The organism is Flexivirga sp. (assembly GCF_035551235.1).
Classification (GTDB): Bacteria; Actinomycetota; Actinomycetes; order Actinomycetales; family Dermatophilaceae; genus Flexivirga.
Genome location: NZ_DASZNO010000026.1, coordinates 1 through 113,165 on the forward strand (window position 1 = coordinate 1; position 113,165 = coordinate 113,165).

Sequence of the window (113,165 nt, forward strand, 5' to 3'; positions counted from 1 at the left end):
TGGCAAGCCGCTCCTGCAGCTTCTCGCGGTCGTAGTCGCTGTCCGACTTCTCGATCTCGGCCTTGATCTGGTTGACACGGCCGGCGATCTGGTCGCTGTCGCCCGAGCCCTCGACGATCGTCGTCTCGTCCTTGGTGACGACGACCTTGCGGGCCCGGCCCAGCAGGTCGACGGTCGTGTTCTCGAGCTTGAGACCGACCTCTTCGCTGATGACCTGGCCACCGGTGAGGATCGCCATGTCCTGCAGCATCGCCTTGCGGCGGTCACCGAAGCCCGGCGCCTTGACCGCGACCGACTTGAACGTGCCGCGGATCTTGTTGACGACCAGGGTGGCCAGCGCCTCGCCCTCGACGTCCTCGGCGATGATCGCCAGCGGCTTGCCCGTCTGCATGACCTTCTCGAGCAGTGGCAGCAGATCCTTGACGTTCGAGATCTTGCCCTCGTGGATGAGGATGTACGGATCGTCGAGCACGGTCTCCATGCGCTCTGCGTCGGTGACGAAGTATGCGCTCAGGTGACCCTTGTCGAAGCGCATACCCTCGGTGAGCTCGAGCTCGAGGCCGAAGGTGTTGCTCTCCTCGACGGTGATGACGCCTTCCTTGCCGACCTTGTCCATCGCCTCGGCGATCAGGTCGCCGACGCTGGAGTCGCCACCGGCGGAGATCCCGGCAACCGCCGCGATCTGCTCCTTGGTGTCGATCTCCTTGGAAGCCTTGGTCAGCTCGTCGGACACCGCGGCCACGGCGGCCTCGATGCCGCGCTTGAGGGCCATCGGGTTGGCGCCCGCGGCAACGTTGCGCAGGCCTTCCTTCACCATCGCCTGGGCGAGCACGGTCGCCGTGGTGGTGCCGTCACCGGCCACGTCGTCGGTCTTCTTGGCGACTTCCTTGACGAGCTCTGCGCCGATCTTCTCGTACGGCTCGTCGAGCTCGATCTCCTTGGCGATGCTCACACCGTCGTTGGTGATCGTGGGTGCGCCCCACTTCTTCTCCAGGACGACGTTGCGGCCCTTGGGGCCGAGGGTGACCTTGACGGCGTCGGCGAGGGTGTTCATGCCCCGCTCGAGCCCGCGCCGGGCCTCCTCGTCGAATGCAATGGTCTTGGCCATGTGCAGTCCAATCCTCACGTGTTGTTGCGGAATCAGTCGTATGGCGCCCGCGACGGACGAGCCGGTTCCCCGAAGGACTGTCTGAGCCCCGCGAGGTCCGGCTCTCGCCATACATCCGAACTATCACTCTAAACAGGAGAGTGCTAAGGGCCATTATTGGCACTCTCCCACTGAGAGTGCAAACGGGATCAACCCCATCGCGAGTGACGGCTTCCTCGGCGACTGACGGTCAGATCTCGCCGTCATCCGGCGAGGGAGCCGTCACTCGGCAAAACGGGTATCTGCGAGGACCCGGGCGGCGACCTGCGCGGGAGTCTCATCTGCGACGTCGATGGTGAGGTCCGCCGTGGCGGCGGCATCGAGCAACTTCTCGAGCTCCGGCGCCCGGCGCACGTGCCAGTCGCGCTCATCGCCCGGCTCGTGGCGCGCGATCAAGCGTGCGCCGACGAGGTCGAGCTGTGGCCGGAGCCGACACAGCAGGACTGGCTCACCGAGTGCCTTCTCGTAACGGGTTCGGTCGTGCAACACCACACCGGCCAGGACGAGGTATGTCGCGCCGGCCGCTCGGTAGTTGGCTGCGACCGCGCGCAGATTTGCCAGCTCGACCTGTTGCTTGAACGGGTCGCCCTCGGGCGGCGGCCACAGCCGGTGAAACTCGTCGAGATCGATAACCGCGTGCGAGATATTCCGCTCCCTCAGTAGGTCGCCGATCGCGTATGCCGTGGTCGTCTTGCCTGCCCCGACGGTGCCGGTGATGAGCAGGCATCGGCGTTCGGGATTCGTCACGCCGGGATCCAAGCACACCGCGGCTGGCTTGAGCGATCGGATTTCGCCATGCGCAGCGTGGACAGGGCTTCTGCAGCGCGATCACACATCACGGTTATGCCGAACGCGCGCCATACCGCGCGAAGTGTCTAACCGGCGGCCCTTCCTGGGACTCGACCAGCAGGGTGTCGGCTTGAATGGACGCGATGACTTCAGACACCGCAGCCACGCGGACGTGCTGACCGTCGGGGAGTTCATCGAATTCGTACGCAATGGAACGCCGACCGACACCTCACCACTGTCCGCTCGCGACGCCGTCGCCGCAGGTGTTGCCGGCGCGGAGTCCATCCGATCTGGTGGTCGGCCGGTGCACGTCCCCGAGATCGATGCAGCCGTCCGGGCCTACTTCGAACGCAACCAGACTCCCGAGTGACGGCTTCTTCGCCGAGTGACGGTGCGATCTCGCCGTCACTCGGCGAAGAAGCCGTCATTCGCCATGGGGGTGGTGGTCTTGGCCCGTGGCAGCCGCTATCACGCCGGCGTCCTCGAGGCGCCGTATGTCGGAGTGCGTGTAGCCGAATTCGCCTAGCACCTCGGCGGTTTCGTCATCCGGCGACTCCTCCGGAAGCTCAGTCCGCGTCTCGCTGAAGCGCGGCGCAGGCGCCGGATGTCGTATGCCGCCGCGGTCGACATACACCTCCCGGGCGATGACGTGTGGATCAGCCGCGGCTTCGTCGGGGTCCAGGACCGGCACGACGCAGGCATCCCGACCGGCGAAGACGTCGACCCATTCGTCGCGGGTGTGCGCCGCGATGCGGGTCGCGAAGGTGACCCGCAGCTCGGGCCAGTGCGTCTGGTCGAACTGTTCCGCCGGATCGGCGTCCACGCCGAGTCCGTCCAGCAGCGCGGCGTAGAACTTCGGCTCGATCGCCCCGACCGACAACCACTTGTCGTCGGCCGTCCGATAGACCCGATAGAACGGTGCACCGCCGTCGAAGAGGTTGCCGCCCGGGGGCTGCTGCCACATCCCGGACGCCAGCATCGACTGGTGCATCGCGGTCAATAGTGCCGTGCCGTCGAGGATCGAGGCGTCGACGACCTGGCCCTCCCCCGTCCGCTGCGCCGAGAACAGTGCACCGAGCACGCCTACGGCCAGCAGCATTCCGCCGCCACCGAAGTCGCCGAGCATGTTCAGCGGTGCGACCGGCCGGCCACCGTCGCCGACCGATGGAGCCAGCGCACCGGACAGCGCAAGGTATCCCAGGTCGTGGCCGGCGTCCGCTGCCCGCGGACCGTCCTGGCCCCAGCCGGTCATGCGTCCGTAGACGAGCCGTGGGTTGATCTCGAGCAGGTCGTCCGGCCCCACACCGAGCCGCTCGGCGACGCCGGGCCGGAAGCCCTCGGTGAACACGTCCGCGTCGCCCACCAGGTCCCGCACCACCTCGGCGCCGGCGGGGTGCCGCAGGTCCAGGTGCACGAATCGACGCCCGCGCAACAGGACTCGGTGCGTCACGGCCGTCATACCGTCGTCGTCCAGTCGCCCGACATTGATCACCTCGGCGCCGAGGTCGGCCAGCATCATCCCGGCGAACGGCGCAGGGCCGATCGCCCCGAGCTCGACAACACGTACACCGTCCAGTGGACCCGACATCGCGCCTCCTGACCTGTTGGACCCTCACCGCGAGTCTGACCGATCTGCGTCGACGGCTGCGGATTCGACACGTGGAACTCGTGACGAATCACTAAGCAAGCGCTTAGTGTGGTGGGCGCCATCGTCGAAGGAGTCACCAACACATGAACGGCATCGCGGGAAAAACAGCAATCGTCACCGGAGCCAGTCGTGGCATCGGCTACGCGATCGCCGAGCGCCTGATCGCCGAGGGTGCGAACGTCGTGATCACCGCACGCAAGGAGGAGACCCTCGCGGAGGCCACTCGCGCCCTGGGCGACCGCGCGCGGTACGTCGCCGGACGCGCCGATGACGCGGACCACCAGGACGAGGTGCTCGCCAGGGCCATCGACGAGTTCGGCAGTGCCGATTACCTCGTGAACAACACCGGCATCAACCCGGCCTACGGCCCGTTGATGGACATCGACCCGGGTGTTGCGCGAAAGATCATGGATGTCAACGTGATTGCGGCTCTGTCCTGGGTGCAGAAGGCACGCGCCGCATGGCACGGAGAGCACGGTGGCGCCATCGTGAACGTCGCCTCGATCGCCGGCGTGCGCCCCGCCCCCGGCATCGCGATGTATGGCGTGAGCAAGGCCGCGCTGATCCACCTGACCGAGGAGCTCGCGGTCGAGCTCGGCCCGAAGACGCGTGTCAACGCGGTCGCACCGGCGATCGTGAAGACGGAGTTCGCCAAGGCGCTCTACGAGGGTCGCGAGGAGAAGGTGGCGGCGCCATACGCGTTGAAGCGCCTGGGCGTGCCGAGCGACATCGGTGGCGTGGTCGCCTTCCTGCTCTCCGACGACGCCGGGTGGATGACCGGCCAGACAGTCACCGTCGACGGTGGTGTGCTGCTCGGCGGCGGCATCTGATGAGCGAGCTGCCGGGCCTGGATCTGCAAGCACTGCAACGGTTTCTCGCCGAAGCCGCACCCGGCCTGCTCGACGGTCCGCTGCAGGCGGAGCTGATCGTCGGCGGCAAGTCCAACCTCACCTACATCGTCTCCGACGGCACTCGTGAGGTCGTCGTGCGCCGCCCGCCGCTGGGTCACGTGCTCGCGACCGCGCACGACATGACCCGCGAGCATCGCGTGATGGCCGCCCTCGCCGACACCGCCGTCCCGGTCCCCCGGATGTATGCCGCGTGCACCGACGCCGCCGTGATCGGCGCACCCTTCTACGTCATGGAACGCGTCACCGGCACGCCCTACCGGACCGCCGACGAGCTGAACCTGCTGGGACCGCAACGAGTTCGCGCGATCGCCGACGGCGTCACCGACACCCTCGTCGACCTGCACGCGGTGGATCCGGCGCAGGTCGGGCTGGCCGACTTCGGCAAGCCGGAGGGTTACCTCGAGCGGCAGGTCCACCGGTGGCGACGGCAGATGCAGGCGTCCCGTTCGCGCGACCTGGCCGGGGAGGAGGAGCTGCACCAGGCACTCGCCTCCGCCATACCGGAGTCGAGCGGAGCAACGATCGTGCACGGTGACTACCGGATGGACAACACCCTCATCAGCGATACCGACCAGGTCACGGCCGTGCTCGACTGGGAGATGGCGACACTGGGCGACCCGCTCGCCGACGTGGCGCTCATGCTGGTCTACCAGGCGCTGGCCGACGTTGCGCCGCAAGCAGTTTCGACGGTTTCGCGGGCGAAGGGTCACCCGAGTCGCGATGAGATCGTGCACCGCTACAGCGAGCGCTCCGGCCGCGACGTGAGTCATCTCGCCTTCCATGAGGCGCTGGCCTACTACAAGCTGGCCGCGATCCTCGAGGGCATCTGGTTCCGCTACCAGCAGGGCCAGACGGTCGGCGCCGGATTCGACGACATCGGCGCGTCGACGGAGCCGCTGCTCCAGGCCGGCCTGGCCGTCATACGCAACTACCACGCCGTACCGAAGGGCTGACGCAGCAATGGATTTCGAGTTCGACGCACAGACCGAGGACCTGCGCCGCCGGGTGCAGGACTTCCTCGACACCGAAGTGACCCCGGCCGAACCGGTCTTCGAGGAGCAGCTGGCCGCATCCGACGACCCGTGGGCGTGGAGTCGCGTGCCGGTGCTGGAGGAACTGCGCGACAAGGCGAAGTCCCAGGGCCTGTGGAACCTCTTCCTCCCGGGCGAGAGCGGTGCCGGGCTGACCAACCTGCAGTACGCACCGCTCGCCGAGATCACCGGCCGCTCCTTCCTCGCGCCGGCGGCACTCAACTGTGCGGCACCGGACACCGGCAACATGGAAGTGCTGAACGAGTTCGGCAGCCCCGAGCAGCAGGAGCAGTGGCTGAAACCGTTGCTACGCGGCGAGATTCGCTCGTCGTTCGCGATGACCGAGCCCGACGTCGCCTCCTCGGACGCGACGAACATCGCCACTCGCATCGAGCGCGACGGCGACGAATACGTCCTGAACGGCCGCAAGTGGTGGATCACCGGCGCGATGAACCCGGACGCGAAGATCTTCATCGTCATGGGCAAGACCGACCCGAGCGCCGAGCGGCACCGCCAGCAGTCACAGATCCTGGTTCCGCGCGACACCCCCGGACTCGTCGTGAAGCGCGGCATGGAGGTCTTCGGGTATGACGACCACGACCACGGTGGCCACGCCGAGCTGGAGTTCCACGACGTGCGCGTGCCTGCCAGCAACCTGATCGCCGGCGAAGGGCAGGGCTTCGCGATCGCACAGGCCCGCCTCGGCCCCGGGCGCATCCACCACTGCATGCGCTCGATCGGGTTGGCGGAGAAGGCGATCGAGCTGATGTGCGCCCGCGCGGAGGAGCGCATCGCGTTCGGGAAGCCGCTGTCGGATCAGGGCGTCATACGGGATTGGATCGCGCAGTCGCGGGTGCGCATCGAGCAGCTACGGCTCCTCGTGCTCAAGACCGCGTGGCTGATGGACACGGTCGGCAACAAGGGTGCGCACACGGAGATCCAGGCGATCAAGATCGCCACCCCGGAGACCGTGCAGTGGATCCTCGACAAGGCGATCCAGCTGTATGGCGCGGGTGGTCTCTCGCAGGACTTCCCGCTCGCCCGGGCGTATGCCGGCATCCGGACACTGCGCTTCGCGGACGGCCCGGACGAGGTGCACAAGGCATCCCTGGCCCGCCGCGAGTTGCGCCGTCAGGCGGAGAAGCGGGGCTGACTCACTCCAGCTCGAAGCCGAGGCGACGTGCGGTGCGCTGGCGCATGCGGCCGGCCCGCAGTCGCTGCAGCCGCTTGACCAGCATGGGGTCGTACTTCAGCGCGGCGGCGGTGTCGATGACGGCGTTGAGGACCTGGTAGTAGCGGGTGGAACTCATGTTGAAGGTCTCGCGAATGGCCTGTTCCTTGGCGCCCTGGAGCTTCCACCAGTTGCGCTCGAACGACAGGATCGCGGCATCACGCTCACTGAGTTCGGAGTTGTCCGACGGCATCACCTGCTGCTCCGCGGCGTTCATAGATGCGGTCCTTTCGCGTCGTGATCCATGGTCCGAGACCGATGATAGGCGGTAAATCACATGCATGTCATTCCGGCAAGCACCGCTGTCGGCATGTCGTGACGCATGTGACTGGAGTTACCGAAGTGAGACCTAGGCCATCGAGTCCAGGATCGCGGCGATGTCCTCGTCGGTGGTGTTCGGGTTGACGATCGCGAACCGCGCGATGGTCTCCCCGTCGTGTGCGCTCGGCACGACGAACGCCTCCTGGCGCTCCAGCAGACCGTCGGACCACTGCTGGTAGTCCTGTGCGCTCCACCCGACGCGGCGGAACGCCACCACGGACAGGTCCGGTTCACGGACCAGCTCGACGTAGGGTCGCTCGTCGATCTGCGCGGCGGCATACCGCGCCACCTCGAGCGTGTGCTCGATGGCTGCGGTGTAGGCATCGGTGCCGTTGGCGACCAGCGAGAACCAGAACGGCAGGCCGCGCGCCCGCCGGGTCAGGCCGACCGAGTAGTCGGTCGGGTTCCAGTCGGGCGTCTCGTTCAGGACGTCGAGGTATGACGCGTGCTGCGTGTGCGCCGCCCGCGCCAGCGCCGGCTCGCGGTAGAGCAGGGCACAGCAGTCGAACGGCGCGAAGAGCCACTTGTGCGGGTCGACGATGAACGAGTCGCACTGCTCGACGCCCTTGTAACGGTCGCGCACGCTCGGTGCGGCGAGGCCGGCCCCGCCATACGCACCGTCGACGTGGAACCAGATGCCGAACTCCTTGCAGACCGCTGCCACGGACTCCAGATCGTCGATGACGCCGAGGTTGGTGGTGCCCGCGGTCGCGACCACGGCGAAGAACGTCTCGGGACCCTCGCGCAGGAGCACCTCGCGCAGCGCGTCGCCGGTCAGCCGCAACCGCTCGTCGACGGGCACCGGCACCAGCTCCGCGTCCATCACCTCGCACGCCGAGGCGATCGAGGAATGCGAGCCCGCGGTCGCCGCGACACGGAACGGCCGCGCGTCGTCGCGGGTTCGGGCGGCATTCGCCCGAGCGGTCGCCCTCGCCGCGACCAGTGCCGACAGGTTGCCGATCGTGCCGCCCTGCACGAAACCGCCGCCGGCGCCCTCCGGCATCCCGGCGAGATCGGCGATCCAGCGCAGCGCCTGGTTCTCGGCATACACCGCACCGGCGCCCTCGAGCCACGACCCGGCATAGATGGACGAGGCACCGACGACGAGGTCGAACATCGCCGCTTCGCGCGTGGGCGCGCACGGGATGAACGACAGGTAGCGCGGGTGGTCGATCGACAGGCAGGCGAGGGCGAGCTCGTCCTCGAAGAGCTTCAGGGCGGCTTGCCCGCCGATCCCCTCGGCCGAGATCGCTTCCCCGGCAACGGAGTCCAGCTCCTCGACGGTCCGGCTGAAATCCAGGGGCACGGGATCGAGGGAGAGCCGCTCCGCGGCATACTTCAGGATCGCCCGGCCCAGCTCTGCGGTGTCTTCGGTGAAACGGTGCACTCCGCGAGTGTAGGTGTCTTTGCGGCGGCTCCGGGCCGCCCGGTTAGGTTGTCGGTATGACGGTGCGACCCCTCGACGAACTCGTCCATCCGTCGTGGCTGCCGGTGCTGCAACCGGTGGCCGGCAAGGTGAGCGAGTGCGGCGAATTCCTGCGTTCGGAGATCGCCGGCGGCCACGGCTACCTGCCCAGCGGGGACAAGGTGTTGCGCGCCTTCGAACGCCCCCTGGACGACGTGCGGGTGCTCATCGTGGGGCAGGACCCCTATCCCACACCGGGGCACGCGATCGGGTTGTCTTTCGCTGTGGCGCCTGACGTTTCGCCGATCCCGCGCAGCCTGCAGAACATCTACCAGGAGCTGACCAACGACATCGGCTGCGCCCGCCCGACCAACGGTGACCTGTCTCCGTGGGCGGACCGTGGTGTGCTGCTGCTCAACAGGGTGCTCACCGTCCGGTCCGGCAAGCCGGCCAGCCATCGCGGCAAGGGCTGGGAGCACGTGACCGCGGCCGCCATCAACGGGCTCGTGGCGCGTGGCGGCCCGCTCGCCGCGATCCTGTGGGGTCGCGACGCGCGCAGCCTGGCGGACCACCTCGGGCAGGTGCCCTACGTGACCAGCCCGCACCCCTCCCCCTTGTCGGCGCATTCCGGCTTCTTCGGCTCGCGGCCGTTCAGCCAGGTCAACAAGCTGCTCGCCGACCAGGGCGCCGAGCCGATCGATTGGAGTCTTCCGTGAGTCCGCAGCCGCGACGCTGGCAGCGCTATGTCGCCATCGGTGACTCGTTCACCGAGGGAATGGTCGACCCGTCACCCACCGACGACGATGAGTATGTCGGTTGGGCCGACCGCCTGGCTGCCGCGCTATCAGCCGAAAACGCCGCTGCTTCAATGGATTTCGGCTACGCGAACCTCGCAGTTCGCGGCAAGCTGCTTGCCGACGTGGCGGGCCCGCAGGTCGACGCGGCGCTGGAGCTGCAGCCGGATCTGGTCAGCATCGTGGCCGGCGGCAACGACTGCCTGCGACCGCACGCTGACCTCGACGCACTCGCGGACGAACTGGAGGCCGCCGTCGAACGCATCCGCGCCACCGGCGCCGACGTGCTGATGGCCACCAGTTGCGACCCGACCTGGGCGCCCTTCCTGAAGGTGGTCGGTCGCCGGGTCGCCATACACAGCTTGAACGTATGGGGCATCGCCCAACGTCACGGAGCCTTCGTCCTCGACACCTGGACGTTGCGATCGCTGCGCGACGTGCGCATGTGGGGCCCGGACCGGCTGCACCTGTCGACGTTGGGTCACCAGCGAGTGGCCGAACAGGCCGCCTGGACGCTGGGTCTGCGCGAGGGACAACGCGATTGGGCCGTTCCGCTACCGCCCGCGCCCGAGCTGACCCGGCGGGAGGCCGCACAGGGTCACGCCGCCTGGGCCCGCACCCATCTGAAGCCGTGGGTGGAGCGCCGGATCAAGCACGTGAGCTCGGGCGACAGCCGCACCGCGAAACGTCCTGCCCTGCAACCCTTTGCGGCATCAGGAGAAGACGCATGATCCCGGCGAGTGCACGACGAGCCGACGGCCGCGGAGTCGTGCGAGGAGTCGGAGCAATTCAGTGCAGCTCCGCGCGCACGGCCGCGATGAACGCGTCCACGTCGCGCTCCGTGGTGTCGAAGGAGCACATCCAACGCACCTGGCCGGTGGCCTCGTCCCAGAAGTAGAACCGGAACTTCTCCATCAGGCGCTGCGACACCTCGGTCGGCAGGATCGGGAAGACACCGTTGGCCTGCACCGGCAACGGGATCTCCAGGCCCGGCAGTCCGCGCACCCCCTCGACGAGCCGCTGCGCCATGGCGTTGGCGTGTCCGGCGTTGCGCAGGTAGAGGTCGTCGGTCAACAGCGCGATCAGCTGGGCCGAGACGAACCGCATCTTCGAGGCGAGCTGCATCGACTGCTTGCGCAGGAACTTCATGCCGTCGACGACGTCCGTGTTGAGCACGAGCACCGCCTCGCCGAAGATGAGGCCGTTCTTGGTGCCACCGAAGGACACGATGTCGACACCGGTGTCGGTGATCATCTCCTGGAACGAGATCCCAAGGGACGCAGCGGCATTCGACAGTCGGGAGCCGTCGACGTGCAGCACCATGTCGTTGGCGTGGGCATGCTCGGCGATGGCTCGGATCTCGTCGGCGGTGTATGCCGTGCCGAGCTCCGTCGTCTGGGTGATCGACACGACGCGTGGCTGTGCGTGGTGCTCGTCGCCCCGGCCGAGTGACACGGTCGCGATGAGCTCCGGGGTGAGCTTGCCTTCCGGGGTCGGGACGGCCATCAGCTTGAGCCCGCCCATGCGCTCCGGCGCAGCGCACTCGTCGACGTGGATGTGCGCCGTGCTGGTGCAGATCACCGCCTCCCAGCGCTTGGTGACCGCCTGCAGTGCGACGAGATTGGCGCCGGTGCCGTTGAACACTGGGAAGGCTTCCACGCCGGGACCGAAGTGCTCGGCGAAGACTTCCTGCAGGTGCTCGGTGTAGACGTCCTCGCCATACGAGACCTGGTGACCGCCGTTGGCGCGGACGATGGCAGCCAGCACCTCGGGGTGCACCCCCGAGTAGTTGTCGCTGGCGAAGCCGCGCAGGGTCGGGTCGTGCAGCGGCGTGGGGAAGGTGTCGGGAGCGTTCACCGGACGATCGTCTCAATCAGGCCGTTGACCTCGTCAGCGGGGCGACCGTAGAGGCCGACCAGCCAGTCGGAGATGTCGGCGACCGGGGTGAACTTCTTGTATCCGTCGGGCTTCTCGGCCTGCATCTCCGGCGTGACCAGCGCCATGATGCGGCCGATCGATGCCGCAGCATCGGTCTCCTTGTAGGAGTCGGCGACCGCGCGCAGCCACATCTCCGCGCCGGCCTTGGCCGTGAGGTATGCCGCGTTCGTTGCTCGCGGCTTGTCGAGGCCCGTCGAGGAGATGATCGCGATCCGGCCGTGCGGGGACGCCAGGATCGGGTCGTGCAGCGCGCGGGTCGCATGCTGCAGGGTCCGAATCAGGTTGGTGTGCAAGAAGTCCCAGTCGTCCAGGTCACCCTCGACGATGCCCTTGCCACCGCGCCAGCCGCCGACGAGGTGCATCAGGCCATCGACCCGACCGTGCTCGGAGAGCAGCCCCTTCGCCCATGCCTGCGTCGCCGACTCGTCGGAGAGGTCGACGACCGACGGCACGATGTGCACGGGGTCGAGCGCAGCGACGGACTCGAGCCGCGCGGCGTCCCGCCCGGTGGCGATGACCGTCGCCCCGGCCGCGGCGAACGCAGCAGCCGTGGGCCGGCCCTGGTCACCGGCGGCGCCGGCGACGACTATTACGGATCCCGTGAGGTCAGTGGTCATGAGACCCATCATGCTGCGTCGGGAGTCGACGCCGTGATGCCGGAGGTGGAGGCGATCACCGACGCCATCTGCTTGCGCAGCGCCTCGTAGAAGACGTTGAGCGGGAACTCGTCATCGAGCACCAGGTCGTTGAGCGCCTTGGTCTTCGTGCCGTCGAAGGGCAGCGCCTCCGGGCCCTTGGCCCAGGTCGAGCCGGGGTTGGGCACGACATAGGTCGCGACGAACTCGTGCGAGGCCAGCCAGTGACCGACGCGCGAGCGGTCGATGCCGCTGCGGTAGAGCACCTCGACCTCATCGCACAACTGCACGACGACCTCGGGCACCCGGCGCCAGTCGAAGGACAGCTTGTTGTCGGTCCACCGCAGCGCGTCATGCTTGTGCAGGTAGCCGAACATCAGCTGCCCGCCCAGGCCGTCGTAGTTGCGGTGCCGGTCACCGGTGATCGGGAAGCGGAAGAGCCGGTCGAAAAGGATTGCCAGCTGGACGAACCGGGCGTAGGGCTGGTTCTCCTCCTCCAGCTTGACCGCCTGTCGGAAGGTGTTGAGATCGCAGCGCAGCTCCTCCAGCGCATACATCCAGAACGGCATCCGCTGCTTGATCATGAAGGGGTCGAAGGGCAGGTCGCCGTGGCTGTGCGTGCGGTCGTGGATCATGTCCCACATCGCGAAGGTCGACTGCGCGAGCTCCTGCGAGGCCACCAGGCGCTCCGCGTCCGGCGGCAGCTGCAGCGACAGCAGGTCGGACGCCGCGGACACGACGCGGCGGAAGCGGGCACCCTCACGGTCGCAGAAGATCGCGCCCCAGCTGAACTTCGGAACCTCGCGCACCGCAACGGTCTCCGGGAAGAGCACCGCCGAGTTGGTGTCGTAGCCGGGCGTGAAGTCGATGAAGTTGACCGCGAGGAACATCTTGTTGTCGTAGGTCTCCTCGACCTTCGCGAGCCAGTCCGGCCACTGCACCGACAGCAGCAGCGCCTCGAAGACGCGGTCCAGGTTGCCGTTCTGGGTGTACATCGGGAACACCACGAGGTGCTCGATGCCGTCCTGGCGGCACAGGTCCGGGCGGAACTTCATCAACGAGTCGAGGAAGTCCGGCTCGGCGAAACCGCCGTCGACCCATTTCGTCAGGTCGTTCGGGAGCTCGGCGAGGTAGTCGGCGTCGTGCGGGAATCGCGGTGCCAGTGCTGCGATCTGGGCCTTCATGGTCTCGACGAGCTCGGCGGCGCGGGCGTGCCGGCCGGCGTCCGCAATGGAACCGTCCTTGGCCTGCATCAGCCGCAGCTCCTCGACGGCTGCCTTGAGCTCCAGCCACTCCGGGCTGCGGTCGACCCCCGACCCGATCGAGGTGACGGTGCCCGCCTGCTTGCGGGCGGCGCTCGCCCAGGTGACCAGGTTGCTCCAGAATCGGCGGTGGTCCAGCTCATCGATGGAGTCGTCGCCGACGATGTCGGAGTCGGCCAGCACAACGACGCGTCCGGCGCCATACGGGAGGGCGACGGCGAGCGGCTGACGGGCGGGGTATGCCGACGCGCTGGTGCGTGCGAGGACCTTCGCCTCGGGTGCGCGCGAGATGTCGATGATGCCGGCGCGGTAGAAGCACAGCTCGTCGACGCCGGCGAGCAGCCCCTGGCCAAGCCCGCCTTCGACGTCGGCGAGCACCCACGTGGCGTTGTCATGGAAGCGGCGGCCGCCCTCGGCGGTCTCGTGCACGGTCGTGCTCGGGACGTGTAGTCCGAAGCGGGCCAGCAACTCGTTGAGGTTGTTGCCATAAACGTCCTGGTCGCACTCGGCGAGGACGACCAGGCCACCACCCTGCTCGACGAAATCGACGACGGCGTCGATCTCGGAGCCCTCCAGCACCGGCGGCAGGTCGCCGGTGGTCTTCTCGGCCGCCTTGGCCGCAGGGTGATCGATGACGAGGACGTCCGCGCCGGACAGCGCAGCTTCGTCCAGGCGACCGGACTCGTGACCCACAACCTGGAAGCCGCGGCCACGCAGCGTGTCGGCAGCCTTCTCCAGCGAGGAATCGGCCGGGTTGGCCGGGTTCATCGTCGCCGCGGTCGCCCTGGTCAACGCCCAGGCGCTGCTGTGGGCCTGCTCCACGACCACCTTCGGGAAGACGCTCATTTCAGTCACATCCTTCGTCATCTGGAGGAGATTTTCTTGTTAGATCGATTCTAAACAGGAAAACTTGCAGATTCCAACCCGGTTGACGCATTCAATGTGACGCGCATTACGCTCCAGGACATGCCGGTCGAACGCATCCTTCCCACGGCAGATGCGGCGGACCTGATCGAGCTCACCCGCGAGATCGCCGCACGCGAGCTGAAGCCACGAGTCGATGAGGCGGAGCGCACTGCCACGCCCCCTCGCGACATCTTCCGCACCCTCGGCCGCGCGGGCCTGCTGTCGCTGGCCTATCCCGAGGAGTCCGGTGGCGGCGAGCAGCCCTACGAGGTCTACCTGCAGGTCGTCGAGGAGATCGCGATGGCCTGGATGAGCGTCGCCATCGGCGTCTCCGTGCACTCCCTGACGGCATACCCCGTCGACCACTTCGGCACCGACGAGCAGCGGCATGCGCTGCTGCCGGACATGCTCGGCGGCGAAACCCTCGGTGGATACTGCCTTTCCGAGCGCGAGGCAGGTTCCGACATCGCGTCGATGCGCACGCGCGCAGTCGTCGGCGACGACGGCAGCGCGACCCTCAGCGGCACCAAGAGCTGGATCTCGCACGCGGCGCACGCCGATTACTACACGACCTTCGCGCGCACCGACGACACCGGCGGCAAGGGCATCTCGTGTTTCGTCGTGCCGGCCGACGCGGCCGGTCTCAGCTTCGGCAGCCCCGAGCGCAAGATGGGCCTGGCCGGTGATCCGGTCGCCGAGGTGCACTTCGACAAGGTCGCCGTCGATGCCAGCCGGATGATCGGTGAGCGCGGGCAGGGTATGGCGATCGCGCTGGCCGCACTCGACGCCGGCCGCCTGGGCATCGCCGCCGCGGCGACCGGGCTGGCGCAGTCCGCGCTCGACCTGGCGACGTCATACGCCTCGGAGCGCAAGCAGTTCGGGCAGTCCATCGGCGACTTCGAGGGCTTGGCGTTCCTGCTGGCCGACATGGAGGCGGCGACGACCTCGGCCCGCGCGACCTATCTTCTCGCGGCCCGGCTCAAGGACGCCGGACGGCCGTTCTCCAAGCAGGCCGCGGTCGCCAAGCTGGTCGCCACGGACGCGGCGATGCGGGTGACCACCGACGCTGTCCAGGTGCTCGGTGGCGCGGGCTACACGCAGGACTTCCCGGCCGAGCGCTACCTGCGCGAGGCCAAGGTGACCCAGATCTTCGAGGGCACCAACCAGATTCAGCGACTGGTGATCTCACGGCACCTGCTGCGGGACATCAGCAACCGAAAGGGCACCACCCGATGAAGATCGACTCCACCACGGTCGCACTGGTCACCGGCGGAGGCTCCGGCCTCGGCGAGGCCACGGCCCGCACACTGTCTGCTGCGGGTGCCTCCGTCGTCCTGCTCGACCTGCCCGGCTCCAAGGGCCCCGAGGTCGCCGAATCACTCGGTGACACAGCGCAGTTCGTCGCTGCCGACGTCACGAACGAGGAGCAGGTCCGGGCCGCGATCGACGCCGCGGTCGCCATGGGCACCCTGCGGATCGTCGTCAACTGCGCCGGCGTCGCGACCCCGGGTCGGGTCCTCAGCAAGCGTGGTGTGCTGCCGCTCGACGCCTTCAGCAAGGTCGTGCAGATCAACCTGATCGGCACCTTCAACGTGCTGCGGCTGGCCGCCGAGCAGATGGCCGGCAACGAGCCGGTCGACGGCGACCGCGGTGTGATCACGATGACCGCCTCGATCGCCGCGTATGACGGTCAGATCGGTCAGGCGGCATACGCCTCGTCCAAGGCCGGCATCGTCGGGCTGACCCTCAGTGCCGCACGAGACCTGGCGGACAAGGGAATTCGCGTCGTGACGATCGCCCCCGGCACGTTCGAGACCCCGATGCTCGCCGGCCTGCCGAACGACGTGAAGTCCGTGCTCGAGGCGCAAGTGCCGCACCCCTCACGCCTCGGCCGGCCGGACGAATACGCCTCCCTCGTCGCGCACATCGTCGACAACCAGATGCTCAACGGTGAGGTCATCCGTCTCGACGGGGCTCTCCGGATGCCCCCTCGATGACGGTCAACTGTTGGAGGACTTCGCCCACAGGTTGATGCCGGCATCGACGGCGTGCTTGTCGATCTTCTTCAGCTCGTCGTCGGTGAAGTCGAGATTGTCGAGCGCACCGAGGCTGTCGTCGAGCTGCTCGACACTGGACGCACCGACCAGCACGGAGGTCACGCGCTGGTCCCGCAGCACCCACGAGAGCGCGAACTGCGCCAGCGTCTGCCCGCGCTTCTTGGCCATCCGGTTGAGCGCCTGCAGGTGCTTCAGTGTCTCCTCGGTCAGCAGCTTCGGATCGAGCGACTTGCCCTGCGTCGCACGGGATCCCTCGGGCACACCCTTGAGGTACTTCGAGGTCAACATGCCCTGAGCGAGCGGCGAAAACGCAATGCAGCCAACGCCGTTCATGCCCAGTGTGTCCAGCAGGTCCTCCTCGACCCACCGGTTGAGCATCGAGTACGACGGCTGGTGGATCAGCAGCGGCGTGCCCAGCTCGCGCAGGATCCGCACCGCCTCCGCAGTCCGCTCGCCGCTGTACGACGAGATCCCGACATACAGCGCCTTGCCCTGGCGGACCGCGGTGTCGAGCGCGCCGAGAGTCTCCTCCAGCGGTGTCGTGTCGTCGAAGCGGTGGCTGTAGAAGATGTCGACGTAGTCGACGCCCATCCGCTGCAGCGACTGGTCCAGCGACGCGAGCAGGTACTTGCGCGAGCCGCCGCCCTGGCCGTAGGGCCCGGGCCACATGTCGTAGCCGGCCTTGCTCGACAGGATCAGCTCGTCGCGATAGCGCTTGAAGTCCTGCGCGAAGATCGTGCCGAAGTTGCGCTCCGCCGAGCCGTATGGCGGGCCGTAGTTGTTCGCCAGGTCGAAGTGCGTCACCCCGCGGTCGAAGGCACGCCGCAAGATGGCCCGCTGGCGGTCCAGCGGCACATCGTCGCCGAAGTTGTGCCACAGCCCCAGCGACAGGGCAGGAAGGTCCAATCCGCTTGCGCCACAACGGCGGTAAGTCATCGAGTCGTAGCGGCCACGGTCTGCTTGGTAGTCGTCTGCATGCATCGTCACGTCATACATTCAACAACACCCCATCCCGAGTGACGGCTTCTTCGTCGAGTGACGGCGCAATAGGACCGTCACTCGGCGAGGAAGCCGTCACTCGGCAGGTGTGCGGCGGATTCGTGCGGCGGCCGTGCCCATGGGTAGCATTGGGCCGCTCGCGGGGCGCACGTCCGGCGCGCACGCCGGTGTAGCTCAGTTGGTAGAGCGCTTCACTTGTAATGAAGATGTCGCGGGTTCGACTCCTGTCACCGGCTCCAGCGATTCCCACCCATAACACCGGCAACTCCTCTACCGTAAGTGCGATTCAGCCCCATGACGCGGGAGAGCCAGATGAGAGTCACCAGGTCCATCGCACTCGCGGCCGTCGCCGCGCTCGCCTGCAGCACCGGCGGTATGGCGGTCGCCGGTCACGCCTCGGCCGCCGTCACGTCGACCTGCACGGTCATCACCCTCCGGTATGGCGACACCCACCACGACCTGGTGAAGACGCTGCAACAACGGTTGGGCGGCCTGACCGTCGACGGCATCTTCGGGAACGCAACGCTGAGCAAGGTCAAGGCTTTTCAGACCAATCGTGGCCTGGACGCCGATGGGATCGTCGGCCCGATGACGTGGGACCTGCTCGGCGGCTTCCCGGGCTGCACGACCATCACCGGCTACGTGATGGCCGACGCCGCGGCGGCCGGTTCCAAGGCCAACATCCGCTCCGGCCCGGGGTTGAAATACAGCATCGTCGGCACCTACGGCCCGCATGCCCAGGTGACCGGCACCCGGGTCGGCACGGGACCGTGGCTGCGCACCAGCCTGGGCTACGTCCACAACGGCACCCTGGAGTGGACGACCTCCGATCCCTCGTCGATCAACGGGCGGATCCCGACCGGCAACCTGTGCAAGGTGCCCACGGCATACAACTCCCCCGACACGTTCGACCCGGATTACACCCCGACGACCCAGCGCTACCTCAACTGTGATGACCAGCCCTACCTGAAGTCGTTGGAGGCGAGCTACAAGGCGGCGTTCGGCCACTACGCCGCGATCGACCTGACCTACCGCGATATCGACGAACAGTGGTACTGGTACAACAAATTCGGCAGTCCGCGCGCGGCATACCCGGGCACCTCGAACCACGGTTACGGGCTGGCGATCGACTTCCGCGAGACCGACCAGCCCGGCGAGGAGTTCGGCTGGGGCGGGGCCGGCCAGAAGTGGCTGGCCGCCAACTCGATGCGCTGGGGTTTCACCAATCCGTTCCCCTACGGCACCGACGGCGAGAGCTACCACTTCCAGTTCGTCGGCTGAGCCGGCCCGCAGACGGAGCAGGTTCACGGATCCCGCTGTCGCCGTTCGTCGGCACGGGTGGCCGCGAACACCGCCGCCTGCTGCCCGCTTCGCCGACCACCATGAGGTCGGTCTCGCCGTTCAGCAGCTCCCGGACGCCACGGCGCACCACTTCGTGGTCATCGAGGAGGAAGACCCGGATCGCCATCAGCGCGTGACCCCCGCGGTCGAGGTGGCCGATGTCCCGTCAACGGGGATCCGCCACTCCAACTCGGTGCCGGCCGGGCCGATGGCCCGGACCGTGAGTGCCCCGCCGCGCGCCCGGGCGCGACGTTCGAGATTCTGCAGGCCACTGCGGCGAGCGCCGGGCGGCATACCGCACCCGTTGTCGCGCACCCGGACGACCAGCTCGCCATCGCAATCCACACCGACCGACGCGCGGTCCGCACTCGCGTGCCGCGCGACGTTCGACAGCCCCTCCCGGACCACCGCCAGCATGTCGGTCACAACGTCAGCCGGCAGCCGGTCGACCGGCCCCTCGATCCCGACCTCGGGACGGAATCCCAGCGGTCCGGTCAGGTCGGCGACCAACGACTCCACCGCCTGCCGCGCGGTCGCCGACCCGACGTCGTGCAAGGCGAAGATCGCGTGCCGGATGTCCTTGATCGCCCGGTCCAGGTCGTCGACGGCGTCATTCACCCGAGCGCGCACCGCCGGGTGGACGGCCAGGTGGCTCGCGGCCTGCAACGACAGCCCGGTCGCGAAGAGCCGCTGTATGACGTGATCGTGCATGTCACGTGCAATGCGGTCGCGGTCCTCCAGCAGCACGAGTCGCGACTTGTCGCGCTGTGCACGCGCCGCGGTCAGCGCCAGACCACTCTGCGCTGCCAGCCCGGCCAGCAACTCCAGCATCTCGGTCGCCAGCGAGGCACTGTCCGCGTCCCACACGACGACGAGCACTCCGACGTCCTCGGTGCCGACGACCACGGGCAACACTGCGACCTCACCGTGGCTGTCGCCCAACACCGCTTCCACCTCGGCGATGAGTCCGCGGTCGGGAACCCGGGCACCGGTTCCGCCGAGCAGTACCGGCTCACCCTGCTGCACGACGCTCTGCCAACCCGCCGCCTGAAGCACCGTGTCGCAGGGCTCCCCACCGGCGCGGGTGACGACGTGCAGGTGGCCGAGCTCGTCGTGCAACGCGACGAAGCCGTGGCGCGCGTAGGAGTGCTCCACCGCGGCGGCCACGAGAAAACTCATCGCGTCGCGCTCCGTGGAGCCCTCGAGCAGACGCTGGCTCAACTCGCTGCTGGTCTCGACCCACGCGCGCTGGCGGCGGGTGCGCTCATACAGCCGGGCGTTGTCGATCGCGATACCGGCCGCTGCCGCCAACGCCACCAGGACGCCCTCGTCGTCCGCGGTGAACTCACCGCCGCCGGCCTTCTCGGTCAGGTAGATGTTGCCGAACACCTCGTCCCGGATTCGGATCGGCGCGCCGAGGAAGGTGTGCATGCCGGGATGATGGGCAGGGAATCCGTAGCTCGCCGGATGAGCCGACAGATCGGCGAGCCGCAACGGGTGCGGCTCATGGATCAGTAGTCCGAGGACGCCTTCACCGTGCGGGAGGTCACCGATCGCCGCGCGCTCCTCGGGTGTCAGGCCCAGGGTGATGAACTCGGCCAGGTGTTCGCGGTCCCGGTCGAGCACGCCGAGCGCGCCATACTTCGCATCCACCAGCTCGCAGGCGCCGCGCACTATCCGCGACAGGACGTCGCTCAACTCCAGGCCGGCGGTCACCGCGACGACCGCGTCCAACAGGTGTGCCAGCCGTTCGTGCGATCGGCTCGATGCCTCCGCGCGCGCTCGAAGCTCACCGATCAGGTCGTCCAGGTCGAGCGCGGCCGGTGTCACCAGTGATGGCCCACCATCAGGTCCAGCTTCTGGACTCATACGAACAACGGTAGATCTCCCCGGCGCATCCGGGTAACGGATTCGGGACCTTTGGCCCTGCGCGCGCAACGACCGGTCGCAGATCCTGAAGTTCTACTGCACCACCAGGACTCGATCGAGGAGGAACCATGACCGGCCACGTCCCAGAAGACGCCGTCGTTGTCGGCGTCGACGGATCTCCGGAGGGCTGGCACGCCCTTCGATGGGCCGCCGACCGAGCAGCGGAAACCGAGCGGCCGCTGCACATCATCCATGCCGAGGGGACGTTGTTCTCCAGCCACTCCCCGGCCGAGGTCGAACCCATCGACAACGTCTGCACCGAGGCTCTCGGCATCGTGGATCACCGCCCACGCCGGCCGGCGGTCACCTGGTCGCAACCGACGGACTCTCCCGTCGCTGCGCTGGTGCACGCGTCCGTCCACGCCGCCGAGATCGTGTTGGGCACCAAGGGCACCGGCTCGGTGCGTGGTGCCGTGCTCGGCTCGGTCACGACACGCGTCTCCGGCGCGGCCCACTGTCCTGTGCTGATCATCCGCGCGGCCGTCACGGAGCGTCAGTCCAGGAGCCCGATCGTCGTGGGTGTCGATCTACGACCCGACGGGGACGCCGCGCTCGACTTCGCCTTCGCGGAAGCGGATCGCAGCGGTCTGCCGCTGGAAGCCGTGCTGTGCTGGCAACTGGACCGGTTGGACTTCGCCAGCGGGATCCCGATGCCGGGCGGCAACATGAAGGCGGCCCACCATCACCACCATGCCCAACTGGACGAAGCGCTGGCCAGGCCGTCGTCGCGGCATCCGGGCGTGCAGGTCATCGCCCGCGACGAATGCGCACCGACGACCGACGCGCTCGTCGAGCACAGTGCCACGGCGTCGCTGCTCGTCGTGGGCACCCGAGGACACCGCGAACTCGCCGGGCTCGTCCTCGGGTCCGTCAGCCAACGGGTGCTGCGACGTGCCCTGTGCCCGGTCGCCGTGGTCGCTCACGCCGCTGCGGCCGTCCACGTCGAGAGCCATGCCGGTGCAGCGGGCTTCGTCGCTGCCCACGACCCGGCGGCGCCGGCCTGATCGAACCGCACGATCCGTCACGACGGACCGGATCAGGTCGGCCGACGAGCCGGCACCAGCCAACCGGTGCCGGCTCGTCGACGTGTCGGCGGAAAAGCTTGGCCCGAACCCGCCCCGCCGGGGTCCTTCCGGGTGGAAGATCAAATGTTGCATCCCTATCCACCGGGACGGCACCTCAGAAGGAGCCATCGATGAAGTTCATTCTGGACAGTCACAGGAAGCTTGGGCTGCGTTGGCGTTGCAGGGAGCTTGCGACTCGCAACGCCACCGCAGGACAAGCCTCAATGCGGACAACGCTTTTCGGTGCCCTCGCAGCAGCAGCCCTCTGTGTCGGCAGCACGTCGCCGGCCCTGGCCGCCGCCCCTGGTCCACACCCTGATCACACACCGGTCTCCGGTTGCCATTTGGCGAACGGCATACAGCACGTCGTCCAGATCGACTTCGACAACGTGCACCTCACCCGTGACAAGCCGAACGTCGCGAGCGACCTCGAGCAGATGCCGGCTCTGCTCAATTTCATGAAGAGCCAGGGCGTCCTGATGACCAATACGCACGACGACCTGGTGCACACCGGCACCAACATGATCTCGAACGCCACCGGCCTCTACCCGGACCGCAATGCGATCACCCAGTCCAACAGCGGCGACCTGTATGACGCGACGGGCACCCCGACCGGCTACTCGTCCTTCTCCTACTGGACCGACAAGCTGACGACCTTCAGTGGGACGACGACCAACCGCTACAACCTGGACTACCTGCCGTCGCGCACGGCACCGCCCCCGGCGCAGAGCGTGAACGTCCCGGCGCCGTGGACGCCGTTCACCGAGGCGGGGTGCAACGTCGGCGAGGTCGGCAGCCCCAACACCGTGCTGGAGAACACCGGCAGCGATGTCACCACGGTCTTCGGGCCGGACTCCCCACAAGCGGCCGAGGCCAAGGCGGATCCGGTCAAGGCGCAGGCCGACATGGTCGGGCTCGCGGTGCACTGCGCCAAGGGCGCCGCGCTCTGCGCGTCGGGCCAGCAGGACGCGCTGCCCGATGAGCCGGGCGGCTACGCCGGCTACAAGGCGCTCTTCGGCAACGCCCAGATCCAGCCGCAGATCAGCCCCGACGGACCGGTGAAGGCCACCGACGGGACCACCATCGCCGACAGCAGCGGCAACCCGGGCTTCCCCGGCTTCGACTCGGAGACCGCGAACAACTCGCTGGGCTACACCGCGCAACTGCTCGAGCACGGCGTCCAGGCGGTCAACCTCTACATCTCCGACGTCCACGGCGACCACACCGCCGCACACACCGGCGACATGGGACCGGGACAGCAGACCTACGAGCAACAGCTCGCGGCATACAACACGGCCTTCCAGGCGTTCTTCGACCGGCTGGCCAAGGACGGTATGACGGCGCAGAACACCCTCTTCACCTTCACCACCGACGAGGGCGACCACTTCGCAGGCAGCGCGCCGACACCGGCGAATTGCACTGGCACCGTTGGCAATTACTGCACCTACGCGACACGCTCGGAGGTCAATGTGAACCTCCCCGGACTGCTCGCGACGCAGCGCGGGAACACCACGCCGTTCGCCATACACTCCGACCCGGCGCCGGCGATCTGGCTGAACGGCAACCCGGACCGGAGCGCGGCACTGACCCGCACCTTCGGTCGGGATCTGGGCGCGCTGAGCTTCACCAACCCCTACACGGGGCGGACGGAACCGGTCGCCTACGACATCGCCGACGCGGTCGAGCAGCGCATCCTGCACTTCGTCAGCGCCGACCCGGCACGCACGCCGACGTTCACCGCGTTCTCCGGTGAGGACTCGTATGTCGGGGGCGGACAGCCCAACTGCAACCAGCCGTGCGTCTACACCACCGGCGCCGGATACGCCTGGAACCACGGCAGTTACTGGCCCGACATGCAGGACATCTGGGCAGGGTATGCCGGGCCGGGCATCTCGGCCCGCGGCACCGACGCCACGTTCACCGATCAGGTCGACATGCGCCCGACGTTGCTGCTCCTGACCGGCCTGCAGGACCGCTACCAGGTCGACGGGGTGCCGGTCCTGCCGATCATCGCCGACTCGGCGTTGTCCCCCGCAGCACGCACCCACCGGGCACAGCTGACGACCGCGGAGGCGGCATACAAGCAACTGGTCGCGCCGACCGGCACGTTCGCGATGCACACCTTGAAGGCGTCCACTGCGGCGATCAAGAGTGACAGTCCGGGAGATGCGCAGTACGCGAAGACCGAAAACTCCCTGAGCACACTGGGATCCGCGCGTGATGCCACGGGCCAGCAGTTGGCCGCCGCCATTCTCGGTGCCACCGAGGGCGGGAGCGCGCAGGCGGTCGGCAGGCTCAGTCAGTTGACGTCGCAGGCATCCCGGCAGCAGGCGCAGGCCGCCGCGATGGGATGACCCCGGCCGGATCCCGGCCCAGGAACGCCACGAGCCGGTCGCTCGCGGTGGCACCCGGGCCGGCCTCGGCCTGCGGTGCGAAGAACTGTTGCCGCAACTCGTCGGTCAGCACTGGACTGACAAGGGCGAGGACGTCGCTCGCCAGATCGTCCGGTAGCGCACGCCCGGGATCGAGATCCCAGGCGTGCGTGGTGAATTCGATCGCGACGTCGCCGGCCACCCGCCTCACGTCGGCGGGATCACCGGCGCCGCCCGCGAGCGCGGTGCGCACATCGGCCAGCGCCGACAGGGTGTCCGCGACCGGATCCACCAACGGAACGAGTTCGGTGGGCAACTCCCGGCGGCCGGTGCGTGCATCGCCGGCAAGAGCGGCCGCCGTTCCGGCGACGTGGGCGAGAACATCGCGCACGCTCCAGTCCCGGCACGGGGTGGAGTGGTCGAGGTCATCCGCGGTCAGCGAATTCACCACGTCCGTCAGGTGATTCATCGCCCGGTCGGCCAGTGCCAACTGGCGGGTCACGGCGGTCACGACTGCTCCGCGGGCATCAGGTCCCACACCTCGGTGGGCAACGGATTGCCGGTCTCCAGCAGCGACTTCAGGTTCGCCAGCACGGCCGGCCAACCGCGGGAGATGCCGCCATACATGCCCATCGATGGCAGGTGCTCGTGGGTCACGGTGAGCCGGACGAGCTCGTCGCCGGGCTCCAGCTCGAAGGTGACCACGGAGGGCTGCTCGAGCTTGTCGCCGGTCGGATCCTCGAAGGTGATCGCCAGCCTGCGCGGCCGGTCGACCTCGAGCACGCGGCCCTCGATGTCGTTCCCCGAGCCGTCCAGCCGCTGGTGCTCCCACGTCGAGCCGGCCGCCCAGTCGGACACGTTGCGATGTGCCCAGTAGGCCGCGGTCAGGTCGGCGTCGGTGAGCGCCTGCCACACCTGGTCGACCGAGGCACGGATGTAGGTGACGTAGACATAGGTGGGAACTGTTGTGGTTGTTGCGGTTTCGCTCATGGCGAGCTCCTCAGCGTTTCGTCGGATGGCGCCGAGCGCGTCGAGGCGCGGTCGGTCGAATGCCGAGATCCAGCGATCGCGGATCTCGTGGATGGGCGCCGGGTTGAGGTAGTGCAGTCGTTCCCGACCGCGGCGCACGACGGTGACCAGGTTCGCCTTGACCAGCTGGTCGAGGTGCTGGGTGACGGACTGGCGCGCCATACCCACGTCGGTGCACAGGTCTCCCAGCGTCTGCCCGTCGGTATGGCGCAGCCGGTCCAGCAGCAGCCTGCGAGTGGGGTCCGCGAGCGATTTGAACACTGCTTCCTGGTCCGGTTCGATCACCATTCCAATATGCAGGTATTTACCTGCATATGTCAACAGCGCTGTCACCGGGCCGGATCACACCGGGTCAGTCCTGTTCGGACTCGTGCATGTAGGGGTAGAGCTGCCCGCGGTTCTCGTCGATCTGCAGGGTGCGCCCGGCGAACGGGAACGCCCGCTGCGGGCAGGCCGGACGCTCGCAGACCTTGCAGCCCATCCCGATCTGGGCACGCAGGGTCCGGTCCTGCAGATCCAGCCCGGCGGAGTAGACAGTCTGGTCGGCATAACTCAGATCGCAACCCATTCCGATCGCGAATGTCTTGTGCGGAGAACGGAATCCGGCACTCCCGCTGCTGACCGTCCGGGCGATCCACAGATAGGCGCGCCCGTCGGGCATCTCGGCGATCTGCCGCAGCACCTGGCCGGGCCGGCTGAATGCGTCATACACCGTCCACAGCGGGCAGGTGCCGCCACTGCGGGAGAAGTGGAACGGCGTCGCCGACTGCCGCTTGGACAGGTTGCCCGCCCGGTCCACGCGGACGAACGCGAACGGGATGCCCGAATCCCCCGGCCGCTGCAGGGTGTTCAGCCGATGGCACACCGTCTCGAAGCCGACGTCGAAATCCTCCGCGAGCTGCTCGATGTCGTAACGCACCCGGCGGGCCGCGGCCAGGAACGCGCCATACGGGAGGAGCACGGCGCCGGCGAAGTAGTTCGCGAGGCCGATCCGCGCCAGCCTGGTGGTCACCGGATCATGGAACGGCGCGGTCTCGACGACCTGGTCGATCAGGTCCGAGGCGACGACCAGCGCCAGTTGGCTGCCCAGCTGGAACGCCTTCTGCGACGGGCGCAGCTCCTGCGCCACCCGCACCGTGCGCGTCTGCGGGTCGTAGCGACGTTGCCCGCCGACCTCCGACCGCGGCGCCTCGGCAACCTCGATCTCCAGGGCTGTCAGGTGGTTTCGCAGTTCGTCATACCGACGGCGAGGCTGTATGCCGAGCTGCTTCGCCAGCTCCTCGGCGCGCACGTCGAGCGCGTCGAAGTAGTTGTGATGGACCGAGAAGAAGTCGCGCACCGCCTCATAGGGCATCGGTGGCGCGAGCGGGTCCTCACGGTCCGCACCCAGCCGCGTCTCCAGCGCCTCGATCCGCTCCCGGTCAGCGCGGCGGCCCGCGGCCAGATCGAGCAACGCCGACGCTACCCCCGGCAGTTGCTCGGCGACCAGCCGGACCTCCGCCATCGACAACGCCCGCAGTTCCGCGTGCTCGGCGAAGGAGTCGACCAGCGCGGCCGCCGTGCGCGCCTCGGGCTGGACCGTCAGCCGCTGGGCGTCGATGCCCAGCGCAGTGGCGATCCGCATCCGCAGGTCGGGTGTGAGGACGCGATTGTTGTGCTCGATCTGGCTCAGGTAGCTCGGCGAGATCGCGAGTTGTCGCGCGAGCGCCGCACCGCTCAGCCCCGCGTCGACCCGCGCCCTGCGCACGACGAAACCGGCGTACTCACCCGTTGCCATGAGGCTCGTTCAGAATCAACTTCATGCACCCATCTTCACAAACTTCACAAACTGCGTCGAGAAACTGTCCGAACTTCGCAGACCGGTGCGGGTGCCGGTCGGCCCGGCTGATTGCTTATCTTGTGAAGGTAGAAGATCCCGCCAGCTTCATCGACAAGGAGAGCGCCCCTCATGGCTGACACCAAGCCGAAGCCCAAGAAATCCGTGGCACTGTCCGGTGTGCCGGCAGGCAACACCGCACTGTGCACCGTCGGCCAGCACGGCAACGATCTGTCCTACCGCGGCTACGACATCAACGACCTCGCCGAGAACTGCAGCTTCGAGGAGGTCGCCCACCTGCTCATCCACGGCACGCTGCCGACCGTCGCTCAACTCGAGACCTACAAGGCGCAGCTGAAGGCCAAGCGCTCGCTGCCGCTCGCCGTACGCACCGCGCTCGAGGCGCTGCCCGCCGCCAGCCACCCGATGGACGTCATGCGCACCGGCGTCTCGGTCCTCGGCTGCACGCTGCCGGAGAAGGACGACCACAACGCCGCCGACGCCCGCGACATCGCCGACCGGCTGGTCGCCTCGCTCGGGTCGATGTTGCTCTACTGGTACCACTGGAGCCACAGCGGCCGGCGGATCGACGTCGAGACCGACGACGATTCCATCGGCGGCCACTTCCTGCACCTGCTGCACGGCACCGAGCCGACCGACGAGCAGGTCCACGCGATGAACATCTCGCTCAACCTGTATGCCGAGCACGAGTTCAACGCCTCCACGTTCACCGGTCGAGTCATCGCCGGCACCGGGTCGGACATGTACTCCGCGATCACCGGCGCGATCGGCGCCCTGCGCGGACCGAAGCACGGTGGCGCCAACGAGGTGGCGCTCAACATCCAGCAGCGCTACGCCACGCCGGACGAGGCGGAGGCCGACATCCGCGAGCGCGTCGCCAACAAGGAGGTCGTGATCGGCTTCGGCCACCCCGTCTACACGATCTCCGACCCGCGCAACAAGATCATCAAGAAGGTCGCGCAGAGCCTGTCCAAGGGCACCGGTGACGAGCGGCTCTTCGCCGTGGCCGAGCGCATCGAGTCGGTCATGTGGGACGCGAAGAAGATGTTCCCGAACCTCGACTGGTTCAGCGCGGTCAGCTACCGCGCCCTCGGCGTGCCGACCGACATGTTCACCCCGCTGTTCGTCATCTCCCGCACCACCGGCTGGGCGGCGCACGTGCTCGAGCAGCGCGTCGACAACAAGATCATCCGGCCGAGCGCCAACTACGTCGGCCCCGACGACCAGAAGTTCGTCCCCCTGGCCAAGCGGCGATAGTTTTGGCTCGACCCCCTATGCCGAATGACGGCTCTCTCGCCGAGTGACGGTCAGATTGCGCCGTCATTCGGCGAAGAAGCCGTCATTCGGCGCAGGTTCTTTGCTTCAACCCCACGATGAACGATTGGCGACATACCTTGTCCAGCAGTGAAACCAACACCACCACAACGAATTCCGCGACCAGCGGCCGCGCCTGGGACGACGTGCTCGTCGACATCGTCGACTACGTCCGCGACTACAAGATCGACTCCGAGCTCGCGCTGACCACCGCGCGCAACATCCTGATCGACGCGCTCGGCTGCGGCTTGGAAGCACTCGAATACCCCGCAGCGACAAAGCTGCTCGGCCCGATCGTGCCCGGCACGACCGTGCCGAACGGCGCCCGCGTCATCGGCACCAACTACGTGCTCGACCCGGTGCAGGCAGCGTTCGACAACGGCGCCCTCGTGCGCTGGCTCGACTTCAACGACACCTGGCTGGCCGCCGAGTGGGGCCACCCGAGCGACAACTCGGGCGCCATACTCACGGTCGCCGACTGGATCTCCCGCGAGCGCGTCGCGCGCGGCGAGGAGCCGCTGACGATGCAGGCGGTCATCGAGGGCATCGTGAAGGCACACGAGATCCAGGGCGTCATCGCGCTCGAGAACTCCTTCAACGCAGTCGGACTCGACCACGTCATCCTGGTCAAGGTCGCCAGCACCGCCGTCGTTTCCACACTGCTCGGCCTGAGCCGCGAGCAGACGCTCGCCGCCGTGTCCCTGGCGTTCGTCGACGGCCAGTCCCTGCGCACCTACCGGCACGCACCCAACGCCGGAAGCCGCAAGAGCTGGGCGGCCGGCGACGCGTGCAGCCGCGCCGTGAAGCTGGCCCTGATGGCGCAGACCGGCGAGATGGGCTACCCGACCGTGCTGACCGCACCGACGTGGGGCTTCTACGACGTCAGCTTCGGCGGCAAGCCCTTCACCTTCCAGCGGCCATACGGCTCGTATGTCGCGGAGAACGTCCTCTTCAAGATCAGCTACCCGGCGGAGTTCCACAGCCAGACCGCTGTGGAGGCCGCACACACGCTGAAGGACAGGATCGAGGCCGCCGGCAAGACGATCGACGACATCGACGAGGTCACCATCCGCACCCACGAGGCGTGCATCCGGATCATCGACAAGCAGGGTCCGCTGACCGGCCCGGCCGACCGCGACCACTGCATCCAGTACATGGTCGCCGTGCCGTTGATCTTCGGCCGGCTCACCGCCGGCGACTACGAGGACAGCGTCGCCGCCGACCCGCGGATCGACACGCTGCGCGCCAAGATCCACTGCGTCGAGGACCCGCAGTTCACCAAGGACTACCACGACCCGGAGAAGCGCAGCATCGCCAATGCGCTCACCGTGAAGTTCACGGACGGCACCTCGCTGGACGAGGAGGTCGTCGAGTACCCGATCGGGCACCGTCGCCGCCGCGAGGAGGGCCTGCCGCTGCTGGAGGCGAAGTTCCGCCGCAACCTGGCCCGTCGTTTCGACGAGGCCCGGCAGCAGGAGCTCGCCGACGTGTCGCTCGACCAGGCCAAGCTCGCGGCCACGCCGGTCCACGAGTATGTCGACCTCTTCGTGACCGCTGAGAACGACTTCGGACCGAAGGAGAAGTGATGGAGGCGTCGACCAAGCAGCAGTTGAAGGCGCTGGTCCAGGAGCGTGCCGGCGTTGTCGTGCCGGGGGCGTTCAATGCGTTGTCCGCCAAGGTGATTCAGGACCTGGGCTACCGGGCGTCATACGTGACCGGCGCAGGTGTGACCAACATGTCGCTCGGCCTGCCGGACCAGGGTTTCATGGGGCTGGCGGAGATCGCCGACCACACCGCGCGCATCCGCGACGCTGTCGACCTGCCGCTGCTGGTCGACGCCGACACCGGCTTCGGCAACGCCCTCAACGTTCGTCATACGGTGCGGGTGCTCGAGCGCGCCGGCGCCGACTGCATCCAGTTCGAGGACCAGGTCAGCCCGAAGCGGTGCGGCCACTTCGACGGCAAGTCGGTCATCGGCACCGACGAGGCCGTCAACAAGATCAAGGCCGCCGTCGACGCGCGCACCGACGAGAACCTGCTGATCATGGCGCGCACCGACGCGGCGGCCGTGCACGGCTTCGAGGCCGCGGTCGAGCGGGCCCGCCAGTTCGGCGAGGCCGGTGCGGACATCCTCTTCGTCGAGGCACTGACCGACCGCGAACAGGTCCTGAGCCTGCCCGGCATGGTCGACCAGCCGCTGCTCGCGAACCTCGTCATCGGCGGCAAGACGCCGCTGGTGTCGGCACCGGAGCTCGCCGAAGCCGGCTACGGCATCGTGCTCTATGCCAACGCCGCGCTGCAGGGCGCGGTCTTCGGCATGCAGAACGCGCTGACCGCGCTGCGTGACAACGGCCGGGTCACCGAGGAGGACAACCTGGTGGTCGGCTTCGCCGAGCGGCAGCGCCTGGTCGACAAGCCGATGTGGGACGCCCTCAACGACCGCTACAGCAGCTAGCCCCTCACCTCTTCACCGAGAGGACACCATCACACCGAGAGGACACGTTATTCGGCCCGTTTTGGGCCGAATAACGTGTCCTCTCAGTATGTTTCGTGTCCTCTCGGTGGGATCACATGCCCCGGGAGTTGAGGTAGGCCTGCATCGCGACGGCGGTCCGGTAGTTGAGGTGGCTGGCACCGTCGCGGGGGACGCCCAGGAAGCGCTGCACCGCCGCGGTGGTGACCGGGCCCATGACGCCGTCCTGGTGCACACCCAGCCGTGCCTGCAACGCGATGATCGTCCGTGCGTTGTACCGCATGGCGCCGTCCTGCCGTATGCCGAGCCAGTGCTGCGTCGAGGCAGTGGTGAGCGGGCCCACGATGCCGTCGAGCACCAGCGCTCGGTGCTGACCGCGCGACGGCGGCGGCGTCGGGTTCGGGTTGGGCGCGGGGTTGGAGCCGAGATCGACCCTGACGGCCAGTCCGTTGGCCCGGGTCAGCCCGGCCTTCTTGGAGCAGACCGGCCAGGCACCGGGGCCCTGCACGCGCAGGGTCGCCTGGGCGACATAGATCTGCTGGTCGCGTGTTGCGTACTGGGCGCTCGAGGCGAACCTGCCACCGCCGAATCCCTGCCAGGTCGACTTGGTGAACTGCAGGCCTCCGTAGAAGCTGTTGCCGCTGTCGATCGACCAGTTGTTGCTCGACTCGCAGCTGGCCACGCGGTCCCAGACGTTCCAGGGCGTGTCCGCCTTGGCATGCCCGGCTGCGGCCAGACCCGCTCCGACCGTGGTGGCCGAGGCCATCACGGCGCCCATGGCGCGTCGGCCGGCGACCGACGGGCGATCCGTCTTGTGACGCGGTGTGTACGGCAAGGTGCTGTCCTTTCCTGACGAAAACCGGGCTCGCGCCAGGCTCGATCGGTGCCTTGAAGCGTCCCGCACGTTACGGGATTGACGGATGTGACACAAGGTGTGAGTGTGACTCGTGAGCACATTGCAAGTCGCCACGCGGAGACGCAAGGTAAAATTACATCGATGTAGTTCCCAGTGCCTGCCACGAATCCGCGGGTGATCGCCGCGGAGCGCACAGGCCGTCGCATCCGGCCGGAAATTTTTGTCGCCGGCGACTCAGCGGCGCCGTACCCGCCGGCGGTGCAACGCCTGCCGGTCCAGCGGCGCCGACATCACGTCGCCCATCACCACGCCGGTGCTGATCGCCAGCGCCACGGCGGCCGCACCCATCAGCGTGCTGACGGCGTTCGCCTGCGTCGTGACGGAGGTGCCGACAATGCTGCCGGACACCGCGTCATACATGCCGCGGAAGATGCGCAGACCAGGAAGCAGTGGCGACACCGCGGGCACGACCAGCACCAGCGCCGGTGCGCCCAGCCGAAGCCCGATCAGGCGACCGAGGATGCCGATGGCGATGGCCGCGACGGCGATCGAAGTGGTCGCGCCGAGCCGGAAGCCGCCGAGGCCGAGCGAGCTCGACAGGCCGCCGGACAGGAACAGGCCGACGGCTCCGAGCAGGCCGGCCGGCAGCAGGTGGCGTGGCTGCACCCGAGCGGTGACCGCGCTGCAGGTGGCGCCGATCGCCCCGCAGATCACCCGGAACCAGAGCACTGCCGGCTCGTCCCCGAACGACAACGCCCGGGGCGCGGTGAGCTCGAGGTTCAACGCCTTGTCCATCCGCAGCGTGAGCGACAGGCCCGCGGCGATGCCGACGATGATGCCGGCGGTGGAGAGGAAGACCGTGAGCAGCCGGCCGGCGCCGGTCACGGGGTAGCCGGTGATCGCGTCCTCGACGGCGGACGCCATCGCGCGGCCGGGCAGCAGGACGACGATGCCCGCCGCGACGGCATACGCGAAATCCGTTGCGGGCATGTGCAACCCGAGCCACCCGTGGATGCCGATCAAGTAGCCCAACCAGGCCAGCACCACCGACACGGCACTGCCCGCCGCGGCCGAGTAGAAGGAGGGCACGGCGCGCTTGCCCAGCCAGCGACCGATGCGGTCGACCAGCAGCGCCGACACGATCGCGACGACGATCGCCATGGCGTGACCACCGAGCAGCGCACAGACCGAGCCGGCCAGCCCGGCATACCCGAGACCCACCAGCCAGCGTGGGTAGAGCCGCGAGCTGCGCTGGATGCGACGTAGCTTGCGGGTCGCGTCCTCGACGTCGTCGATGCCGCCGGACACCAGCTCCTCGACGAGCCCGTGCACCGCCGTCAGCCGGGAGAAGTCACGTGTGTTGGAGCGGACGACCCGCAGCAGGGTGACCGGCACTCCGGCCGGTGTCGGCGCCTGCACGAGCAGGGACTGGTTGGTGATGTCGACCTCGAGGCGGCGCAGGCCGGCCGCCGCCGCGACCGCGACCACCGCGGCCTCGACATCACGGGTGCCGGCTCCGCAGCGCAGCATCAACTCGCCGACACGCACGGCGAGCTCGAGGGCGCCACGAACGGCCGCCTCCTGCTCGGGTGCCTCCATCGTGCGTGGATCACGGTATGGCGTGTGCCGCAACGAGTCGGCGATCGGCAATGGCTCGGTGACCGGCTCACCCTGCAGAAACCGCAACCGGCCGGAGACACGCATGCCGCCGGGATCGGTGTCCTGAACCTCGTCCACTCGCTCAGCCTAGGACCGTCACCCGGCGCACGGTATGCGTCAGCTGAGGATCTGCTGATCGAGCGACGGCAGCTGCGCCAGCGCGAGCTGCAGTTTCAGGCTCGAGTCGCTCGGGATCGGCCACCAGGTCGCGCCGGACGAGAGGTGCGTGAGCGCGAAGACCACTCCCAGCACCGCGATCACGACGCACAACGCGACGATGATCCGGGTCAGCGGCTGCCCGCGCACGACACCGCGCACCATGCTGCGCGAACCACGTCGCAGCGGTATGCCGCCCGGTCCCCACCACATCACCAGGGCACCGATGAGCACCCCGACGGCCAGCGGCAGTGGCCTGCCGACATAGACCGAGTCGTTTTCGGCCATCGAGTAGATCAGGGCGACGGCGGCCGCCGTACAGCCACCGACGAAGGCCGGGATCAGCACCGTCAGCAGCGTCGCCAGCGCGGCGACGACGCCGTGCCATGGCGACGTGATGGCCGCAACGAAGGTGTCGGACTTGCGCGGCCCGGAGCTGTAGCGACGCAGCACCATCGAGGTGATCGTCTTGTCGCACCAGCGGGCCGCGATGGCCCAGAGCACCAACAGTGTGATGCCGACCGTCGGCAGCACGGCGCTGATGCCGGCGAGCGCCGCGACGATCGCCGCGAGGGTACCGGTGCGTGACGGTTGGCCGATGCGCGGGTCCGGTGGCGGCACGAATCGTCCGGGTGCGGTGGACGGGACCGGCCGGTCGGAGTGGTCGGCGGGGCGCACCACGTGTCCGCCCGGTGCGGCGCCGAGTCGTTCGGTCGGGTCGGGCCGTGCCGGGCGCACGGCCGGGCGATCGAAGCGCTCGGTGTCCGGTGCCGGGCCGGCGGCCAGTTGCTCGGTGACCGGCTTGCGTCGGTCGGCACGGTCGGCCGGTGGGCGGCGCTGCGCGAGCACCGGGATCTCGCCGGTGTCGCCGCCGCCGGCGAACACGTCGAGGGCGGTCAGCACCTCCGCCGCGGCGGGACGCCGGGTGGCGTCCGGGTCCAGCGCGGCCTCGAGCAGCGGCCGCAGCCGTGGGTCGACGCCGCTCAGGTCGTACTCCCCGCGGCATACGCGATCCAGCACCACGGGCATCGGACCGCGGCCGAACGGGGCACGACCGCTGGCGGCATACGCGAGGGTTGCGGCCCAGCCCCACCAGTCGGTGGCCTCGCTGACCTCGTCGCCCTCGACGATCTCCGGGGAGAGGTAGCCGGGCGTGCCCATCACCAGCCCGGTCGAGGTGAGGCGTGAGTCGTCGGCGACGTGCGCGATGCCGAAGTCGATCAGCACCGGGTCGTCCCCGACCATCAGGACGTTCCCCGGCTTGAGATCGCGGTGCACGATGCCCGATCGGTGTATGGCGCCCAGCGCATCCGCGAGCCCACGACCGAGCCTGGCCAGCCGGGCTGCGCCGAACGGCCCGTCGTCCTCGACCACTTCATCGAGCGCCGCCCCGGGCACGAAACTGGTGACGAGGTAGGGGTTCTCGCCGTCGACGTCGGCGTCCAGGAAGGAGGCGACGTGCGGCGATTTCACCCGCACGAGCGTGCTGACCTCCCGGCGCAGTCGCTCGCGAGCGCCCCGGTCGTGCGCGATGTGAGCGCGCAGCACCTTGACGGCAACCGCCTGACCATCGGCGTCGAGCGCCTTGTAGACGACACCCATGCCGCCCTCGCCGATCTTGCGGATCAGCTCGTAGTCGCCGATCCGGTCCTGATCGGCCCGCCGGTCGCTGTCATCGGCGGCCTGGATCATCGGCAGCCGGTGCGTGCCACTCGCCCCGGGTGTGCCGGGGTGCGAGCGACGATCTGCAGTCATGAAGTCCACGGTATGCGACAACGAACGAGACGCCGCGCACGCTTCACGACGTGGCGAAAACCACGGCTGGCAAACTCTAGGAGGTGATGTAGGACTCCAGCTGGTCCCGCTCGCCCTGCAGCTCCTCCAGCCGGAACTTGACGATGTCACCGATGCTCACGATGCCGACGAGCTTGTCGCCCTGGACGACGGGCAGGTGACGGAACCGGTGCTCGGTCATCGACGCCGCCAGCGAACTCACCTCGTCACCCGGCGAGCAGGTGATGACCTCGCTGGTCATCAGGGTTGATACGGGCTTCTCGAGCAGGCCCTCGGCCCCGCCGGGCAGCGCACGCACGACGTCACGCTCGCTGATGATCCCGGTGATCGCTCCGTCGTCCACGACCACCACCGCACCGATGCGGTGGTCGGCGAGGGTCTGCACCAGCTCGCCGATCGTCGTGTCCGAGGTGATCGTGACGACGTCCGATCCCTTGCCCTTGAGCAACTCTTGGATGCGCATGTTCCACGGTAACGCCCACGACGCCGCCGTGGCCATCATCGAACGGACGCGATGGTCGCCGTTCGAAGCACTGCTCGGGCGGGTAGCAACGTAGCGGCATAGAGTGCGCGGTGACGTCATACGCAGTGCTCGCCGTACCGCAGCTGAAGCAAAGGGGTTGGCCTGTTGTTCAAGGACAAGTTCGATCTGGTGATTGCCGCCAACCGCTTGCCGGTGGACCGCGTCCGGGAGGGCAACCGGTCCGTATGGCGCCGCAGCCCCGGTGGCCTGGTGACCGCGATGGAGTCGGTGATGCGCGGCCGCGACGGTGCCTGGATCGGCTGGTCGGGAGTCCCCGGCAAGGCGCCCGCAGCGTTCGAGCAGGACGACATGTGCTTGCACCCGATCGCGCTCAGCTCCGACGAGGTCACCGATTACTACGAGGGTTTCAGCAACGGGTCGTTGTGGCCGCTCTACCACGACGTGATCGTGCCGCCGACGTTCCGGCGGCGCTGGCAGGCGGCATACGAGAAGGTCAACCGCAGGTTCGCGGAGGCCGCTGCCGACCTCGCGGCCGACAAGGCCACGGTCTGGGTGCACGACTACCAGCTGCAGCAGGTGCCGCAGTTCCTGCGTGAGCTGCGGCCGGATGTGCGCATCGGCTGGTTCAACCACATCCCCTTCCCGCCGGTCGAGCTGTTCATGCAACTGCCCGCCCGCGACTCGCTGCTGCACGGTCTGCTGGGCGCCGATTTCCTTGGTTTCCAACGCCGTACGGACGCACAGAACTTCCTGCGCGCCTGTCGGCAACTGCTCGGTGAGGACGTCGCGGTCCGCGGGGACCTCGTCCAGAACGGCGACGGTCAGGTATGCCGCGCCGCGGCGGTGCCGATCTCCATCGACACCCGCGGGATGGCGGAGCTGGCGTCCACACCGAAGGTGCAGGCGCGGGCAGCCGAGATCCGCGAGCAGCTCGGCAACCCCGAGAAACTGTTGCTCGGCGTCGACCGGCTCGACTACACCAAGGGCATCCGGCACCGGCTGAAGGCACTGGAGGAGATGTACCGCGAGGGCTCGCTGAACAGTGCTTGCACGAAGTTCATCCAGGTGGCGACGCCGAGTCGCGAGCGCCTGGAGGCCTATCAGCACATCAGGAGCGAGGTCGAGCAGACCGTCGGACGGATCAACGGAGAGCACTCCAGCTTCGGTGCTCCCCCGGTCACCTACCTGCACCGGTCGTTCCCCCGCGAGGAGATGGCGGCGATGTTCGTCGCCGCCGACGTCATGCTGGTCACTCCCCTACGGGACGGCATGAACCTCGTGGCCAAGGAGTATGTCGCAGCACATGACGACTCCGGTGCGCTGGTGCTGAGCGAATTCACCGGCGCCGCAACCGAACTCAAGCAGTCCTACTTGTGCAACCCGCACGACATCGCGCGCACCAAGCGGACCATCACCCGTGCACTCGAGGCCCCGGACGAGGAACGCAGGCGGCGCATGCGCGCGATGCGCCGTCAGGTGCTGCGCCATGACGTGCAGCACTGGGCCGAGCGCTTCCTCAGCGATCTCGCGGTCGCACCCAGGCAGCCATGACGCTCGATCCGCAGCTGCAGCAGGCACTTTCGTCATTCACCGCCGCCGGGCCGATCCTGGTCGCCACCGATTTCGACGGCGTGCTGGCACCACTCGTGGCGGACCCGTCCACGTCTCGGCCGGTCGACGGATCGATGGAGCTGTTGCGCGAACTCGCCACGATGCCGGGGGTTTTCGTCGCCATCGTCTCGGGGCGGCACCTGGCGGCCCTGCAGGCGCTGACCGGTGTGACCGTTGACGACGACATCGTGCTGGTGGGCTCGCACGGGGCGGAGCCGGATCGTGAGCTGCCGCTGGACCTCACCTTCGACGACGCTGCGCGGGACCGGCTGGCGCGCGCGACGAGTGCATTGGAGGCCGTCGCGGCCGCGCACCCGCCGACCCGGATCGAGCACAAGCCCGCCGGTGTCGTGCTGCACACCCGGAACGTCGCGGCCGACATCGCGGCCGCCGCGACCCGCGCGGCCCTGGCGATCGACATACCCGGTGTGGACGTGATGGACGGCAAGCAGATCGTCGAGCTGAGTGCGCTGTCGGTCACCAAGGGCAGCGCATTGCTCGCATTGGCAAAGGAGTTCGGGACGCGCGCAAGCCTCTACCTCGGCGACGACGTCACCGATGAGCGCGCCTTCGTGACCCTGGCCGCAGACCCGGGCAATGTCACGATCAAGGTCGGCGCCGGCGACACCGCCGCGACCCACCGGATCGACGCACCGCTCGACGTGCTGCCGGTGCTCGAGACGCTGCGGGCGGTCCGCAGCGCGCTGCGCACTAGCTGAGGCTGCGCTTCGGCGCGCGCCCGGTGGAGCCGCGGACGAGCAACTCCGGCGCGAAGAGCACATCGCCGCTCGGCTGGGGGTGGCCCTTGACCAGCTCCGCGAGTGCATCGGCGGCCGCGGCCGACATGGTTGTCACGTCCTGCCGGACCGTGGTCAGCGGCGGGCCGGTGTATTTCGTGATGTCCGAGCCGTCGTAGCCGATGACCGAGACGTCGGTCGGCACGGTGCGGCCGAGTTGCGTTGCGGCGCGCATCACTCCGAGCGCCATCAGGTCCGACCCGCAGATGATCCCCGTCACCCCCTGCTCGATCAGTGTGCGGCCGGCGAGTTCGCCGCCCTCCACCGTGAACCAGGTCTGCTCGATCAGCGTCTCCATCCCGGCCGCCGCGGTCTGCCGCTCGAACTCCTCGACCTTGCGGAACGACGGGACATACCGGGGCTGCCCGGTGGCCAGCCCGATCCGCTCATGGCCGAGTTGCACGAGGTGGTCGAAGGCGAGTGCCACGGCCGACCGCTCGTCCGTCGACAGGGACGGCGCAGCGATCTCGGGGCGATGCCCGTTGATCAGGACGATCGGCAGGCCCTGTGTCACCAACCCCTGGTAGGCGGACACGTCCGAGCTGCTGTCCGCGTGCTTGCCGCTGACGAAGATGATGCCGCAGACATCGTGCGCGAGCAGCAGGGGCAAGTAGTCCTCCTCGGCAACGCCGCCGGGCGCCTGGGTGCACAGGACAGCAGTGAAACCCTTTGCTGCCAAACGCTGTTGGATCACCTGGGCGAAGAGTGGGAAGACCGGGTTGGTCAGCTCCGGAACGATCAGTCCGACCGGACCGCCACGCATCGCGCTGCGCAGGTGCGGCGGTCGCTCGAAGCCGAGCACATCGATGGACGTCAGCACCGCCGAGCGGGTCTCCTCGGCGACGTTGCTCTTGTTGTTGAGCACGCGCGAGACGGTCGCCTCGCTGACTCCGGCGTGCTCGGCGATACGCGCGAGACGCCCGGTCACCGGCTCACCTGTGCCGTGGGGCTCGACCAGACGGCGTAACCGGGGCCGTCCGCCTGCAGCGTCACCGAGGAGCCGCACGGCTCGATCCGCGCCGCCGACGCGGCCACCAGCCGTCCCTGGTCGAGCGCGGGCAGGTGCACGGCCGGCACGGTCACGGCCTCGTGCGCGGCCCGGGCACAGTGCACCAGCACGACTCCGGACCGGTCCTCTCTCACGAAGGTCAGGCTATCTGTTGTCGCGGACACCCACCGAAGGCCGCCGTACCGCAACGGCTCAAGCTCCCGGCGCGCGGCGATCAGCTCTTGATAGGTCGTGAAAATCGCTGTGTCCCAGCAGTTCTCGTCCCATGGCATCGGCCGTCGCCCGTCCTCGCCGAAGGCGCCCTCCATGCCGATCTCGTCGCCGTAGGTGATCATCGGAATGCCCGGCATCGTCAGCAACAGGGCTGCTGCAACACGGACCATCGCCGGGTCGTCGCCCACCAGGGTGCGGACGCGAGTGGTGTCGTGCGAGCCGGTGAGCGTGAAGCTGTGGACCCGCGAGCGCCACGGGTCCAAGGAGCCGAACTCGTCGATGGTCTCCGCAACGGACTCACCTCCCAGCCGTGGCACGGCCAGCGGCGCACCCAGGAAGTTCGGCGCAAACTCCTTGTCCCGCAACCAGGTCCAGAGCGGGCGGGTGAATCCGGAGTAGTTCATGACGCCGTGCCACCCGGACCCCTGTGCGTCGGCGGAGTGGTCGTGGACGTGCTCGCCGACGAGCAGCTTGTCGGCGTCGAGATCCTCGAGGGTGGCCCGCATGTGATCGGCGACCGCGTGGTTGATGTCCTGCGCGTTGTGGCGCCCTGTCATGTTCGCGACATCGACCCGCCAGCCGTCGAGGGCGTTCGGGCCGGACAGCCAGCGCCGGACCGGCGCGTCGGCACGATCGAAGAGCGCGTCGCGCAACAGCGGCGACGAGTGGTCGAGCTTCGGCAGTGAATGCACGCCGAGCCAGCTGTCGTAATCGCCGTCGTCGTGGAAGAAGTAGAAATCGCGCTCCGGGGCTTCCGCATTCGCGCGTGCGGCCCGGAACCACTCGTGCTCATCACCGGTGTGGTTGGTGGTGAGATCGCCGAGCACGCGCAGCCCGCGCCGGTGCGCCTCGGCGACCAGCCGGTCCAGGGCGTCGTCACCACCGAGCAACGGGTCGACCGCGTCGAAGGTCGCGGCGTCATACCGGTGATTGGAGCGGGCCGGGAAGAACGGCGTCAGGTAGAGCACCGTCGCACCGAGTCGTTGCAGGTGGTCGAGGTGCTCACGGATGCCGTCCAGGTCCCCACCGAAGAGCTGGGTGCTCACCACGGCCGGACTCTCGGTGTCGACGTCGTCGTCCCATGCTGCGGGGGTCGCCCACTCCGGAGCGATCTCCGCGACCGGTGGCGCACCCTTTGCACGGGCGAAGCGGTCCGGGAACACTTGGTAGACAATGGATTCCGTCGCCCACGCCGGCGGCGCCTGGTAGGTGAGAAGCCGAAAATCACTGTGGTCCGGCACATCCCGCCGGTGCAGGCCATCGCCGTTGAGCCAGAGGTATTCGCCGTCGACACCCTGCAGCAGGAAGCGGTATGGCGTGACGGGGTTGTGACAGGTGACCTGCGCCGCCCACCAGTCCTCGACGTCCGTATGGCGCTCCACCGCGGCTGCGGCGAACGTGGGCTCCGCATCCCACAACTGGCGCACATGCACTTCGGCGATCTTCGCCGCGTGCGGCACCCGGACACGCACAGTGACCGTCTCACCGAGCTGTGGCGCCTGGTTGTCGACATACAGCCGGGACCCGTCGTGGTGCGGCCGCGCGAGCCGATCGATCCTGCTCACTTGACCGACCCCTGGGTGAGTCCGCTGACCAGTTGCTTCTGGAAGATCAGGTAGAGCAGCAGCACCGGGAGCGCGGCCAGCAGGCAGCCCGCCGCGAATGCTCCGAAGTGGGACACGCGGTCCGACCCGACCGTCATGTTGTAGAGGCCGACGCCCAGCGTCTGGCTGTCCGGCGAGGTCAGGAAGATGCTCGCCAGCATGAACTCACCGTAGAGGCCGACGAAGCTGAGCATGAAGACCGTCACCAGGATCGGACGGGCCAGCGGCAACAGCACGGTGAAGAAGATGCGCGCGTGCGACGCACCGTCGATGCGCGCCGCCTCGTCGAGCTCGACCGGCACCGTGTCGAAGTACCCCTTCAGCAGCCACACGTTCGCGCCCATCGCGCCACCCATGTACGCCAGGATGAGGCCCCACGAGGTGTTCAGCCCGACGCCCGGCAGCACATCGCCGATGTTGCCGAACATGATGTAGAGGCCGACGAAGGCGAGCAGCACCGGGAACATCTGCAGCAGCAACAGCGCCAGCAGTCCGACCCTGCGGCCGCTGAACCGCAGCCGCGAGAAGGCGTATGCCGCACACGCTCCGATCAGCAGGGCCGCCACCGAGCCGACCACTGCGATGAGCAGCGAGTTCTTGTACCACGCGCCATACGGCCGCGCCGGATCGTGGAAGAGCGTGTGGAAGTTGCCGGTCGAGAAGCCGGTCGGCAGCAGGGACGCCGTGGACAACGTACCGGAGGGGTTGAACGCCGCCGAGATCACGAATACCACTGGGAACAAGGCGAATACGACCATGACGACAGCGACCAGGTGCCGCCACCAGAGTCCGCCAGCAAGGTTGCGCCGGATTGCGCTCATCGGTTGATCTCCTCCAGTTTCCGGCTCCGCAGGAAGCCGGGAAAGCTCATCAGTCCGACGATGACGAAGATGATGACGGCCACCGCCGAGGCCAGTCCGTAGTTGGGATTGGTGCCGCCCAGTGCCAGGCGGAAGGCGTAGGAGATCAGCAGATCGGTGGAACCCGCCTGGCTGTCGGCCCCCGAGAACGGTCCGCCCTGGGTGAGCAGTTGCACCAGCCCGAAGTTGTTGAAGTTGTAGGCGAACGACGCGATCAGCAACGGCCCCACCGCCACGAGCAGCAGTGGCAGTTTGATCGACCGCAGCGTGCGCAGTGGACCGGCACCGTCGATCTTGGCTGCCTCGACCACGTCATCCGGCAGCGACTGCAGCGCACCCGTGCAGACGATGAACATGTAGGGGAAGCCGAGCCACAGGTTGGTGATCAGGATGGCCGCGCGGGCGGCCCAGGCGTTGCCGAACCAGTCGACATTCAGGTGGAGCAGGTTGTTGATCAGGCCGAACTCCTGGTTGAACATCGACATCCAGACCAGCGCGGACACGAAGACCGGCAGCGCGTAGGGCACGATCAGCAGTGCCCGGTAGACACCCCGGCCGCGCATCCGCTGGTCGTTCAGCATCAGCGCGAGCAACAGGCCGAGCACGAAGGTCGTGAGGACCGACAGCGCCGCGAAGCAGACGTTCCAGACGAAGATGTGCAGGAAACCGGACCGGTAGCTGGGGTTGGTGAAGATCGTCGTGAAGTTCGCGAAGCCGACGTTCTCCTTCCAACCAACCGGAAGCGCCTGTCCCTGGCCGCTTTTCGGCACCCAGCGCGCATCCTGTGCGACATACACCTGCTTGGTCCGGGCGTCCGTGACGATGTCGGCCTTCTTGTCCCAGACGAGTGTCGGCCGGCCCTCGAACGCCTCGGCGAAACCGCTCGCCTTGATCCCGCCACGGTTCTTGGTCGGCACGGCGAAGTTCGCGAGGTCCTTGCGCTTGTTCGCCTGCAGGAGGTTGAGCGTCGTGTAACCCGGCGCCACCGTCACCCGCCCGGCGGAGAGCCGCATGCCGGTGAGCGGCTGCAGGCCGGTGGAACTGCCGACATACGCCTTGCCCGAGCTGCTGGCGAGCAGGAAGAACAACTTTCCGGTGACCGGGCTCGTCCCGTCCTTGACGGCAACCGTCAGCCCGTATGTCGGAGAGCCCGGGACCTGCTCGACCGAGTAGGCGATGTCCTGTGCAGTGGCCTGCTCCTTGGAGACCAGGTGGCCCTGGCCGTAGTTGGTGAACGCGGTGGCCGCGGTGTAGACGATCGGCCAGACCTGCAGCGCGGCCAGGAAGAGCACGCCGAAGAAGAGGTACTTGGCCGGCACCGCACGACGCGTGCCGTAGATGAGCAGGCCGAGCATCGCGACGAACCCCGTCGCGACGACCGCCATGGTGTCGCCGGCGTCCGCGAGCTTGGTGGCCACGTAGGCCGCCGTCAGCAAGCCGCCCGCTATGAGCACCCAGCGGACGACGGTCCCAGCGACCGGGCGCTTGGCGACGCGGGGCATCGCGGTCGGCGACGTCCGCCGGTCCTCGGCCCGGTCCATTTCCTGCGTTGGCACATCGATCTCCTGGCTGCGCGATGGGATCGGACCCGGCGGTCGGCACTGTCGCCCACCGGGTCCGAGTCCGGAACCGTCAGTTGCTCTTCTTGATGGCGGTCGCGATCGCGCCCTGCGCCGAGACGAGGGCGGGCCGTGGCTGGCTCTTGCCGGACACGACATTCGCCAGCGCCTGGCCGAGCGGCTTCCAGACGGCGTTCATCGCCGGGATGTTCGGCATCAACTTGCCGCCTTCGCCCGCGGCCGCCCACTTCTTCACGTCGGGGTCCGTCGCGGCGACCGCGTTGTAGGCCGTGGTCAGGGCAGGCGGACGCTGCCCGACGTGGAACAACGTCTCCTGCGCCGACTTGCTGGTGAGGAAGCTGGTCACGAAGGTCTGCGCAACGGTCGCATTCTTGGCCTTGCTCGACACGAAGAACATCTGGACGCCGAGGAAGGGCTTCATCGGACCGCAGCCGCTGATCGACGGCAGCGGGGAGATGTCGTACTTGATGCCGGCCTTCTTGATCGCCGGGATCGACCACGGTCCGGTGATCTCGAACGCCGTCTTCTTGGTGGTGAAGATGGAGTCGATGTTGGTGCCGTCGATGTTCGTCGTGAGCGCGCCCAGCTTGCCCAGCTTGGCCATCTCGGTGGCGCCCTTGATGCTGCCGGGGCTGGAGACGAGCAGCTTGTTCGGGTCGTAGTCGCCGTTGGCCTTGGTGCCGAAGATGCCACCCGCACAGGCCGTCAGGTAGGGGTTGGCGTTGTAGGCGTCGCCCTGCTTCCCGACCGCGTCGGCCAACAGGTTGGTGACCTTGCCCTGCGACTTCAGCTTCTTGCTCGTCGCGATGAGCTCGTCCATGGTCTTGGGAGCAGTCGGGGCGAGCGCCGTATTGCGCACCAGCGCAAGGTTTTCCACGCCATACGGCACGGCATACGACTGGTTGTTGTACTTCGTCGCGGCGATCGCCTGCTTGTTGAAACCGGCCACCGCCGACGCCGACAGGTGCACCGGAGCGATGGCGCCGTTGGCGACCAGCTCACCGGTCCAGTCGTTCGCGCCGACGATGATGTCCGGCGCCTGACCCGCCTTGAACGCGGTCTCGTACTGGTCGCGCACGTTGGTCGCGATCTGCACCGCGACCTTCACCCCGTTGGCCTTGCCGAACTGGCCGGCGAGCTTGGTCACGTATGGCGCGGACGTCGCGTCCGCCCAGATCACCAGGTCGGCGGTCTTGTCACGCGACGGGTTCTTCGTGCTGACCGCGGCCGGCGCGGCGGCCGCGGATGACTTGCCGCTCTTGGCGGCGGCCGAGGAGCTGGCACCTGCTCCCGCGGCCGAGCTCTTCCCGGACGAGCCGTTCGTGGACGACCCGCCGCCGCATCCGGCGAGGGTGACAGCTGTCGCGCTGGCAAGGGCAACGGCCAGGGTGCGCTTGATCATGGGTACTCCTTGGGCGAATGTGACGTGCGTCATACAACGACGCCGCACCTTACGCCCCCTTGCAGCTTTCGTGCAAGATCTTGCAATCCCCTTGCAGGAAATCTGCAGCCCGGGGGCACACCGGTCCCGCCCGTATGACGAACTCCCTCGGCAACTCCGCGCCCGCGCCCGCCGCGGCCCGGTTAGAGTGTGCTTGGCGTCACACCCGTGTAGTGCGGGACAGGCGTCGCATCCCATTCACAACGGATCGTCCGGCACGTTCCTGCCGGTGAAGGAGTTGCATCACCATGGCCACAGTCACGTATGACAGCGCCAGCCGCGTTTATCCCGGAGCCGACACCGCATCGGTGGACAAGCTCAACATCGACATCGAGGACGGCGAGTTCCTCGTCCTCGTCGGTCCCTCGGGTTCCGGGAAGTCCACCGCGCTGCGCATGCTCGCGGGCCTCGAGGAAGTCAACGAGGGCCGCATCCTGATCGGTGACCGCGACGTCACCAACCTGTCCCCCAAGGACCGCGACGTCGCGATGGTCTTCCAGAACTACGCGCTCTACCCGCACATGTCGGTCGCCGACAACATGGGCTTCGCCCTGAAGATCGCGGGTGTCGCCAAGACCGAGATCCGCAGTCGCGTCGAGGAGGCGGCCAAGATCCTCGACCTGGAGGCCTACCTGGACCGCAAGCCGAAGGCGTTGTCCGGTGGTCAGCGGCAGCGTGTCGCCATGGGTCGCGCGATCGTCCGCTCCCCGCAGGTCTTCCTGATGGACGAGCCGCTGTCCAACCTGGACGCCAAGCTGCGCGTGCAGACCCGCACCCAGATCGCTTCTCTGCAAAGGCGATTGGGCGTCACGACGGTCTACGTCACCCACGACCAGGTCGAGGCGATGACGATGGGCGACCGCGTCGCGGTCCTGAAGGACGGCCTCCTGCAGCAGCTGGACACCCCGCGCCGGATGTACGACCACCCCAACAACGTCTTCGTCGCCGGCTTCATCGGCTCGCCGGCGATGAACCTGCTCGAGGTGCCCGTCACCGACGCCGGCGTCAAGCTCGGCTCGTTGGTCCACCCGGTCGACCGCGCCAAGCTGGCGAAGGCCGAGACCACCATCACCGTCGGCATCCGCCCCGAGGACCTCGTGCCCACCACCGAGGGCGGTATCCCGGTCGAGGTCGACGTCGTGGAGGAACTCGGCGCCGACGCCTACATCTACGGTCGCACCACGATCGGCGAGCAGCCCGGTGAGAAGCAGCTCGGCGGACGCGACGACGAGAAGCAGATCGTCGCCCGTGTCGATGGTCGTCAGGTGCCCGACAAGGGTCAGACGATCTACTTCGCGCCCAAGGGCGACGGCGAACACCTGCACCTCTTCCACCCGCAGACGGGCGAACGCATCGAGTCCTGAAACATGCGGGTTGAGTAGGGCGAGGTACGAGCCCGTATCGAAACCCGTTCGAGGGGCGGCATACACCCACTGCGGTGTATGCCGCCTTTCGCGTTCCCACGTACCCGTGAGTGAAGGGCACAATGGGGGCGTGGCACTCGACATGACCACGGCCCGTCCCTGGCCGGCGCTCCTGGATCTCCCATGGCGGCAACCGCTGGAGGAGTGGCCGGAGGACCGACTCGCGGCGTTACCGCGCGGCATCTCCCGGCACGTCGTGCGCTTCGTGCGCGTCGAGGGCCGGGTCATCGCGGTCAAGGAGATCAAGGCCGACATCGCGGCGCGCGAATACAACATGCTGCGGATGCTGCGGCGGCTCGGCCAGCCCGTGGTCGAACCTGTCGGCGTGGTCAGGGGCCGGCTCACCAGGAGCGGCGAGCCGCTCGATGCGTGCCTGCTCACCCGGCACCTGCAGTTCTCGCTGCCCTACCGCGCGATGCTGAGCCAGAGCCTGCGGCCCGAGACCGCCACGCGGCTGATCGACGCGCTGGCAGTGCTGCTCGTGCGCCTGCATCTGATCGGCTTCTGGTGGGGTGACGTCTCCCTGTCCAACACGCTCTTCAAGCGCAGCGCGGGCGAGTTCGCGGCATACCTGGTGGATGCCGAGACCGGCGAGCTGCACGACCAGCTGACCAACGGCCAACGCGAGCACGACCTGGACATCGCGCGCGTCAACATCGCCGGCGAGCTGATGGACCTACAGGCCGGGGGTTTCCTCAGCGAGGACTACGACCCGATCGAGATCTCCGACCGCATCATCGAGCGCTACGGGATCCTCTGGCGCGAACTGACCGCTGTCGAGCGTTTCGACGTCGGCGAGCGCTGGCGGGTCGACGAGCGGATCCGGAAGCTCAACTCACTCGGCTTCGATGTCGGCGAGCTCGACATCACCACCGACTTCGACGGCGCCACGATCCAGATCCAGCCGAAAATCGTTGATGCGGGCCATCATTCACGCCGGCTGCTCCGGCTGACCGGGCTGGATGTCGAGGACAACCAGGCACGCCGGCTGCTCAACGACCTGGATTCCTTCCGGGCGTCCAACGAACGCCAGAACGACGACGAGGAGCAGGTCGCGCACGACTGGCTGATGCAGATCTACGAGCCCGTCACCCGCACCGCTCCCCCGGAGATGCGCCGGAAGATCGAGCCGGCCGAGCTGTTCCACGAGGTGCTGGAGCACCGGTGGTACATGTCCGAAGCCGCGCACCGGGACTTCCCGATCGAGGACGCCGTCCGCGACTACATCGCCACGGTGCTCCCGGGCAAGCCCGACGACAGCACCGTCGTCGGCGTCGACACCGAGGAGATGCCGGTCCGCGCCGACCGTTGAGAGATTCCGGTAGCGGAGCTCTCGGGGTCCCCGCGAAGTATTTCGGAGGAGCCAGCGGGGGAGAAAACTTCGTGGGGTGAGCTATGCCAGCGGCTTGCCCTCGGAGTCGTTGATCTTGCGCATCAGCAGCATGATGAAGTCGATCAGCGACCAGATGCCACACGCACCCAGCGTCACGAGCTTGAGGATGCCGAGGCCGATCTGGCCGAGGTAGAACCGGTCGACACCGAGGCCACCGAGGAAGAACGACAAGAGCACCGCGGTCATCCAGTCCTTGCTGGAGAAGACACCGGGCAACTGCTTCGCCTGCAGCACCGCCCCGGTGCTGGCATCACGAATCGGGGTCTCGCCCTTGACCGCACCGGCCGCCGCCATCTGCGCCAGCTGCGAGTAGGGCACCGGGCCCTGCTCCTGACCCATGTTCAGGATGAAGAAGGTCGGCTCACCACCGGCCGCGGCATACTGCGGCTGACCGTAGGCGGGCTGGCCATAGGCCTGCTGGCCGTAACCCTCCTGCGGCGGCTGCGTGCCGTACTGCGGTTCGGAGGACTGTTCACCGGACGACTCACCGCTGCCGGGGTAGCCGCCGGAGTTGCCGTTGTAATTGCTCATTGCCTGCTCTCGATCGTCGCGATGTACCCGAATCGCTACATCGGACCACGCGAACGGACCTGTGGTTCCATTCCACGAGCAGTATTTGAGCCGGCCGTCAGGCCTGCGCGCGCAGCCGGGCCACTTCGTAGAGCGTGACGGACGCGGCGATGCCGGCGTTCAGCGACTCGACCGCCGAGCTCATCGGCACCGACACGATCTGGTCGCAGGTCTCGCTCACGAGACGGGACAGCCCCTTGCCCTCGGAGCCGACGACGATGACCAGCGGTTCGGTCGCCAGCGCCAGGCCGGGCAGCTCGACGTCTCCGTCCATGTCGAGACCGATGACGAAGAAGCCGGCCTTGCGGAAGTCGTTCAGGGTCCGAGTGAGGTTGCCGGCCAACGCAACCGGCACCCGTGCCGCCGCACCGGCGGAGGTCTTCCAGGCGGCGGCCGTCATACCTGCCGACCGCCGTTCGGGAACGATCACACCGTGCCCGCCGAAGGCCGCCACCGAGCGCAGGATCGCACCCAGGTTGCGCGGGTCGGTGATGCCGTCGAGGGCGACGACGAGCTGGGTGCCGGGCGCCTCGGGGTTGAGCAGGTCGTCCGGGTGCGCATAGTCGTATGGCGGGACCTGCAGCGCCAGCCCCTGGTGCGGGGTGCCGTCGGCCATCCGGTCCAGCTCGGGCCGCTGCGCCTCCATGATCGGGATCACCTCGTCGGCGGCGATCTTCAGCGACTCCTTGACGCGGTCGTCGGAGTCGATCCGGCCGGCGACATACAGGGCGGTTGCGGGTATGCCGACGCGCAGCGCCTCCAGGACGGAGTTGCGGCCGACGATGAGCTCGCCCGACGCCTTGGTGGAGCGTTGCGGGCGCCTGGCGCCCGAGGGCTTGCCACCCTCCGACTTCTGAGCCGCCTTGTAGGCCTTGTGATTCGGACGGTCGCCCGCTTTGGGCGTCGGGCCCTTGCCCTCCAGTGAGCGCCGCTTGTGGCCGCCGGTCCCGACCTGCGGGCCCTTGCGCGAGTTGCCCTTGCGGACCGCTCCGCGGCGGCTTGAATTTCCAGGCACGTCAATCGTCCTTCGTCGGTTTGCCGGTGACGGTCCATCGAGCACCGTCCGGCCCGTCCTCCACCGCGATGCCCGCGGTGGTCAGCTGGTCGCGGATCTGGTCCGCGGTCGCGAAATCGCGCTCCTTGCGAGCACGTGCTCGTGCGTCGATGAGTGCCTCCACCAGCGCGTCGAGCGCCTCAGAGGTGGCGCTGTCGCTGCCGGAATTCCACTGTGGTGCAAGCGGATTGACGCCCAGCACCTCGGTCATCGCCACGACCTGGCCGGCGAGCTCGGCGGCTCGGTCGTTGTCGCCGTCGTCGAGGGCGATGTTGCCCTCGCGGATCAGGTCGAAGACCACCGCGAGCGCGCCCGAGACGTTGAGGTCGTCGTCCATCGCTTCCGCGAACGCAGCCGGTATGGCGCCGGCCTCCGCCACGCCGTTCGGCAACGCGCGGTCGAGGAAGCCCTCGATCCGGTCGACCGCGGCTGCGGCCTCGGTCAGCGAACCGGGCTGGTACTCGATCGTCGAGCGGTAGTGCACGGCGCTCAGGTAATAGCGCAGCACCAGCGGCCGCACGGTCTTGGTCAGCTCGAGCACCGCGAGGCTGTTGCCGAGCGACTTGCTCATCTTCTCGCCGGCGATGGTGACCCAGCCGTTGTGCATCCAGTAGCGGGCGAAACCCAGTCCCGCAGCACGGGATTGGGCTTGTTCGTTCTCGTGGTGCGGGAAGCGCAGGTCGATGCCGCCACCATGTATGTCGAAGGTGTCACCCAGCCAGCGGCGCACCATCGCCGAGCACTCCAGGTGCCAGCCCGGACGCCCGTCGCCCCAGGGCGTCGGCCAGGACGCGGTCGCCGGCTCGCCGGCCTTGGTGCCCTTCCAGAGTGCGAAGTCGCGCGGGTCCCGCTTGCCGCGCGGGTCGGCATCTGCGGCGGGCTCCATGTCATCGAGCTTCTGGCGGGTCAGCCGGCCGTAGTCCGGCCAGGACTTGACGTCGAAGTAGACGTCGCCGGAGCCGTCCTCCGCCGGGTAGGCGTGGCCCTTGTCGATGAGCATGCGGACCAGGTCGACCATGTCCGTCACGTGCCCGGTGGCGCGCGGCTCGTAGCTCGGGCGCAGCACACCGAGCAGGTCGAGTGCGTCGTTGGTGGTGCGCTCGAAGTCGTAGGACCACTGGTTCCAGGGGACGTCGGCCTCGGCGGATTTGGCCAGGATCTTGTCGTCGATGTCCGTCACGTTGCGCACGAGCGTCACGTCATACCCGTGGCCGGTGGTGAGCCAGCGGCGCAGGATGTCGAAGGCGACGGCGAAACGCACGTGGCCGATGTGCGGAGCCCCCTGCGTGGTGAGCCCACAGATGTAGATGCCGACATGTCCCTCGCGCAGCGGCTCGAAGGGCCGCTGGGTCCCGGTGGCGGTGTCGAAGATCTGCAAAGTCACCCGCCGAGTTTAACGGCCCGCGAGCGCTGCCCCGGCCACCCGCTATTCCCCGCGGTCGATCCACTCCTGCAGGTGCGGTGCCTCCGCCCCGATCGACGTGTCGTCGCCGTGGCCGGTGTGCACGACGGTCTCCGGTGGCAGCGTGAGCAACTTGTCGCGGATCGAGTCGATGATGGTGCCGAAGTCGCTGAACGAGCGCCCGGTCGCTCCCGGGCCGCCCTGGAAGAGGGTGTCACCGCTGAAGAGGACGTGTTGGCCGTCGAGCAGGAAGCAGCACGCACCCGGCGAATGTCCCGGCGTGTGAACAACCTTCAGCTCGGCCCCGCCCACCGCGATCGACTGTCCGTCGGTGAGCGCACCGTCCGGCGGCACGTTGATCTTGCGGTCCCAGAGCATCCGGTCCGCGTCGTGGATCAGCACCGGTGTGCCCTCGTGCAGCGCGACCAGGTCGCGCACCGCGTCGATGTGATCGTCATGTCCGTGGGTGCACAGGATGTGCGTGAGCCGCCGGTCACCGATCGCTTCGTTGATCGCCGTCGCGTCGTGGGCCGCGTCGATCACGACGCACTCGGTGTCGTCGCCGATCACCCAGACGTTGTTGTCGACGTCCCAGGTGCCACCGTCCAGGCTGAACGTGCCCGAGGTGACCACCTTGTCGATTCGTATGCCGCTCACCGGGATTCCTCTCGTTTCGACGTTCCGACCACCCTAACGACGAATCGCCCACGGAACCTGCACCGCCCGCTCAGCGTCGACAAAGCACCGTGCCACGGCAGACCCGCAACTCCCAGAAGGAAATGACGATGACCGGCCTGACCAGACGTACCCTGCTCGGCGGCGGCCTCGGTGCAGCTGCAGCGACCACTGCATCCGCGCTGACCGCGCAGCCGTCGTTCGCGGCGACGCACCCGGCGAAGTACTCCGAGTACTACCGCTACTTCGATGTCGGGCCCCGGGGCTTCCCGATGCACGACACGCATTGGGCCGCGCAGGGCCTGACCAACTGGGGACGCGACCTGCTGATCATCAGCTACTACGACTCGCGATACGAGGGCGACGACTGGAAGAAGCGGGCCAACAGCCGGATCGTGATCCTGCACCGCACGACGCTCCGGCCGATCAAGACGCTGATCCTCAACACCCAGCGGCACATCGGCGGGATCGCGACGACGGACCGTTTCTTCTGGGTGGCGACGGACGGCGTGTTGTTCCGTTACCCGATCTCTCGGCTCAGCAAGCCGAGCGGCACGCTGATCCATGCCGACCACATCGCCGACATCAAGAGCAAGGCGTCCTACGCGTTCGGCCAGGGCGAGAACGTCTGGGTCGGCACCTGCGACAGGGACCACCGCTCGACGATGTACCGCTACTCGGTCGCGCGCAGCGGCGCGCTGACCCGCCGTGAAGCGGTGACCACACCGTCGAAGGTCCAGGGCGTCGCGGTCGTCGGCAACCGGATCGTCTGGTCGACGTCCTGGGGCACCGCGGACAGTCATCTGGTCGTCTGGCCGCGTCATACGCCGTACGACGGGGACACGCGCATCGGCAACTGGATCACCTGCCCGCCACGCTCCGAGGGTCTCGCCTACGCCAACGGGCGCCTGCACCTCATCTACGAGTCGAGCGCGCTGCGTTTCCGCGCGACGACACCGCACGTCATACGCAGCGTCCATCACGGCGCCATGCCGTCACTCTGATCGGTCCAGAGGTCGCCCGAGCCCCGGCGGGCATCCGTATTCGCGGGTGCCCGCCGCTCACCTGCGTACGTTGGTGGGATGAGTTCGTTCTTCGTGGGCACCTCGGGGTGGAGCTATCCCACTTGGCGCGGCGACTTCTATCCGCCGGGTCTGGTGCACCGCCGCGAGCTCGAATACCTCTCGCACCGCACGACATCCGCCGAGATCAACGGCTCGTTCTACTCGCTGCAACGCCCCAGCTCGTATGCCGCCTGGCGCGACCAGACACCGGACGACTTCGTCTTCGCGGTCAAGGGCGGGCGCTTCATCACCCACCTCAAGCGGCTGCACGATGTCGGCCCGGCGCTGGCCAATTTCTTCGCGTCCGGCGTCCTCGCGCTGCCGCCGCAACTCGGCCCGATCCTGTGGCAGCTCCCGGCCCGCCAGCCGTATGACGCAGACCTGCTGGAGGCGTTCTTCAGCTTGCTGCCGCGGGACACCACCCAGGCGGAGCGACTCGCGCAGCAGCATGACGACAAGATCAAGGAGTCGCGCACGCTGACACGCGCCACGTCATACACACCCCTGCGACACGCCCTCGAGCCGCGGCACGACAGCTTCCTCGAGCCCGAGGCGGCGGACCTGCTGCGGCGGCACGACATTGCGATGGTGCTCTCCGACAGCGCCGGCCGTTGGCCGGTCATCGACCGCGACACGGCCGGCTTCCGGTATGTCCGGTTGCACGGCGACACCGAGCTCTACACCAGCGGCTACTCGCCCGAAGCTCTCGACCGGTGGACGGCACGCTGCCGGACATGGTCGGCAGCGGGACAGGACGTGTACGTCTACTTCGACAACGACGCCAAGGGTTACGCGCCGCACGACGCCGTCGGCCTACTGGCTCGACTGACCGAGAGCGCGCACTGACCCGGCTACTCCGCAGGTATGACGAGGGCCGTGGCGATCGCCGCGACGCCCTCGCCGCGACCGGTGAGGCCGAGTCCCTCGGTGGTGGTGCCGGCCACTGACACCGGCACTCCGCCCAGGGCGTCGGACAAAGCCGCTTGAGCCTCGCTGCGGCGCTTGCCGATCTTCGGGCGGTTGGCGATCACCTGGACGGCGACGTTGCCTATCCGGAAACCGTTGTCCGCCAGGATCTTCCGCGCCTCCCCCAGCAGACGCGCCCCGGACGCACCGGCCAGCTCGGGACGGTCGACGCCGAAATGCGCACCGAGGTCACCGATGCCCGCAGCCGAGAAGAGCGCATCGCACATCGCATGCGCCGCGACGTCGCCGTCGCTGTGCCCCTCGACGCCACGCTCACCCGGCCACTCCAGCCCGGCGAGCCACAACGACCGGTCATCGTCGGCATAGCCATGGACGTCGACACCGATCCCGGTGCGCGGCAACATCATTCGTGACTCCTCATCCAGTCGATCACGGTGTCGGCAAGGTCGTCCGGGCTGCTCGTGGCGGTGTCGAGCCGCAGGTCCGGCGACCACGGATGGTATTCGCGGTCGAGGACCTGGTGCCAGGTCGGCACGGTCAGGCCCGGTATGTCGGACTCCCGCTCACCGACGCGTGCCTCGTGCACCGCGGCATCGGAGCAGGTGAGCTCGATCTCGACGACCCGTGCGTCGTGCTGTATGGCGACCTGACGCCACCAGTCGCGGGTCTCCGGCAGCGGGTTGACGGTGTCGGCGACGACGGACAGGCCGAGCGCGAGCTGATCCGCGGCGAGGCGGAACGCCACGGCATACCCCTCCGGGCCGGTGATCCGATCGGCCATTCCGCTGTGCACCAGCGTCGCCTCGATCGTGTCGACTCTTATGTGTGCCAGTGGAATTCGGCGTGCGAGCGCACGCGCGAGGGTGGTCTTGCCGACACCGGGCAGGCCGCCGAGGACGACGAGCGCGGGGGTAGCGGGTTTCGATACGCGAGGTGCCAGCAGGCGCTCTGCGGCTTCGATGTCGGGCGGCAGGGTGATCTTCATCGCGAGCGGGTCGCCGTCGATCACCTGCACCGTCCCGCCGGCCCGCTCGATGAGCATCGCGTCATCGGTCGCCGCGCCGCCGCGCGCGTGGGCGGCCTCCAGCGCCGCGCGCTGGAATCCTTGTGGTGTCTGCACCGCGCGCAGCGTCGAGCGGTCGGGTGTCTGCACGACGGCACCGGCGGCGTCGACCTGCTTGATCGTGTCGGTGACCGGCAGACCGGGCACCACGGCGTCGGCACCGCGCGCGACGGCCTCGGCGACCGCATCGAAGAGCGACGGCGGAGCCAGCGCGCGTGCGGCGTCGTGCACCAGCACGATGTCGACGTCGTCCGGCAGGGCGGCCAGACCCGCCGCGACGGAGTCGGTGCGCTCCGCGCCCCCTGGTATGACGCGCACGCCCGGTAACAGCGCCTCGAACTCTGCCAGGTGAGTGCGCGGCGCGACCACGACGATCGCCGGCGGTCCGGTCTCGATACGGGCTCCCCCGCTCCGCTCCTCCGCCCTACTCGACCCGCAGGATTGACGAGCCGCATCAACGGCGTGCTCCACCAGGGTGCGACCGCCGACGCGGACGAGGGCCTTCGGCATACCGGCGCGCAGGCGCACACCCATCCCGGCAGCGACGACGACAACGCCCACGACGAATTCGTCGTGGGCGTTGTCGGTGGTTGTCGGGCTCAGGAGGCGAGCACCTCGTCGAGGGTGGCCTCGGCCTTGTCCTCGTTGGTGTGCTCGGCAAGTGCCAACTCGGACACCAGGATCTGGCGGGCCTTGGCCAGCATGCGCTTCTCGCCGGCGGACAGGCCGCGGTCCTGGTCACGGCGCCACAGGTCACGCACGACCTCCGCCACCTTGATCACGTCACCGGACGCGAGCTTCTCCAGGTTTGCCTTGTAGCGACGCGACCAGTTGGTCGGCTCCTCCGTGTGCTCGGCGCGCAGCACCTCGAACACGCGGTCGAGGCCTTCCTTGCTGACGACGTCGCGCACGCCCACCAGGTCGCAGTTTTCGGCCGGGACCTCGATCTTCAGGTCACCCTGCGCAACCTTGAGAACGAGGTACTGCTTGTCCTCTCCCTTGATCTTGCGAACATTGATCTCTTCGATGAGAGCCGCTCCGTGATGCGGGTAAACGACCGTCTCGCCGACCTTGAAAACCATGTGTTGTTTTCCCCTTTCGCGACCTCCAGAATATCACGAGTTGCGCGGGTCACATAAACGTTTCCGCAGGTCAGCGGCCTTCCACCGCCCCCACACAGCACCTTGACAACCCGCATCGAGCGTGCTCCGCGCGCGCGACCTGTAATGGAGTGACCACCGGGAGGCCCTGCCCGGTCGAAACCGCCGGCGCCGGACCGCTAGGCTTCCGCGTGTGACGCGACGACTGCCTTCCCACCTGAATTCGGTGTCTCGGCCGGCCCTCGGGGCAGTGACCCTTGCGGCGGCCGCGACGACGCTGAGCGGCTGCATGTACCTCTCACCGGCTCAGACGACCAAGAGTTACGAGGCGGCCGACGGGACCAGCGCGACGATGGGCTCCCTGCAACTGCAGAACGTCCTGATCGTCACCGGCGCCAAGGGCGACCCCGGCGAGCTGCACGGTGTGGCCGTCAACAACGGCCAGTCGCCGATCAAGCTCACCGTCACCGCCGGCAAGAAGGCGACCACGATCACCGTCCCCGCCACCACCGCGGTCCGGCTCGACGGCAAGAAGTCCGCCGGCAGCAAGGCGATCGTGTCGCCGGTGTCGGTGCCCTCGGTCGCCGCCCAGCCGGGTTCCTCGCAGAAGGTCACGTTCGCGACCGCGAAGTCGGGCGCCACGGATCTCCAGGTCCCGGTGATGCTCGACCAGTACCCCTACGGTTCGGCCTCGCCGGACCACCCGACGTTCACCCCGCCCCCAAACACCCAGGTCGAGGAACCGCCGGCCTGATCCGGCGCCGCCCCATCTTTCCCGGGCGGCCCCGACAGCCGAAAGGCCGCTGACGGCATACCCGTCAGCGGCCTTCGCACGTTGTTGCCCGGTCAGGCCGTGTCGAACTTGTAGCCCAGCCCGCGCACCGTCTGGATGTGCTGCGGGTTGCCCGGGTCGGTCTCGATCTTGGCGCGCAACCGTTTGATGTGCACGTCCAGCGTCTTGGTGTCGCCGACGTAGTCGCTGCCCCAGATGCGGTCGATCAACTGCGACCGGGTGAGCACTCGACCGGTGTTGCGCAGCAACAGCTCGAGCAGCTCGAATTCCTTGAGCGGCAACGAGATCGAGTCACCCGCGACCACGACTGTATGGCGCTCGACGTCCATCCGGACCGGCCCACCCTCCAGCGTCGCCGGCAGCAACTCGTCCGAGGCGTCCTGGCCGCGTCGCAGCACCGCCTTGAGCCGCGCGAGCAGCTCCCGGGAGGAGTACGGCTTGGTGATGTAGTCGTCGGCGCCGAGCTCGAGCCCGACGACCTTGTCGACCTCGTCGTCCTTGGCCGTGAGCATGATGACCGGCACGTTGGACTTCTGCCGCAGCACGCGGCATACATCCACGCCGGACATGCCCGGGAGCATGAGGTCCAGCAGCACCAGGTCGGCGCCGCTGCGGTCGAACTCCAGGAGCGCGTCGGGGCCGGTCTCGGCCAGCGCGACTTCGTAACCCTCCTTCCCGAGCAGGTAGGTGAGCGGGTCGGAGATGGACACTTCGTCCTCGACCACGAGGATGCGCGTCATGTGCTGACCTTCCGTGTTGTTCCAGGTATGACGGGGTTGTCCGGCGACTCGGGACGAGCCGCCGGGAGCCGGACGGTGAAGGTCGAGCCCTGGCCCGGTTCGGACCAGACGGTGACCTCGCCGCCGTGGTTCGCGGTGACGTGTTTGACGATCGCCAGGCCGAGCCCGGTGCCGCCGGTACGCCGTGAGCGGGCCGCGTCGACCCGGTAGAAACGCTCGAAGATACGGTCCAGCTCGGCGGGCGGTATGCCGCTGCCCTGGTCCTTGACCACCACCGCCACGAATTCGGTGCCCGGCTGGACGGTCACGCTGACGCGGGTGTCGGCGTCGGAGTAGTTGACGGCGTTCTCCACGAGGTTGCGCAGCGCGGTGGTGATCAGGTTGGAGTCGCCATACACCTCGGCCGGGACGGTCGGGGCGCCGAGCGCGGTCGAGATGCTGATGCCCTTGTCGGCGGCCAGTAGCTGGACGTGGCCGACGGCCTCCTTGGCGCAGGACCGCACGTCGACCAGGACCGGTTCGTCCAGCGCGTCGTCGCCCTGCAACCGGGACAGATCGACGATCTCCTGCACCAGGCGCGCGAGCCGGGTCGTCTCGATCTGCATCCGAGACGCGAAACGATGCACCGCCTCGCTGTCGTCGCGGGCCTCGTCCATCGCTTCGGCCAGCAGCGTCAGCCCGCTGACCGGGGTCTTCAGCTCGTGCGAGACGTTGACCACGAAGTCACGCCGAATCTCCTCCACGCGGCGCGACTGGGTGCGGTCCTCGATGAGCAGCAGGACGTGCTGGGCGCGTAACCGGGCAGCCCGGACCTCGAGCCTGAGCAGCGCGCTGCCGAGCGGGCCGCGGGCGACCTCGAGTTCGACCTCCCGGTTCTCGCCGTCGCGCCGCACCTCGCGCACCAGGTCGAGCAGCCGGGCGTGGGACAGCTCGGTGTGGCGCACCAGTCCGAGGGCACCGGCACTGGGGCTGGACCGCACGACCTTGTCGGACGCGTTCAGCACGATGATCACCGAGCTCAACGCGTCGAGCACATCGCTGGCCGCGGGCGCGAGCGGGGACACCGGGCGATCCGGCGTTGCGCCGGATGCCGCCGCCGTGCGCGTTCCCCGGGCACGCAGCAGCCAGCCGACGACGATGCCGACGACCAATGCCACCACCGCTGCCAAAACTGCGACCATCAGGGGACTTTCTTCCGAACCAGCCTCACGGCGACCAATGTACGCACCCGCGACACCCGGTTTTCACCTCAGCGGCACCGTATGCCGGGAGTGTGCCGAGCGTTCACTTTCGAGTCCCGTGGTGTTCACCGATCCCTGCCAGGGTCCACGATGGATGGACGTACCGTGCGAGCGTCGGACGTATGACGCGCCGTGCCCACGTGCAGTCATCTGATTCACTGAACGTGCAGCGCCGACCGGTGCGCAGCCGACGTCCCACCGACGCCGTACCGAATGCCCCAGTGACAACGCCCCACCGACAAACGCCCCACCGACAACGCCCCACTGACAAGGATCGAAGTTCAGATGCGCGACGCCTTCCACGACGACCTCGACAAGGTCTCCGACGACCTCGTCGAGATGACCACCATGGTCGGTGCCGCCATGCGGCGCGCCACCGCGGCTCTGCTGGAGACCGACCTGACCACCGCCGAGAGCGTGATCGCCGCCGACGACGACATCGACGCATTGCGGCGCGAGGTGGACGACCGGGCGGTCGACCTGCTCGCCCGCCAGCAGCCGGTCGCCACCGACCTGCGGATGGTCGTCACCGCCATGCACATGGCCAGCGACATCGAGCGGATGGGCGACCTGGCCCGCCACGTGGCCAAGGCCGCTCGACGCCGCTATCCCGACTGCGCGGTGCCCCAGCAGTTGCGCGAGACCATCCGCGAAATGGCTGCGGTGGCAGACGAACTCGTCACCGCGACCGGCAGCGCGATCGCGAACAAGGACGTCCACGGCGCCATCGAGATCGAGTCGATCGACGACCGGATGGACCAGTTGCACCGCAAGGTCTTCGGCGAGCTGCTGGACCAGAGCTGGGAGCACGGGACCGAGGCAGCGGTCGACACGACGCTGATCAGCCGCTACTACGAGCGGTTCGGCGACCACGCCGTCGCCGTTGCCGACCGGATCGTCTACCTCGTCACCGGCCGTTACGGCACGCAGGACGAGGGCCTGCAGCGTTGACTTGCTCCACTCCTCGCAAGGATGTGGGAGGCGGCCGCGAGCAAGCTCGCCGGCCGCCTCCCTCATCCTTGGTCGTCGCTCCGCGGGGCGTCCACTAGTCGTGCAGTCGCCTGACCTTGCCTGTAGCCAGCCCGGAACAGCACCGACCTGTCGCGGTGCTCGCGAACAGACGTCTCAACGCCCCTGGTTGGCGACGGCTTCGGCGGCGGCCTTGGCAGCCACCGGGTCGAGGTATTCGCCGCCGGGCACGGTGGGCTTCAGGTCCTCGTCGAGCCGGTAGACCAGCGGCTGGCCGGTGGGGATGTTCAGGCCCACGATGTCGTCGTCGCTGATGCCGTCCAGGTGCTTGACCAGTGCGCGCAGCGAGTTGCCGTGTGCCGCGACGAGCACGGTCTTGCCGTCCTGCAGGTCCGGCACGATCGCCTTCTCCCAGTAGGGCACGAAACGGGCGATGACGTCCTTGAGGCATTCAGTCGCCGGCAGCTCGTCGCCGAGATCGGCATACCGCGGGTCGGCGTCCTGACTGAACTCGCTGCCCGCCTCGATCGGCGGCGGCGGCACGTCGAAGGAGCGCCGCCAGGTCATGAACTGCTCCTCGCCGAACTCCGCCAGCGTGGCCTTCTTGTCCTTGCCCTGCAGCGCGCCGTAGTGGCGCTCGTTCAGCCGCCAGCTGCGACGCACCGGGATCCAGTGCCGGTCGGCGGTGTCGAGGGCGAGCGCAGCGGTCGAGATCGCGCGCCGCAGCAGCGAGGTGTGCACCACGTCGGGCAGTAGCTTGCTGGACGCCAGCAACTCACCACCGTGCACGGCCTCCTGGCGGCCCTTCTCGCTCAGCGGGACATCGACCCAGCCGGTGAAGAGGTTCTTGGCGTTCCAGTCGGACTCACCATGACGTAGCAGCACAAGGGTGTAGGTCATGGCGGTCATCTTACGAAGGCTCGGCGTCGTCGGCGCCGTGGTCCAGCAAGTGGCGGAACGCGTCCAGGTTGCGCGTCGACTCGCCGCGGCTGATCCGCCAGTCCCACTCCTTCTGCATCGAGGTGCGGAAACCGATCACCAGCAACTCGTTGAAGATCTCGTCGGCCGCTTCGAGCACGATCCCGAAAAGCGTGTCGAGGTATGCCGCATCCACCGCCGCCAGCGGCGTGCGGGACACCACGAAGACGTCGCCGTGCTGATCGGTCGCGTAGGCGATGCCCGGCCGGCGCAGATTGCGCCGCAGGAGGTACTGATAGAACTCCGCCTGGTTCTCGTCCGGATGTCGTATGACGAAAGCCGTTGCCGTCAGGGAGCTTTCACCCACGAGCAGGGATACGACCGTCTTCAGTTTCCGCTCCCCCGGAAGCGACACCACGAACTCGCCGTCGCGGGCGCCGAGCTCCCAGTCGAGTTCGGTCTCGGCGAGGTAGTCCTCGATGGTCTGCTGGATGGCGGTCATCTGTGGCCTCTCATCGGGTGCGGGGGTCTCGATACGGGGTCGCGTACGGGGTCTCGATACGCGCATTCCTCCGCTTCGCTCCCCCGTGCGCTACTCGACCCACTCAGGGTCACGGGATCGGGGCGGTCGGGACACCGGCGAAGTCGAACTTCGACAGGTCGGGAGTCTCCTCGACCGTGAATCGGCACGCGTGCCGGTAGACCTGCAGCAGCCGGTCACTGGTGGCGTCCCAGCTGAAGCGGGCCGCGTGCTCGATCGCCTTGCGGGAGAGCTCTTTTCGCGTGACGTCGTCATCCAGCAACTCGCCGAGCGCACTCGCCCAGTCGCCGGCGTCATGACCGCTCACCAGGCGCCCGGCGTCACCGACGGCGTCGGGCAGCCCGCCGACATCGGCCGCGAGGACGGGCGTGCCGCAGGCTTCGGCCTCGAGCGCGACGAGGCCGAACGACTCCGAATACGACGGCACCGCAAGCACATCCGCGGCGCGGTACCACTGCGCGAGGCCCGCCCGATTCACCGGCGGGACGAACTGCACGACATCGGCGATGCCCAGCTCACGCGCCAGTTGCTGCAGGCCGCGCGGTTTGGCCAGGCCGGTGCCGCTCGGGCCGCCGAGCACCGCCACGACCAGCTTCCCGCGCCGGCCCGGGTCCCGCTCGAGCAGCTTCGCCACCGCACGCAACAGCACGTCGGGTGCCTTCAGCGGCTGGATCCGGCCGACGAAGAGCACGACCTGCGCGTCCTCGGGCAGGCAGACCGCGGATCGTGCAGCCGCCGTGTCGCCTGGTGTGAAGGTCTCCAGATCCACACCGGGAGAGACGATTTCGACCAGGTCGGGCGTTGCGTCATACAGCTCGACGAGCTCGCTCGCCTCGCGTGGTGTGTTGGCGACGAGCAGGCTCGCCGCGCGCACGACCTGCTCCTCACCGATCTCGCGGCCGCTCGGCTCGGGCCGGTCGTCCTGCGCGAGCGATGCGTTCTTGACCCGCGCCATCGTGTGCATCGTGTGCACCAGCGGGACATCCCACCGGTCGGCGGCCAGCCAGCCCACCTGGCCGCTGAGCCAGTAGTGGGAGTGCACCAGGTCGTAGTGGCCCTCCGGGCTGCGCGCCACGTGGCGCATCACGCCGGCTGCGAAGGCGCACAGCTGGCCGGGCAGGTCGTCCTTCGACAACCCTTCGTAGGGGCCGGCGTCGATGTGCCGCACGAGCACGCCCGGGCTGAGCTCGACGGTCTCGGCGAGCGCCGCGGATGTCCTGCGGGTGAATATCTCCACCTCGATCCCCCGGCGGCCCAGGCGCTTCGCGGTCTCGACGACGTAGACGTTGAGACCGCCCGCGTCGCCCGTGCCGGGCTGGTCCAGCGGAGACGTGTGCACGCTGATCATCGCGACACGGCGCACCGGGCACGGCTGCTGGGGAGTTGACGTCACCGCCCCAGTCTCCCACCGGGCAAATCCGCCCGCCACGGAACCTCCACCGGCCCATTTCGTCGCATTACCGTGAGGAACATGCGTACTCCGGGGGACTGCGCCCGTCTTCGGGTCCTGGGTCATGTGGAACTGCTGTGCGGCTCCACGCCGTTGCCGTTGAGCCAGTTGGAACGCTCCCTGCTCGCCCGGGTGGCCATGTGCCCGGACGGCGGATCTGTTTCGGCCGAGTCTCTGGTGCCGTGGATCTGGGGCGACGATCCGCCGTCCTCGGCCCGCAATCGCGTGCAGGCACTCGTCTCCGGCCTGCGGCGCAAGGGCCGCGAGCGCGACCTGATCGAAACCACCAAGACCGGCTACCGACTGGCCGACGGCGTGCGTTCGGACTGCGAGGAATGGCGCGAGCTGACCAGCAGCCAGGGTGATGCCGCCGAGCGGTGGGGGCAGCTCAGCACGGCCATCGAGCTCTTCAACGGCCCGCCGCTGCAGAACATCCCGCTCACCGACGACGTGCACCTCGCGCAGCAGACACTGGCCGGTGAGCGACTCACCGTGATCGAGGAATGCAATGAGCTAGCCCTGGAGCTCGGCGAATTGCGTGGACTGACAACGCGATTGACGGCCCTGGTGCAGGATCAACCCTTCCATGAGGGCTTTGCCGCGCAGCTGATGCGCGTCCTGGCCCGCGCCGGGCGCCAGGAGGAGGCGCTGCGCGTCTATCGGGACATCTACCGCCGGCTGGACGAGGAGTTGGGGGTCGCGCCGTCCGAGGTGTTGCGCGCTGCCCACCAGGACGTGCTCAACGGTGCCGACACCGCCGCGTCCGCCGATGCCGTCCCCCTCGAGTCGGAGCCGCACCATGCGCTACCCGAGCCGCCGCCCACCAGGCCGCCGACGGGCACGGCTCCGGCAACCGACCCCGCACAGGCCTCCCCCACCCACAAATCCGGCATGTCCCAGTTGCCGGTGCCGCGCACCCTGCCCCGCAACCCGTCGCACTTCGTCGGCCGCGACGACGAGACCACCCACATCCGACTCGCCGCCGCGCGCGCAGCGAACGAGGCGGTCGTCGTCACCGTCACCGGGCTGACCGGTGTCGGCAAGAGCGCGCTCGCCATACGTGCGGCGCGTGAGGTCCAGGACGACTTCCCCGACGGCACCCTGTATGCCGATCTCGGCAACACCGACGGCCTGGACGTCTCGGGCATCCTCGGCTCGTTCCTCCGGCTGCTCGGGGTCCGCACCCGCGCCATACCCGAGGACGTCGCTGCGCGCACCGGGCTCTTCCGGTCGGTCCTGGAGGAACGCCGGGTCGTGATCGTGATCGACAACCTGCCGGAGATCACCCGCCGGGTGGCCGAAGCGCTCGAGCAGATCCTGCCGGTCTCCGCGGGTTCACTGGCCATCGTCACCTCCCGCGGAATCGACACTGAGGTCGAGGACTGGTCGTCGATTCGCCTGCGGTCATTGGAGATTGACGATGCCCGCGCCCTGTTGTGCCGACTGATCGGTCAGGAACGGGTCGCGGCGGACGACGAGGGCGCAACCGCCCTGCTCACCGCGACTGGGCGTCTCCCGCTCGCCATCCGCCTGGTCGCCGGACGCCTCGCGCACCGCCCGGACCGGCGCTTCGGTCCGATGGCGCAGCGACTGCTGTCGTCCTCCGCGGGCAGCCGCGACGCATTGGACGGCCTGCGCAAGAGCGTGCAGATGGTCTGGGAACGCCGCACCGAGGACGAGCAGCACGCGATCGCGCTGATCGCGCACCTGCCGCTCAGCGGCATCAGCGGCTGGATGCCCGGCACGATCCTGCACGACGAGGACGACGGCGATGACCTCGTCGAGATGCTGCTGGCCACCAACCTGATCGAGCCGGTCGAGCGCGACAACGAGAGCACGAGTTACCGATTGCACAGCCTGGTCGCACAATTCGCGCGGGCACGACACCCCATCGACGACACGACCCAGCACACGGCGATCACCGACCTCGGCCGGGAGTTGCTACGGCGAGCCAGCAGCTTCCACGACGCCTTCCATCGCAGGTTCGTGCCCGCAGCCCCGCCGATGCCGGACGACGACGACCCTGTAGTGCGCAGCGCGGACGTCGCCGTCGCGCGCGCCTTCTTCCGTGCCGACGGACGGGCGATGCTGACCATCGCTGCGGCTGTTGTGGATTCGGCACCCGAACTCTCCTGGCGCCTGCTCGTCGCGGCTGCCAACGCGCAACACACCTTCGCGGGTCACGGCAGCTGGCTGGGCGTCGCATCGACCGTGCGCGACCGGCTGGATTCGGCGTCCTCGGACCAGCAACTCGGCCGGGCGCTCCTGCAACTCGCCGAGGCCTGGCACCGGCAGGACCTGCGTTCGGAGTCGCGCGCGGCGCTGGCCGCGGCCGGCGGTGCCCGCAAGGCGCTGACCCTGCTGGGCGCCAACCGGGCGGCCGCCGCGGCCGACATCGTGACCGCGCAGGCCGCGTTGTCACTCGGCCGCCGGCAGCTGGTCGAGGCCGCGCTGGCCCGCGCCGAGGGGCTGCTGACCGGTTCGAGCGACCCGACATACGCCGGCTGGGCGAGCACGGTGCGCGGCGTGCTGCACAACGACTACGACGAACTCGAGGCCGCCGACCACGAGCTGATGCGCGCCCGGGAGTTGCTCGCCACCGACGGCGACCGGATCGCCTACGCCACCGCGACGATCGAGCTGGCGCGGGTCACCTGGCGCCAGCATCACCTCGGGTCGGTCAACGTGTTGCTGACCGAGGTCACGACGCTGCTGCAGGACCTCGGCGAGCAGCATCTGCTGTCCTACGCGCTCGATGCGCGCTCAGAGATGAGCTATCAGCTCGGGCGGGACGAGGACGCACTGCAGGAGTCGGAGATCGTATGGCGCCGCGCGGTCGACGCCCAGGACCTGTTCCTGGCGGCTCGCGCTCGTCGTACCAAGGCCCGGGCACTGGCTGCGCTCGGCCGGCTCGACGAGGCCGAGGAGGAACTGCGCGAGAGCATCGAGGAGTGCACCGCACTCGACCGGCCGCTCAGCGTCGCGGCCGCCATGCACGACCTGTCGGTGGTCCTGTCCAAGCAGGGCCAGCATGCCGCGGCCGGTGAGCTGCGCCGGCAGGAACGCGCCGCCCGTGCCTCCGCGGACCTGGCCGCCCGCGAGGAGTTCGACAAGGCGTTCGGCCGACAGGTGGAGGATGTCGCCGACCCGGCGACGTTGTGACATGAAGGCGCCGGCGGTCGACTGCGACGACCGCCGGCGCCTTGCCGGTCCGGGTTGGTGCGACCACTGCGAGATCGCACCAACCCGAGCTTCGTGCCGGACGACCTACGAGACCAGTTTGCTGTAGTGGAACGGCTTGAACGTCCCGTAGCCGGAGTAGTACGGGTACGGGTTGATGCGGTGCACCGCGCCGTGACTGCCGCTCTCCTCGTAGGCCCAGTACGACGTGTGTGCGGTGTTGGCCCACTTCTGGAAGATCACGACGTGACCCTGGCTGCCGACGTTGGAGTTGAGCAACACGTCGCCGGTCCGAAGGGCCGACTTGGTGATGTACTTGCCGTAGTTCGGCATGGCCGACGTCGTCGTCCCGGGCTTGGCCAGGCCCCACGCCATCGACACATAACCCGAGCAGTCCTCGCGGTAGCCTTGGTAGTAGTGCGTCTGGCTGTAGGGGACGCCGGCGTCCACCCAGACCTTGGCCCGGGAGATCACCGTCGCACCGGTCACCGTGCCGGAGATCGCGCCGATGTGGTGCGACGCGTCGTTGTTCTTCAGCGTCGAGTTCAGGTTGCCCTTCACGCCCGTCGCGAACGACTGCTTCGTGCCGGCATACCCGCTGTTGTAGTAGACGTAGACCGTCTTGCTGGTCCGGTTCCAGACCGACGCCGCGTTGTTCTTCACGCACAACCCCTTGCCGGCGCCGGTGCCCTTGAACACGTAACACGTCGCCGGGTCGGTGCCGTAGTTGCTCACCGACGTGGTGAAGTCCGAGACCGAACCGCCCTGGTCGGAGTTGTAGTACAGGCAGAACTCACCCGACTCACACACCCCGTTGCGCGCCGTCGCCGCATGCGCCGGGACTGCCACCGTCACCGTTCCACCAAGTGCGATGGTGCTGCCCGCCAGGGCCACCATGGCCTTTCTCCGGAAAGTCATTACTCGGTCTCGCTTCCTGGTTCGGCGTCGGCGATCAGTGGTTGAACCAGGGCTGGGTCCAGCCGAGGTAGGTCTCGCCGAAGCTCGACTCGATGGTGGCGATGGTCGTCTTGTTGTAGTGGCCCGCCTGGTAACGGCCGTCGGTGCCGACGTCTGTCGAGGCGAACACGCCGCCACCGAGGGACAGCATGACGTGGCCGGCACCGCTCGAACCGCCCTTGAAGAACGCCAGGCCGCCTGCCGGCACGGTGCGGACGCCCGCGTGCTTGTCAACCGCCGGCACCTGCGTCCAGTGGATGTAAGCGGTCGACGAGCCACTGCTGGACCAGCCGTAGGCCAGACCCACGACGTGGTCGCACCACCCGGTGCCGAACGAGGTGCTGCCGAGATGGTTCTTCGCCCACGTCACGGCCTCTGCGCAGGTGCGCGGATTGCCGAAGGTGTTCTTGCAGGTGCTGGTGATCGCGCCGATGTGGTGGCTGGCGTTGTTGTTCTTCAGCGTCGAGTTCAGGTTCGCCTTCACACCGGACGCGAACGACTGCTTGGAGCCGGCATACCCGCTGTTGTAGTAGACGTAGACCGTCTTGCTGGTCCGGTTCCAAACCGACGCCGCGTTGTTCTTCACGCACAGCCCCTTGCCGGCACCCGTGCCCTTGAACACGTAACACGTCGCCGGGTCCGTGCCGTAGTTGCTCACCGACGTGGAGAAGTCCGACACCGAACCACCCTGATACGAGTTGTAATACAGGCAGAACTCACCCGACTCACACACCCCGTTGCGCGCTGTCGCCGCATGCGCGGCCGGCATCGCCATCGTGAAGGTCGCACCCGCGACCATTGCTGACACACCGACCAGAGCCGCGGTGCGGTTCATCCGAGAACGTGTGCTGACCATCATGACCATCTCCCTGACGTGGCTGGACGAGCGGAACACGACTCACTGTGCTGAGAGCCACTGCGAATCCGCTGCGGTCGGTTCGCAGCGACGCGTCGGATCCACCGCAGCGATAGCACCCGAATCGCAGTGCGCGCTCGCAGAATGGGCGAAATGAAAACGATGCAGAAGCTGTCCGTCACAGCCGCGGCTGCAGCCGTCGCCGCAGGCGCTGCACTCAGTGCCCACCCCGCACCGGCATACGCCGAGAGCTCGCCGACTCCCATCACAGCCAGCAATTTCTGGCTGACCGCCGACTACGGCACCACCTACAGCGAGCCGGTCGCCGGCTTGCTCAGCCAGGCCGGCAATGCGTCGGTCGGCACCGTCATGGACAACGCCAACCACGACCGGACACCGTCGACCGCGATCTCGACCCAGGTCCACGGCTTCCGTTGGGACTCCGGCGACAACAACGACTCCAACGTCGCACCGCAGGGCATCACCACGAGCCGCGACGCCGTCGGCACCACCAACGACGGGAGGTATGGCGGCCGGCAGCTCATCGCAGCCAGCTTCTACAACAACGACCCGAAGAGCAGCCGGATCAACCTGACCGACTGGGATGCGAACTATCCCAACAAGTACCGCTACATCCTGCTGGTCGAACCGACCGGCACGCGGTCGGCGCCGAGCTACAAGGACGTGCAGATCCACGTCGGCGGCATCGCGTGGTACGGCAACTACCTGTACGTCGCGGACACCGCCAACGGCATGCGCGTCTTCGACATGAGCAAGATCATCAAGACCTACACCGGCGGCGACAAGTCACTCATCGGCGCACACGACGGCAGGTTCTACGCGCACAACTACGCCTACGCGCTGCCCCAGGTCGGGAAGATCACCTCGCACGTGGCAACCGGCACGACCGGCCTGACGTGGTCGACGATCTCGCTGGACCGGCCGAAGAAGTCGATCGTGATGACCGAGTACAAGTGCCCGACCACCGTGACCTGCAACTACCCGAAGGGCACCACCCGCGCCATACGCTTCCCATTTGCTTCTGGCTCAACGAAATTCGCGGCCAAGACCTACGCCAGCCAGGCGCTCAACACGCCCTTCCACTACCTGAACGGCGTCGCGTCGCACAACGGCCGCTGGTGGTTCAACGACTCGCACGACAAGAAGCTCTTCTACTGGAGCGGCTCGGGTTCGGTCAGCAGCTACAACTGGGTCAGCTCGGGCGAGAGCATCAGCTACTGGGAGGACGCCACCGCCCCGGACGAGCTGTGGTCGTTGCAGGAGGGCCTCGGCAACCGCAACGTCTTCGCCGTCAACCAGTCGACGTATGACGGGTGACGTCAGTTCGAGAGGCCCGAGGTCGCGAGATAGAGGGTGCCGTGCCCGGACGCGGTCGCCGGGCACTCGCCCGCGCCCAGGAAGCACGACTCCCCCGGTGCGAGCTCGAGGTCGGAATCGCCGCAATGGATGGTCACCGAACCGTGCAGCGCCAGCGCGATGCGGGGACGTTCGGTGCCCGGCAGCGGCGTCTCGTCCCTGCCCGGTGCGACGACGTGCAACTGGAAATGGGGAACATCGACCGGGTAGGAACTGACCCGGCCGGGTGTCGGACGCTCCGGCACCATCTCGCGGTCGGTGTCGACGATCCGCAGCAGCTCCTCGATGTTGAGCGGCTTGGGTGTCAGGCCGGCGCGCACGATGTTGTCGGAGTTGGCGAGCAGCTCCACGCAGGTGCCACCGACGTAGGCGTGCAGCACGCCCGCGGGCACGAAGATGTAGTCGCCCGGCTCGAGCACCCGGTGCACCATCAGCAGCAGCACCACCAGGCCGATGTCGCCGGGGAACTGCTTGGCGGTCCGCAGCACGGCGTCGAACGCCTCGGCGTCGGGCCCCTGCAGGCGGGCGCCGCAGCCGGCGACCACCGCCGCGACGAGCTCATCCTGCTCGTCGGCGCTCAACCGCAGGAAGTTGGCCAGCAGCGTCGTGACGGGTGTCGACGAGCCGGAGACCTCCGCCAGCTTCTTGGACAACTCCGGAACGTCCAGCGAGTCCACCAGACGCTGGATGTCGGCATACGAACGCAGGCCCGCGAAGATCTCGAACCGCGTGACGGCCACGAGCGCTTCGGGTTTGGGCCACGCATCGACATACGTCCCGGACTCGGCCTCCAGCGCCTGCGCGGCGTCGGGGTGCACCTGGACCGACAAGGCGGTCTCGGGCGCGAGGATCTTGAGCAGGAAGGGGAACCGGCCGCCGAAGTACTCCGCCACCCGCGGGCCGAGCGCGAGCACCGGGTCCCGGGCGACGAGCTGGTCGAGGGTGGTGTCGGCGATGCCGGAGGGCGCGGCCTCGTGGGCGCCCATCCACAGCTCCGACTCGGGTTGTTCAGTCGGCGCGGACCGACCCGTGAGCTCCGCGATCACCGTGTGCGAACCCCACGCGTCGTTCTTCACCTGCGGTCGCAATTTGCCGATCGCGCGTGGAAACCCGGTCACTCCTGCCCCCTCGGTGCCGGCCGCTCCGCCCCGCTCACCAGCGACCGTAGGGGCCGCTGTTGTTGCGGCGCGCCCGTCCGGTGACCTGTTGCAGCGCCGGTCGCACATCGGCCAGGTAGACACCGGCCGCGACGACGGCCGCGATCTCGAAGATGCTGATCGGCGACAGAATGACGAGGAAGCCGATCATGGTCGCCACCGCCGTGATGGCCAGCCAGGCGGGCTTGCTCAGCTTGCCGGCAGCGGTGAACGCGTCGGAGCGCTGGCGGATGCAATCGACCAGCGCGAAGACCTGCATGGCGAAGAGCACGACGCCGAGCACCAGCGCGACCGTCTCCTGCAGGTGGACCAGACTTCCCATACCCCCCACCCTAACGCGGCAATCGTGTGCGTTTCGTGTGGTTCTCAGAGGCCTACCGCGGTGATCGCGCCCACGGGCTCGCCGTGCCCGAGCACGTCGGCGTGCCCCAGCAGGTCGATCGCCGGACCGGTGACGCCGGCGCGGCGCAGCAACGCCGCCATCACGACCGGCCGTGCGCGCTGGCCGCCGTCGGCGATCTTCACCACGAGTCCGCGGCCGTCCGGCAGGCCCACGGCATACACGGCCTCCGCGCCGTCCTTGGCGACCAGACCGTCGACGCCCCGGATCAGCGCGGTCACGTCGCGGCGGGTGCCGCCGAGGTATTCGGGATGTGCGCGGATGCCGTCGCGCACGGTCGCCTCGTGGCTGCCGGGCTGCGCCGCGGCGATCGCACCGAACGCCCGCGCGAGGCCGACCGGAGAGATCGCCATCACCGGAGCACCGCAGCCGTCGGTCGCGACCGCGGCGATCTGCTCGTGCGCGATGTCGCTGATGGTCTCGGCCATCGCCTGCTGCAGCGGGTGCTGCGGGTCACGGTAGGTCGCGATGTCCCAGCCGTTCACGGCGCAGGTCGCGAGCATGCCGGCATGCTTGCCCGAGCAGTTCTGGGTGATCGACGTCGGACCGTTGCCGTCGGCCAGCCACTCGTTGCGGGCCTGCTCGTCATACGGCAGGTCGGGGGTGTTCTGCAGGTCCGACTCGGTGAGGCCGGCGCCGGAAAGGATCTCCCGCACGCCTGCGAGGTGGAAGTCCTCGCCGGAGTGACTGGCGCTGGCGAGCGCCACGAGCTTGGGGTCGGACAGTTTCAGCCCGCTGCGCAGCATCGCCAGTGTCTGCATCGGCTTGTTGGAGGACCGCGGGAAGCACGGTGCGGTCGCATCGCCGACGGCGAAGTCGATCTCGCCATCGGGTGTGGTGATCACCGCGACGCCGCGGTGGACCGATTCGATGAAGCCACCGCGGTCGACGTGAGCCAGGACCGGGGCGTCGGACAGAGCACTGAGAGAGGAAGCCACGAGCCGACGATAGAGCCGTATGGCGCCGCCGCGCGCGCCGGGTCGGGAGCCGCCGTCCACCGACCGGCCGGCTACCGCCGAGTACGTCGCCACGCTCCGCTCGTGCGGCATCCAGCAGTGGTTGCAATATGGCCCGGAACCGCTTGACGACGTATGGCGGGGCGAGGATTGTTTCTTCCCACGCAGGCCCGAAAGCACCGTCCCGAGAAGGACGTTCGCGTTCTCACCCGCTTGGCCGGCCCGCGCTGGCCCGCGAGCGGACGCGGGCCGGAGGTGGCTGCGCCGGGGGCCCCGTCCGCAGGGTCCAGCCGACGCAGCGGGAGGGCAGAGGCAGCACGCCGTCGTACCGCCCGATCGAACGGCGTCGCCGGTTCGGCCACGCCTCCCGGACACTGCGAAGGAAGATCGAAATGCGCTCACGCACAGCCAAATTCGCGGCAGCGGCCATCGGCGCCGCCTGCTTCATCGCGCCCACCGCGCTCGTCGCCACGGCCGCCCACGCCGACCCCGCCAACGCACCGAACTCGTTCCCGATCACCCTGATGTGCGACGACGGCTCCAGCTATCAGGTCGTCAGCAACGGCAACGGCAACTGGACACCCGCGCACGATCTGAACGGACAGACCGTGCTGATCCCGTTGGCGTTCGGGATGCAGACCTTCACGGTGTATGACGCCTCCGGCAACATCATCGACCAGGAGTCCGTGCCGCCTTCGACCAAGACGGCAGTGAACGCCAACAAGCAGGCCACCAAGTCCTGCACCTTCTCCGGATCGCAGACCGCCCCTGATGGCACCCGGTTCGAGATCAACGGGTCAGTGATCGCATTCGCGACTCCGAACGGGCAGTAGGAGCACGGGAAGAGCCCCGCACACCGAACGGTGCGCGGGGCTCTTCGCAGTCAGTGCCAGATCAGTGGCAGCTGACCCTCTCAGGCGTTGTCAGTGGTCTCGACCGTGGCCTCGACCTTCGCCTCGACCGGCAGGGTCGGGACGGCGGCGGTGGTCTTCGCCGGGGTCGCCTTCTTGGCAGCCGGAGCCTTCTTCGCGGCGGCCTTCTTGGCCGGAGCCTTCTTCGCAACCGGCTTCTTGGCGGCGGCCTTCTTGGTGGTGGCCTTCTTGGCGACCGAGCTGCGGGTCGGACGCTTCGCGGCGCCCTGCTTGGCGGCGTTGCTGCGCACGACGGTCTCGGCCTCGGCCTCGACGGCACCGGCGTTGCGGCCGACCAGGCCGGCCAGGCGCTCGACGCCCTTGGCGGCTTCCTTGCGGACACCGAAGACGGCGGCGAGGGTGCTGTCGCCGGTCTCGGAGGCGTTCGCACGGGCGGCCGACACGACGGCGCGGCCCTGCTCGGTGGCCTCGCGGGTCACCGCGGCGCCACGCTGCGCGTAGTCGAGGTAGCTCTTGGCGAAGTCGTCATACGCACGCTCGACGTTGCCGGCAACGAGCTCGTAGCGCTCGGTGGCCAGCGACGGGATGGCGAAGATCTGGTCGCGAACGTCGTTGACGGTGTTGAGGATTCGCTCCTGAACGTTCTCCGGGGTGAGCTCGTCACGCAGCGACTGGGCGCTCTCGGTGGCGGAGTCGACGGAGTTGCGGACGGTCTCGACGGCAGCGTCGGCCGCGCCGATCAGGGCGTAGAACGGGGACTCGAAGGTGCTCTTGGAGGGCATGAACTTCTGCCTTTCTTTCGGGGTTCTTGGTCCGCGACATTCGGAACGTCGCGGTGGTTCGGTCAGTGGTCAGTCGCCGACATACGAGTCGTAGACGTCGATCAACGCCTTGCGCTGCTTGTCGGTGAGCCGAGGGTCGTTCTTGATGACCTGCCGCGTGTCGACCGGAGCGTCACCTTCGGGCAGCGCGTCGAGGATGCCGGCGTGCACGTAGATCTGCTCGGCCGAGATGGCCAGGCCCTTCGCGATCGCCTGCAGGATCTCCGCACTCGGTCGTTTCAGGCCGCGCTCGATCTGCGACAGGTAGGGGTTGGAAATCCCGGCACGATCGGCCACCTGCCGCAAGGAAAGCTGCGCCTGCTGGCGCTGCTCCTTGAGGTATGTGCCGAGGTCGGTCACCGGGTTCGGGCTCATGACCCCAGTATGCTAACTACAGTTAGCAAAATGCAAGCTGGGGCTAGCGTGAGTTGGGTCACCCGGTCCCGACATGACGACCGTCGTCCCTAAATCCCGCGAATCGGGGCTTCGGACGCACCAAGAGAACGACCGTCGTCCCTAAAACACGTGCGACGCGGCCCCCGTCCCCTTACGGCGTGACGATCTCCGTCTGCGCAGCGGCGATCTCCCCGGCATACAGCTGTATGTCGAGAGGGGTGTTGCGCTTGACGACTGCGAGCGCGATCGGGCCGTCCTCGGCATGCCGGGCGACGGTGGTGATCCGGCCGACGGGCCGCTCCCCCGGGACCTTGGCCAGCTCGGCGCCCTCGTCGGGCAGCACGTGTCCCGAGCCGTCGAGGTGCAGGAAGACCAGGCGCCGCGGCGGCTTGCCGAGGTTGTGCACGCGGGCGATGGTCTCCTGCCCGCGGTAGCAACCCTTGTGCAGGTGCACGGCGGTGCGCAGCCAGTCCAGCTCGTGCGCGATGGTGCGGTGATCGGTCTCCTTGCCGACCCGCGGCCGCCACGCGGCGACCCGCTCGGCCTCGGCGGCCCACGTGCCGGCCAGATGCCGGTCGCCGACCTCCTCCAGCAGCTGCTCGCGCGGCAGGATCAGCTCCCGCCACGCGCGGTCGGCCGCCGGGTGCGGGTCCACCACGCTGTATGACGCGGAGCCCGCGCCCAGCGACGGCCAGGGGTCCCGCCAGGCGATGACGCCGCGGGTCTCCTTCTCGGCGGGCAGCGACTCGTTGCCGATGGGTTCGCCGAGCACGGCATAGACGTCACTGACATCGGTGACCTCGACGCGCAGCATGAAGCGCATCGAGTCCAGCCACTGCACCAGCGCGGGCGCGGTGCCCGGCTCGACGGTGATCCAGGTGGTCTCGCCGTCGTCGACGAGGTGCAGGTCGTGCTCGATGTGACCGTGCGGGCTGAGTACCAGCGACTCCGCCGAGGTGTATGGCGCAAGGTCCGTCAACGCCTGGGTCGTCATCGAGTGCAACCAGCTGAGCCGGTCGGGGCCGGTGACCGTGACGACCCCGCGGTGGGACAGGTCGACCACGGCCAGGCCCTGCTCGAGCAATCGCTGCTCGCGCAGTGGGTCTCCGTAGTGTGCGGCCACGCCGGCGTCGAGACCGTCGGCCGGAACCGCACCCGGATGTGCCAGTAAGGGACTCTCCACAGATGCCGTCGTCACGCTTCCAGCGTACGTCGCCGCGATACGCCGCAAACGTCGCCCGGGGCGGGACCATAGACTTCGCGCATGACTGGGGACAACCGTGACGACGAGCTGCCCGGCACCAACGAGGAGCCCTTCTACGACCCGGACCCGACCATGGAGCAGCCGGTCGCGACCGTCCCCGGCTCCGACGAGACGAATGCCGCCGAGGCCGGCGGTGGGTATGCCGCGACCGCGACCCGCGCGAGCCGCCGGCGCGGGCGCAAGAAGAAGGCCGGCTGGCTGAAGGTCACCCTGCTGACGTTCCTGTCGATGTTCCTGGTCGTGGTGCTGGCGTTCGTCGGGTTCGCGCTCTACCTCAACCACGTGCTCAGCTCGAACATTTCGCACGGCCAGGCGTTGCCCAGCTCTGCGGTGAAACCCGCAGGGGATGCAGGAAACTCGCAGAACATCCTGCTGCTCGGCAGCGACACCCGATCCAACAAGGTCAAGGATGTGCGGGCCGACGCGCGCGCTGACGTCATCCAGCTGGTGCACATCAGCAACGGCCACAAGTCGGTCCAGGTCATCCACTTCCCGCGTGACCTCTACGTGTCGATCCCGGGCCACGGCAAGAACAAGATCAACGCCGCCTTCGCGTATGGCGGGCCGGCGCTGCTCGCCCAGACGCTGTCGCAGATGCTCGGCGGCATCGTCATCAACCGCTACGCGATCATCGACTTCAAGGGATTCGCCGACCTGACCAACGACCTGGGTGGCGTGAATGTGTATGTCTCGCAAGCCTTTGACGAGAAGGGCTACGGGAGCTTCGGCAAGGGCTACAACAAGATGAACGGCGACCAGGCGCTGGGCTTCGTGCGAGAGCGGCACCAGCTCAAGGAGGGGGACATCGATCGCGGCCGCAACCAGCAGGCGTGGATCAGCGCGGTGGTGCGCAAGACGCTGTCGGCCGGCACGCTGCTCAATCCGGTCAAGCTCACCAACACGGTGAAGGACCTGACGAAATACACCGAGGTCGACGCCGACACGTCGGCGGGCGACATACGCAATCTCGCGCTGGACCTGCGCAACCTGCGCTCGCGCAACATCACCTACTACACGGCGCCGTTCACCGGCTTCGCCAAGGACCCGGTCGCCGGGTCGATCGATGTGGTCAACGAGCCGCAGATGAAGAAGCTGGGCCAGGCGCTGTACCACGACAAGATGGCCGACTACACCTACGGCAGGAACTCCATTCAGTAACCAGCCCCTGCTCGTTACGATTGCGCCGTGCCCATCGAACTCGACACGACCATGCATCCCGACCTCGCGCCGCTCGCCTGGCTCCTCGGTGAGTGGGAGGGCACCGGCGTCGCCGGTTACCCCGAGTTGCCGACGGTCAACTTCGCGCAGGAGATCAGCTGCACGCACGACGGCCGGCCGTTCCTGCGCTGGGAGACGCGCAGCTGGGTCGTCGGCGAGGACGGCAGCCGCGGTGAGCCGTTCGAGACCGAGCTCGGTTTCTGGCGGCCGCTGCCCGAGGGCGAGGTGGAGCTGCTGTTGTCACACCCGACGGGCGTGACCGAGCTCTACTACGGCAAGACCGAGCCGGCCAAGGCGGAGTTGCGCACCGACGGTGTGCTGCGCAGCCCGGACGCGCGGGAGTATTCCGCGGCGCACCGGCTCTACGGCTACGTGCAGGGCGGCCTGATGTGGGCCACGGACATGGCGGCCCTCGGCCAGCCCCTGCAGTCCTACGCCTCCGCGCAACTGAGTCGTTCTGCTGCTACCGGTTGATCATCCACTGGGCGGCGTAGGCGAGTACGCCGGTGCTCAGCACGGCCGCGATGCCGTAGGTCAGTCGCCCGGCCGGCTCGTCGGTGTCGAGCTGCCGCAGCACCCGGCGCAGCGCGGCGCCCACGAAGCCCGCGAGCAGACCGGTGAGCAGCATGGCGGCGAGCGCCTGGGTGTCGGTCAGCCCGATGATCAGGCCGAGCAGCACACCGAGCAGGACGCTCGCCGGCAGCGACCATTCGTTGGCGTGCTCGGCCGGCAGGACGGTGTCGACCAGCAGACCGAGCACCGCGGCGCCGACCGCGACGGCCACGGCCGCATCGCCCTGGTCGTATGCCGCAGCGCCCGCGCAGAACATGCCGCTCGCCAGCACCGCCAGGCCGAGGGCGCAACCTGCGAGCGAGACCACCAGTGACTCGCGGCCGTCGGTGCGGATCAGTTGGTGCAGGAACGCCAGGACGAGGCCGATCGCGAGGACGAGGCTGATCGCCTGCATCCCGTCGTCGTCACCGGAGAAGACGACGACTCCCGCCATACCGACCGATGCTGCGGCGAGGACGAGGCTGATGCCGGTCGGGCGTGGCAGGCCGAGCAGCAGTGGCCAGCCCCAGGCGAGCGCGAGCCCGGCCGCGAGGACGGCGTATGCCGAGACGTCGTGCCCGGCATACGCACCCAGGATCACAAGGGCGGCCGTCACGACGCCGCCGATCAGCGCGAGCGAACTCGTGGCGATGCGGGACGTGGGTGATTCGGTCAGCGGGGCTCCTGGCACGACCCGCATCCTCCCATCACCCACCGGCGAAGGGCGGCAGCACCTCGACAATCGACTCCGCGGGCAGCGCCGCCGAGCCGTCGATGCGGTGCCCGTCGAGCAGGTATGACGCGACCTTGAGCACCGGCGCCAGACCCGGGTGTGCGTGCAGCGCGGCGTCGCGCAACTCCCCCAGATCGGCTGCGGCCAGCCGCTCCTCGTGGGTGCCCGCGGCTGCTTGCGCGGCCGCCCAGTAGCGGACCGTCACCTCGTGCATCGGCTCCTCCAGATCACGGCCTGGACCGTGTGTTGCTCGTCACCGCTGCACCCTTGGCGGATGTTCGCGGTCTGTTCACCAGTATTCTTGCAAGGTATGGCCCGCCTGTTGCTGCTGACCGACGCGCCCGGCGCGAGTGTCGAGGTGCTTCCGGCACTGGGGCTGCTGAGTCACCGGGTTCGCATTCTGTCACCGCAACCGCAGGCCCTGGTGGAGCCGCCCGAGTGCGATCTTGTGCTGCTCGACGCCAGGCGTGACCTGGCCGGCGCCCGTGGCCTGAGCCGGGTGCTGCGCACCAGCGGACTGTCGGTTCCTCTCGTCGCGGTCTTCACCGAGGGCGGTATGGCTGCACTGACCGGCGAGTGGCAGATCGACGACGTGATCCTGGACAGCGCCGGCCCGGCCGAGGTCGATGCCCGGCTGCGCTTCGCGATCAGCAAGGTCACCGAGGAGGAGGACGAGGCGCCAACGCGCATCACCGCCGGCGGCCTGGTCGTCGACGAGGAGTCGTATGCCGCCAAGATCCACGGCCAGCCTCTCGACCTGACCTACAAGGAGTTCGAGTTGCTGAAGCACCTGGCCGCGCACCAGGGCCGCGTCTTCACCCGAGCGCAACTACTCCAAGAGGTCTGGGGTTACGACTATTTCGGCGGCACCCGCACCGTCGACGTGCACATCCGCCGCCTGCGCGCCAAGCTCGGCCCCGAGCACGAGTCCCTGATCGGCACCATCCGCAACGTCGGCTACCGCTTCGTCGGAGGCCCCGGCGCCCGCCAACCCGACTCAGACCCCACCCTCGTCGATTGAGATCCCTGAGGAGCGCGTGAGGAACGAGCGCGCCTACGCTCGATCCCTGAGGAGTTCGTGAGGAACGAGCGCGCTACGCTCGCTCCCTGAGGAGCGCGTGAGGAACGAGCGCGCTGACGCTCGCTCCCTGAGGAGCGCGTGAGGAACGAGCGCGCGTCTCGAAGGGTCGAGCTCCCACTCAGCCCGACACCGCAGACAACGCAATCGCGACGACCGCACCGGCCAACATGCTTGGCCCGTAAGCGAATTCGCCCCTCCGGTCCGTGCGTCGACTGACCATCAGCGCAGCTGCGACAAGCCCGCCGATGAGGAACGTCGCAAACGTCGCGCGCACCACCTCGGTCCAGCCCAACCAGCCCAGCAGCATTCCGAGCAGGCCGGCGAGCTTGACGTCACCGAAGCCGAACCCGGACGGCAACAACAGCAGCAGGAAGTAGAAGGCGAAGAGCACGACGCCCGCGATGACCGCACGCACGAGTGCCGACCAGTCACCGCTCGCAGTCGCACCAATCACCAGCAGTAGCAACAGGATTGGATACCCGGGCAGCTGGATCGCGTCGGGCAACCGATGCACATCGAGGTCGATGAACGCCAACGCGACCATGGCCCAGCCGGCGACCACGAACACCGCAGCAATCACGACGGGCTCGGTATGCCGGACAGTCACCCAGAGCAGCAGGCCCAGGAACGCGGTGGCGGGGACGATCCACCAGGTATGCCGAGCCGGGAGCACGCGCTCCTCCGGCAGCCGGTAGCCCAGCCCCCTCAACCTGGTCCGCAACAGCAGTCCGACGACGCAGCCGGCCGCATATACCGCCAGCGAGACCAACCACGCAAGCATTTTGCAGCAACACCCCTCTTTACCAAACCTTGAAGAAACTTTTGGAAAACGCTAGACGCGACTTTACGTCGGGACTACCTTCAAATCACTTCGATCCACCGAACACGCACGCTGGTTCTTGATACGCAACTTGCTGAGTCGTTACTTACACGCAACCGGATCGATCTTCCGGGCCCGCCTATGGGTCCGCTGTCTGAAATTTCTAATCACACCCGTCACGGGGGGCATCGTCATGCCGTCCGGAAGGAGTTCGTCATGTCCAAAGCACTTACCCGCGCCCAGATCCACGTCGTCAACGCCGTCCAGGGCAAGAAGGACCGCGGTGCCACGATGGTGGAGTACGGCCTGATGCTCGCGCTCATCGCCATCGTCTGCATTGTGGCCGTCGGCATCATCGGCACCAACCTGAACACGGTATTCACAGACATCGGCGGGAAGATCAAGGGCCTGGCTGCCTGATCGCTTCTCGATGACTCCCCTTCCGGGCCGTGGCGGCACTTCCCCCGGCCCGGAAGGCTAGTCCCTCAACAGCCACAGGAGTGGTAATGGTCCAAGCGCTTCTCAAAGCGTGCGTGCGGCATGCATCTTCTGTCGCCACGCGACGAGAGGCTGGCGCGACCATCGCGGAGTACGCATTGATGGTCGGCCTCATCGCTCTCGTTGCATTTGCCGCTGTAAAGGCGCTGGGAATAGCAACCAATTCACTGTTTGCTGGATTCCCTACATCCTTCTAAACCGCATTCATGGACTTTGCGACAGTCGCTGTTCTGCATCAATGCGAACCCGCGAACCATCCGTATCAACCCAGGGGAGGCAGAATGCGTGCAATCAGAAACTTGCACAAAGGGGAGCGCGGCGCCTCGCTCGTTGAGTTCGCGATCGTTCTGCCACTCTTCCTGCTGCTCATCGGCGGAATGGTCGACTTCGGGCGCGCCTTCTACACCGAGGTGATGCTCACCAATGGCGCACGCGAGGGGGCACGCAGCGCGATGTACTCAACCTCGGATACGGCCGCCATCGACAGTCGTGCGTGGGCCGCTGCCGGCAACAACTCCTACGTCGTTAACGTCACGAACCCGTGCGCGAGCAACTCGCTTCCAAGCGCGCGCGTCACCGTGACCGTAACCAAGAACGACTTCGAGTGGATCCTGCTCGGCCCGGCAATGAACATCGTGACGTTCGGCAGCGGTAACGCCCTACCGACGACACTCACGGGGAAAGCGACAATGCAATGCGGCGGCTGACTCGACTGCTCGCCGGCCGGCGAGCCAATGGTGAACGCGGTGCCGTCCTCGTACTCACCGCATTCCTCGTGATGTTCGTTGCGATCGGCATGCTGGCGCTCACTGTCGACCTCGGCAACGTCACATACAACCGCGCGCAACTGCAGAACGGCGCCGACGCCAGCTCGCTCGCGCTGGCCACTGCTTGCGCCAACGCCACTGCAACGAGCTCAACGCCGTGCGGTGTGAACTCAGATCTGACGGACTTGGCGGTCAAGAACGCGAACGTCACCGATCAGTCCATGACAGTGCTCGCGCCGCCAGCCAGCACGAAGACCTGCATCAACGACAAGGGCAAACAGTACGTAACCGCCCATGGCGGCACCACGACGTTGCCGGCGTGCGGCGACCCGACTGCGGCGAACATCTCGGATCTGAGCGCGTGCCAACCATGGCCGATGAGCAACGCCCCCAACAGCGTCTCGTACGTCGAAGTCACCACGCAGACCAAGATGCAGAACGGCACGAGCATCCTGCCCTTCCACTTTACACAGATTCTCACCAATGGCAAGTACGTGGGATCGACCTCCGAAACCTGTTCGCGTGCCGCATGGGGACCAGCGGGAAGCACCGGTCTCACTTTCCCGCTAACCATCGGCGAATGCGATTGGAAGAAGGACTCTGCCTCCGGCGGCAACTACGCCCCGGTGCCGCCCTACACCCCGGGACCCTCAGCCCCAACCAAATCAGGGCCAAAAGACTCGTTGCCCATTGTGCCGAGCGCTGTCGCACCATACGTCAGCGGGATTTTCTCCCACTCCGACGCTGATAACAGATGTTCCAGTACACCCAACGGCGGGTTCGATTGGCTCGATCCAAGTGCGAATTGCATCATCAATGTCGATGCCGAGAATTGGGTCGGCAGCGACCCGGGGGCGTCCGTGCCGACCGGGTGCAAGGATATCTTGCAGAAATACCTCGGCAAGCAGGTTGCCGTTCCGATCTTCGATGACGAACGAGGCACGGGCGACGGCGCTGAATACCACATCGCGGGAATCGCGTACTTCTACCTTGCTGGGTGGGACAACATTCCATCGATCCAGCCTGACAAGACCACCGCCGTCTATCACGAGCCCAGCGGCGTTTGTACCGGCAAATGCACCAGTAGCACCGAGTACGTGTGGGGCTGGTTCACGACGGGACTACTCCCCATCGACTCGACCATCAACCCAGGTGGCGACGACTTCGGTGCCGAAGTCATCGCCCCCGCCGGCTGACCACAGAAAGCACTGACTCATGAAACGAAGAATCGTCGCTATCGCCGCGGCACTGGTGCTCGCTCTGGTGGGTGCGCTGCTGGTGGTCAGCTATGTCAATGGCGCGGACGCCCGAGCCGTTGACGCACAGAACCCGGTGACGGCCTACGTCGTCAAGAAGGTCGTTCCAGCAGGGACCACCCTCGCCGATGCGCAGAGCCAAGGGCTGATCAAAGCGACCAAAGTGGCGCAGACCGGTCGGCCCGCGGGCGTGCTGAGCGTGGTCGATGCGAGCAACAGAACGCTGGTGGCGACAACGGACATTCAGCCGGGCGAGTTTGTGATGTCCGCACGCTTCGGTGCGAAACAGGCCGGTGAGAAGGCAATCGCCGTGCCCGACGGCAAGGTCGCCATCTCGGTCCAACTCACGGCACCTGAGCGTGTGGCCAACTTCATCACGCCCGGATCGCACATCGTGGTCTACGCGACTGCCGGCATCAAATCCGCCGGCACCGACGAGAAGGCGAAAGCGTTCAACCAACTCGACGTGAAGGGCACCAATGTGCTGCTCGCCGACGTCGAGGTGATCGCGTTCGGCAGCACTCCCCTGCAGAACCCGAGTGCCGACAACTCATCGGACAACGCCGACAAGAAGAGCTCAAATGATGGCTCCAGCCAAAATGACTCGGCCTACTTGGTGACCGTTTCAGTCACCCCCAACGAGTCCGTCAAACTGGTGCACTCCGTGAATCAGTACACGCTGTACGCCGGACTGCTCGGTTCGGGCACCAAGGTTGATCCCCAGGGTGAGATCGACGACGGGAACGTGTTCGGTGGAAACTCTGTCCTCGGCAACGGCACGCTGGCAGGTGCGAAATGACCGTCCTCTGGGATCCCGCGCAGAGCGCCCTCGACACCTTCCGGATCGCCCTGGGCGATGACCTCGACCTCGTCGCGCACGGTGCCGCCGTCACCCGGGAGGTGGACAACGGCGGGCACCATCTGGTGGTGATCGGACCGGACGTGCCTGCCGAGAGCGCCTACCAGTTGGCCGAGCAGCTTCGCATCGACCGCCCCGCCGTCGGTGTCCTGCTGCTCCGGCACCGGCTCGAGGTGGCTGTGCTGACGCAGGCCTTGCGCAGTGGTGTGCGGGAGGTCGTCCAGGCCGATGACCATGCCGCGCTCGTCGACGCGGCGCGCCGCAGTGAGGCCTTGAGCGCACAGATGGGCGCGACCTCGGGTGGATCCGACACGACAGGACACGTCGTCACGGTCTTCTCCGCCAAGGGCGGCGTCGGCAAGACGACGGTCTCAGTCAACCTTGCGGCTTACCTCGCCAGCAATGGTGCGCGAACGCTGCTGATCGACCTGGATCTCATGTTCGGGGATGTCGGGATCTGCCTGCAACTGCCACCGACGACGTCGATCATGGACCTCGTCTCGATGACCGGTCACCTCGATGCGCAGGGCATGGCATCGGTCGTTCAGCGCCACGAGGCAAGCGGGCTGGATGTGCTTGTGGCACCTCACGATCCGGCCGATGCGGACCGTGTGCCGGCCGACCTGGTGAGCGAGCTGATCAGACTGGCGCGCACCAATTATGACTACGTGGTGCTGGACATGCCGCCGTCAATGCCGGAGCACGTGCTGGGTGCGTTCGATCTCAGCGACTTGCTGGTGCTGGTGTCCACGCTCGACATCCCCGCGGTGAAGAACCTGCGCCTGGCGATCAACACGCTCGATGCCCTCGGCGCGTCCCAGCAGAACAGGTTGCTGGTCCTGAACCGCTCCGACCTGAAGGTCGGCTTGTCCAGCAAGGACGTCGAGGCAGCACTCTGCTATCCGGTCAGCGCTAAGTTGCCGAACGCACTGAGTGTGCCGGCAGCATCCAACCGCGGGATGGTGCTCGCCGTCGACAACCCGAAGGACAACTTCGCCGTTGCTCTTCGCGAATTCGCCGACCACAAGGTGCGCCCGCACTTCGGCGAGGAGCCGACGCGCAGCGGCGGCCGACGCATCCATCGAAGGAAGGCTGCGAAGTGACGAACCTGGCAGACCGCATCGACTTGGCCCGTCAGGCCCAGACCACTGTCTCGGCCGACGTCCGGCCGACGACCATCGCCGGACACGGCCGGCACTCTCGCACGCTTGACCCGTTCGCACCGGTCAAGGATCGGGTCCACCAGGCACTGGTCGAGTCGCTCGGCCCACGCCTCTACGACCCGAACCTGCCGGAGACCGAGCTTGCGACGAAGGTGCGGACCACCCTGCAAAGCGTCATCGAGGCCGAGCAGACACCGATGTCCCACGCAGACCGGACCCGGATCGCCCAGGAGATCTCCGACGACATCCTCGGGCACGGACCGTTGGAGCCCTACCTGCGAGACGCGGACATCACCGAGATCATGGTCAACGGCCCGTCGGACATCTTCGTGGAGCGTGGCGGGCGGCTCTACCCCACCGATGCGTCGTTCAGCGACGACGCGCATCTGCGCCGCACCATTGACAAGATCGTCGCTCGCATCGGTCGACGAGTCGACGAGTCCAGCCCGATGGTCGACGCCCGGCTTCCCGACGGCTCGCGGGTGAACGCGGTGGTCGCACCGGTCGCATTGGATGGCGCGCTGCTGACCATCCGCAAGTTTGCGGCCGACCCGTTCACCGACAACGACCTGATTGCCTTCGGCACCATGACCCCGACGGTCCGGGACTTCCTGCGGATGTGTGTGCTCGGCCGGCGCAACATCCTCATCTCGGGCGGCACAGGCTCCGGCAAGACCACGACCCTCAATGTGTTGAGCGGATTCCTCCCCGAGGAGGAGCGGATCGTCACCATCGAGGACGCAGCAGAGCTCCAACTGCACCAGGAGCATGTGCTCCGGATGGAGGCTCGCCCGCCCAATATCGAGGGCCGTGGCGCGATCGAGATCCGCGACCTGGTCCGCAACTCGTTGCGTATGCGACCCGACCGAATCATCGTCGGTGAGGTCCGCGACGGAGCTGCACTGGACATGCTGCAGGCGATGAACACCGGCCACGACGGATCGCTGACCACAGTGCACGCCAACAGCCCTCGCGACTCACTCTCCCGATTGGAGACGATGGTGCTGATGGCCGGTGTCGACCTGCCCGTTCGTGCGATCCGAGAACAGGTCTCCAGCGCGGTCGACCTCATCGTGCAGCAAACCCGGCTCAAGGACGGCACCCGCCGGATCGTCGCCATCACCGAGGTCGTCGGCATGGAGTCAGGGATCGTCACTCTGCAAGACCTCTTCACCTTCGACTACTCAGCCGGCCGCGATGCCCAAGGGAACTTCCTCGGCCGACTCGTTCCCACCGGCATACGCCCGAAGCTCGTCCAAGAGCTCTCCGACCACGGCATCGAGGTGCCGATCCATTTCTTCGGGCAGGCCGGGCTATGACGAACACCCGTCGCTTATTGCTCGCCTCGGTGCTCAGTGCCGCGGCTACTCTCACGTGGGCGGCGCCGTCGGGCGCCGACAGTGCGCCGAAGGGCACCATCGGAGACGTCAAAGCGAGCGGCGGCACCTACCAAGGGGTCTTGACGTTTCGGGACAAGCAGGTCGTGCAGGTCGACCCGAAGTCGGTTACTGCGACGGTCGACGGGACGCCCGTGCCCATCTCCGTGCGCGGCACCAGCCACCTCGAACGCACTGCGTTGCTGCTCATCGACACCAGCGGCTCAATGGGCGACAAGGGCATGCAGACGATGCGCCAAGCCACTGCCGTCTACCTCAACGAAGTGCCGTCCGATGTGAAGGTCGGTGTGCTGCGTTTTTCCTCGACCTCGAAGTTGGTGCTCAAGCCGACAACCAACCGCGCAGCCGTGCAGCGCGCGGTCGACGGACTACGGGCCGATGGGAACACCGCGCTCTACGCCGCGGTGAAGCAGGCGACGAAAACACTTGGCACAACTGGCGATCGCGGCATCGTGTTGCTGAGCGACGGCGCGGACACTCAGAGTAAGAATCCCGGTAAAGATCTCGCTGCCGACACCGCGGCGCTCAAGGCACAAGGCATCCGGGTCGATGTCGTGCGGTTCAACAACACTGACCCAGGTGCAGGGAAAGCGCTCGCTCAATTCGCTGCGGTCGGCGGCGGCTCGAACGTGCTCGCCACCAACAGCGCCGGTGTCGCAACGGCATTCCGGTCTTCAGCGCAGGCACTCAACTCACAGTCGCAGTTCACCTTGTCCCCGGACAAGTCATTGAGCGGCGACCACGCGCTGACTCTCGCCGGCGAGGCCTCCGGCAAGCCGTTCACCGTGACCCAGAAGGTCAGCTTCGGTGCGATCACTCCCCCCGGTCCTTCGTCGGCTTCGGCTCCGGCGCCCGCAGCGGCGACTCCGACACCGAGCGTCGGTTCCCCGCCTTGGGTCGTGTGGACCGGCGGAGCGCTGCTCGCGCTCGCAATTTTCGTGCTGACCTACGTGCTGCTGGCCCCGTCGATCCGCACGCGTCGCGAGCGCCGCATCTCCAGCGTGCAGTCTTACCTTGACGCCGCTGCGCACCAGACGAAAACTGCGCAACAACGCGGTCCATCCGCCGCTGGCGACGCGATCGTCCGCCTCGGCGATCGCCTTATGAGCAAGCGCGAAGGAACCGCGCGCACCATGCTGTTGATCCAGCGGGCCGACCTGCCGCTGCGGGCCGGTGAATGGTTGGTTCTGCGCGTGGCCGCGGTGCTGGTCGGCACTGCCGTCGGTGCGTTGTTGCTGAGAGACGCTGCCTGGTTCGGCGCGATCATCGGCGCGACGGTCGGCTTCGTCGGACCGGCGGTCTTCCTTCGCTTCAAGGCGTCACGACGCACACGAGCCTTCGAGGCGCAGCTGCCGCAAGTGGTGACTTTGGTTGCGACCAGTCTGCGTAGCGGCTTTGGTCTTCCACAGGCTTTGGAGTCGGTGGCGCGCGACTCGGCGGAGCCGGCCGCGAAGGAGCTTTCCCGGGCCCTTGCCCAAGTGCGCATCGGCGCTGACCTTGCCGATGCCCTCGATGACCTCGCGACCCGGATGGCGACGGAGAGCCTGCACATGGCTGTGATGGCGATCCGGGTCCAACGCCAGGTCGGCGGCAGCCTCGCTGAGACGCTCGACACCACAGCAAAGACGCTTCGTGAGCGCGAAGCGCTGCGCGGCCAGGTCGCCGCGCTGTCGGCTGAAGGACGCTTGTCCGCTGCGATCCTGATCGCCCTGCCGATCGGTCTCTTCTTCTACATGATGGTTGTCAATTACGACTACATCCAGTTGCTCTGGACCAGCGTCGCTGGCCTGGTCATGATGATCGGCACCTGCGTGATGATGGTTATCGGCACCATCTGGATGCGCAAAGTCGTCGAGATCGAGGTGTGAGATGACTGTTGTCTATGCAGGAGCCGCACTGATCGCGGGCGCAATACTGCTCACCGTGATGCTGCTCGTCCGTTCCTCCGACGACTCACAGACCGTCGGAAAATCACTGGCACTCATCAACGGAACAGCTGTCGGCGGTCGCAGGATCACCGAACCAACAGCCGACGGCCTGGTCGATCGCCTCTTCGAGGTGACCGCCCGCGCCACTCGTCGACTCACGCCATCCTCCGTCAGCGAGCGTTTGACGCGCGGTTTGGACCGCGCCGGCCACCCGGCACCTTGGACGGTCGAACGCCTGCTGGGTGCCAAGGGCGTCTGCGCGATCATCGGCGCGTTCCTCGGGCTCATGCTCGGCCACGGCCTCACCATCTCCGGTGTGTTCCTCGCGGTCCTGCTGGGTGTATTGCTCTTCTTCCTGCCGGACGTCTTGATCTATAACGCGGCCACGCATCGGCAAGAGCACGTCGCCCGCGGTTTCGCCGAGGCCCTCGACATGCTCACTATCTGTGTCGAGGCCGGACAGGGCTTCGACGCGGCGCTGCAGGAGGTCGCGCGCAACCTAAACGGTCCGATCGCCGGAGAACTCGCACGGATGACTGCTGAGATCCAGATCGGTACCTCGCGCAGCGAGGCGTTCCAAGGAATGGGCGAGCGGGTGAACCTGCCCGAGGTGAAAGGTTTTGTCAGCGCGATCTCTCAGGCGGACAGACTGGGCATCCCCATCGCGTCGGTGCTCCGTGAGCAAACCGTAGCCATGCGGCTGGCCAGAAAGCAGAGGGCCGAGGCTCAGGCACAGAAGGTCACCGTCAAGATTCTCTTCCCGCTGGTCCTGTGCATTTTCCCAGCGCTCATGATCGTGATCCTCGGTCCCGGTGGCATCCGAATCTTTGAGATGTTCTCCAGCGGCGGACCTCTGTGACGGACCGTCAACTCCGCTTCGACGAGTGCCCCCTTAAGCACCGTACTCAACTGCCGCGCCTCCGTTGAGGCACGATGTCGGAGTGACTGCTGCAAAGGAACTCCTGGCCATAGCCGACCGCGCCGCGTCATACGACGGGGTTGATCCTTTCTCGGAGCAGACCCGGCTGGCGCTGCGGCATACCGAACCGCAGCACGTCCTCTCCGCTGACGGTGGGGTGACGGCGGGTGCGTATGTCGCCGACGACGGTGCCGTCGAACTCGTCGTCGACCCGGAGCGCCGACGGGACGGACTCGGGTCGCGCCTCGTGCAGGACGTTCTCGGGAAGCGGCCCGACGCGCGCTTCTGGGCGCACGGGGATCTGCCGGGGGCACAGGCGCTGGCCGCGTCGAAGGGAATGACGATCGTGCGGAATCTCTGGCAGATGGGCCGGGAGGTCAACGCGTCGCCAGTGATCGTAATCCCCGATGTGCCAGCGGGATTCAGCGTTCGGTCGTTCGAGGAGGGCGATGAGGAGGCCTGGCTGGATCTCAATCGGCGCGCGTTCGATTACCACCCCGAGCAGGGCAAGATGACGCGGCAGGATCTCGACGAGCGGATGGCCGAGCCGTGGTGGAGCCCGGCCGGCCTGATCCTCGTATTCGATGACGCCAGTGGGGAACTCGCGGCATCGCACTGGACCAAGGTGGAGCCGGCCGAGCCGGCGACCGGCGAGGTCTACGTCGTCGCCGTCGACCCCGGGCACCAGGGGCGCGGGCTCGGCAAGCTGGTCACCGCGCTCGGGCTCGATCACCTGCGGTCGCGTGGCGTTCGGCGCATCGAGCTGTATGTCGAGGGTGACAACGACGCGGCCGTTGCGACATACCGGCGGCTGGGGTTTGAGCGCACGGGCGTTGATGTCATGTATGCCGTGACCTGACGCGAGGGGCCTCGAGACGCGGCTCGTTCCCCTTCGAGACATCCGCTCGTCCTCACGGATTCCTCAGGGCGCAGATCACCGCTCCTCGGCCAGCGCGCTCTTGGTCTCGATACACCTCCCCCGCTTCGCTCCTCCGGCACTCGACCCGCGAGCGGGGGGACCTCGAGACGCCTCCCCCGCTTCGCTCCTCCGGCTCCTCGGCCACCTCGGGTCGGCCCCCTCGGGGCGCAAAGCTGCGGTGGCGGCTCCGTTTTGGGATTATGTCGCTATGGATTCTGAGCCGACGATTGATGCTGCCGAGGACCCGGCGACGCAGACCACTGCCAGCGATGCGTCGTTGGTGCGCCTGCAGAGCCGCGCTGCGCAGCGGTCACGCGGCGACAACGGGCGTTTCATCCGGGTCGCGCCGGAGCTGGACACGACCGTGCACGAGGAGCTGCCGGACGACCGGTTCCTGGATCGCGAGATCTCCTGGCTGCAGTTCAACGAGCGGGTGCTGCAGCTGGCCGGCGACCCGCTGGTGCCGCTGCTGGAGCGGGCTCGCTTCCTGGCGATCTTCGCCAGCAACCTCGACGAATTCTTCATGGTGCGCGTCGCCGGCCTGAAGCGCCGCATCGCCACCGGGCTCGCCGTGCGCTCGGCCTCCGGGCTGGAGCCGCGCGAGGTGCTCGACGAGATCAGCAACGCCGCGCACGAGCTGATGGCGGTGCACGCCAAGATGTTCCAGCGGCACATCCGCCCGGCCCTGGCCGACGTCGGCATCCGCATCGTGCGCCCGGGCGACTGGACCGACGCCGACCGCGCCTACCTCAACAAACTCTTCCGCAACCAGGTCTACCCGGTGCTGACCCCGCTGGCGGTCGACCCCGCGCACCCGTTCCCCTACATCTCCGGGCTGTCGCTCAACCTCGCCGTCGTGCTGATCAACCCCAAGACCGACCGCGAGCACTTCGCGCGCGTCAAGGTGCCGCCGCTGCTGCCGCGGCTGATGGCGCTGCCGCCCGGCGAGGACGAGGACAAGCTGTATGACGCACGGTTCGTCGCCATCGAGGACGTCATGGCCGAGCACCTGCAATACCTCTTCCCCGGCATGGAGGTGCGCGAGCACTTCACCTTCCGCGTCACCCGCAACGAGGACCTCGAGGTCGAGGAGGACGACGCCGAGAACCTGCTGACCGCCCTGGAGAAGGAGCTCACCCGGCGCCGCTTCGGGCCGCCGGTGCGGCTCGAGGTCGCCGACGAGATGGACGACCACGTCATGGACCTGCTGGTCCGCGAGCTGGGCGTCCGCGACGACGAGGTCTACCGGCTGCCCGAGCCGCTGGACCTGCGCGGGCTCAATACCCTTGCCGATCTTGACCGTTCAGAGCTGCGCTGGCCGCCGTTCCTCGCCAAGCCGCACCCCGACCTGGCGCCGGTCGAGCGGTCCGCGCAGTCCGACGTGATGGCGGCGATGCGCTCGGGCGACATACTCCTGCACCACCCCTACGACTCGTTCTCCACGTCGGTGGTGGCGTTCATCGAGCAGGCCGCCAACGACCCGCACGTGCTGGCGATCAAGCAGACGCTCTACCGCACCAGCGGTGACTCGCCGATCATCGACTCCCTGATCGACGCGGCCGAGGCCGGCAAGCAGGTGCTGGCGGTCGTGGAGATCAAGGCCCGCTTCGACGAGGAGAACAACATCACCTGGGCGCGCAAGCTCGAGCGCGCCGGGGTGCACGTCGTCTACGGCATGGTCGGCCTCAAGACGCACGCCAAGCTGTGCCTGGTGGTGCGCGAGGAGAACGGCGAGATGCAGCGCTACGCGCATGTCGGCACCGGCAACTACAACCCGAAAACCGCTCGCCTCTATGAGGATCTGGGCTTGCTCACCTGCGACCGCGAGGTCGGCGAGGACCTGTCCCGCCTCTTCAACCAACTCTCGGGTATGGCGCCGCGCAGCAAGTTCAAGCGGCTGCTGGTCGCTCCGCGTTCGGTGCGCACCGGGTTGCTGGAGAAGATCCAGCGGGTGACCGAGGCCGCCCGCGACGGCAAGCGGGCCCGGCTGCAGATCAAGGTCAACTCGCTGGTCGACGAGGAGATCATCGACGCCTGCTACCGCGCGTCGATGGCCGGCGCCGATGTCGACATCTGGGTCCGCGGCATCTGCTCGCTGCGCCCGGGCGTCGAGGGACTGTCGGAGAACATCCGGGTCCGCTCCATCCTGGGGCGCTTCCTGGAGCACTCGCGGGTCTTCCGCTTCGTGATCGAGAGCTCCGAGGAGCACGGCGGCCCGGCCGAGGACATCGTCTACATCGGCAGCGCCGACATGATGCACCGCAACCTCGACCGCCGGGTCGAGGCGCTGGTCCGCATCACCGACCCCAAGCACATCCAGACCCTCGGCGCACTGCTGGACGAGGGTATGTCGAACGACACCTCCTCCTGGCACCTGCACGGCGATGCCCGGTGGGAGCGACATCACCTGGACGCCGAGGGCAACCCGTTGCGCGACCTGCAGTCGGACCTGGTCGCCACCTACGCCAAGCGCAAGCGCAAGGCTCGCCGCCGGTGACGGCACGCACGACCACTCTGCGCACCGGCACCGTCGCCGCCGCGGGTGCCCTGTTGTGGCGTCGCAAGGGTGACAAGCTGCAGGTCGCCCTGGTGCACCGGCCGAAGTATGACGACTGGTCGTGGGCCAAGGGCAAGCTCGATCCCGGCGAAACCTGGGCCCAAGCGGCAGCGCGAGAAGTGTTGGAGGAGACCGGCTTTCGGCCACGGCTCGGCATACCGCTGCCTCGGTCCGTCTACGCGATGCAGCGCGGCACGCTCAAGGAGATCCGCTACTGGGCCGCCGAGGTGATCGGCGGCAGCGGCGAGCTGGAGAACGAGATCGACGAGGTCGCCTGGCTCACTCCCCCGCAGGCGCAACGCCGGCTGACGTATGTGCGGGACGCTCTGCAACTGCAGACCCTCGTCGACGCCGACCGCGCCGGCACGCTGCAGACCTGGCCGCTGGTGGTCGTCCGGCACGGCGACTCCGTGTCCCGCAAGCACTGGGACGAGCCGGACGCGCTGCGGCCGCTGGACGGCGACGGCCGCAAGCAGGCGGCCGCCCTGGTGCCGCTGCTCGCGGCATACGGCATCGAGCGCGTGGTCACCTCACCCTCGACACGCTGCCTCACCACCGTCATGCCGTATGCCGCAGACGTCGGCATCCCCGTGCACACCAAGGCCGGCCTGTCCGAGGAGACCTTCGAGCAGGACCCCAAGCGCGCCATACACAATGTGAAGCGCCTGCTGAAGCGCGCCGAACCGGTCGCGCTGTGCACTCACCGGCCGGTGCTGCCGACCGTCCTGGACCGGCTGCGCAGGACGACCGAGCCGGACAGCGAGGTCCACGAGATCCTGGCCGTCGCCGCCGAGGACGGCATGGCCAAGGGCGAGGCGCTGGTCTGTCAGATCAGCGGCAGTGGCAGCACCGCGCGAGTGATGAGCGTCGAGCGCCATACCCCTTCCTGACCGGAACCGGCAGCCTCCGCGACAGCGGGCCGGGCCATCTCGTTCTTGAACTAGCCATACGCAAGTAGTTGCGTATAATTGAGATATGGCGAAGACGCTGCCGATGAGTCGGTTCATCCAGAACTACAACCAGCACCTGACCGAGGCCGAGCGCACTGATGATGTGCTCGTGCTCCAGCAGCGTGCTGGCCGGCCTGCGTGGGTGCTCGAAACCGAGGACCGGGCTCGGACGACCGCCGAAGCGACCGAATACGTAGCGACCGTCCTTGCCACCATCGCGCACGACGAGACCCTGATTGCACGGTTCGCCGCCGCGCTCGTGCAGGCGCAGCCATGGGTCGCATTCCTACCCGAACGGGATCGGGAGACCTTTGCCACCGAAGCCGCCGACACGCTCCGGGCGTGCGCTTCCATCGGGAAGTACACGGCGTTCGCAGACCTGGTCCATGACTGGCGCAACACCGCCGAGGTGTGGTCGGACGCCGAACTCGCTGAGTCACTCGCAGGCGACGTCAGCGAGCCGCTGAACCAGCCTGTCTGATGGCGCGTCCCAAGCGCGGTGACCAAGTCCCACCGCCATCCACTGCGAACGAGTGGGATCTTCGCTACGCGACGAAAGAGTCGCTGGCATTCGCGGAGATGGAAAAGCAGTTCCCCGGCAACTGCGCCGAGGCGAAGGCACGGTTGAAGGTCGCGCCCACTTCGCGATCCGATGTGCAGAAACAGTTGCGCGGCTCACTCGGGAAGCGGCGCATCAAAGGTGTCGAGATGGATCAGTGGCAGCTCGACATCTCATCGGGCGCCCGCCTCTGGTACTGCATCGACACCGACCAACACGTCGTCTGGTTCACGCTCGCGGCGATGGGTCATCCCCGTGCCACCGAAGCGAAGGGGAAACACGCACCGCGCAATCGGTAGGCCAGGACCGTGATGAGCGTCGAGCGCCATACCCCTTCCTGACCGTTTGCTGGCCGAAAGCCCGCCGGACTCTCATCAAGGTGACGTGACGCGTTCACCCGTCGTTCACCAGCGGGGTGGTAGCCCGTCACCCGGCTTCCCTACGTTCTGCGGTGACCGGCCGACATGGCCGGCCCGAAAGCTTCATTGTGGGAAGGCAGTTCTCTTGAAGATCACGCGTATTGGTCGTGCGTCCGGTCTGGCCGTCGCTGCAGCGCTCGCGCTCACGGCCTGCGGAAGCGCCTCCAACTCCGACTCCAGCAGCTCGGCCGGCGGCAACGCCGCGGCCGGCTCCTCCGCCGGAGCGACCGGCAGCAACGCCGCCGCCAGCGACTGCTTCTCCGGCAGCCTCTCGGCCGAGGGGTCCACTGCCCAGCAGAACGCGATCACCCAGGCGATCTCCAGCTACCAGACCAAGTGCAACGGCGCGAAGGTGACCTACAACGGCACCGGTTCGGGTGCGGGCATCACCAAGTTCATCGCCAAGCAGACCGACTTCGCCGGCTCCGACTCGGCGCTCAACCCCGACAAGGGCGAGCCGGCCAAGGCCAAGGCTGCGTGCAAGTCCGACGCGCTCGACATCCCGATGGTGACCGGCCCGATCGCGGTCTCCTACAACATCAAGGGTGTCGGCAAGCTGAACCTCACACCGCAGCTGATCGCGCAGATCTTCTCCGGCAAGATCAAGACCTGGAACGACCCGGCCATCAAGGCCGCGAACAAGGGCGTCAACCTGCCCGGCACGAAGATCTCGGTGTTCTTCCGCTCCGACTCCTCGGGCACCACCGACAACTTCACCAACTACATGAACACCGTCGACCCGAAGGACTGGCCGCACAAGCACGACAAGACCTGGAAGGGTTCGGTCGGGCAGGGCAAGGCCAAGACCGCCGGTGTCGCGAGCGCCATCAAGGCGACCGACGGTGGCATCGGGTATGTCGAGTGGGGCTACTCCATCCAGAACAAGCTGAACATGGCCACGGTCGACGGTGTGCCGCTGACCGCCGACTCGGCCGGTAAGGCCGTCGAGGCCGCCAAGGTCATCGGCAAGGGCAAGGACCTGTCGCTGAAGCTGGACTACAAGACCAAGGCCAAGGGCGCCTACCCGATCGTCCTGGTCACCTACGAGGTCGTCTGCTCGAAGTACGCCGACGCCACCAAGGCCAAGAACGTCAAGTCGTTCCTGTCCTACATGGCCTCGCCCGACTTCCAGAAGCAGCTCACCGGCGTCGGTGCCGCACCGTTGCCGGCACCGATCCAGACCAAGGTTGTCGAGTCCATCAACTCGATCAGCTGACGTCAGTAGTGACAAGCTTGCGGGGGTGTCGTGATCAGCGACGCCCCCGCAGGCGTGCGTCAGCACCTTCCGCCATACCGCACCATCAGCCCGGCACCCAGCTCCACGCCGCGCAGTTCACGGAGACCGAATGAGTTCATCGACCGGCGCGTCGCTCGCCGACGAGTTGCCCGACCCCGAGGGGCGGCCACCGCTGCACAGCGACAACGCGAACACCGGCCGCCTCGGCGACCGCCTCTTCGGTGGCGCCGCCACCGGTAGCGGTCTGCTGATCATCGCCATCGTGGTGCTGATCGCGATCTTCCTGCTCTTCCAAGCGATTCCGGCGATCGGCCAGGACAAGGTCAACTTCCTCACCAGCCGCGAGTGGCAGGTCTCGGAGAAGAAGTTCGGCATCCTGCAGATGTTGTGGACGACCGTCGCGACCTCGGTCGTCGCGCTGGCGATCGCCGTCCCGTTCTCCATCGCGATCGCGCTCTTCCTGACGCACTACGCGCCCAAGTGGCTGGCCGGTCCGGCCGCCGCACTGATCGATCTGCTCGCTGCTGTGCCGTCGATCGTCTACGGCCTGTGGGGCTACTTCATCGTGGCGCCGAAGTACGAACCGCTGCAGAACTGGGTCACCGACCACCTCGGCTGGTTCCCGCTCTTCGACAAGGTCGGCGGCGTCGGCGGCGGCACGACGATCTTCCTGGTCGGTGTGGTGCTGGCGATCATGGTGCTGCCGATCGTCACCGCGCTGACCCGCGAGGTCTTCTCGCAGGCGCCGGCCGCGCACCGCGAGGCTGCTCTGGCGCTCGGCGCGACCAAGTGGGAGATGATCCGCACCGCGGTGCTGCCGTTCGGCAAGCCCGGCATCATCAGCGCGACCATGCTCGGCCTGGGTCGTGCACTCGGCGAGACCGTCGCGGTCCTCTACATCCTGTCCTCGCTGCCGGGCGGCACGAAGTGGACCTGGTCGCTCTTCAACGGCGGTGACACGTTCGCGTCGAAGATCGCCAACAGTGCCGCCGAGTTCACTCCCGGTGTCGGCACGGGTGCCTACATCGCGGCCGGCCTGGTGCTCTTCGTGCTGACCTTCGTCGTGAACGCCTTGGCCCGAGTGGTCATCGAGCGCAGGAGGGCGTTCTCCGAATGACATTCGACGTGAAAGACATTGCGCCCGCGGATGCCGGCGATCTGGGTGGACTGAACCACGGCAAGTCGGGCATGCGCGCGGTGAAGAACAGCATCGCGACCGTCGTGATCTGGGCGGCGTTCATCATCGCGCTGCTGCCGCTGGCCTGGATCCTGTGGACCGTGCTGTCCAAGGGCATGAGCACGATGCTGGACGCCACCTGGTGGCAGAAGGACCAATCGGGTGTCGGCGCACCGGGATTCGACCACAACGTGCGCGGTGCGCGGCACGCGATCATCGGCACGCTGCTGATCGCGCTCGGCACCTCGGTGATCGCCATCCCGATCGCCGTGATGACCGCGATCTACCTGGTGGAGTACAGCCGGGGCAAGGTCGCCAAGGCGATCAGCTTCATGGTCGACATCCTCTCGGGTGTGCCGTCGATCGTGGCCGGCCTGTTCATCTACGCCGTCTGGGTGACCTTCTTCGGGTGGCAGCTGAACGGTTTCTGCTCGTCGCTGGCGCTCGTGCTGCTGATGGTGCCGGTCGTATGCCGCTCCACCGAGGAGATGCTGAAACTCGTCCCGAACGAGTTGCGCGAGGCGTCATACGCACTGGGTGTGCCGAAGTGGAAGACGATCGTCAGCGTCGTGCTGCCGACGTCGTTCTCGGGCATCGTGACCGGCTCGCTGCTCGGCTTCGCGCGCGTTGCCGGTGAGACGGCGCCGCTGCTGATCCTGGCGCAGTATTCACAGTTCCTGAACCAGAATCTCTTCTCGGGCAACCTCGCCGCGCTCCCGACCCTGATCAACACCAACCTGCCGAACATGGCCGGTGACTCTGTCAGCGCCGACCGGGTCTGGGGTGCGGCCTGCACCCTGATCCTGCTCGTCCTCGTGATCAACGTGATCGGCCGGGTCATCGGCCACTTCACCAAGGTCAAGAGCTGACCCCCCACCACGTAAGAAGCTAGGAAAACACTTCATGGGTAAGCGAATCGACGTCAAGGACCTGAGCGTCTTCTACGGCGACTTCAAGGCGGTCGAAGGCGTCACGATGACCGTCGAGCCGCGGTCGGTGACCGCGTTCATCGGTCCGTCCGGGTGCGGCAAGTCGACGTTCCTGCGCACGCTCAACCGGATGCACGAAGTCACGCCGGGCGGTCGCGTCGAGGGCAAGGTCATGCTCGACGACGAGGACCTGTATGCCGCCTCGGTCGACCCGGTCGCGGTGCGGCGCACGGTCGGCATGGTCTTCCAGCGCCCGAACCCGTTCCCCACCATGTCGATCCGCGACAACGTGGTGGCCGGGCTGCGGCTCAACGGCGTCAAGAACAAGAAGGTGCTCGACCAGAAGGTCGAGGAGTCGCTGGTCGGCGCGAACCTCTGGAACGAGGTCAAGGACCGGCTGAACAAGCCCGGCGCCGGCCTGTCCGGTGGCCAGCAACAGCGGCTGTGCATCGCACGCGCCATCGCGGTCGAGCCGCAGGTGCTGCTCATGGACGAGCCGTGCTCGGCGCTCGACCCGATCTCGACGCTGGCGATCGAGGACCTGGTGACGCAGCTCAAGGAGCAGTTCACCATCGTGATCGTCACGCACAACATGCAGCAGGCCGCGCGCGTCTCGGACCGGACGGCGTTCTTCAACCTCGAGGCCACCGGCAAGCCGGGCAACCTCATCGAGATGGACGACACGCAGCAGATCTTCAACAACCCGAACAAGAAGGCGACCGAGGACTACATCTCCGGCCGCTTCGGGTGAGTTGTTCGGTTCGGCTCCTCACGCGCACCCCACTTGCCGAGTGACGGCTTCTTCGCCGAGTGACGGCGCCATACGGCCGCCACTCGACGAAGAAGCCGTCACTCGGCATTTTTGGCGCCACCGCTCGTTGATTTGAACGCACGTCCATTTTCGTGAGCCTCGCCACATCCGCACCCATTAACCGGCATCCAGGGTGCAGTTCACTTCGCGTTCCTGCATCATTTACCCGTGGCGAAGAACAAGGAGAGCCGTCGCCCACGGTTCCGGGGGCGCAAGGGCAACACTCTCCAGATCGCCGACTCCCACGGCCATCGCAGCACCACTCCCCTGGTCCCGCTCGAGGATGAGCTCACCAAGGAGGACGGCAGTTTCGCGTTCGGTTACTGCAAGAGCTGTGACTGGACCGGCCGGGCCCGGCGGTCGCGGGACAAGGCCCGCGAGGACGCCCGCGGTCACCGTGCGGACTGCGGCGGCAAGGGCAAGGTCATGCTCGGCGCCACCGACCACCGTTGACGAATCCGGACAGATCCGCACTGCGGACCAGGGAACAACCTCGGCGCCGACGCCGTTAGGCTTCATGGTGCGCCGGGCCGCGGCAGCCCCGGGTCCCAAAAATAGCCGCTACGAGCGGCCATGCGCCGTGAGGCGCTCCCGGTCCGGCGCACCGACTTCTTCACTGTGCAGCTCTCTCCGCGCACTTTTCTCGCGACCGTCGTCCCAAAAAACACCGGTATCCCGGCCAAAGCCGCATCTTCCGAACGACCGTCGTCCCAAAAACACCGGCATCCCGGCCAAAGCCGCATCCTCCGAACGACCGTCGTCCCAAAAACACCGGCAGACACCGGCCGACAATGTCAGGTCAGATTGCCGGCCCGCCACGCGCCGGCAGCGCGCTCGAGGTCCTGTGCCGTGTCCAGCAACGCGGCCGCGCTGCGGGTGGCAGCGCCGGCGCTCGGCTCGTCATACCCGTCGTGGGTGTCCGCTCGATAGGCGCGGCCCACGGAGATGATCCGGCAGAACGCCGCGGCACGCTCCAACGCGACGGCCAGATCTCCCTCGAAGACGCCGGTGAGTATGGCGTCCACCAGTCCACGCAACGCCTCCGGTGACGGCGGCTCGGCGACTCCGGCGATCACGTGCTGCACATCGGCGCGCAGCCGTCCCGTGTCGTAGTCGGCGGCCGCACCGGCGGCATCGCGCCGCACGGATTCATGGATCGCGTAGAGCCGCCACAACGCACCCGGCAGGCTGACCGCCGGACGCCCGGCCCACAGCTCCGCGACGGTCGCCATACCGAGTTCGTCGACCAGGCTCACCAGGCGGCGGGTGAGCTCCGGGTCATCAGCCGCACGGCCGGTGCCCACCAGCACTGCGGCCGTCTCATGCGCGATCTCCGACACCTCCGCGGGGTCGACCCCACGGGATGCCTGCGCGTCGAGCTCGCCGGGCCCGAACATCTTGGGTCGCCGCGGTTGCCGCGGTTCCTTGTCGCTTGTCATCGGCTCCACGGTAAGCGACGACGCTGTCCGGGTGACAGCGCACGAGAGTCCAATGAGCCTGAGCAAATGGCTCAGTCGAGGCGGTTCAGGCCGAGGACGACGATGACCGCCTGACCCGCCTCATCGCTGGCTGCCAGGTTGACCTCGGCGTCGATGCCCCAGTCGCCGTCACCGGCCGGGTCGTGCACCACCTGGCGCACCTCCCACTTCTCCTTACCCCGCTCGATGCGCAGGTATGCCGGGCCGCGCGCGTCGGCGTCGAGCAACATCTCGTCGTGCTCGTCGAAATAGGTGGAAAGGTCCTCGTGCCAAGCGGATTCGTCCATCACGATCTCGGTGGCGGGCTCGGTCGACGCGGCGACGGAACGTTCCAGCGCGGCCAGCGCCACGATGTCCCGACGGGCGGCGAGCTCGAGCCGGTGGAACATCCCACGGCGGATCTGGATGGGGAACGCCTTGCCCGTCGTGATCGAACGCGGCTGGTGCACCAGTGCCGCTTCGCGCTCCTCGTGCAGCGCCGGGTTGACCAGCTCCTCCCACTCGTCGAGCAGGCTGGAGTCGGTCTGCCGGATCACTTCGCCGAGCCACTCGATCAGGTCGGACAGCTCGTCGGTCTTCGCGCTGTCCGGCACCGTCTGGCGCAGCGTCCGGTAGGCGTCGGTGAGGTAGCGCAGCACGATGCCCTCGGACCGCGCGATCTCGTAGTAGCGCACGAGATCGCCGAAACTCCAGGCGTTTTCGTACATCTCCCGGACGACGGACTTCGGCGAGAGCGCCTGCTCCCCAACCCACGGCTGGGCGCTGCGGTAGGTCTCGAAGGCCGCATCGAGCAGTTCGGCGAGCGGCTGCGGCCAGGTGATGTCCTCCAGCAGCTCCATGCGCTCGTCATACTCGATGCCGTCGGCCTTCATCTGCGCGACGGCCTCGCCGCGGGCCTTGCGCCGCTGGGCGATGAGGATGGGGCGCGGGTCCTCCAGGATCGACTCGATGACCGAGACCACGTCGAGCGCATGCGCCAGCTGGTCGGTGGCCGGGTCGTTCGCATCGGGCAGGACATCCAGCGCGGCCAGCGCGAAGGGCGACAACGGCTGGTTGAGCGCGAAGCCGTCCTGCAGGTCGGTGATCAGCTGCAGTCCGCGCCCGTCGGGCAACGGCTCCGGCAGGCGTTCGACGACGCCTGCCGTCAGCAGCTCGCGGGTGAGCGTGATCGCACGACGGGCCAGGCGCCGGCGACGTCGCGGGTCCTCGTGGTTGTCGCGGACCAGGTCGCGCACCGCGGCATACGGATCGCCTTCTCGGGCAATGAGATTGAGCAACATCGAGTGCGTGATCCGCATGCGTGACTGCAGCGGCTCGGGGTCGGCTTGCACCAATCGCTCGAAGGTGTCCTCGGTGTAGTTGACGAAGCCTTCGGCCGGCTTCTTGCGCTGCACCTTGCGCAGCTTCTTTGGGTCGTCGCCCGCCTTGGCCAGCGCCCGGGCGTTCTCGATCTGGTACTCCGGTGCTTGTACGACGACCGCGCCGCTCGTGTCGAAGCCGGCCCGGCCGGCGCGACCGGCGATCTGGTGGAACTCACGAGCCTTCAAGAGACGCTGCCGGGTGCCGTCGAACTTGGTCAGCCCGGTGAAGATGACGGTGCGGATCGGCACGTTGATGCCGACGCCGAGGGTGTCGGTGCCGCAGATGACCTTGAGCAACCCGTCCTGGGCGAGGGTCTCGACGAGGCGCCGGTATTTGGGCAACATGCCCGCGTGGTGGACGCCGATCCCGTGGCGTACCAAGCGATTCAGGGTCTTGCCGAAGCCGGCGGAGAAGCGGAAACCGGCGATGACCTCGGCGATGCGTTCCTTGTCGACCTTGCTCAGCATGTTGATACTCATCAGGGCCTGGGCCTGCTCGAGCGCGGCGGCCTGGGTGAAGTGCACGACATACGCCGGGGCTTCCTTGGCGTAGAGCAGCTCCTCGATGGTCTCGTGCAGTGGTGTCATCGCCCAGCGGAAGCTCAGTGGCACCGGCCGCTCGGCCTGCGCCACGGTGGCGGTCGGCCGGCCGGTGCGTTTGGTGAGCTCCTCCTCGAAGATCGTCACATCGCCCAATGTCGCTGACATCAGCAGGAATTGGGCCTGTGGCAGCTCGAGCAACGGCACCTGCCACGCCCAGCCGCGCTCCGGCTCGGAGTAGAAGTGGAACTCGTCCATGATCACCATGCCGACGTCGGCCGTGCGCCCCTCGCGCAGCGCGATGTTGGCCAGCACCTCCGCGGTGCAGCAGATGATCGGGGCGTCCGCGTTCACCGAGGCGTCGCCGGTCAGCATGCCGACGTTGTCAGCGCCGAACATCTCGCACAGTGCGAAGAACTTCTCCGACACCAGCGCCTTGATCGGAGCCGTGTAGAAGCTGACCCGGTCGCCGGCGAGTGCCGCGAACTCCGCAGCCGTCGCGACCAGGGACTTGCCGGATCCGGTCGGTGTCGCCAGGATGACATTGGCACCGGCCAGGAGCTCGATGATCGCCTCCTCCTGGTGCGGGTACAGCGTGAGGTCGCGCTCCCCCGCCCAGGCCACGAATCGCGCATACGTCTCGTCCGGGTCGTCGGTGTCGGGCAGGCGCTCGTAGAGATTCATGGTGCGGTAAGTGTCCCAGGCGTGCGTCGCCGGTATGCCGAGAGTGCGGTGGGGCGCACGTTCGGCATACGCGAGAGACTCGGGCACAGGCGATGTGACGCACACAGCGCGCGTTGACTACGCTTACCTGGCGCGTCCGCGCGAGGGCCTTTAGCTCAATTGGTAGAGCTGCGGACTTTTAATCCGTAGGTTGTGGGTTCGAGCCCCACAGGGCCCACCACGCACACTTCAGGGGTCACACCCGTAGGTGCGACCCCTGAAGCAGATCGTTCCGGTCAGTTGTCGAACTGGTCCTTGACGTCCTCCAGCTTGTCCTTGCCCGACGCCTTCACCTGGTCGGCCTGACCCTCCATCTTGGTGGAGTCGTCATTCGTGGCGTCGCCGACGGCTTCCTTGCCCTTGCCGGTGGCTTGCTGTGCCTTGTTCTTTGCCTTGTCAAACAGTCCCATGAGGACCTCCCTGCGGTCGTTGACGTCGGTCGGAGGATGCCTACCCGGACTCCCTCGGCTTCATGCACCGAGGAATGCGGCGTTCGGACCCGGCGTAGCCGGCCTGTGTCAGCCCTGCGACGCCTTGCTCTGGTCGGTGCTCTCGGTGATGCCCAGGCCGTGCTTGTTGCCGGTGTGCATGATCCCGGACAGCGTGCTTTCCAGGCTGGTCAGCGAGTTGAGGTCGCCGCTGGTGATCTTGCCCTTGAGCCCGCCGAGTGCACCCACGGCGTTCTCGATCGGCGCCGCCAGCACCTTGCAGAGCGTCGGGTTCGCCTCGACGTTCTTCTTGGCGTTGTTCATCAGCTTCAGGTCGAGCGCCGAGACCGCGACGCCCTTGATGATTGCCTTGATCCGGCCGTGTGCGCCCTTGTGGAACTTGCCTTCCTTGTAGGGCTTCCAGATCCAGTGGTGGAACGTGCCGACGGTCAGGCCGACATCCGTGACGAACCTGGTCTTGGCGAAGGACCGGGTGTTGGAGGTCGGGCACTTGGCCGCGGCGTTGGTGGCGGTTCCGGATGAGCCGGCGCCCGACGATGGGGCGGCCGAATTGCTCATGGCGGCAGCGCTCGAGGAGGCTCCGGAGCCGGAATTCGACGATGTCGAGGAGGAGCCGTTGTTGCAGCCGGCCACGAGGGCGAGGCTGAGCAGGGCAGGTACGGCGACAAGGCGCGGTAGTGGAGTCATGTGCTTACCGTTTCGTAGGTATATGTGAAAACGGTGAATGCGGGCGCAACGGCTAGACCTGCTGCCTGATGAAGAGCGCAGCGCGCTCGAGCGCCTGATCCGCCTCATCCAAACTTTCGGACCATGCCTGGAACACATGCGGAACGCCCGCGGTGATGTCGAGGATGACGTCCACCTCCGCCATACGTGCTCGCTCGGCCAGCCGCACGGAGTCGTCGAGCAGCAGCTCGTTCGTGCCCACCTGCAGCAGGATCGGCGGGAACCCGGTCAGGTCGGCGAAGACGGCCGGCGCGAGCAGCGGCTGGTTCGGATCCTGGCCGCCGACATACAGCTGGGCAGTGTGGCCAAGCCCCTCTCTGGTGAAGAACGGGTCGACCCCTTCCTTGGTGATCATGGACGCACCCGTGCGCGTGTGATCGAGGCCCGGCGAGAACGCCACGATGGCAGCAGGCATCGGCAGACCCGCATCGCGAGCCGCAAGGCACGTCGTCACAGTGAGCCCACCACCGGCCGAATCACCCGCGAACACAATGGAATCCGGATCCACACCACGATCCAATAGGCTGCGGAACGCAGCCACACAATCCTCGATCGCGGCCGGAAACGGGTGCTCCGGCGCGAGTCGGTAGTCCAGCGAGAACGCTCGTATGCCGGCGCGCCTGACCAGGTTCGCGGTGAGAGTCATCGCGGTCTCCGGCGAGCCCAGCGAGAACGACCCACCGTGGAAATAGAGGATCGTCCCCGACGCGGCGTCACCTGCCGGTTCGACGAGGACTGCGCGGCGGCCCGCAAGAGTGGTCCCCGTCTGCCGCACTCCGGCCGGTATGGCGAAAGTCCCCATGAACGCCGCGAAGCCCACTCGCAACTGCTCGACCGACGGTCGCTCCGGAGCGTGCGTCGCGGCACGCAATTCGGTCGCCAGCGCGGTTCGCTGTTCTCTGGTCATGCACCCGCTCTTTCGTTGGGGGATCCGCCCGACGATCGTGAGCAGCGCACCGACGCTAGAAGCACTTCCGGTCAGGCCATGTCCGGTTCCACGTCGAGCACTGGTCCGGCGCCTCTCGGAGTGGCAGGGTCTGTCGGAGTGGCAAGGTCGTTGTCACACATCAGTTACTGATACGCCCGACAGCGAGAGGTGGAGGCATGAGCGCGCTCTCGGTCGACGGAATCCTCGGGAGCATTCGCTACCTGGTTCTGGGGACGGCCGACGCGGACGGCAACCCATGGACGAGCCCGGTCTTCTTCGCCCTGCTCGACCGCGAGCGCGTCTGCTGGGTTTCGTCCCCGCAGAGTCGGCACTCGCGCAACATCGCCGAACATCCGGCCATCGCGATCACTGTCTTCGATTCGACCGTCGCGGTCGGATCGGCCGAGGCGGCATACTTCGACGCGACCGCCGCGGCGCTCCCGCAGGACGAGGTTCCCGGAGCGCTCGCCGCACTGAATGCCCGCCTTCCCGCAGGCAAGGAACTGGACACCGAGGACCTCGAGCCGGCCGGTCCCTTGGTCGCGTATGCCGCCACGCTGCGGCGACGCTACGTGCTCGTCCGCGGGGGAAGCACGGAGTCGACCCATGCGTTCGACACGACGGTTGAGATCTGAGTTTGCTTGACAGCTGGTCGATTTCGCTCGGACGCTCCGATATGAATTCGTTACCTTCCGACGGCCAACCGCGGTCGGAATCTGGGAGTCTTCCAGTCATGAACACTCGGGGCTACGCCATCGCAACCACACTGACAACTGTCTGCGCGCTCGGCGCGATCGGCGCCGTGGGGCCATCGGCCCTCGCAGCGACACACGACATGACCGGCGTCGCGCACCTGGCAACGACCTCGCCGGTGCTCGGATCGGCACACAGCTTCACTCACGGTCTCGGCAGCAGCCGCCCGAAAACCGTTGACTTCGGCGGCGATCCGACCAGCTACATCAAGAATGTCCACTGGACGTCATGGGGCGGCAAGGTCGCCACCGGGACCGGCACGGCGTGCCGGCCGCCGGCCGACGGACCGATCGCCTACTGCAAGCCCACCACCGCCAAGGTCAAGGCCTTCGCACTCGGCGGCTGCGCCAAGCACGGGCGCCCGGCATACACCAGCGTCGAGTGGTGGTTCCCGGTCGATGGCGCATTCAACCCGAAGAACAACTCGGTCTTCAATGCGTGCACCGCTGACGTTCGGTAGCCGAGCGCAGCGTGGTGCTTGGCGCTCACTCAGTTCCAGAGGGTGAGCTTCTGCGGGTTCATCACGAGGTGCACACCGGTCACCACACCGCCGGCAACCTCCAGCGTGGCGACCCCGAAGACACGGCCTTCGTTCCACAACGCGAAGCCGAGCCCGTCGGGCGTCTGTTGATCCAGCACCTCGGCCGACGGGTTCTTGGCGACCGCACCGAGCAGGAAGCGCGCGACATTGGTCGCGCCGGCCACCGGCCGCCTGGCAGCCGACACCACGCCACCACCGTCCGACCTGAGCACGACCTCCGGATCGAGCACCGCAACCAGGGCTGCCAGGTCGCCGGCGCGTGCCGCAGCCGCGAACGCCCGCACGGTTTCGTCGTGTTCGCCACGAGAAGCCTGCCGACTACGACCCTGCTGGACACGGCGACGCGCTGACGTCGCCAGCTGACGACAAGCCGCCGGCGAGCGCCCGACGACCTCGGCGATCTCGGCGAAGGGCACCGCGAAGACGTCGTGCAGCACGAAGGCGACGCGTTCCGCGGGAGTCATCGTCTCCAGCACGAGCAGTAGCGCGGTGCTCACCGACTCGTCGAGAGTCACCCGGTCGAGTGGGTCCGCGGCACTGTCCTCGGACACCGGCAAGGCATGTGCGGGCACCGGTTCCGGCAGCCACGGCCCGACATACCGCTCCCTGCGGTGCCGTGCGGAGGCCAGCACATTCAGGCAGACCCGGCTTGCCGCGCGGGTCAGCCACGCACGTGGCACGTCGATCGCGTTGCGCTCGTCCTGCGTGAGCCGGTACCACCGCAGATACGTCTCCTGCACGGCGTCCTCAGCCTCGGCGATCGTGCCGAGCATCCGGAACGCGAGCGCGATCAGGTGCCGGCGTTCGGCGAGCAGCTCCGCGGGTTCATCGACGGCCATGGCGACCTCCTTCGACCATCTGACCGTATGCCGACAGCAAATGTGAGGTGCCGACCTCACATTTCTCGCGACCACCCGGTCATGGAGGGTATGACGACAAGACCCCGCACTCCCCTCACCACCGAACGAGCCACCGCCACCGAGCGCGCGCTGCGATGAAAATCGTTGTCGCCGGCGCGACAGGCACTCTTGGACGGCACGTCGTGGACGCCGTACGCGCGGCGGGCCACGAGCCCGTCGCGGTCAGCAGGGAGTCCGGCGTCGACTTGACGACCGGCGCCGGGCTCACCGACGTCCTGCACGGCGCGGGCTCCGTCATCGATGCGTCCGCCACGAGCAGCACGTCCACGAAGGCATCGGTGCAGTTCTTCGAGACGGTGACTCGCAATCTCCTCGCCGCGGAGCAAGCGATCGGAGTGACCCACCACGTCGCCGTCTCGATCATCGGCGCCGCCGAGGTCAACAGCAACTACTACGCGGGCAAGGCGGCCCAGGAGCAGATCCTGCTGGCGCTTCCGTCGGGTTGGTCAATGCTGCGAACCACCCAATTCCACGAGTTCACAGAGCAACTTGTCCACCACGGCAAAGTCGGTCCCATCCAGGTGGTCCCCCGGATGCGTTCGCAACCGATCGCCGCGGCAGAGGTCGCGGCCGAGATCGTCGGTCTCGCAGTCGGCGAGCCGCGCGGCCTCGTGCAGGACCTCGCCGGCCCGCGCGAGGAGAACATGGCCGACCTGGTCCGGCGCCTGCTGGACGGAAGCGGCCGGGTTGTCGAAGTGCCGCTGCCCGGCGCCTGGGGGCGCGCGATGCGGAACGGCTCGCTGCTCCCGCAGCCCGGGACACGGCTCGGCACACAGACGTATGACGAGTGGCTCGCCACACGGGCGCGTTGATCGGGTGCCCGCGATGACCACACCATCCGCTGCCCGGCCGCCGCGAGGCATCGTCACTTTCATCCGGATCGCACTCGCGGTGCTCTTCCTCGACGAACTCGTCGTCGGCGGGTGGAACGCGATCTGGCCGGCCGGCTTCTACCGGCACTTCCCGACCGTGAACCTGACTCCGCCCTTCAGCGAGCACTTCGCACGCGACTTCGGCGGCGCGACGCTGGGCATCGCGGTGCTGCTCGGCATCGCCCTGTGCGCACCGAGGGGACGTTTCACCCTGCCTGCCGCGATCGCCTTCTCGGTCTTCGCGGTCCCGCACTTCTTCTTGCACCTGCTGCATCGCGACGGCGCGAGCACCGGCCAATACCTCGCTCTCACCACTGCTAACGCGGTCGTGGCGTTGCTCGGTGTCGGGATCATCACGGCGAGCGCCATACTCGGGCCATCCGATGCAACGAAAGGGTCCCCAGATGGCGCTCACCGAGTTCGACTTCCCTTCACACAACGGCCGTGACCGGATCAAGGCCTGGATCTACGCACCGGCGACCACGCCGCGTGGCATCGTGCAGATCGTCCACGGGCTGGGCGAGCACTCCCGGCGCTACCTGCGATTGATCGGCAAGCTGCTGGACGCGGGCTTCGTCGTCTGCGCCGACGATCACGTCGGCCACGGAGCCACCGCCATGGCGTCGGGAGTGTGGGCGGACAGCGGCGCCGACGGTCTCACTGCGATCGTCGAGGACGAAGCGATCCTGCGCGAGCGCGCCCGTGCGGCATACCCGGACCTCCCCTACTTCCTCTACGGCCACAGCTGGGGATCGATGATCGCCCGTGCGTACGCCGCCCGTCACCCCGATCATCTCGACGGGCTCATCCTCGGTGGCATCGCCGCGAAAATGCGTGGCGCAGAAGCACTTCCGGTCGCCAAGGTCGAGGCCGCCATCGGCGACTCCGACGGCACGGGCGTCGCGGACGAGTTCATACCCACGCTCTTCGAGGGCGTGGTCGAGCGGTATGACGATGTCCGCGGCCCGACCGACTGGGTGGCGGCCGACCGCGGTGTCGTGGCCGACCACGCGGTGGATCCGCTGAACCGCTTCGGCGTCTCGATGACGCTGCGCTTCCTGCGCGACTTCCTCGAGCTGTATGCCGAGGCGAACGCCGACGACTGGGCCACCAAAGTGCCCAGCGAGCTGCCGGTGCTGATCCTGGCCGGTGACCAGGACCCCGTCGCCGGGTATGGCGAGGGCGCCTACCACGTCGCGAATCAGCTGTGGGCGAGCGGGAATCGGGATGTCCGCACGCGGGTCTACACCGGGTTCCGGCACGAGGTGCACAACGAGCCGCCGATCCGGGACGAGGTCGCTGCGGAGATCACCGGCTTCCTGGAGAGCCACCTGGCCTGACCCGACGGGCCGATGGCCGGGCAAACATCCGGCGCTTGCGTTTATACCGCGCGTGCAACTATTGTTCACGACGGTAATAACGACACGCAAACATTGGAAGGTTCACGCGATGCCCCTCGCACTCCTCGCCCTGGCCATCGGCGCCTTCGGGATCGGCACGACCGAATTCGTGGTCATGGGCCTGATGCCGCAGATCGCCGGGTCGTATGGCGTCTCCATCCCGACGGCCGGGCTGCTCGTCAGCGGCTACGCCTTCGGGGTGATGCTCGGCGCGCCGGTGATGACCGCGCTCGGCAACCGGATCAGCCGCAAGACGATGCTGATGCTCCTGATGGGGCTCTTCATCCTCGGCAACGGCCTGTCGGCGCTCGCGCCGACCTTCGGCATCATGCTGACCGGGCGGATCACCGCCTCCCTCGCACACGGCGCCTTCTTCGGCATCGGCGCGGTCGTGGCCGCGGATCTCGTCGCCCCGGCGCGGAAGGCGGGCGCGATCGCGATCATGTTCACCGGACTCACCGTCGCCAACATCGTCGGCGTCCCGGCGGGCACCTTCATCGGCCAGTCGATCGGCTGGCGGGTCACGTTCGCAGCGGTCGCCGGGCTCGGCGTGATCGGCCTGCTCGGGATCGCGAAGCTGGTGCCGCCGATGCCCCGTGCGCAGAGCGCGAACCTGCGCGGCGAGCTCGCGGCGTTCCGCAACATCCAGGTCGTGCTCGCGATGGCGATGACAGTCCTCGGCTTCGGCGGCGTCTTCGCCGCCATCACCTATATCGCACCGATGATGACCGAGGTCGCGGGCTACTCCGAGGGCGCCGTCACCTGGCTGCTCGTGCTCTTCGGCGTCGGCATGTTCGCCGGCAACCTGATCGGCGGGAAGTTCGCCGACCGCAACCTCATGCCGATGCTCTTCGTCACGCTGGGCGGGCTCGCACTCGTCCTGCTCGCCTTCACCGCGACCGCGCACAACAAGGTGCTGGCGGCGCTGACGATCATGCTGGTCGGCGGCCTCGGTTTCGCGACCGTGCCGCCGCTGCAGAAGCGGGTCCTGGATCAGGCGTATGGCGCACCGACCCTGGCCTCGGCGGTCAACATCGGCGCCTTCAACCTCGGCAATGCGCTGTCCGCGTGGCTCGGCGGAGTCGTGATCGGCGCCGGTCTCGGCTACACCGCACCCAACTGGGTGGGCGCGATCCTCGCCGCCTCGGCGCTCGGCCTCGCGATCTGGTCGGCCGCCCTGGAGCGCCGGCCGAGCCGTGCGCCCGCACTCGCGGAGACGGTGTGCGCCTGACGCACTCCGGTAAACTTGCAGGCGCCCGTAGTCGTCATACGACGTCTATCCGCCGGCGACACGAACACGCACGACCAGCAGGGAGCGACCCATGACCGCCACCGATCCGAAACTCACCGCACTCGTCAGCGGATGGGCCGCGCTCTCGCTGCTGCACGACAAGATCGAGACACGGATCGAGCGCGCCCTGCAGAGCGGGCACGACCTGAGCGTGCGCGAATACTCGCTGCTCGACGTGCTCAGCCGGCAGACCGACGACGAGGGCGGCCACCTGCAGATGCGGCAGGTCGCCGATGCGGTCGTGCTCAGCCAGAGTGCGACCACGCGACTGGTGACCCGCCTGGAGGATCGCGGGCTGCTCGCCCGCTATCTGTGCCCGACCGACCGGCGCGGCATCTACACCGATGTCAGCGCCGCCGGCCGGGCGCTGCTGAAGAAGGCGCGTCCGACCAATGACCGGGCGCTGCGGGAGGCGCTCGACGAAGCCGCGGAGGATCCGCAGCTGGCGCCGCTCGTCGACGCAGTACGCACGCTGAAGTGACCTAAGGTCATCATCCTCTTCAGCGGGTGTCGATCGTCGTCGCGATTCGCGCACCGATGATCGTCGCATCGCTCGTCACGAGCGGGTAGTTATAGCGAAGCGCCTGCGCGACAAGCATCCGGTCGAACGGGTCACGATGCGCCCATCGCAAGCCGCCCGCCCGGATTGCGTCTTCGGCATCGATCGAGAGAGCCTCCGCTTGCAGGTCTCTCAGGCTCTGCGACCAGGACTCGACCAGACGATCGCCACCAGGCAGCTTTCCTTGCCGAACCTTGATGGCAACCTCCCAGGCACTGGCCGCTGAGACGATCAGACCTGTCGACAGCTGGGCGAGACGCTCTCGGACTTCGGCGTTGATGCGATCGGGCTCGACGTTGAGGCTGAGGAAGGCGTTCGTGTCCAGCAGCACGACTCGTCCGCGACCGGACTTGCGTGCCGTCACTCGCCCTCTCCCCAGAGCGCGAGCTCGTCCTCCCCCATCGGAGCATCGAAGTCATCGGAAACCGAAATGACACCCGCGAACTGGCCCAGCTTGCGCGACGGCTCTTCGGCCTTCGTCAACACGGCAACAGGCCGTCCGTGACTGGTGATTGTCACGGTCTCCCCCGCAGCGACGGCGGCGAGCAGCGCGTTGAGCTTCGCCTTTGCCTCCGTGGTTGGCACTGTCTTCATAAGCTCAGATTAGCACCTTTCGAACCGGTCCTAAAGGTGCTGGCTCTGAATCGCGCTCACTGGCCGACGGGCGCGAAGAAGTTGACCAGGTTGCCGTCGGGGTCGCGGAAGAGCAGCGACCGGTTGCCCCACGGCATGGTGGTCGGCGTGTTGACGAACGTGTCGACGGTCCCCTGGAGGGCTGCGTAGGTCGCGTCGACGTCGTCGACCTGGAAGTCGAGGACGACCGAACGATTGGCTTTCGCCGCTGCGGCGTTCTCGCCGAGCAGCGGCACGGTCTGAGAGCTGGAGATCGCCAGAGTGCCTGTGGGAGTGCGGAGTTCGGCGAACAGCGGGTGCAGGCGGTTGACCTCGATGCCGGTCACCTTCTCGTAGAAATCGACCAGAGTGTCGACATCGTCGGTGATGATGCGGGTTGCGGCGAACTGCATGTGTGTTCCTTCGCTCGAGATGGCGCTGCGCGGTTGCGAGCACGACCAGACGGTAGGAGCGCTACCGGACGGCTCCGGTCCGGAAGGTGGCGTTCCCATCCCCTGGTTTCGATGCGGCCGTATGCCGCAGGCTCTCGTACCATCTGCTCGTGCGTCTCCCCTCCGCTCTGGCCAGAGCCGCAGGTTCGGAGCGCAGCCATGCCGCCAACCGGCAGCTGGCCATGCTGCTGGCCCTGGTGGCCGGAGTGCTGAATTCCGTTGGTTTCGTGGCGGTCTCGCTCTACACGTCGCACATGACGGGCCTGGTCGCGTCCACGGCCGACAACGTCAGCGGCCGCTCCTGGGCCGTCGCCGGGCTGGATGCGACCGCCGTGGCGTCGTTCCTCGTCGGCGCGGCGACGTGCGCCATCGTCTTCAACTGGGGACGACGACGGCATCGGGAAGCGCGCTATGCCAACGTGTTGGGGCTGCAGGCGATCCTCGTCCTCACCATCGCAGTGACCGCCGATCACCTCCGGTGGCATCACCGCGCGTGGGTGATCGTGCCGGTGTTGTGCTTCACGATGGGCCTGCAGAACGCCATCATCACCAAGATCTCCAGCGCGCAGATCCGCACCACGCACGTCACCGGCATGGTGACCGACATCGGGATCGAGCTGGGCAAGCTGCTCTATCGCAGCCGCACTCCCGGACTGCTGCCGGTGCTCCCGGACCTGCCCAAGTTGCGCATGCTCACCGAACTCGTCGGGCTCTTCTTCGTCGGCGGCGTGCTCGGATCGGCCAGTTATGTCGCTTTCGGCTTCGCGACGCTGCTTGCTCCGGCGCTGCTGCTCATCCTGGTCGCCGTGCCGCCCGTCCTCATCGACCGCAGCAGCCGGCGCTCCACAGCTGCGTAGGCGTCGGGCAGGGCGGCAAATGACCTGGTCACGCCGCCGCGCCATACGCCTGCCACCGCAGCCTTCAGCCGCCCCTATCGGAGTATGCGGCCGGGCAGCCGGGTGGCGCCGGCGACCACCGCAACGAAGATCGTGGCCGCAATGGCGACGCATATGCTCATCACCGCGACATAGCCGTACCCGTGTGGCTCCGGGTTGAGGAACGGGTAGGGATACCAGTCGGCGATCGGTCCTCGGATCAGCGAATAGGCAAGATAGACAATCGGATACGCGAGCCACACGAGCGCCGGGCGGAACTCGATGGTGCGCTCGGGCAGGTCGAGCAGCCAGTCGATGACCGTGACGATCGGCACGATGTAGTGCAGCACGACGTTCGCCCACGGCAGCGGGGTGTTGACGTCGATGTTGCTGAGCAGCAGGGCGTAGACGACACCGGTGATCGAGATGTAGACCGTGGCCGCGCCACGGACCCGGTCGAGCCAGAGCGGCTCCCGCCCGCCCCTCCTCAGCTGTATGACGGCGGCGATCGCGAAGACCACCGCGACGATGATGTTGGACTGGATCGTGAAGTAACTGAAGAAGTTTCCGGCCGTGGCCGGCACTGTCCTGGTCAGTGCCTCGACCAGTTGGACGATCACCGTGACGGTGATCAGCGCCGCCATCAGCAGCCGCAGGGCGGCGTGCACCCGCACCGGAGTCGCTGTTCCTGCGGTGCCCGGACCCCGCACCAGCTGTTCGGCTGTCATGGAACCTCACGGTAGAGGTCCGGCGGCCATACCGACGGGGATCACGCCGATCTGCGACTAATTCCGTTGCACCGACTTCGACAGGTCTGCTGCACTGAAGGAGTCCGGCCCGAACTTCGAGGAGTATGCCGATGCGCCGTCCTTCCTGCACCGCACCGATCCATTTCACTGCGGCCAAGGACAGGACCCATGCAAACTCTCAATCTCGGAATACTCGCTCACGTCGACGCCGGTAAGACCACTCTGACCGAGCGCCTGCTCTTCCACGCCGGTGCCATCGACAGCCTCGGCAGTGTCGACCGTGGGACGTCGGCGACCGACACCATGGAGCTGGAGCGCCGGCGCGGCATCACGATCCGGACAGCTGTCGCCACCTTCACCATCGGCGACCTGTCGGTGAATCTCGTTGACACGCCGGGACACCCGGACTTCATTGCGGAGGTCGAGCGCGCGCTCGGCATCCTCGACGGCGTCGTCCTGGTGGTCTCAGCCGTCGAAGGCGTGCAGTCGCAGACGCGCATCCTGATGCGGGCGCTGCAGCGGCTGCAGGTGCCGACGACCATCTTCATCAACAAGATCGACCGCGCCGGAGCCGACCCGGAGCGGGTGATGGAGCAGATCGCGCACCGGCTCAAGCCCACGCCCGGCACCCGCGTCCTGCGCGGGTCCGCCCGCACCGGCGACGGGGTTGACGACCTGGTCGGCGAGATCCGCCGCATGCATCCCGCGTCGAGTGATGCCGGCTCGCCGGTCTCGGCAACCGTCTTCTCCGTCGAGCGCGACGGCCGGGCGTGGATCCGGGTGCACGACGGCACGATTCGGGTGCGCGACCGGCTCGGCAAGCGGTCGCGGATCACCGCCATCAGTGACCCCAGCGGTGTGCGGGTCACGTCGTTGCGCCCCGGCGGGATCGGCGTGGTCACCGGCCTGGACCACCCTCGCGTCGGTGACCGGATCGGCGCCGACGGCGCTCGGCAGGTCAGCACACTGCGCCCGTCGACGCTGGAAACCGTTGTCGCCAGTCAGGATCCAGCGCAGCGCGGTCGGCTGCTGGCTGCGCTGGCGACGTTGGCCGACCAGGATCCGCTCATCAACCTCCGGCAGGACGACGACCGCGGGGAGGTCCGGCTGTCGTTGCACGGTGAGGTGCA

110 protein-coding genes, 2 tRNA genes and 1 pseudogene (1 of these 113 running past the window's edge) are annotated in these 113,165 nt (G+C 67.6%); 58 read left to right on the top strand and 55 right to left on the bottom strand.

Annotation, left to right across the window (positions count from 1 at the left end; genetic code table 11):
* Together groL and VG502_RS07725 are read right to left on the bottom strand one after the other, a co-directional pair.
* The coding region (gene groL, locus VG502_RS07720; RefSeq protein ID WP_325549453.1) for a chaperonin GroEL at positions 1-1,108 on the bottom strand (1,108 nt) is incomplete at its 3' end.
* Between the two features lie 261 nt (positions 1,109-1,369).
* Positions 1,370-1,894 carry a nucleoside/nucleotide kinase family protein gene (locus VG502_RS07725; RefSeq protein WP_325549454.1) on the bottom strand — a complete coding sequence of 175 codons (525 nt, stop codon included), beginning with the start codon at positions 1,892-1,894 and terminating at the stop codon, positions 1,370-1,372.
* 172 nt (positions 1,895-2,066) lie between these two features.
* On the opposite strand from VG502_RS07725, the gene VG502_RS07730 reads away from it, so the two are divergent.
* On the top strand, positions 2,067-2,306 hold the full coding sequence (locus tag VG502_RS07730; protein WP_325549455.1) for a hypothetical protein: 240 nt from the start codon (positions 2,067-2,069) through the stop codon (positions 2,304-2,306).
* Positions 2,307-2,360: 54 nt separating this feature from the next.
* On the opposite strand, the gene VG502_RS07735 is transcribed toward VG502_RS07730, so the two are convergent.
* Positions 2,361-3,524, bottom strand: coding sequence for a CaiB/BaiF CoA transferase family protein (locus tag VG502_RS07735; protein WP_325549456.1), 1,164 nt, complete (start codon positions 3,522-3,524; stop codon positions 2,361-2,363).
* Positions 3,525-3,667: 143 nt separating this feature from the next.
* On the opposite strand from VG502_RS07735, the gene VG502_RS07740 reads away from it, so the two are divergent.
* From VG502_RS07740 to VG502_RS07750, 3 genes are read left to right on the top strand one after another with little or no spacing between them, the layout of a single operon-like run.
* Positions 3,668-4,414: an SDR family oxidoreductase gene (locus VG502_RS07740; protein WP_325549457.1), complete on the top strand. Its 747-nt coding sequence runs from the start codon at positions 3,668-3,670 to the stop codon at positions 4,412-4,414.
* Positions 4,414-5,448 (top strand): phosphotransferase family protein, encoded by a 1,035-nt coding sequence (locus VG502_RS07745; protein WP_325549458.1) that lies wholly within the window; start codon positions 4,414-4,416, stop codon positions 5,446-5,448. Before VG502_RS07740 ends, VG502_RS07745 begins: the two co-directional genes overlap by 1 nt.
* A 7-nt stretch (positions 5,449-5,455) precedes the next feature.
* Complete coding sequence (locus VG502_RS07750; protein ID WP_325549459.1) at positions 5,456-6,679, top strand: acyl-CoA dehydrogenase family protein; 1,224 nt, start codon at positions 5,456-5,458, stop codon at positions 6,677-6,679.
* A 1-nt stretch (position 6,680) separates the two neighbouring features.
* On the opposite strand, the gene VG502_RS07755 is transcribed toward VG502_RS07750, so the two are convergent.
* A complete protein-coding gene (locus VG502_RS07755; RefSeq protein ID WP_325549460.1) occupies positions 6,681-6,974 on the bottom strand; it encodes a DUF3263 domain-containing protein in 294 nt (97 codons plus the stop codon).
* Between the two features lie 132 nt (positions 6,975-7,106).
* Positions 7,107-8,465 carry a pyridoxal phosphate-dependent decarboxylase family protein gene (locus VG502_RS07760; RefSeq protein WP_325549461.1) on the bottom strand — a complete coding sequence of 453 codons (1,359 nt, stop codon included), beginning with the start codon at positions 8,463-8,465 and terminating at the stop codon, positions 7,107-7,109.
* A gap of 56 nt (positions 8,466-8,521) precedes the next feature.
* Between VG502_RS07760 and VG502_RS07765 the strand changes: the two genes are divergently transcribed.
* Together VG502_RS07765 and VG502_RS07770 are read left to right on the top strand one after the other, a co-directional pair.
* Complete coding sequence (locus VG502_RS07765) at positions 8,522-9,199, top strand: uracil-DNA glycosylase (protein WP_325549462.1); 678 nt, start codon at positions 8,522-8,524, stop codon at positions 9,197-9,199.
* Positions 9,196-10,008, top strand: coding sequence for an SGNH/GDSL hydrolase family protein (locus tag VG502_RS07770; RefSeq protein ID WP_325549463.1), 813 nt, complete (start codon positions 9,196-9,198; stop codon positions 10,006-10,008). The genes VG502_RS07765 and VG502_RS07770 overlap by 4 nt, the downstream gene beginning before the upstream one ends.
* Positions 10,009-10,066: 58 nt before the next feature.
* Here VG502_RS07770 and VG502_RS07775 read toward each other — a convergent pair whose 3' ends face one another.
* Genes VG502_RS07775 through VG502_RS07785 form a run of 3 tightly spaced genes read right to left on the bottom strand, consistent with a single transcriptional unit; the run spans position 10,067 to position 13,958 of the window.
* Positions 10,067-11,134, bottom strand: a complete 1,068-nt coding sequence (locus VG502_RS07775; protein WP_325549464.1) for a threonine aldolase family protein — start codon at positions 11,132-11,134, stop codon at positions 10,067-10,069.
* Positions 11,131-11,832, bottom strand: a complete 702-nt coding sequence (locus VG502_RS07780) for an SDR family oxidoreductase (protein ID WP_325549465.1) — start codon at positions 11,830-11,832, stop codon at positions 11,131-11,133. The genes VG502_RS07775 and VG502_RS07780 overlap by 4 nt, the downstream gene beginning before the upstream one ends.
* Positions 11,833-11,840: 8 nt before the next feature.
* On the bottom strand, positions 11,841-13,958 hold the full coding sequence (locus tag VG502_RS07785; RefSeq protein ID WP_325549466.1) for a DUF6421 family protein: 2,118 nt from the start codon (positions 13,956-13,958) through the stop codon (positions 11,841-11,843).
* A gap of 120 nt (positions 13,959-14,078) precedes the next feature.
* Here VG502_RS07785 and VG502_RS07790 point away from each other — a divergent pair, with 120 nt between their 5' ends.
* On the top strand, positions 14,079-15,254 hold the full coding sequence (locus VG502_RS07790) for an acyl-CoA dehydrogenase family protein (RefSeq protein WP_325549467.1): 1,176 nt from the start codon (positions 14,079-14,081) through the stop codon (positions 15,252-15,254).
* Positions 15,251-16,015 carry an SDR family NAD(P)-dependent oxidoreductase gene (locus tag VG502_RS07795; protein WP_325549468.1) on the top strand — a complete coding sequence of 255 codons (765 nt, stop codon included), beginning with the start codon at positions 15,251-15,253 and terminating at the stop codon, positions 16,013-16,015. The genes VG502_RS07790 and VG502_RS07795 overlap by 4 nt, the downstream gene beginning before the upstream one ends.
* A gap of 3 nt (positions 16,016-16,018) precedes the next feature.
* Here VG502_RS07795 and mgrA read toward each other — a convergent pair whose 3' ends face one another.
* On the bottom strand, positions 16,019-17,056 hold the full coding sequence (gene mgrA, locus VG502_RS07800; protein ID WP_414655717.1) for an L-glyceraldehyde 3-phosphate reductase: 1,038 nt from the start codon (positions 17,054-17,056) through the stop codon (positions 16,019-16,021).
* Positions 17,057-17,237: 181 nt separating this feature from the next.
* On the opposite strand from mgrA, the gene VG502_RS07805 reads away from it, so the two are divergent.
* Positions 17,238-17,313 (top strand) — tRNA-Thr (locus tag VG502_RS07805).
* Positions 17,314-17,386: 73 nt separating this feature from the next.
* Positions 17,387-18,355: a peptidoglycan-binding protein gene (locus tag VG502_RS07810; RefSeq protein WP_325549470.1), complete on the top strand. Its 969-nt coding sequence runs from the start codon at positions 17,387-17,389 to the stop codon at positions 18,353-18,355.
* 186 nt (positions 18,356-18,541) lie between these two features.
* Here the strand turns inward: VG502_RS07810 and VG502_RS07820 are convergent, their stop codons facing one another.
* Positions 18,542-20,284 carry a sensor histidine kinase gene (locus tag VG502_RS07820; protein WP_325549471.1) on the bottom strand — a complete coding sequence of 581 codons (1,743 nt, stop codon included), beginning with the start codon at positions 20,282-20,284 and terminating at the stop codon, positions 18,542-18,544.
* 128 nt (positions 20,285-20,412) lie between these two features.
* Between VG502_RS07820 and VG502_RS07825 the strand changes: the two genes are divergently transcribed.
* Both VG502_RS07825 and VG502_RS07830 read left to right on the top strand, forming a co-directional pair.
* Entirely contained in the window at positions 20,413-21,348 is a 936-nt protein-coding gene (locus VG502_RS07825) for a universal stress protein (protein ID WP_325549472.1), read from the top strand.
* A 284-nt stretch (positions 21,349-21,632) separates the two neighbouring features.
* Positions 21,633-23,762, top strand: coding sequence for an alkaline phosphatase family protein (locus VG502_RS07830; protein WP_325549473.1), 2,130 nt, complete (start codon positions 21,633-21,635; stop codon positions 23,760-23,762).
* Here the strand turns inward: VG502_RS07830 and VG502_RS07835 are convergent.
* The 3 genes from VG502_RS07835 to VG502_RS07845 all read right to left on the bottom strand — a co-directional run bounded on the left by VG502_RS07835 (position 23,704) and on the right by VG502_RS07845 (position 26,586).
* Positions 23,704-24,291, bottom strand: a complete 588-nt coding sequence (locus VG502_RS07835; protein WP_325549474.1) for a maleylpyruvate isomerase family mycothiol-dependent enzyme — start codon at positions 24,289-24,291, stop codon at positions 23,704-23,706. The two genes, VG502_RS07830 and VG502_RS07835, sit on opposite strands and share 59 nt — an antisense overlap.
* A complete protein-coding gene (locus tag VG502_RS07840; protein ID WP_325549475.1) occupies positions 24,288-25,097 on the bottom strand; it encodes an ArsR/SmtB family transcription factor in 810 nt (269 codons plus the stop codon). The genes VG502_RS07835 and VG502_RS07840 overlap by 4 nt, the downstream gene beginning before the upstream one ends.
* A gap of 64 nt (positions 25,098-25,161) precedes the next feature.
* Positions 25,162-26,586 (bottom strand): helix-turn-helix domain-containing protein, encoded by a 1,425-nt coding sequence (locus VG502_RS07845; RefSeq protein ID WP_325549476.1) that lies wholly within the window; start codon positions 26,584-26,586, stop codon positions 25,162-25,164.
* Positions 26,587-26,757: 171 nt separating this feature from the next.
* Here VG502_RS07845 and prpC point away from each other — a divergent pair, with 171 nt between their 5' ends.
* The 3 genes from prpC to VG502_RS07860 all read left to right on the top strand — a co-directional run bounded on the left by prpC (position 26,758) and on the right by VG502_RS07860 (position 30,415).
* Positions 26,758-27,903 carry a bifunctional 2-methylcitrate synthase/citrate synthase gene (gene prpC / locus VG502_RS07850; RefSeq protein WP_325549477.1) on the top strand — a complete coding sequence of 382 codons (1,146 nt, stop codon included), beginning with the start codon at positions 26,758-26,760 and terminating at the stop codon, positions 27,901-27,903.
* A gap of 137 nt (positions 27,904-28,040) precedes the next feature.
* Positions 28,041-29,546: a bifunctional 2-methylcitrate dehydratase/aconitate hydratase gene (locus VG502_RS07855; RefSeq protein ID WP_325549478.1), complete on the top strand. Its 1,506-nt coding sequence runs from the start codon at positions 28,041-28,043 to the stop codon at positions 29,544-29,546.
* Positions 29,546-30,415 carry an isocitrate lyase/PEP mutase family protein gene (locus VG502_RS07860; RefSeq protein WP_325549479.1) on the top strand — a complete coding sequence of 290 codons (870 nt, stop codon included), beginning with the start codon at positions 29,546-29,548 and terminating at the stop codon, positions 30,413-30,415. The genes VG502_RS07855 and VG502_RS07860 overlap by 1 nt, the downstream gene beginning before the upstream one ends.
* A gap of 112 nt (positions 30,416-30,527) precedes the next feature.
* Here VG502_RS07860 and VG502_RS07865 read toward each other — a convergent pair whose 3' ends face one another.
* From VG502_RS07865 to VG502_RS07880, 4 genes are all read right to left on the bottom strand, one after another.
* Complete coding sequence (locus VG502_RS07865; protein ID WP_325549480.1) at positions 30,528-31,268, bottom strand: transglycosylase family protein; 741 nt, start codon at positions 31,266-31,268, stop codon at positions 30,528-30,530.
* Between the two features lie 255 nt (positions 31,269-31,523).
* Positions 31,524-33,026 carry a threonine/serine exporter family protein gene (locus VG502_RS07870; RefSeq protein ID WP_325549481.1) on the bottom strand — a complete coding sequence of 501 codons (1,503 nt, stop codon included), beginning with the start codon at positions 33,024-33,026 and terminating at the stop codon, positions 31,524-31,526.
* Between the two features lie 39 nt (positions 33,027-33,065).
* Positions 33,066-34,859, bottom strand: a complete 1,794-nt coding sequence (locus VG502_RS07875) for a protein kinase domain-containing protein (RefSeq protein WP_325549482.1) — start codon at positions 34,857-34,859, stop codon at positions 33,066-33,068.
* A gap of 76 nt (positions 34,860-34,935) precedes the next feature.
* Positions 34,936-35,361: a CBS domain-containing protein gene (locus VG502_RS07880; protein WP_325549483.1), complete on the bottom strand. Its 426-nt coding sequence runs from the start codon at positions 35,359-35,361 to the stop codon at positions 34,936-34,938.
* Between the two features lie 165 nt (positions 35,362-35,526).
* Between VG502_RS07880 and VG502_RS07885 the strand changes: the two genes are divergently transcribed.
* Entirely contained in the window at positions 35,527-36,933 is a 1,407-nt protein-coding gene (locus VG502_RS07885) for an alpha,alpha-trehalose-phosphate synthase (UDP-forming) (RefSeq protein WP_325549484.1), read from the top strand.
* Entirely contained in the window at positions 36,930-37,712 is a 783-nt protein-coding gene (gene otsB, locus VG502_RS07890) for a trehalose-phosphatase (protein WP_325549485.1), read from the top strand. Before VG502_RS07885 ends, otsB begins: the two co-directional genes overlap by 4 nt.
* Here otsB and VG502_RS07895 read toward each other — a convergent pair.
* From VG502_RS07895 to VG502_RS07915, 5 genes are all read right to left on the bottom strand, one after another.
* On the bottom strand, positions 37,705-38,718 hold the full coding sequence (locus VG502_RS07895) for a LacI family DNA-binding transcriptional regulator (protein WP_325549486.1): 1,014 nt from the start codon (positions 38,716-38,718) through the stop codon (positions 37,705-37,707). The genes otsB and VG502_RS07895 overlap by 8 nt on opposite strands.
* The gene (locus tag VG502_RS07900) at positions 38,715-40,577 is read right to left on the bottom strand and encodes a glycoside hydrolase family 13 protein (RefSeq protein WP_325549487.1); all 1,863 of its coding nucleotides are present in this window, start codon (positions 40,575-40,577) and stop codon (positions 38,715-38,717) included. The genes VG502_RS07895 and VG502_RS07900 overlap by 4 nt, the downstream gene beginning before the upstream one ends.
* A complete protein-coding gene (locus VG502_RS07905) occupies positions 40,574-41,437 on the bottom strand; it encodes a sugar ABC transporter permease (RefSeq protein WP_325549488.1) in 864 nt (287 codons plus the stop codon). Before VG502_RS07905 ends, VG502_RS07900 begins: the two co-directional genes overlap by 4 nt.
* Entirely contained in the window at positions 41,434-43,032 is a 1,599-nt protein-coding gene (locus VG502_RS07910; protein WP_325549489.1) for an ABC transporter permease subunit, read from the bottom strand. The genes VG502_RS07905 and VG502_RS07910 overlap by 4 nt, the downstream gene beginning before the upstream one ends.
* A 76-nt stretch (positions 43,033-43,108) precedes the next feature.
* Positions 43,109-44,458 (bottom strand): sugar ABC transporter substrate-binding protein, encoded by a 1,350-nt coding sequence (locus VG502_RS07915; RefSeq protein WP_325549490.1) that lies wholly within the window; start codon positions 44,456-44,458, stop codon positions 43,109-43,111.
* A 287-nt stretch (positions 44,459-44,745) separates the two neighbouring features.
* Between VG502_RS07915 and VG502_RS07920 the strand changes: the two genes are divergently transcribed.
* On the top strand, positions 44,746-45,861 hold the full coding sequence (locus VG502_RS07920; protein WP_325549491.1) for an ABC transporter ATP-binding protein: 1,116 nt from the start codon (positions 44,746-44,748) through the stop codon (positions 45,859-45,861).
* A gap of 130 nt (positions 45,862-45,991) precedes the next feature.
* Positions 45,992-47,233, top strand: a complete 1,242-nt coding sequence (locus tag VG502_RS07925; protein WP_325549492.1) for a DUF4032 domain-containing protein — start codon at positions 45,992-45,994, stop codon at positions 47,231-47,233.
* A gap of 81 nt (positions 47,234-47,314) precedes the next feature.
* Here the strand turns inward: VG502_RS07925 and VG502_RS07930 are convergent, their stop codons facing one another.
* From VG502_RS07930 to VG502_RS07945, 4 genes are all read right to left on the bottom strand, one after another.
* Positions 47,315-47,845 (bottom strand): TM2 domain-containing protein, encoded by a 531-nt coding sequence (locus VG502_RS07930; RefSeq protein WP_325549493.1) that lies wholly within the window; start codon positions 47,843-47,845, stop codon positions 47,315-47,317.
* Positions 47,846-47,942: 97 nt separating this feature from the next.
* Positions 47,943-48,899, bottom strand: coding sequence for a 23S rRNA (guanosine(2251)-2'-O)-methyltransferase RlmB (rlmB, locus tag VG502_RS07935; protein WP_325549494.1), 957 nt, complete (start codon positions 48,897-48,899; stop codon positions 47,943-47,945).
* 1 nt (position 48,900) lies between these two features.
* On the bottom strand, positions 48,901-50,322 hold the full coding sequence (gene cysS / locus VG502_RS07940) for a cysteine--tRNA ligase (RefSeq protein ID WP_325549495.1): 1,422 nt from the start codon (positions 50,320-50,322) through the stop codon (positions 48,901-48,903).
* 42 nt (positions 50,323-50,364) lie between these two features.
* Positions 50,365-51,003 carry an MBL fold metallo-hydrolase gene (locus tag VG502_RS07945; RefSeq protein ID WP_414655718.1) on the bottom strand — a complete coding sequence of 213 codons (639 nt, stop codon included), beginning with the start codon at positions 51,001-51,003 and terminating at the stop codon, positions 50,365-50,367.
* Between the two features lie 122 nt (positions 51,004-51,125).
* On the opposite strand from VG502_RS07945, the gene VG502_RS07950 reads away from it, so the two are divergent.
* Together VG502_RS07950 and VG502_RS07955 are read left to right on the top strand one after the other, a co-directional pair.
* Entirely contained in the window at positions 51,126-52,019 is an 894-nt protein-coding gene (locus VG502_RS07950; protein WP_325549497.1) for a hypothetical protein, read from the top strand.
* A 78-nt stretch (positions 52,020-52,097) separates the two neighbouring features.
* Positions 52,098-52,925 (top strand): DUF72 domain-containing protein, encoded by an 828-nt coding sequence (locus VG502_RS07955; RefSeq protein ID WP_325549498.1) that lies wholly within the window; start codon positions 52,098-52,100, stop codon positions 52,923-52,925.
* Positions 52,926-52,930: 5 nt separating this feature from the next.
* Here VG502_RS07955 and ispF read toward each other — a convergent pair whose 3' ends face one another.
* The 3 genes from ispF to VG502_RS07970 are packed head-to-tail and all read right to left on the bottom strand — an operon-like array spanning position 52,931 to position 55,151.
* A complete protein-coding gene (gene ispF, locus VG502_RS07960; RefSeq protein ID WP_325549499.1) occupies positions 52,931-53,413 on the bottom strand; it encodes a 2-C-methyl-D-erythritol 2,4-cyclodiphosphate synthase in 483 nt (160 codons plus the stop codon).
* Complete coding sequence (locus tag VG502_RS07965; RefSeq protein WP_325549500.1) at positions 53,410-54,630, bottom strand: 2-C-methyl-D-erythritol 4-phosphate cytidylyltransferase; 1,221 nt, start codon at positions 54,628-54,630, stop codon at positions 53,410-53,412. Before VG502_RS07965 ends, ispF begins: the two co-directional genes overlap by 4 nt.
* Positions 54,631-54,668: 38 nt before the next feature.
* Positions 54,669-55,151 carry a CarD family transcriptional regulator gene (locus VG502_RS07970; RefSeq protein ID WP_325549501.1) on the bottom strand — a complete coding sequence of 161 codons (483 nt, stop codon included), beginning with the start codon at positions 55,149-55,151 and terminating at the stop codon, positions 54,669-54,671.
* A 211-nt stretch (positions 55,152-55,362) separates the two neighbouring features.
* Here VG502_RS07970 and VG502_RS07975 point away from each other — a divergent pair, with 211 nt between their 5' ends.
* Positions 55,363-55,923, top strand: coding sequence for a hypothetical protein (locus tag VG502_RS07975; protein WP_325549502.1), 561 nt, complete (start codon positions 55,363-55,365; stop codon positions 55,921-55,923).
* Between the two features lie 92 nt (positions 55,924-56,015).
* Here VG502_RS07975 and VG502_RS07980 read toward each other — a convergent pair whose 3' ends face one another.
* Entirely contained in the window at positions 56,016-56,702 is a 687-nt protein-coding gene (locus tag VG502_RS07980) for a response regulator transcription factor (RefSeq protein ID WP_325549503.1), read from the bottom strand.
* Positions 56,699-57,883 carry a sensor histidine kinase gene (locus VG502_RS07985; protein ID WP_325549504.1) on the bottom strand — a complete coding sequence of 395 codons (1,185 nt, stop codon included), beginning with the start codon at positions 57,881-57,883 and terminating at the stop codon, positions 56,699-56,701. Before VG502_RS07985 ends, VG502_RS07980 begins: the two co-directional genes overlap by 4 nt.
* A gap of 345 nt (positions 57,884-58,228) precedes the next feature.
* Here VG502_RS07985 and phoU point away from each other — a divergent pair, with 345 nt between their 5' ends.
* The gene (gene phoU / locus VG502_RS07990; RefSeq protein ID WP_325549505.1) at positions 58,229-58,894 is read left to right on the top strand and encodes a phosphate signaling complex protein PhoU; all 666 of its coding nucleotides are present in this window, start codon (positions 58,229-58,231) and stop codon (positions 58,892-58,894) included.
* Positions 58,895-59,068: 174 nt separating this feature from the next.
* Here phoU and VG502_RS07995 read toward each other — a convergent pair whose 3' ends face one another.
* The 3 genes from VG502_RS07995 to mshA all read right to left on the bottom strand — a co-directional run bounded on the left by VG502_RS07995 (position 59,069) and on the right by mshA (position 61,719).
* Complete coding sequence (locus VG502_RS07995) at positions 59,069-59,812, bottom strand: phosphoglyceromutase (RefSeq protein WP_325549506.1); 744 nt, start codon at positions 59,810-59,812, stop codon at positions 59,069-59,071.
* A 10-nt stretch (positions 59,813-59,822) separates the two neighbouring features.
* Positions 59,823-60,332 (bottom strand): type III secretion system chaperone family protein, encoded by a 510-nt coding sequence (locus tag VG502_RS08000; protein WP_325549507.1) that lies wholly within the window; start codon positions 60,330-60,332, stop codon positions 59,823-59,825.
* Positions 60,333-60,441: 109 nt separating this feature from the next.
* A complete protein-coding gene (gene mshA / locus VG502_RS08005) occupies positions 60,442-61,719 on the bottom strand; it encodes a D-inositol-3-phosphate glycosyltransferase (RefSeq protein WP_325549646.1) in 1,278 nt (425 codons plus the stop codon).
* 123 nt (positions 61,720-61,842) lie between these two features.
* Between mshA and VG502_RS08010 the strand changes: the two genes are divergently transcribed.
* Positions 61,843-64,983 carry an AfsR/SARP family transcriptional regulator gene (locus tag VG502_RS08010; protein ID WP_325549508.1) on the top strand — a complete coding sequence of 1,047 codons (3,141 nt, stop codon included), beginning with the start codon at positions 61,843-61,845 and terminating at the stop codon, positions 64,981-64,983.
* A gap of 105 nt (positions 64,984-65,088) precedes the next feature.
* On the opposite strand, the gene VG502_RS08015 is transcribed toward VG502_RS08010, so the two are convergent.
* Complete coding sequence (locus VG502_RS08015; RefSeq protein ID WP_325549509.1) at positions 65,089-65,919, bottom strand: peptidase inhibitor family I36 protein; 831 nt, start codon at positions 65,917-65,919, stop codon at positions 65,089-65,091.
* Positions 65,920-65,953: 34 nt separating this feature from the next.
* Positions 65,954-66,817 carry a peptidase inhibitor family I36 protein gene (locus VG502_RS08020; RefSeq protein ID WP_325549510.1) on the bottom strand — a complete coding sequence of 288 codons (864 nt, stop codon included), beginning with the start codon at positions 66,815-66,817 and terminating at the stop codon, positions 65,954-65,956.
* A gap of 150 nt (positions 66,818-66,967) precedes the next feature.
* On the opposite strand from VG502_RS08020, the gene VG502_RS08025 reads away from it, so the two are divergent.
* A complete protein-coding gene (locus VG502_RS08025) occupies positions 66,968-68,152 on the top strand; it encodes a hypothetical protein (RefSeq protein WP_325549511.1) in 1,185 nt (394 codons plus the stop codon).
* Positions 68,153-68,154: 2 nt separating this feature from the next.
* Here the strand turns inward: VG502_RS08025 and manA are convergent, their stop codons facing one another.
* From manA to VG502_RS08040, 3 genes are read right to left on the bottom strand one after another with little or no spacing between them, the layout of a single operon-like run.
* Positions 68,155-69,309: a mannose-6-phosphate isomerase, class I gene (gene manA, locus VG502_RS08030; protein ID WP_325549512.1), complete on the bottom strand. Its 1,155-nt coding sequence runs from the start codon at positions 69,307-69,309 to the stop codon at positions 68,155-68,157.
* 34 nt (positions 69,310-69,343) lie between these two features.
* Entirely contained in the window at positions 69,344-69,670 is a 327-nt protein-coding gene (locus VG502_RS08035; protein ID WP_325549513.1) for a DUF2516 family protein, read from the bottom strand.
* A gap of 44 nt (positions 69,671-69,714) precedes the next feature.
* On the bottom strand, positions 69,715-70,686 hold the full coding sequence (locus tag VG502_RS08040) for an asparaginase (RefSeq protein WP_325549514.1): 972 nt from the start codon (positions 70,684-70,686) through the stop codon (positions 69,715-69,717).
* A 410-nt stretch (positions 70,687-71,096) separates the two neighbouring features.
* Here VG502_RS08040 and VG502_RS08045 point away from each other — a divergent pair, with 410 nt between their 5' ends.
* Entirely contained in the window at positions 71,097-71,537 is a 441-nt protein-coding gene (locus VG502_RS08045) for a hypothetical protein (protein WP_325549515.1), read from the top strand.
* 80 nt (positions 71,538-71,617) lie between these two features.
* On the opposite strand, the gene VG502_RS08050 is transcribed toward VG502_RS08045, so the two are convergent.
* From VG502_RS08050 to ygfZ, 3 genes are all read right to left on the bottom strand, one after another.
* Entirely contained in the window at positions 71,618-72,358 is a 741-nt protein-coding gene (locus tag VG502_RS08050) for a hypothetical protein (protein ID WP_325549516.1), read from the bottom strand.
* A 69-nt stretch (positions 72,359-72,427) separates the two neighbouring features.
* Positions 72,428-72,772, bottom strand: a complete 345-nt coding sequence (locus VG502_RS08055) for a helix-turn-helix domain-containing protein (RefSeq protein WP_325549517.1) — start codon at positions 72,770-72,772, stop codon at positions 72,428-72,430.
* A 172-nt stretch (positions 72,773-72,944) separates the two neighbouring features.
* Positions 72,945-73,991: a CAF17-like 4Fe-4S cluster assembly/insertion protein YgfZ gene (gene ygfZ / locus VG502_RS08060; RefSeq protein ID WP_325549518.1), complete on the bottom strand. Its 1,047-nt coding sequence runs from the start codon at positions 73,989-73,991 to the stop codon at positions 72,945-72,947.
* A 66-nt stretch (positions 73,992-74,057) separates the two neighbouring features.
* On the opposite strand from ygfZ, the gene VG502_RS08065 reads away from it, so the two are divergent.
* Positions 74,058-75,215: an LCP family protein gene (locus VG502_RS08065; RefSeq protein WP_325549519.1), complete on the top strand. Its 1,158-nt coding sequence runs from the start codon at positions 74,058-74,060 to the stop codon at positions 75,213-75,215.
* A gap of 27 nt (positions 75,216-75,242) precedes the next feature.
* Positions 75,243-75,749: a heme-binding beta-barrel domain-containing protein gene (locus VG502_RS08070; protein WP_325549520.1), complete on the top strand. Its 507-nt coding sequence runs from the start codon at positions 75,243-75,245 to the stop codon at positions 75,747-75,749.
* On the opposite strand, the gene VG502_RS08075 is transcribed toward VG502_RS08070, so the two are convergent.
* Both VG502_RS08075 and VG502_RS08080 read right to left on the bottom strand, forming a co-directional pair.
* Positions 75,739-76,518: a hypothetical protein gene (locus VG502_RS08075; RefSeq protein WP_325549521.1), complete on the bottom strand. Its 780-nt coding sequence runs from the start codon at positions 76,516-76,518 to the stop codon at positions 75,739-75,741. The genes VG502_RS08070 and VG502_RS08075 overlap by 11 nt on opposite strands.
* 16 nt (positions 76,519-76,534) lie before the next feature.
* Entirely contained in the window at positions 76,535-76,774 is a 240-nt protein-coding gene (locus VG502_RS08080) for a MoaD/ThiS family protein (protein WP_325549522.1), read from the bottom strand.
* A gap of 96 nt (positions 76,775-76,870) precedes the next feature.
* On the opposite strand from VG502_RS08080, the gene VG502_RS08085 reads away from it, so the two are divergent.
* On the top strand, positions 76,871-77,581 hold the full coding sequence (locus tag VG502_RS08085) for a response regulator transcription factor (protein ID WP_325549523.1): 711 nt from the start codon (positions 76,871-76,873) through the stop codon (positions 77,579-77,581).
* A 178-nt stretch (positions 77,582-77,759) separates the two neighbouring features.
* On the opposite strand, the gene VG502_RS08090 is transcribed toward VG502_RS08085, so the two are convergent.
* Positions 77,760-78,422, bottom strand: a complete 663-nt coding sequence (locus tag VG502_RS08090; protein ID WP_325549524.1) for an A24 family peptidase — start codon at positions 78,420-78,422, stop codon at positions 77,760-77,762.
* Between the two features lie 255 nt (positions 78,423-78,677).
* Between VG502_RS08090 and VG502_RS08095 the strand changes: the two genes are divergently transcribed.
* From VG502_RS08095 to VG502_RS08180, 18 genes are all read left to right on the top strand, one after another.
* Entirely contained in the window at positions 78,678-78,881 is a 204-nt protein-coding gene (locus VG502_RS08095; RefSeq protein ID WP_325549525.1) for a Flp family type IVb pilin, read from the top strand.
* Positions 78,882-79,240: 359 nt separating this feature from the next.
* A complete protein-coding gene (locus VG502_RS08100) occupies positions 79,241-79,666 on the top strand; it encodes a TadE/TadG family type IV pilus assembly protein (protein ID WP_325549526.1) in 426 nt (141 codons plus the stop codon).
* Complete coding sequence (locus VG502_RS08105; RefSeq protein ID WP_325549527.1) at positions 79,654-80,922, top strand: Tad domain-containing protein; 1,269 nt, start codon at positions 79,654-79,656, stop codon at positions 80,920-80,922. Before VG502_RS08100 ends, VG502_RS08105 begins: the two co-directional genes overlap by 13 nt.
* A 67-nt stretch (positions 80,923-80,989) precedes the next feature.
* Positions 80,990-81,781, top strand: coding sequence for a Flp pilus assembly protein CpaB (cpaB, locus tag VG502_RS08110; RefSeq protein WP_325549528.1), 792 nt, complete (start codon positions 80,990-80,992; stop codon positions 81,779-81,781).
* The gene (locus VG502_RS08115) at positions 81,778-82,944 is read left to right on the top strand and encodes a CpaE/TadZ family protein (protein ID WP_325549529.1); all 1,167 of its coding nucleotides are present in this window, start codon (positions 81,778-81,780) and stop codon (positions 82,942-82,944) included. Before cpaB ends, VG502_RS08115 begins: the two co-directional genes overlap by 4 nt.
* Entirely contained in the window at positions 82,941-84,323 is a 1,383-nt protein-coding gene (locus VG502_RS08120; protein WP_325549530.1) for a TadA family conjugal transfer-associated ATPase, read from the top strand. Before VG502_RS08115 ends, VG502_RS08120 begins: the two co-directional genes overlap by 4 nt.
* On the top strand, positions 84,320-86,269 hold the full coding sequence (locus VG502_RS08125) for a type II secretion system F family protein (RefSeq protein ID WP_325549531.1): 1,950 nt from the start codon (positions 84,320-84,322) through the stop codon (positions 86,267-86,269). Before VG502_RS08120 ends, VG502_RS08125 begins: the two co-directional genes overlap by 4 nt.
* Position 86,270: 1 nt before the next feature.
* On the top strand, positions 86,271-87,188 hold the full coding sequence (locus tag VG502_RS08130; protein WP_325549532.1) for a type II secretion system F family protein: 918 nt from the start codon (positions 86,271-86,273) through the stop codon (positions 87,186-87,188).
* 82 nt (positions 87,189-87,270) lie between these two features.
* Positions 87,271-88,107: a mycothiol synthase gene (gene mshD / locus VG502_RS08135; protein ID WP_325549533.1), complete on the top strand. Its 837-nt coding sequence runs from the start codon at positions 87,271-87,273 to the stop codon at positions 88,105-88,107.
* Between the two features lie 268 nt (positions 88,108-88,375).
* Complete coding sequence (locus VG502_RS08140) at positions 88,376-90,664, top strand: RNA degradosome polyphosphate kinase (protein WP_325549534.1); 2,289 nt, start codon at positions 88,376-88,378, stop codon at positions 90,662-90,664.
* Positions 90,661-91,614: an NUDIX hydrolase gene (locus tag VG502_RS08145; protein ID WP_325549535.1), complete on the top strand. Its 954-nt coding sequence runs from the start codon at positions 90,661-90,663 to the stop codon at positions 91,612-91,614. The genes VG502_RS08140 and VG502_RS08145 overlap by 4 nt, the downstream gene beginning before the upstream one ends.
* 85 nt (positions 91,615-91,699) lie before the next feature.
* On the top strand, positions 91,700-92,155 hold the full coding sequence (locus tag VG502_RS08150) for a hypothetical protein (protein WP_325549536.1): 456 nt from the start codon (positions 91,700-91,702) through the stop codon (positions 92,153-92,155).
* Positions 92,156-92,253: 98 nt separating this feature from the next.
* Positions 92,254-92,532: a hypothetical protein gene (locus tag VG502_RS08155; RefSeq protein ID WP_325549537.1), complete on the top strand. Its 279-nt coding sequence runs from the start codon at positions 92,254-92,256 to the stop codon at positions 92,530-92,532.
* A gap of 205 nt (positions 92,533-92,737) precedes the next feature.
* Entirely contained in the window at positions 92,738-93,868 is a 1,131-nt protein-coding gene (gene pstS / locus VG502_RS08160) for a phosphate ABC transporter substrate-binding protein PstS (protein WP_325549538.1), read from the top strand.
* Between the two features lie 130 nt (positions 93,869-93,998).
* Positions 93,999-95,006: a phosphate ABC transporter permease subunit PstC gene (gene pstC, locus VG502_RS08165; protein WP_325549539.1), complete on the top strand. Its 1,008-nt coding sequence runs from the start codon at positions 93,999-94,001 to the stop codon at positions 95,004-95,006.
* An 8-nt stretch (positions 95,007-95,014) separates the two neighbouring features.
* The gene (pstA, locus tag VG502_RS08170; RefSeq protein WP_325549540.1) at positions 95,015-95,935 is read left to right on the top strand and encodes a phosphate ABC transporter permease PstA; all 921 of its coding nucleotides are present in this window, start codon (positions 95,015-95,017) and stop codon (positions 95,933-95,935) included.
* A gap of 34 nt (positions 95,936-95,969) precedes the next feature.
* Complete coding sequence (gene pstB, locus VG502_RS08175; protein ID WP_325549541.1) at positions 95,970-96,746, top strand: phosphate ABC transporter ATP-binding protein PstB; 777 nt, start codon at positions 95,970-95,972, stop codon at positions 96,744-96,746.
* Between the two features lie 228 nt (positions 96,747-96,974).
* Positions 96,975-97,259 (top strand): hypothetical protein, encoded by a 285-nt coding sequence (locus VG502_RS08180; protein ID WP_325549542.1) that lies wholly within the window; start codon positions 96,975-96,977, stop codon positions 97,257-97,259.
* A gap of 341 nt (positions 97,260-97,600) precedes the next feature.
* Here VG502_RS08180 and VG502_RS08185 read toward each other — a convergent pair whose 3' ends face one another.
* Together VG502_RS08185 and VG502_RS08190 are read right to left on the bottom strand one after the other, a co-directional pair.
* A complete protein-coding gene (locus VG502_RS08185; RefSeq protein WP_325549543.1) occupies positions 97,601-98,245 on the bottom strand; it encodes a hypothetical protein in 645 nt (214 codons plus the stop codon).
* Between the two features lie 71 nt (positions 98,246-98,316).
* Positions 98,317-100,869: a DEAD/DEAH box helicase gene (locus tag VG502_RS08190; protein WP_325549647.1), complete on the bottom strand. Its 2,553-nt coding sequence runs from the start codon at positions 100,867-100,869 to the stop codon at positions 98,317-98,319.
* Positions 100,870-101,013: 144 nt separating this feature from the next.
* On the opposite strand from VG502_RS08190, the gene VG502_RS08195 reads away from it, so the two are divergent.
* Positions 101,014-101,089, top strand: a tRNA-Lys gene (locus VG502_RS08195).
* A gap of 55 nt (positions 101,090-101,144) precedes the next feature.
* On the opposite strand, the gene VG502_RS08200 is transcribed toward VG502_RS08195, so the two are convergent.
* From VG502_RS08200 to VG502_RS08210, 3 genes are all read right to left on the bottom strand, one after another.
* On the bottom strand, positions 101,145-101,318 hold the full coding sequence (locus VG502_RS08200) for a CsbD family protein (RefSeq protein WP_325549544.1): 174 nt from the start codon (positions 101,316-101,318) through the stop codon (positions 101,145-101,147).
* Positions 101,319-101,426: 108 nt separating this feature from the next.
* Complete coding sequence (locus tag VG502_RS08205; protein WP_325549545.1) at positions 101,427-102,044, bottom strand: hypothetical protein; 618 nt, start codon at positions 102,042-102,044, stop codon at positions 101,427-101,429.
* A 52-nt stretch (positions 102,045-102,096) separates the two neighbouring features.
* Positions 102,097-102,990, bottom strand: a complete 894-nt coding sequence (locus VG502_RS08210) for an alpha/beta hydrolase (protein WP_325549546.1) — start codon at positions 102,988-102,990, stop codon at positions 102,097-102,099.
* 197 nt (positions 102,991-103,187) lie between these two features.
* Between VG502_RS08210 and VG502_RS08215 the strand changes: the two genes are divergently transcribed.
* Together VG502_RS08215 and VG502_RS08220 are read left to right on the top strand one after the other, a co-directional pair.
* Complete coding sequence (locus tag VG502_RS08215) at positions 103,188-103,646, top strand: pyridoxamine 5'-phosphate oxidase family protein (protein ID WP_325549547.1); 459 nt, start codon at positions 103,188-103,190, stop codon at positions 103,644-103,646.
* Between the two features lie 98 nt (positions 103,647-103,744).
* Positions 103,745-104,224, top strand: a complete 480-nt coding sequence (locus VG502_RS08220) for a hypothetical protein (RefSeq protein ID WP_325549548.1) — start codon at positions 103,745-103,747, stop codon at positions 104,222-104,224.
* 29 nt (positions 104,225-104,253) lie between these two features.
* Here the strand turns inward: VG502_RS08220 and sigJ are convergent, their stop codons facing one another.
* Positions 104,254-105,144, bottom strand: a complete 891-nt coding sequence (gene sigJ / locus VG502_RS08225) for an RNA polymerase sigma factor SigJ (protein WP_325549549.1) — start codon at positions 105,142-105,144, stop codon at positions 104,254-104,256.
* 155 nt (positions 105,145-105,299) lie between these two features.
* On the opposite strand from sigJ, the gene VG502_RS08230 reads away from it, so the two are divergent.
* The 5 genes from VG502_RS08230 (at position 105,300) to VG502_RS08250 (ending at position 109,269) form a co-directional block, all read left to right on the top strand.
* Positions 105,300-106,037 (top strand): SDR family oxidoreductase, encoded by a 738-nt coding sequence (locus VG502_RS08230; RefSeq protein WP_325549550.1) that lies wholly within the window; start codon positions 105,300-105,302, stop codon positions 106,035-106,037.
* A 13-nt stretch (positions 106,038-106,050) separates the two neighbouring features.
* The gene (locus tag VG502_RS08235; RefSeq protein WP_325549551.1) at positions 106,051-106,545 is read left to right on the top strand and encodes a hypothetical protein; all 495 of its coding nucleotides are present in this window, start codon (positions 106,051-106,053) and stop codon (positions 106,543-106,545) included.
* Positions 106,502-107,437, top strand: a complete 936-nt coding sequence (locus VG502_RS08240) for an alpha/beta fold hydrolase (RefSeq protein ID WP_325549552.1) — start codon at positions 106,502-106,504, stop codon at positions 107,435-107,437. The genes VG502_RS08235 and VG502_RS08240 overlap by 44 nt, the downstream gene beginning before the upstream one ends.
* 109 nt (positions 107,438-107,546) lie before the next feature.
* Positions 107,547-108,728 (top strand): MFS transporter, encoded by a 1,182-nt coding sequence (locus tag VG502_RS08245; RefSeq protein ID WP_325549553.1) that lies wholly within the window; start codon positions 107,547-107,549, stop codon positions 108,726-108,728.
* 91 nt (positions 108,729-108,819) lie between these two features.
* Positions 108,820-109,269 carry a MarR family winged helix-turn-helix transcriptional regulator gene (locus VG502_RS08250; RefSeq protein ID WP_325549554.1) on the top strand — a complete coding sequence of 150 codons (450 nt, stop codon included), beginning with the start codon at positions 108,820-108,822 and terminating at the stop codon, positions 109,267-109,269.
* Between the two features lie 19 nt (positions 109,270-109,288).
* Here VG502_RS08250 and VG502_RS08255 read toward each other — a convergent pair whose 3' ends face one another.
* Genes VG502_RS08255 through VG502_RS08265 form a run of 3 tightly spaced genes read right to left on the bottom strand, consistent with a single transcriptional unit; the run spans position 109,289 to position 110,372 of the window.
* On the bottom strand, positions 109,289-109,711 hold the full coding sequence (locus VG502_RS08255) for a type II toxin-antitoxin system VapC family toxin (RefSeq protein WP_325549555.1): 423 nt from the start codon (positions 109,709-109,711) through the stop codon (positions 109,289-109,291).
* Positions 109,708-109,941 carry a type II toxin-antitoxin system Phd/YefM family antitoxin gene (locus VG502_RS08260; protein ID WP_325549556.1) on the bottom strand — a complete coding sequence of 78 codons (234 nt, stop codon included), beginning with the start codon at positions 109,939-109,941 and terminating at the stop codon, positions 109,708-109,710. Before VG502_RS08260 ends, VG502_RS08255 begins: the two co-directional genes overlap by 4 nt.
* 56 nt (positions 109,942-109,997) lie before the next feature.
* Positions 109,998-110,372: a VOC family protein gene (locus VG502_RS08265; protein WP_325549557.1), complete on the bottom strand. Its 375-nt coding sequence runs from the start codon at positions 110,370-110,372 to the stop codon at positions 109,998-110,000.
* 149 nt (positions 110,373-110,521) lie between these two features.
* On the opposite strand from VG502_RS08265, the gene VG502_RS08270 reads away from it, so the two are divergent.
* Positions 110,522-111,268 carry a YoaK family protein gene (locus tag VG502_RS08270; protein ID WP_325549558.1) on the top strand — a complete coding sequence of 249 codons (747 nt, stop codon included), beginning with the start codon at positions 110,522-110,524 and terminating at the stop codon, positions 111,266-111,268.
* A 74-nt stretch (positions 111,269-111,342) separates the two neighbouring features.
* On the opposite strand, the gene VG502_RS08275 is transcribed toward VG502_RS08270, so the two are convergent.
* Positions 111,343-112,014: a Pr6Pr family membrane protein gene (locus tag VG502_RS08275; RefSeq protein ID WP_325549559.1), complete on the bottom strand. Its 672-nt coding sequence runs from the start codon at positions 112,012-112,014 to the stop codon at positions 111,343-111,345.
* Between the two features lie 189 nt (positions 112,015-112,203).
* Here VG502_RS08275 and VG502_RS21830 point away from each other — a divergent pair.
* A pseudogene (locus VG502_RS21830) lies at positions 112,204-112,722 on the top strand (GTP-binding protein); the annotation flags it as partial.
* A 9-nt stretch (positions 112,723-112,731) separates the two neighbouring features.
* On the top strand, positions 112,732-113,165 hold the 5' end (the start) of the coding sequence (locus VG502_RS08280; protein ID WP_414655719.1) for a hypothetical protein. It continues 772 nt past the right edge of the window; 434 of the gene's 1,206 nt are visible here — the first part of the coding sequence; it begins with the start codon at positions 112,732-112,734; its stop codon lies beyond the right edge, outside the window.

Coding starts and splice junctions, on each gene's coding strand:
- VG502_RS07735 (WP_325549456.1), bottom strand. CDS start 3,524: ATGTCGGGTCCACTGGACGGTGTACGTGTTGTCGAGCTCGGGGCGATC.
- VG502_RS07740 (WP_325549457.1), top strand. CDS start 3,668: ATGAACGGCATCGCGGGAAAAACAGCAATCGTCACCGGAGCCAGTCGT.
- VG502_RS07745 (WP_325549458.1), top strand. CDS start 4,414: ATGAGCGAGCTGCCGGGCCTGGATCTGCAAGCACTGCAACGGTTTCTC.
- VG502_RS07750 (WP_325549459.1), top strand. CDS start 5,456: ATGGATTTCGAGTTCGACGCACAGACCGAGGACCTGCGCCGCCGGGTG.
- VG502_RS07755 (WP_325549460.1), bottom strand. CDS start 6,974: ATGAACGCCGCGGAGCAGCAGGTGATGCCGTCGGACAACTCCGAACTC.
- VG502_RS07765 (WP_325549462.1), top strand. CDS start 8,522: ATGACGGTGCGACCCCTCGACGAACTCGTCCATCCGTCGTGGCTGCCG.
- VG502_RS07780 (WP_325549465.1), bottom strand. CDS start 11,832: ATGACCACTGACCTCACGGGATCCGTAATAGTCGTCGCCGGCGCCGCC.
- VG502_RS07785 (WP_325549466.1), bottom strand. CDS start 13,958: ATGAGCGTCTTCCCGAAGGTGGTCGTGGAGCAGGCCCACAGCAGCGCC.
- VG502_RS07790 (WP_325549467.1), top strand. CDS start 14,079: ATGCCGGTCGAACGCATCCTTCCCACGGCAGATGCGGCGGACCTGATC.
- VG502_RS07795 (WP_325549468.1), top strand. CDS start 15,251: ATGAAGATCGACTCCACCACGGTCGCACTGGTCACCGGCGGAGGCTCC.
- mgrA (WP_414655717.1), bottom strand. CDS start 17,056: ATGCATGCAGACGACTACCAAGCAGACCGTGGCCGCTACGACTCGATG.
- VG502_RS07810 (WP_325549470.1), top strand. CDS start 17,387: ATGAGAGTCACCAGGTCCATCGCACTCGCGGCCGTCGCCGCGCTCGCC.
- VG502_RS07820 (WP_325549471.1), bottom strand. CDS start 20,284: ATGAGTCCAGAAGCTGGACCTGATGGTGGGCCATCACTGGTGACACCG.
- VG502_RS07825 (WP_325549472.1), top strand. CDS start 20,413: ATGACCGGCCACGTCCCAGAAGACGCCGTCGTTGTCGGCGTCGACGGA.
- VG502_RS07830 (WP_325549473.1), top strand. CDS start 21,633: ATGCGGACAACGCTTTTCGGTGCCCTCGCAGCAGCAGCCCTCTGTGTC.
- VG502_RS07840 (WP_325549475.1), bottom strand. CDS start 25,097: ATGGTGATCGAACCGGACCAGGAAGCAGTGTTCAAATCGCTCGCGGAC.
- VG502_RS07845 (WP_325549476.1), bottom strand. CDS start 26,586: ATGGCAACGGGTGAGTACGCCGGTTTCGTCGTGCGCAGGGCGCGGGTC.
- prpC (WP_325549477.1), top strand. CDS start 26,758: ATGGCTGACACCAAGCCGAAGCCCAAGAAATCCGTGGCACTGTCCGGT.
- VG502_RS07860 (WP_325549479.1), top strand. CDS start 29,546: ATGGAGGCGTCGACCAAGCAGCAGTTGAAGGCGCTGGTCCAGGAGCGT.
- VG502_RS07875 (WP_325549482.1), bottom strand. CDS start 34,859: ATGACTGCAGATCGTCGCTCGCACCCCGGCACACCCGGGGCGAGTGGC.
- VG502_RS07880 (WP_325549483.1), bottom strand. CDS start 35,361: ATGCGCATCCAAGAGTTGCTCAAGGGCAAGGGATCGGACGTCGTCACG.
- otsB (WP_325549485.1), top strand. CDS start 36,930: ATGACGCTCGATCCGCAGCTGCAGCAGGCACTTTCGTCATTCACCGCC.
- VG502_RS07905 (WP_325549488.1), bottom strand. CDS start 41,437: ATGAGCGCAATCCGGCGCAACCTTGCTGGCGGACTCTGGTGGCGGCAC.
- VG502_RS07915 (WP_325549490.1), bottom strand. CDS start 44,458: ATGATCAAGCGCACCCTGGCCGTTGCCCTTGCCAGCGCGACAGCTGTC.
- VG502_RS07920 (WP_325549491.1), top strand. CDS start 44,746: ATGGCCACAGTCACGTATGACAGCGCCAGCCGCGTTTATCCCGGAGCC.
- VG502_RS07930 (WP_325549493.1), bottom strand. CDS start 47,845: ATGAGCAATTACAACGGCAACTCCGGCGGCTACCCCGGCAGCGGTGAG.
- VG502_RS07950 (WP_325549497.1), top strand. CDS start 51,126: ATGACCGGCCTGACCAGACGTACCCTGCTCGGCGGCGGCCTCGGTGCA.
- VG502_RS07955 (WP_325549498.1), top strand. CDS start 52,098: ATGAGTTCGTTCTTCGTGGGCACCTCGGGGTGGAGCTATCCCACTTGG.
- ispF (WP_325549499.1), bottom strand. CDS start 53,413: ATGATGTTGCCGCGCACCGGGATCGGTGTCGACGTCCATGGCTATGCC.
- VG502_RS07970 (WP_325549501.1), bottom strand. CDS start 55,151: ATGGTTTTCAAGGTCGGCGAGACGGTCGTTTACCCGCATCACGGAGCG.
- VG502_RS07980 (WP_325549503.1), bottom strand. CDS start 56,702: ATGACGCGCATCCTCGTGGTCGAGGACGAAGTGTCCATCTCCGACCCG.
- VG502_RS07985 (WP_325549504.1), bottom strand. CDS start 57,883: ATGGTCGCAGTTTTGGCAGCGGTGGTGGCATTGGTCGTCGGCATCGTC.
- phoU (WP_325549505.1), top strand. CDS start 58,229: ATGCGCGACGCCTTCCACGACGACCTCGACAAGGTCTCCGACGACCTC.
- VG502_RS07995 (WP_325549506.1), bottom strand. CDS start 59,812: ATGACCTACACCCTTGTGCTGCTACGTCATGGTGAGTCCGACTGGAAC.
- VG502_RS08000 (WP_325549507.1), bottom strand. CDS start 60,332: ATGACCGCCATCCAGCAGACCATCGAGGACTACCTCGCCGAGACCGAA.
- mshA (WP_325549646.1), bottom strand. CDS start 61,719: ATGATCAGCGTGCACACGTCTCCGCTGGACCAGCCCGGCACGGGCGAC.
- VG502_RS08010 (WP_325549508.1), top strand. CDS start 61,843: ATGCGTACTCCGGGGGACTGCGCCCGTCTTCGGGTCCTGGGTCATGTG.
- VG502_RS08015 (WP_325549509.1), bottom strand. CDS start 65,919: ATGACTTTCCGGAGAAAGGCCATGGTGGCCCTGGCGGGCAGCACCATC.
- VG502_RS08020 (WP_325549510.1), bottom strand. CDS start 66,817: ATGATGGTCAGCACACGTTCTCGGATGAACCGCACCGCGGCTCTGGTC.
- VG502_RS08025 (WP_325549511.1), top strand. CDS start 66,968: ATGAAAACGATGCAGAAGCTGTCCGTCACAGCCGCGGCTGCAGCCGTC.
- VG502_RS08035 (WP_325549513.1), bottom strand. CDS start 69,670: ATGGGAAGTCTGGTCCACCTGCAGGAGACGGTCGCGCTGGTGCTCGGC.
- VG502_RS08045 (WP_325549515.1), top strand. CDS start 71,097: ATGCGCTCACGCACAGCCAAATTCGCGGCAGCGGCCATCGGCGCCGCC.
- VG502_RS08050 (WP_325549516.1), bottom strand. CDS start 72,358: ATGCCCTCCAAGAGCACCTTCGAGTCCCCGTTCTACGCCCTGATCGGC.
- VG502_RS08055 (WP_325549517.1), bottom strand. CDS start 72,772: ATGAGCCCGAACCCGGTGACCGACCTCGGCACATACCTCAAGGAGCAG.
- VG502_RS08065 (WP_325549519.1), top strand. CDS start 74,058: ATGACTGGGGACAACCGTGACGACGAGCTGCCCGGCACCAACGAGGAG.
- VG502_RS08080 (WP_325549522.1), bottom strand. CDS start 76,774: ATGCACGAGGTGACGGTCCGCTACTGGGCGGCCGCGCAAGCAGCCGCG.
- VG502_RS08085 (WP_325549523.1), top strand. CDS start 76,871: ATGGCCCGCCTGTTGCTGCTGACCGACGCGCCCGGCGCGAGTGTCGAG.
- VG502_RS08090 (WP_325549524.1), bottom strand. CDS start 78,422: ATGCTTGCGTGGTTGGTCTCGCTGGCGGTATATGCGGCCGGCTGCGTC.
- VG502_RS08095 (WP_325549525.1), top strand. CDS start 78,678: ATGTCCAAAGCACTTACCCGCGCCCAGATCCACGTCGTCAACGCCGTC.
- VG502_RS08100 (WP_325549526.1), top strand. CDS start 79,241: ATGCGTGCAATCAGAAACTTGCACAAAGGGGAGCGCGGCGCCTCGCTC.
- VG502_RS08105 (WP_325549527.1), top strand. CDS start 79,654: ATGCGGCGGCTGACTCGACTGCTCGCCGGCCGGCGAGCCAATGGTGAA.
- VG502_RS08115 (WP_325549529.1), top strand. CDS start 81,778: ATGACCGTCCTCTGGGATCCCGCGCAGAGCGCCCTCGACACCTTCCGG.
- VG502_RS08125 (WP_325549531.1), top strand. CDS start 84,320: ATGACGAACACCCGTCGCTTATTGCTCGCCTCGGTGCTCAGTGCCGCG.
- VG502_RS08130 (WP_325549532.1), top strand. CDS start 86,271: ATGACTGTTGTCTATGCAGGAGCCGCACTGATCGCGGGCGCAATACTG.
- VG502_RS08140 (WP_325549534.1), top strand. CDS start 88,376: ATGGATTCTGAGCCGACGATTGATGCTGCCGAGGACCCGGCGACGCAG.
- VG502_RS08150 (WP_325549536.1), top strand. CDS start 91,700: ATGGCGAAGACGCTGCCGATGAGTCGGTTCATCCAGAACTACAACCAG.
- VG502_RS08155 (WP_325549537.1), top strand. CDS start 92,254: ATGGAAAAGCAGTTCCCCGGCAACTGCGCCGAGGCGAAGGCACGGTTG.
- pstC (WP_325549539.1), top strand. CDS start 93,999: ATGAGTTCATCGACCGGCGCGTCGCTCGCCGACGAGTTGCCCGACCCC.
- pstB (WP_325549541.1), top strand. CDS start 95,970: ATGGGTAAGCGAATCGACGTCAAGGACCTGAGCGTCTTCTACGGCGAC.
- VG502_RS08185 (WP_325549543.1), bottom strand. CDS start 98,245: ATGACAAGCGACAAGGAACCGCGGCAACCGCGGCGACCCAAGATGTTC.
- VG502_RS08190 (WP_325549647.1), bottom strand. CDS start 100,869: ATGAATCTCTACGAGCGCCTGCCCGACACCGACGACCCGGACGAGACG.
- VG502_RS08200 (WP_325549544.1), bottom strand. CDS start 101,318: ATGGGACTGTTTGACAAGGCAAAGAACAAGGCACAGCAAGCCACCGGC.
- VG502_RS08205 (WP_325549545.1), bottom strand. CDS start 102,044: ATGACTCCACTACCGCGCCTTGTCGCCGTACCTGCCCTGCTCAGCCTC.
- VG502_RS08210 (WP_325549546.1), bottom strand. CDS start 102,990: ATGACCAGAGAACAGCGAACCGCGCTGGCGACCGAATTGCGTGCCGCG.
- VG502_RS08215 (WP_325549547.1), top strand. CDS start 103,188: ATGAGCGCGCTCTCGGTCGACGGAATCCTCGGGAGCATTCGCTACCTG.
- VG502_RS08220 (WP_325549548.1), top strand. CDS start 103,745: ATGAACACTCGGGGCTACGCCATCGCAACCACACTGACAACTGTCTGC.
- sigJ (WP_325549549.1), bottom strand. CDS start 105,144: ATGGCCGTCGATGAACCCGCGGAGCTGCTCGCCGAACGCCGGCACCTG.
- VG502_RS08230 (WP_325549550.1), top strand. CDS start 105,300: ATGAAAATCGTTGTCGCCGGCGCGACAGGCACTCTTGGACGGCACGTC.
- VG502_RS08235 (WP_325549551.1), top strand. CDS start 106,051: ATGACCACACCATCCGCTGCCCGGCCGCCGCGAGGCATCGTCACTTTC.
- VG502_RS08240 (WP_325549552.1), top strand. CDS start 106,502: ATGGCGCTCACCGAGTTCGACTTCCCTTCACACAACGGCCGTGACCGG.
- VG502_RS08245 (WP_325549553.1), top strand. CDS start 107,547: ATGCCCCTCGCACTCCTCGCCCTGGCCATCGGCGCCTTCGGGATCGGC.
- VG502_RS08250 (WP_325549554.1), top strand. CDS start 108,820: ATGACCGCCACCGATCCGAAACTCACCGCACTCGTCAGCGGATGGGCC.
- VG502_RS08260 (WP_325549556.1), bottom strand. CDS start 109,941: ATGAAGACAGTGCCAACCACGGAGGCAAAGGCGAAGCTCAACGCGCTG.
- VG502_RS08265 (WP_325549557.1), bottom strand. CDS start 110,372: ATGCAGTTCGCCGCAACCCGCATCATCACCGACGATGTCGACACTCTG.
- VG502_RS08275 (WP_325549559.1), bottom strand. CDS start 112,014: ATGACAGCCGAACAGCTGGTGCGGGGTCCGGGCACCGCAGGAACAGCG.